We start from the raw sequence: 115343 nt of genomic DNA, 5'->3' as shown, positions 1-115343 counted from the left end.
ATTTTTAACCACACTCTAATCAAATATATGAAATATATATTAATATGAAGCTATTATTGAGAAGTCAATAACAATTAATAAATTATATTGAATGATTCTTTTTTAATAATTAAATCTCTAACGAAGTAAATTTAAAATCAGTCCCATTAAACAATCCTTTATCACTCAATTTTAATGAAGGAATAACAAGTAAAGCCATAAACGATAAACTCATATATGGTGCATGAAGTTTGCTCCCTAAAGCTTTTGCCATCTTATCCAATTCTGAATACTGCTTGCCAATGGTTTCTGCATTCTGATCACTCATTATTCCAGCAATAGGAAGCGCGACTACTTTTTCTTCATTGTTACTTATAGCGCAGATACCACCTTCATTTTCAATTAAGAGATTCACAGCTTTACAAATGGCTTCATCTGAAACTCCAACTGCTATAATATTATGTGAGTCATGACCAACAGAGCTCGCAATGGCTCCTTCTTTTAATCCGAAGTTTTTTATAAATGCAATGGCTGGCGTATCATTTTGATACCGATTGACAACTACCATTTTTAAGACATCTGTTTCTGTGTTAGACACCAAATTTCCATTTTGAATTGTTGCGCTTTCAATAACTTCATTAGTTACTAACTCACCATCTAAACACTCAATGACTCTAATTTGTTTTGCATTAGAATCAAATCTAAAATCGGAAACTTGCTTTTTATCTGTGTTGAAATTATTCAAGTTTTCAAATTCGACATATTTAATTTTTGATTCTCCATTATCGTACACCAATTCACCATTAATATAAGTTTGAAGCGTTATAAAATTTTTCAAATCTTCAACAACAATACAATCTGCATCATCACCAACATTTAATAAACCTACATCTAAATTATAATGTTTCACAGGATTGACACAAGCTGCCTGAAGCACTTTAAACACATCTATTTCCTTTGCCACTGCTCTAGCACAAAGCTGATTAATATGTCCTAGTAATAAATCATCTGGATGCTTATCGTCGCTACAAAACATCATGTTTTCATAATGCTCAGGTAATAAGTCAATTAATGCTTCAAAATTCTTAGCAGCACTTCCTTCCCTTATTAAGATTTTCATCCCTTTTTGCAATTTCTCTAAACCTTCCGCATAAGTAAAACACTCATGATCTGTTGAAATTCCAGCATTTATATATTTGGTAATATCATCTCCAACAACTCCAGGTGCATGACCATCAATAGGCTTACCATAATGTTTAGCCCAAGCAATTTTTTTAAGTACTTCTTCATCATCAAATAGAACACCAGGATAATTCATCATCTCAGCCATATATTTGATATCAGGATTTGACATTAAAGTTTTAATATCTTCAGAATCTATAATAGCTCCTGCCGACTCAAAACTTGTCGCAGGCACGCAAGAAGGCGCTCCAAAATTGAACTTAAAAGGTGTATGTTTTCCGTTTTCAATCATAAAATGCACACCATCAACTCCAAGTACATTTGCAATTTCATGAGGATCTGAAACGGTAGAAACCGTTCCGTGATTTACAGCTATTCTAGCAAACTCGCTTGGCACCAGCATTGAGCTCTCAATATGAATGTGTGCATCAACAAAGCCAGGAAGTATATAATGATTTACATTATGATCTTTTTCCTCGATTGATTTAATTTTACCATCTACAATAGTGATTTCACCTTTGAATATGCGTCTGTTTTTGATATCAACTATTTGTCCTTGTAATTTTTGCATTTGAATCTTTATTGAAATGTAATTTTTAATATATGTTTTGTGTTTTCGCTAACTTTAAAATGGTTATCAGCTCGCCTTCCTATTACCCAAACTATCTTATCATCTGAAGTAATTAACCACACATTTTCTTTATCTACTATAGACAATTTCTCGTCTTTAAAGTATTTACTAAGTTTCTTCTTCCCTATCATACCAGAAGGATGAAAGAAATCTCCATCTTTCCAACGTCGAAGCTCTAGAGGAAAGACTAGTTTGACTTTGTCAACAAATATTGTAGTTTTTGAAGGTTTTGAAATGGCATCAGCTTCATCGAATAATAAAATTCCTGAAGGTGTTCTAAACTTCTTATCGGTTTCTTTTATCAGCAATGATTCTTGGTCTTGTTCCGAATGATATAAATCTGTGAGAATTAAGTGCTCTCTATCTTTTATCAAGCGGTGTGAGCTAGACAACACCTGTCTTCCAGATTGTGCATCTAACAAACCAAGGACATCATTCCATTCGGTAAACCCATAATCTTTTAGCATTTCAAACAGATACGCTTTTGGATTATTGACCTTTTTAAATTCTGAAATTTTAAAGATAATTTGATGTTCATCAATAGATTCAATAGCACGCTTTGTAACTGCATTCAAGCTTTCGTCAACAATATCTGCTGTATCATTTAAATGTTCAAGTGTGTTTTTAAAATTCTGTAATAAATCTGGATTAGCTTCCTTAAGATGAGGAATCACTTGATGTCTCAATTTATTCCGAAGGTATTTATCTGAAGCATTACTACTATCTTTTCGCCATTTTATATCATTTTCATTAGCATAAATTTCTAACTGCTCTCTAGAGAATGTCAATAATGGTCTAACTATATTTTCATTAATTTCAGGAATACCTGTCAATCCGTTAAGTCCTGTACCTCTTGTTAAATTGATTAGAAAGGTTTCTAAATTATCATCGGCATGATGACCAGTTAAAATGTAATCAAAGTTTAAATTTTCAGCTAAATCAAAAAACCAATTGTATCGTAATTCACGAGCTGCCATTTGAATAGACAACTTTTCAGTTTCAGCATAAGATTCTGTATCAAAACATTCAACAAACGCTTCTAAACCTAATTGATCTCCTAACTCTAACACAAAACGTTCATCTTCATCGCTTTCCTTTCCACGTAATCTAAAATTACAATGGGCTAAAGATATATCCAGCTTTAATCCATGACATAATTGTGATAACACAACACTATCCAAACCACCAGAAATAGCAATAAGAATCTTGCTTCCCTTTAAGAAAGGGAGGTTTTCAATTATATGTTTTTGAAATTGTTTTAACACTAACCAAAGGTATATGTTTAACTATTAACTTTTCGACTTAACTTTCAAGAACTTCACGCATAGCTTTCGCCTTTAGCAAACATTCTTCGTATTCCTTGAGTGGATCACTCTTAGCTGTAATTGCACCTCCAACTGAATATGAGACATACTTTTCTGACTCATTATACAAAATACTTCTAATGACCACATTGAAATCAAAATTATTATCTGGTGTAAAATAACCGACAGCTCCAGAGTACAATCCACGTTTTGACACTTCTAGTTGCTCAATAATTTTCATTGCCGAAATTTTAGGAGCACCAGTCATACTTCCCATTGGAAATGTTGATTTAATTACATCAACAGGATGTGTCGCATCATCAATTTGAGATGTTACAGTAGAAATCATTTGATGCACTTGATCAAAAGAATACACTTTACAAAGTTCCTCGACCTTGACACTGCCTTTAGCTGCTGTTTTAGACAAGTCGTTACGAACTAAATCTACAATCATTACATTTTCACTGCGCTCTTTGATGTCTTCTGAAAGTTCTTTTTTAAGCTTATCGTCTTCTAATTTGTTTAAAGATCTCTTTGCAGTTCCTTTTATAGGTTGCGATGTGATTTTATTTCCATCTTTCTTTATATAACGTTCTGGTGAAGCTGAGAGCAAATACTTATCATAAAGCTTTATAAAACTAGCAAAAGGCGGTTTAGAAATACGGTTAAGGTTATTATAAATTTCTATTGGATTAATCGTTGTCTGTTCAGCATAAAATTCTTGACAAAAGTTCGCTTCATAAATATCACCTCTATGGATATGATTCAATACAGCATTGACTTTATTGAAATACTCATCTTTATGAGTCCTGAGTTTTATTTTTATATCATTGCCGTTTTGTTTGCTTTCAACGTCTTCAATAGCAACTGTTTGTAGTATTGACTTTAAATCATCATCTACTTCATCAGAAACAAAATTCAAGTAGTGTGTTTCTAAAGTATTTCCTTTTAAAAAGAATAGTTTTTTAGGCTGAAAGAAACATAATTCAGGAAAATGTAATCCGTCAAAATTATTAGAAGACAGTTCTTCAACGTCATTTTTTAAATCGTAAGATAGATAACCAAAAAGCCAATCTTTAGTAATAGACTGATACTCTTTGACTTGCCCAAAAGCATCGTTATAATCTGTTTGAATACTTGTAAAGGCTTCAACCGCCAATACGGCATCATAACTAGAATATTTCTGTTTATAATTGTTTGAATCTAACCAAATGACTTCATCATATTGCTGACTCCAAAACAATATTTTTTGTTTATATTGGTCAACGTTATCAATGTGGTGCTTTTGTATTCTCCTCAAAATTAGATGATGTTCTTTATCGTTCAAATTTATTAAGAAACTATCACATAGCAGAATAAAATTTGTATTACTCAAACTAAATTATTTATCATATATTTTATGCGTTATATTTCATTAAACAATAGTCTCAAAAAAACTTACGTATTAGTAATTATACTTTTTCTAAGTAGCCTTAATATTACAGCAGCTTCAAATACTAAAGACAATGAAGCATCTAATTCAGATTGGTATACTCATGTAGATACTGATTTAGGCTTTACATTGCAATTACCTCAAAAACCTAATTACGAAGATGAATACCCCTCGTTTACAATTTATAGCTATAATACAGATGCAAAAACATTTTTTTCCTTTTTTGCAATTGATTTAAGGAAGGTGAATGGCAAGAATGATGATCAAACCATTATGGATGAATTCATCAACAATACAATTAGCAACATAAATGGAAAATTACTAAACAAAAAAAAGAAAAAATACAAACAAGGTTTGCGATATGAAGTTTTAGTAAGCGTTAATGACCAAAGACAAATGCGCTCTTTTATAACGCTTCAAAATGGTATCATGTATTATTTATCGGTTGAAGACACTAAAACTCAAATTAAAAATAAAACAATCGATACATTTTTTAACTCTTTAAAAATCACCAAACCTAAAACCATAATAAAGGAGGCTAAACCCCTTATTTCCTATACGAATACAAAAGGTGCATTTTCACTCAAAATACCGGGAGAACCAAAAGATATTTCTAGAGAAGTTGCAAACCCATTAGATGAGGATGGTGACCCTTATAAACTAAACATGTATTCGGTTACAGATATTGACAATGAAGATGTTTTTTTGTTTAGATATAACGATCAGCCATTAGGCTATTATGTTCAAGACCTACCAGATAGTTTTGAGGAAATGGAAACCGTACTAACTGCAAGATCTGAATTGGTATCTGAAGCAAAAATCATTCATTTGGATGGTTATGAGGGTAGAGAATATGAATTACTTCTCGATAGTACATATCATTCTATTTGTAGAGTTTACTTCAGAGGAAATCGTACCCATTTACTACTGAAACAAAAACTGAATACATCTGAAAAGGTTTCAAGAGATCATCCTTTTTTTACAGATTTTGCATTTGAACCTTATGAAGCTAATGAGACTATAACTTTAAAACCGGAAGATACCGATTTTGAAGTTGCTTATTTTAAAGATTATCGCCTTGAAATTGACACAACAGATTATAGTAATACTTATATAAAAAACTCTACAGATTATTACGGAAGAAATTCAAGCACTGGAGGTGTTTATCAATTAAGTTTCTCCGATTTACAGGATTATTTTAAAATAGCTAATAGAGATGAGTTTTTCGACACTTACATAGATGCATTAAAGACATGGAAAGACACCATCATAGGTCAAAAGAACATTAAAGTAAATGGAAATGACGGTATTGAGTTCTATATAAAAAATGAAACTACTAAAGTTTCTGTTCGCCATCAAATATGGTTAGATATGAAAAAGGTTTTTAGTATGTCTGCTTACTTAAGCAAGAACGAAATGAATAGTTCTTTATCAGATTCCATCTTTAGCTCCTACAAAACAACAAAACAAGTAGAGCCTTTTGATTATTATGCATCAAAAACTGACCTTATTTTAAAAGACTTAAAAGCTTCAGACACGTTAATATATAAAAACGCTATTGGAGCATTTGACTATTATGAGTTTGATGAAGTTGACGTTTCAAAGCTACAAAACGCACTATTTGACACTTATTTAGATACTCTTAAAACACAAATTGTTAAAAAGAGAATTGTAGATGAATTGGCGAACATAAATGATAGCACAACCATAAGTGCACTTATAAAACTGTATCATCAAAAAACCACTAACAATAGCTTAAAGTCATCTATAATTACTACAATACCACATTTAAAAAACACCAACAGACTTGAAATATACAAAGAACTAATTTTTAATTCTCCTCCAAAAAGCGATGAAGATTATAATTGGTCGATACTAAAACCTTTTAGAGATTCTTTAGATTTTGCTGTAGTGAATTATCAAAAAATTTTAGAGCTAAGAGACAAGGAACATTTCAGAGATGATGTTATTGGCATTTCAACATCTTTAATTTCTGAACAACCAAATCATTCACAATTAGTAATACGTAATTATGATACGATTTTGGAGTATGCGCTTTCAGATTTAAAATTGTATCAAGATGCTAAAGCCAATTCTAACCCGGAAGACTATAATTATGAATATAATAGTTTAATGTTTTCCTATTTGAATTTTATCAATAAAGTAAAACACTCGAGTAAAATTAGTGATGTATTTACAAAAGCATTTATAGATGACGACAGCAACAACTGGCTTCAATTGTTAGCTACCACATCACGTATTGCAAATGATCAACCTTTAGAAAAGTACTACATTGAACGCAGTTTAGATAGTTTATATTCAAGGTTTGAGATTATAGAAGCCTTCCATAAAAAAAATCAACTAAATAAAGTTCCTAAAAAATACATCAATCCTGAAAACTTTGCTAAACTTAGTTTATATAATTACATAGGAGAAGACGATGGGCTTCCTGATGAGATCAAAACCTTAGGAAAGATTAAAAAAAATAATAAAACATATTATGCCTTTTCATTTAGTTATAAAGAATCTGATGGCTCATCTTACTTTGCATTAGTTGATGCTACAGAAACTATAAGTCAGGACATCGAAATTAAACGTTACACTTCATACACCCAATGGGAATCACCCGAAACCAATTGGAAATCTCAGGCACAAAATATGATTCCAGATTTAATTGAGTATGGCTATTAGTACCATATTCTTGTAAATAAACTTACTTTTGCATCATGGAAAACGATGCCATCTCATTTGAAGATTTAAATTTAAATACACCTTTATACAATGCTCTAAACGACTTAGGCTTTATAAAGCCGACTCCAATACAAGCAGAAGCTTTTAATTTTGTAGCTTCAGGTAATGATGTCGTTGGTATTGCGCAAACTGGTACTGGTAAAACATTTGCTTACATGTTACCTATTTTGCGCCATTTAAAATATTCTACTCAAGAAAATCCAAGAGTATTAGTTTTAGTACCTACAAGAGAGCTTGTAGTTCAAGTTGTTGACGAAATTGAAAAATTAGCTGCATATACCAATGTTAGAGTTTTAGGTGTTTATGGAGGCACAAACATAAATACTCAAAAACAGGCTGTCGCTCAAGGACAAGACATTATTGTGGCAACTCCTGGACGTTTATTTGATCTCGCTGTAAGCCATGTATTGCATTTAAAAAGCATACAAAAATTAGTGATTGATGAAGTTGATGTGATGTTAGATCTAGGATTTAGACATCAGTTGTTAAATATTTTTGACATATTACCAGATCGAAGACAAAACATTATGTTTTCGGCAACAATGACTGAAGATGTCGATGAATTGATTACAGATTTCTTCACAAAACCTGAACGCGTAACAATAGCAGTTTCTGGAACGCCTTTACATAATATAGATCAAGAACGTTATGATGTCGCAAATTTCCATACAAAGACAAACCTGTTAGAGCATCTATTACAAGATTCTGAAACCTATAATAAAGTGCTCGTTTTTGTAGCATTTAAAAGGCTTGCAGATTTATTATACGATGAGATAGAAGAACGTTTCCCTGGTCAATCTTGCGTAATTCATTCTAATAAGACACAAAACTATAGACTTCGAAGTATTGAGCAGTTTAGAGCTGGAGACAATAGAGTTTTAATTGCTACAGACGTTATGGCTCGTGGATTAGATATTGAAAACATAAGTCATGTTATCAACTTTGATACACCTAAATTTCCAGAGAACTATATGCATCGTATTGGTAGAACTGGACGTGCTGAACAACAAGGACGTGCACTCACCTTCTCTACTCCTAAAGAACAGGAAGCGATTGAAACGATTCAAGAGTATATGGAAATGGAAGTTCCATTATTGGAATTCCCAGAAAACGTTGAAGTTTCTAAGGTGTTAATTGAAGAAGAGCGTCCGCAAATTAGAGAACGAAACAATCCTACAAAGCATACAGACGATGATGTACCAGGACCAGCATTCCACGAAAAGAAAGACAAAAACAAAAAGGAAAATTTAGGAGGTTCGTATAAATTTAAAATTGCAGCAAAATATAGTAAACCTAAAACTAGAGGTGATAAAAATTACAACAAGCGAAGTAAGCGTAAATAAAAATCCCTTCCCAAATTAATGAGAAGGGAAGCGAAGCATCTTCAAATCGCTACAGCCTTATAATTATATACTAACCTTTTAACCCTAAATTATTTAGTCTATAACTTTTATCTGATTCTCCACTATTTCTTTAATAGGTACAATAAGTTTACCATCTGAATTTTTCAGTACTACTGAAATATTACTTATTGAATCTACTTCATAAATTTTATTTTCAAACTCTATTTTCGCACCAACCTCATAAGTCTTTCTCGTATAAAACGTTCTTAATAAATCGGCTACAACTTCTCTTGCTCCAAGTCCAAATGCTAAAGCAAAAGACAATAAGAAAGCTGCCAGAATCATAGTAAGGTTGCTCGTTATTATATCTGTATTTACTCCTGCTTGATTTAAAGCGGTTATAGAAATGAATATGATTAACAAGAAAAACACGACTTGACTAATCATTTTTCCTCCTGATAAGTCCATAGACTCAAATAAGGATTTTAATGCATTTTTTACAAAGTTTGCAAACAACAAGCCTAAAGTAAAAATTATAAGTGCTACAAATAACTGAGGAATGAATCCTAAAAAGTTACTTATTTGTTCAGATATAATTTTTAGGTTTAAAATATCAGAAACTACAATAAGTAACATGATATAGATTAACCATTTTACAAAAGTTGATACTATTTTAATCGTATCGAAATTGAGTTTCTTACCTTCAATTATTTCTATCTCATTTAACTTATCATCTAGTTTATTTGCTTTAGCAAGTTTCAATGCTTTTTTAATTAACCTAACAACAATTTTTGCTACAAGCCAACCAATAATTAAAACAACTAAGGCTCCAACAATGCTTGGAAAAATCTTTGTTATTTCTAGCCACATCGTAGAGAGCGATTCCATGGCTATGTCTTTGTATTCTGTTACTTTATCCATTTTGTATGATTATTTATTAATAGCTATTATTATTTATGTCTTTTACTCATTACTGTTTCTATAACATCACCAAGATTGTAAGAGAACAATTCTGCTAACTCCATCAACAATTTTGCTATAGCAATATCATTCATAACCTTAGACTTCAGCTCTGGCGGAACTGATCTTAGTGGCTTATCTATGTCTCTGAAAGGATTTTCCATTACATTAGGTTATTATCATATACAGTTAACAATTTATCCTTAGCACGTTTGATTCTCATCTTAACAGCGCTTTCTCCAATATCTAAAACACTTTCAATCTCTTTTATCGAGAGATTGTCTTGGTATTTTAGCAACAGTATCATTTTTTCATCAGGTGAAACTAGTTCTAATGCTTGTTTGAGTTTATCTATTCTCATGTCATTAAAACTTTCATCGCTTGGCTCTTCTGAAATATTTTCAATATCTGCATAATCTACAGATTGCTTTTCAAATTTTTTAGCTGTATTTCGTGTAACATAATTCACACAATGATTATATGTAAATGCATACAACCATGTTGAAAATTTAGACTTCCCTTTGAAACTTCCCAGCTTAACAAATAGTTTCAAAAATACATCTTGGGTTAAATCTTTAGCTTCGTCTTCATCCTTAGCAAAACCGTAGCATTTATTGTACACTAAATGTGCAAAACGATCATACAAAACCTCGAAAAGTAAAGTGTCATTGTTTTTTACAATGTTACTTACTAGCTCTTCGTCAGTTTGCTTATTAATTTTTTCTAAGGGTTCCAAAAATATTGGATTGATTATAAAAGGTTACCATTAAGACACACGCTTTTATATTAAGTCACATCTAAATGCTAAATAATTATAAATTTATAAAAAATTAACATAGGTTAATGAATTACTAATGCAAAAAAGCGAGACTATTTTAATAGTCTCGCTTTAAAAAGATTTATTGATTTTTAAACTATTCGATTTTTGATTCGGGTTTTAAAACAGATCTCAAAACTAAGATTCCAATCCGAGAAACTACAAATGTAAAAAGCCCGAAAGTTGCTGTTAATAAAGACACTTTTAATCCTCCAGCAAAAATAGCTGGATCAGGATTACCCATTGCTTCTATAGAATCAAAAGCAGTAATTAATCCAAGAACTGACCCTAGAAACCCCATCACTATTCCTAACAAGCTAGAGTCTGCAGCAAGCTTAAGCATCTTCTTTGCTTTCTCTTGAGATATTTTGGCCGAAGAAAATCCAACGACAAGAAATGCAATTGATACAAGTAAACAGATTAATATTAATGACATAAATAATGGACCACCATCCATAAAAATATTCATAAATATTGAAAGGCTAAATACGCTTTTTAAAGCAAGTGTAAGTGTAATCATAGTTTTTAAATTTAGTTAAACATACCCAAACTTAAAAATAAGATCATCCCCTTTTTTATTAATGCGACCAACAACCATTTTAAAACTGGATATAGCATCAAGGTTAAAAACCTTACTAAATTGGTCGTTCGTCTCTAATTCATCTTTTTCAGTAAAAAAATATAGTATTATTGTATTGCATATATGTTTACACGGCAATTGATATTAAAGAAAATTGGACAAGTCCTTTTACATCTCCTTTTTTGGGTTGGTGTCTTATTTTTTTATACTAATTTTTTCGAAGTAGAAAAAGCGACATACGAAGATACGCTTACATTCTCTCTTTTTTTAATGCCAATTACAATTGCAACAACTTACGTAGCCACGTACAAATTAATACCAGATTATTTAGTTACGAAACAATATTGGCGTTTTGCACTTTATAGTGGTTATACCTTAATCATTTCGTTGTATTTACTGTTCGTATCTATCTTTTTTAGTCTGATTTATATCTCGCATTTTGAATATGCAGTTATGAATCCACTTACAAAGAATGTTATTTTCATAATGACAGCTGTATATCTTATTGTGATTATCATGAGCGCTTTTAAACTCTTAAAACTAAATTTAAAACAAGCCACTATAACCAATAAATTAGAAACTAAAATATTAGACACACAGCTTAAACTAAAAGAACAGGAACTCAATTATTTAAAGATGCAAATTCATCCGCATTTCTTATTTAACACATTGAATACCATGTATGGTTTTGCATTAAAGAAAGCAGACCAAACACCAGATATGATTCTTAAATTGTCAAATTTGTTAGACTACCTCTTGTATCAATCTGAAAAACCTTTTGTTTTACTTTCTGAAGAAATTGCTCATATCAAGGATTATATCGCTTTAGAAAAAATGCGATTTAATGATACATTACATGTGGAATTCAATATTGATGCTATTGATGAATCGATTACTATTGCTCCAATGCTGTTACTTCCATTTGTCGAAAACAGCTTTAAACATGGAACTATTATTGACGGTGAACTTAAAATCGATATTCAACTTACTGCAAATTCAAATTCGATTGATTTCAGCATACAGAATTCAAATTCTGAAAACAACAATTTGCAACAAGGCATAGGATTAGACAACATAAAAAAGCGATTGGAATTACTATATGTAAATCAGTATGATCTAGACATTACAAATCAAGGCGCTATTTTTTCTGTTCAGTTGCACTTAAAAACAGTTAATCATGACTAAAAATCATACAATTTCCTGTTTAATAGTAGACGACGAAGCTATTGCAAGAGAAATCATTGCAACCCATTTATCTAAAATTAATAACATACACATTGTAGCGAGTTGTAGTAATGCCATTGAAGCGTTTAATCATGTCAGCAATCAAAATATTGACTTGGTGTTTTTAGATATTAATATGCCACAAATATCTGGCATTTCATTCGCGAAGTCTATCAACAGCAATATCAAAGTTATTTTCACTACAGCATACAGAGACTATGCTGTTGAAGGTTTTGAACTTAAAGCAGTTGATTATTTACTAAAGCCTATTTCGTTCGAAAGACTTCAAAAAGCTATTCACACTTATTTTGAAATTTATGGCGAAAAAGAACAACCTCTAAATCCATTAAATGACAACTCCGATTTCATTTTTGTCCGCTCTGATCGTAAAATGATTAAAATAGATTTTGAAGATATTATCTATATTGAAAGTTATAGCGATTATCTAAAAATACATTTAAAAAACACAACCATAATCACCAGAGAAACCATTACTTCTATTGAAGCTAAATTACCCAAGCCCTTATTTATAAGGATTCACAGATCATATATTATTGCTATATCTGCTATTAAGTCTTTCACAAATGAACATATTACCATTCAAGATAATACGATACCGATCAGTAGAACTTACAAAAAAGAAGTCTTACATTTTTTGGAAAAGTTTTAAACCATTCAATAAATCCTCAAAAATTACGTTGGACTAATAATTATTATTTTTGTAGAAAACCTACTTAATGGAAGATTACTTACGCAACACTATTCCTAACTTAAAACCATTTGATTACGATCGTCATCACGATTCGCATTTTATAAATCAGGAATGGGTTTTAGTGAATGGGATTTCTAAGAAGAAATCAATTTACACCTTTAAGGAAGATCATATTCTTGAAATATCAAGAAAAGCTTCAGTAATAAAGACCTCATGGACATTAAGCATCAATAATATCTTTTCTATTGAGACAGAAGATGGTCTGATAGTAGTAAGAGCGTACTTTAAGGATGATGATGTTTTGGTTTTGAATCATCAAAATAAGAAAGAATTTGCACTTTTTATTAATACCACAAATTACTCTGAAGGCTTAAATAGTATTGAGGACGTACAATCATTTTTAAAAGAAAAGTATAAGCAAAAGGTGTCTGATTTAATTTACGGACATGAGTTTTACTATATACAAAGGTCTAGAGAATTTGGACCGTTTTCTGTTGAAGAACTCTCTGAGAAAGTAAAAAACGAACAAATAAGTGTCTTTTGTTTTGTTAGAGATATAAATGAAGAGGATTATAGTAAGCGTTTAAGAATTAATGATTTGATAAAAGAGCTTTAATTTTTACTTCTTTTTCAAATGGCTTTCAATATCACTTAAATGCAAACTTAAAGCCTTAGCAGAAATTTGAATTTCTTTTATCAATAACGCTAATGACACAATAAGCAATATTAACGCTAGTCCGAAAACCCAAACTCCAAAAACATAATAATCTATGTAAATTAGAAACATTGTTAGTACGCAAAGCAACAAGCTTGTAATTCCGAAAATTTGCATCCAACGTGTTAAATTGAGTCTCAACTTTAGATTCTTTATTTGCTCGATGAGTGAATCATCCTTTTTCTCTAAATACTTATCATGTAAGTTTCTAATCACAGCTGCATAGGCTAAAAAGCGATTGGTGTAAGCCAACATTATTAATGATATGGCTGAAAATAAAAGCGCTGGTGTTGTAAGAGTAAGTTCGTTCGACATAGTTCTATAATTCTATTTTCTAAATATAATAAAAAGAAGCCTCATACCTGTAATTTAGTGTCCAACCATAACTCATTTCATACCAAAGACACAAATCCTGTTTTTAAACAAAGACCTATTAGCTATTTTCAATATCTTTAGGAGAATCAGCTAATTTTTTAAACTACAAATATGAAAAGTAAACTTCTTTTTTTGCTTTGCCTCAGCCTTTGTATTGCCTCATGTAAATCGGATAAAAACACGGAACCTGAAATTGTCGTAAAAACACCTCCTTTGGCAAAATACACATGTGCTCCAAGGATTACTGATGCCGATTGGTACAAAAAAGAGAATAAAGCTCCTTTATTTGAAGACTTAGGCTTCCTTAATTATCCTATTACTTCAACTAGTGAGCTGGCACAAAAATACTTTAATCAAGGATTAACTTTAGCATATGCTTTTAATCATGCAGAAGCTGCACGTTCTTTTTTTTATGCCACAAAACTAGATCCAAATTGCGCTATGGCATTTTGGGGCTATGCTTATGTATTAGGCCCTAATTACAATGCAGGAATGGAAGACGATCACTATGAACGTGCTTACAATGCTATTCAAGAAGCAAAAAAACTATCAGCTAATTCTACAGAAAAAGAAAAGGTTTTGATTAATGCAATGGCAGAACGCTATTCTGCAACACCACCAGAAGATCGTTCACAATTAGATATTAATTATTCTAATGCGTTAAAATCCATCCACAATACATATCCTAACGATTCTGAAGTCGCTACGCTGTATGCCGAATCTGTTATGAATTTACACCCTTGGGATTTAAATGAAAAAGATGGTACAGAAAAACCATGGACGCCAGAAATTGTTTCACTTTTAGATAATATCATTAAAACTAATCCAATACATCCAGGCGCTAATCATTTTTACATTCATGCAGTTGAAGCATCAAGTACTCCAGAACGTGCATATGCTTCTGCAAAAGTGTTTGATGACGGAACAATTCCAGGTGCTGGTCATTTAGTACACATGCCTTCACACATCTATATACGAACAGGTGATTATCATAAAGGCACTGTATCTAATATTAATGCTGTAAAAGCAGATAGTACATATGTTACCTTGTGTCATGCTCAAGGTGTTTATCCTCTATCCTATTATCCTCATAACTATCATTTTATGGCGGCAACTGCTGCATTAGAAGGCAATAAACATTGGGCGATGATTGGAGCTAACAAAGTATCTAAACATGTACATCCAGATGTTATGGCCGAACCAGGTTGGGGAACACTACAGCATTACTATGTAATTCCATATTATTCAATGGTGAAGTTTGGAATGTGGGATGAGATTCTTGCTAAAGAAGAAACCAGTGATTTAAAATACCCTTTGGCAATGCAACACTATGCAAAAGGCATGGCTTATGCAGCTAAAGGTGAATTAGAAAAAGCTAAAACCGAATTAGAAGCGTTAAAAATCTATTCGGCAGATGACAGTATGAATGAGATTACCATCTGGGAAATAAATACTGTTGGGAATTTAATTAGTATTGCAGATTTGGTTTTAGAAGCTGAACTCTTAACCGTTCAAGGCGATTATAAAGCTAGTATTTCACTATTACAAAATGCTGTAATTATAGAAGACGCCTTAAATTATAATGAACCACCAGACTGGTTTTTCTCTATTCGGCATCATTTAGGTGATGTACTTATTAAAAATGGGCAATATCAAGAATCAATTGTAATATATCAAGAAGACTTAGAGCGATTGCCAAGAAATGGTTGGGCACAACACGGACTAAAGTTGGCTTATGAAAAATTAGAAGATTCAGAAAATATTTCTAAAATGAAAGATGACATAACAAAGAGTTGGGCAACTGCTGATGTTATATTGGTTGGCTCTAAGGTGAGATAATACTTACCAACCAATATCAGCTATTAGTTAGCAATATCAAAAAAGCGAACCCATTGGGATCGCTTTAATTTATTCTAAAATAGACGATATTTAATTACACATGTAAAGCTATGTTATCTGTTGCAGCCAAAGCTGCTTCTTTTACTGCTTCTGCAAATGTTGGATGTGCATGAGACATGCGAGAAATATCTTCGGCAGATGCTCTGTATTCCATAGCAACAACAGCTTCAGCAATTAAATCTGCACAACGTGCTCCAATCATATGAACACCTAAAACTTCATCAGTAGTTTTATCTGCTAATATTTTTACAAATCCGTCAAGATCTCCACTTGCTCGTGCTCTTCCTAAAGCTCTAAATGGAAATTGACCAACCTTGTATTCAACTCCAGCTTCTTTTAATTCTTCTTCTGTTTTTCCAACAGCAGCCACTTCTGGCCATGTATAAACAACACCTGGAATAAGATTATAATCAATATGTGGTTTTTGACCTGCTAAAGTTTCAGCAACAAAAACACCTTCTTCTTCAGCTTTATGAGCTAGCATTGCACCTTTAATAACATCACCAATTGCATAAATATTAGACACATTGGTTTGCAGATGTTCATTAACTTCAACCTGTCCTCTATCTGTAAGCTTCACTCCTGCTGCTTCGGCATTTAAACCATCTGTATAAGGACGACGTCCTACAGATACCAAGCAGTAATCGCCTTTAAACTCAACAATTTCTCCTTTTTTGTTTTCAGCTTTAACTGTAATTTCATCTCCTTTACGTTCAACAGACTGAACTTTATGAGACAACATCATTTTACATTTAGCCTTTTTGAAAACCTTATTTAATTCTTTAGATAAACCAGCATCCATAGTTGGAAGGATTCTATCCATATATTCTATAACCGTTACTTCTGCTCCTAATCGTCTGTATACTTGTCCGAGTTCTAAACCAATAACTCCTCCACCAATGATAATCATGTGCTTCGGGATTTCTTTAAGTTTTAAAGCTTCAGTAGACGTAATAACTCTTTCTTTATCTAAAGTGATAAACGGTAAGTTTGACGGTTTTGAACCCGTAGCAATAATGATATTTTTTGCTTCAATTTCTTGAGCATCTTTTCCTTCAATTTTAATATGAGTTGCATCTTTAAAACTTCCTAAACCTTCGAAAACATCAATATTATTTTTCTTCATTAAGAAATCAACTCCTCCAGTTGTTTGATCAACAACAGCCTGTTTTCGTGCAATCATTTTTTCTAGATTCACCTTGATATCTCCAGGGATTTCAATACCATGATCTTCAAAATGTTTTGTTGCTTCCTCGAAATGATGAGAAGAAGATAACATTGCTTTACTAGGAATACAACCTACATTTAAGCATGTTCCTCCAAGAGTAGAATACTTTTCGATTATTGCTGTTTTCATGCCTAATTGTGCACAACGTATTGCTGCTACATATCCACCAGGACCCGAACCTATTATTGCTACATCGTATGATTTCATAAAAAATATTTATCAGTTTGTACTAAAATGAATACAAAAATACGAATGTTTTACGTGAAGACAATAAAAAAACACAAGCTAATATAATGGTATTATAGTCTCTTTTAAACCTAAAGAAATTAGATAATCCTTAGTTTCTTTTGACGCCTCTCCACCTACTTCTGCATGATGCAATAATGTATAACCATGTGGTCCTTTTGCATTAATGAGTTTAGGAAAATGTTTTAATATGGACTTAAGAATATCAATTTGTCCAAATAATGTCATTGTAAAAATATTAGCTTGAGCGCCTTTATCCAAAAAGTAATTCACCAATTCTTTATGACCTACATGACTTGCAGCTCCTAAGCCTGTTTCAAAATCGCCTCCTCTCCAATCATGAGCTGCATTAAGAAGGGTTGGATGTTCTTCCAATAATTCTTTTACTATATCAAACTTTCCGTGTGATGCGACAACAAATTTTTGAACCAATGCCTTATCTAACTGAGGCTCTTCTGGTTCTGCTCTAAATGATAACAGTGTTGAAGCTGGAACTGCCAAAGCGCCAAATCCAACAGCCTTAATAAATTGATTACGTTTCATTGTTTTAAGTTTTCCAAAAAGTTAGGTAAAAACACGAAATGTTATTTATTATTTAACATGCATTTATGTTAATCTTTAAGATGGAAAACCAAGCATACTTCCCATTCCAACAGTAAACAACCAACATCCATAAATAGCATGTTCAATGGAAACTAAAAGCGTTGATTTTGTTTTCTTGAAGGTTAAGGCGAATAAAATTCCTCCAACAAATGTTAAGATCATTACTAAGCCATTTCTGAAGAAAATATGAGCCAATGAAAATAATGCTGCATTGACAACTATAAATAAAACCTCACTTTTAAACAAACTTCGATAACGTTGAAAGAAGAATGTTCTGTAAATTAATTCTTGAGGATAAACTGAAAACACACTGTAAACGAACAATATTGCAAGCCACATTAGTGGTTTATTGAGGATAACGACAAAAAGACTGGGCTTATCTACAATCCACATATACACAATTGTGAGAATTGCAATTCCTATTAACTGTGCTACAACACGTTTGAAGAAAAATTTCCAACTCAAATTTGGAGCAATTTTAAACCTGTTTTTTTCAACTCGCAATAGTATAAATAGGATATATAAAAACCCGAAAACTCCAATACACATCTTAATCCATATAGGATACTGAATTGCAAAGCTGACAGGAATTAAAATAAAAATAAAGAAGAATTCTGTGAGTTTATAAGTCGTTGCTTGCATTTTCTAAAGATATAATAATAGCTTAAACTTTTAAGGCAGTTGTATGTTTAACTTCATTAATCATAAATGCACTGTGTGTGCTCCCAATATGACTTATAGTTGTTAATTTCTTTACCATAAATTCTCTAAATTCATCCATATCTGCAACAATTACTTTAAGTAAGTAATCATAATCTCCACTAATATGATAACATTCTAATACTTCGTCTAATTTGGCTACTTCACGTTCAAATTTCATCACATATTCCTTAGAATGCTGCACTAGTTTAATACTGCAAAACGTTACAAAAGCTTTATCAGCACTTTTTTTATCTATTAACGCAACATACTTAGAAATAATCCCTTCACGTTCTAATTTCTTTATGCGCTCATATACAGCAGTAACCGAAAGATTCAATTTATTGGACAGCTCTTTATTGGTTTGTTTACTATCTTCTTGAAGAAAAAATAATAATTGTTTATCTATAGTATCTAGTTGTATCATTTTGAAAAATTTTCAGTTTTATAAATCAAATCTCTTTTGATTCAGAAATATAAACTACAAATATACTTATATATAGTTTTATTTTCCGAATATATCAATAATCATTGATACATAATCCAAATAAGCTCATTTTTGGTGCATGAAGGACTTTATAATTATTGGAGCTGGACAAGCTGGATTATCAATGGCTTACCATCTTACTCAATTAAAAAAAGAGTATATAATTGTTGATGCAAACAGTGAAACGGGTGCACCATGGTTAAAACGTTGGGATTCTTTAAAACTATTTACTCCAACAGAATTTAATCATTTACCAGGAATGAATTTCCCAAATAAAAAAGGATACTATCCAGATAAATATGAAGTTGCGGCATATTTAAAATCATACGTTGAAAAATTTCAGATACCAATTACCTTCAATCAAAAAATCACAGCTCTAAAAAAGGAAGGTGATTATTTTGTTCTAAAAAGCGAATCAGAAATTTTTAAAGCAAAAAACGTAGTGGTTGCAACTGGTCCATTTCATAAACCTTTTACGCCTCCGTTTTCTACTGAAATTTCAAAAGACATAATTCAAATACATAGCGAACATTATAAGAATCCTGAACAACTTCAAAATGGAGATACATTAGTTGTTGGTGCTGGTGATTCTGGAGTTCAAATTCTTGATGAAATTTCTAACACTAATCGGAAGGTGTATTTTTCAGGAGACACCAATATTACCTCAATTCCACAAGAAATTTTAGGAAAAACTTTATGGTGGTGGTTTAAAAAAATCGGGTTTTTATCAGTTAGTAAGTTCTCTTACATCGGAAAAAAACTAAGTAAAGGCGGTCAACCCATTATAGGAACTGATGTGAAATCGCTTTTAAAGAAAGAAAATGTTATTTGTGTTGGAAGAACTTTAGACGCAAATGATACTGAATTGTATTTTGAAAAAGGGAATAGCAAAAATATAAAAAACATTGTTTGGGCAACAGGCTTCAAACCAAATTTTGAATGGATAGAAGGTGTTACTTTAAACGATTACAAGTACCCAAAAAATTACAGAGGCATTAGCGATGTAAAGGGACTTTATTTTCTAGGGCTCCCATGGTTATACACAAGAGGCTCTGCCACTTTAGGCGGTGTAAAAAAGGATACTAAATTTCTAACGGATTACATTGAGGAATTAGAAGAAAAACCTGCTTATACTAATATAGTATTGAAAAAACATTTTGCATAATTTAATCCTATAACATATGAAAAAAAGTTATCAAGGAATTGAAGAAAAAAGAAAGGAAGGTGATATTTGGTTTAATGATCTTAAGCGTAAAAGGTCACAAGGTCCTACACTAGGCACAAACAGATACGAAAGTTATAACGAATCTACTAAAGCTATTCACGCTGGCCAATATGATGATCCTGTAACAGGTGCCCTTGGAACACCAATTTTTCAATGTTCAACGTTTTATCTTAATGAATCTTCATATGAAGCGATTGAAGAAGGACGTGGAAGAGATGAAATGATTTATACACGTTACGGAAATCCTTCGCAATGGAGTGTTCAAGAAAAATTATCAGCCCTAGAAAATGCCGAAAGTTCAATTGTGTTTTCTTCGGGAATGGCAGCAATTTCGACAGCAATTCTAGGCTTACTAGACAAAGGAAGTCATGTAGTTTCATCACGAGATATTTATGGTGGAACCTATAATTTTTTATATGAAGATTTAGATAAATATGGAATGTCTGTGACCTTTACCTCTCCTACAGATATTGAAGACATTGAAGCAGCAATCCAAGACAATACTAAAATATTATACTTTGAAGCATTAACAAATCCTTTATTAAAGATCACACCAATTGAAGCTATTGTAGCGTTAGGAAAAAAGTATAACGTAAGAGTAATTATTGACAACACATTCTTAACTCCTTACAATGTAAAGCCTTTAGATTTAGGTGTTGATTTAGTTGTAAACTCTGCTACAAAATATTTGAATGGTCATTCAGATTTAATTGGAGGTACAGTTTCAGGTTCTAGAAAATTAGTAGATCGTTTATGGCCACAAATGCTAAAGAATGGAGGTTCGATGGATCCACATGCATGTTTTTTATTAGAGCGTAGCCTTAAAACTTTCGCTTTACGCATGCGAACACATAACACCAATGCCCTAGCCTTAGCTACATATTTAGAAAATCATCCAAATATTAATAAGGTGTACTATCCTGGATTAGCTTCACATGATCAGCACGAGTTAGCCAAAAGTCAATTAAAAGGCAAAAATTCTGGTATGGTTAGTTTTGAAATTGAAGGTGGAGATAATAATGCTCATACCCTATTGAAGCTCTTAAAATTACCTAAAGAAGCTACAAGTCTTGGAGGTGTAGAAAGCCTCATTTCATTACCTTATAATACATCTCAAGCATCACTAACGAAAGAACAACAAAAAGCAATTGGTATTAACGACGGACTCATACGTCTTTCTGTAGGTGTTGAGGACATTGAAGATTTAATATCAGATTTTGATCAAGCCATACATTCTATATTTAAAAAACAACCTAACTATGCTTAATAATATAAATATTGCAGGTCTAAGCGAATATGCTAACGAAGTAAAAGAGCAAAATATTCAAGGAAAGGCTTCTTATGGCATAAATCTTAATTGGGAAAGTGGAACAAAAACAACAGTATCAACAAAAAACATGATTCTTGGTGAACACAAACTTATTCGTGATTTCAATTTTACTATAGATGAGCCCACTCAATTACTTGGTGTTAACTCGGCACCAAATCCAGCTGAATATATGCTTGGTGGCATGGCAGGATGTATGGCTGTTACGTTTATGGCTGGAGCAACTGCAATGAATATAGAAATAAATCAATTGCAACTTGAGATTGATGGTGAATTAGATTTACAAGGCTTCCTTGGTTTAAATCCTGAAATTAATCCTGGTTTCCCAGAATTAAAATTTATTTTCCATGTTCAAGGAAACGGAACACAAGAACAATATGAGAGGTTAATCGAACGAGTAATTATGCACTCTCCAAATTATAATACCATAAAAAATAAAGTGAAGTTAATTGGAGAATTAAAATCCTAGTATTAAGTATTTTTTAGATTCCCTTCATTCTAATCCAAAGTGCATTCATTGTAAATTTAAAATCATCCATTTCTGGAGCAAATGGTTTCATATCTAAACGATTGTTAGTTTTGTAAAGTTTTAAATTGAAAACAGCTTTATACCCTTTTTTAGTTTTTACGAGAGGATATCTTAAATCTTTATAAAGAAAGTCTCCATCTTCTAACTTTGTGACATTATAATAATCATTACTAAACCAAGCTAAATCTTTAATATCTTCAAAATTTTCTGATGTTAAATCTCTTGTTTTTGGTAAAACTTGCCATTCTGAAAATTGATTTGAAATATCAAGCAATGAATAAAACGCCACATGATAATTCTCTTCAGTTTCTGCAATTCCATACCATAAGATATTATTCAAAATTGAAGGTTGTGCACTAAAACGATTATAAGAAATTCCTTTATCAGCCAAAGACGATTTAAATACACTATCAACATATAATTTATTGATAAGCGTAAATATCATATATACCGAACTGATGCCTACTCCAAGTTTCAACCATAGTTTACGCGTATTATTTTGTCGCTTAAAAAACATCAAAATAATCATACACAATAAAAATGGCACAGTATATACAGGATCTACAACTGCAATATTATTAAAAGCGACACGATAATCACTTATTGGTGCGAACAATTGCGTTCCATAAGGTGTAAAGCAATCTAAAATTGGATGTGTAAATAGTGACCAAAAAAATAAAGAAATCCAATCTTTTTGAGTCGTTGTATCAATTCTTTTACCAGAATTATAAAGTTTATGAACTAACCAACCGAATAAAAGAGAAGCCAGAAAAGCAAAAAAGATAGAATGCATAAAACCTCTATGGAAGAGCATTGCATCAATTTCATTGTTATACAGAAGACCACCAATTAAGACATCCAAATCAGGTATAGTTCCTCCCAGAGCTCCAAAAAGCAAAGCCCTATTTCCGATTTTTTTTCCTAAAACAGCTTCACCACAAGCAGCGCCAAGAACAATTTGAGTTAATGAATCCATATGAAATGCGAATTTACATTAAGCATTTCAAATGTCATAAAGTATTTTAAAAACATAGTGTGTAAACTATGAATGATGAACTAGATTATTTGCTTTCTAAGGCGTCTAAGCGTTTTAATATTGCAGCGTTTGCTTTTAAAAGTGCTGCATTTTGTTTTTGAAGTTCTTCTATTAATTCTTGTTGCTCTTGTACAGCTTTTACAGTCATTGGTATAAAATCATTATACCTAACTCCATACATACCAGCAGCATCTTTTAAAATAATCCCATTATTAGAAGCACCAGCATTTTTTAAAGCCTGTTCTAATTCTTGTGCAATAAAACCATACTCGGTTTTTTTATTGTCCGCATTTTTACGAAAATATGATACAGGACGTAGTGTTTTAATGAAATCTAAACCCAACTCTGATGTTTCAATGTTAGATTTAAAACGTCTATCTGAAGTAATAGTCCAACCTACTTGAACTCTTGCTGTAGAAATTGCTGCATTTCCTAATTGTATTTGATTGCTGGCTGTTGCTGTCGCTTGAAATCCAACACATACAGTATTCGCGAGGTTAGAAGCATTAGCCTGATACCCAATAATTACACTATTACTACCAGCTGCATTAGTCCTAGCAGCCTGATATCCTATTGCAACATTATTATTTCCTGAGGCATTAAATAAGGCTTCTGTTCCAATTGCAGTATTAAAACCTGTATTCCCTTGCGTCATTGCACCAGAGCCAATGGCTACATTAGCCTGTCCAGATGTTACCTGTAGCATCGCGTTATTACCTACAGCCACATTATTAATAGATTGAATTGATTGTCCAGCACCAAACCCAATGGCTACGTTTTGAGAAACGGTAGTACCACTTCCAGAACCTCCACCCATGGCATTAGTTCCAATACCAATATTTTGACCGGAAGCATTACTTAAATGATTGTCCAAAGCATTTGTTCCAATAGCTATATTATTTGCTGCTCTATTATTTGTACCTGCTTGAAAACCGAGAGCTAAAAATCTATCGCCTTGATTATTAGCACCTGCTTGAAAACCGATTAAAGTACCATTAGATGCTGTATTAGAATTTCCAGCTTCAAACCCTAAAGCAGTAACATTATCATAAGTACCTAATCCTGATAAAGTACTCCAACCAATTGCAGTATTAGCAGATCCATTTGTCTTTGATAGTAATGTGTTTACACCAAAGGCCGTATTTTGGATACCGACTCCTGTATTTGCAGCTCCAACTCCATAAGATGTATTTGAATCGCCTATTTTTCCAGCAGCCGCACTATTTCTTCTAAACGCAACATCAATATTATTAGTTGTCCCTAAAAAATTTGTACCATCCACAATGTCCGCATTCCCAGTGGTTAACCAACCTGTTGATCCTGCTGCCAATCTCACCCAAGGTCCTGTAACAGAACTTAAGTAATAAAACCCTGGAGTAACATCTCCAGCTGTATTTGTATTGTATACAAGTTCTGATGCAATAGGTGTTGCTACTGTAATTGTTGTTGTGGCTGTTAAAACAACTCTGGGAATTAATAAACCTTCAGTTGTTGATGTTATTTCAAGAGCTCCATTAGGAGAAGTTGTACCAATTCCTACTTGCGCGTGTAATGAAAACGTTAAGAATAAAACGAATAGAAAATATAAAACTGATTTCATTTGAACAGGATTTTTGAGTATGAAATAAATTTAATTAAGTTTATCTCGTTCACTTAAAACTATCGTTCATAAAAACCATACAATATGATAAATCAATCCACAATCATGAACATCATAGGTTCTCATTGACTTTTAGAAAAAAATTATTTTTATTATTAATACAAATTGTACAAAATGGGTGGTTATGTATAGGTGTTTTCAACTATTCGTCTATAAAAACTAGTAAAATTTAAATGCAGATTCCTGAAAAACATTCAATATTAGTTTTTAGTCCTAAATAATTAAAGAACAATGTTATAGTAAAACCAATTGTAATTCAATATCCATTTAAGTTGTAAAATGTCATTTGCAATTCGCACCACAAAATCGTAACATTACAAAACTAAACACCTATTAAATGCAAGACGACGACAATATTTCCAAATTCAAAGCTGATAAACAAACTATAGTAAAAAACAAAGAGCTGAATATTTTTGAAGCTCTGGTTCCAGTCGTTATTTTAATGGGATTACTAGCGTACAATATCTTTTTTGTTGAAGATCAATTATGGCTAGGAGATTACACGAATCAACTCATTTTATTAATGGGTGCTTTTGTGGCAATGATTGGAGGTTTTTTAAACAAAGTTCCACCAATGCTTATGGTAAAAGAAGTTTGGGAGAATATAAAAACAGCTTTTATTCCTGTAATGATTTTATTATTAGTTGGAGCTTTAGCTGGAACTTGGTTGGTGAGTGGTGTTATTCCTGCCATGGTGTTTTATGGATTGAAAGTTTTAAGTCCGGAAATATTTTTACCAGCATCTGTAATTATTGCAGCACTTATATCTATAGCAACAGGAAGTTCTTGGACAACCTCTGCGACAGTAGGTATAGCTCTTGTAGGGATTGGAACCGCATTAGGTATTAATCCAGGCATGATTGCAGGAGCAGTCATTTCTGGTGCTTATTTTGGTGATAAAATGTCTCCATTAAGTGATACAACAAACTTAGCGCCTGCTATGGCAGGAACAGACTTATTTACTCATATTCGATACATGAGTATTACTACAATTCCAACAATTATTATTACTCTTATTTTTTTCAGCGTAATTAGTTTCTCGATAGAAACTACTGGTAGTACTGATGTCACGAATTTTTTGAACACAATTGATTCAACATTTAATATAACTCCTTGGTTGTTTTTAGTGCCGCTTGGAGTAGTATCATTAATATTAGTAAAAGCTAAACCATTAATTGCCCTAGGAATCGGTGTTATTTTAGCCGCTATTTTTGCTTTAATTTTTCAGTCTGATGTACTCTTTGGATTAGCTGATTCTGAATTTAAGGCTGTAATTAATTCAATATTTTTTGAAACTACTCTTGATACAGATGATAAAAAACTAAATGAACTTTTTTCAGCTAAAGGAATGCAAGGCATGCTTTGGACTGTGTATCTCGTTATTTGTGCAATAGTATTTGGTGGAATTATGGATGCCATTGGAGCCTTGTCTCGAATCACTCAAGCTCTATTATCAATCACATCAACAATTTTTGGATTATTTGCAAGTACTGTTGTAAGCTGTTTAGGGTTAAACATTATAGCTTCAGATCAATATTTAGCGTTGGTTATTCCAGGTAAAATGTTTAAACAGGCTTATGAAGATAAAGGCTTAGCACCTGAAAATTTAAGTAGAACACTAGAAGATGCCGGAACAGTGACTTCGGTTTTAATTCCGTGGAATACCTGTGGAGCCTACCAATCAAGTGTCTTAGGCGTTGGAGTTGGAGAATATTTTGCTTATGCGATATTTAATTGGCTAAGTCCATTTACAACCTTATTATTTGCCGCTTTTAGAATAAAAATTAAAATGATAAAAGGTAAATTAAACTAATCTATAGCTTTATAAGTTTTTAAAATACTTAGTCATTGTAAATCTTATAGCATTGTATATCTTTGCAGTCGAATTATAATTTTAACTCAAAAAATAGATAATAATGGCTGTATTAGTAGGAAAAAAAGCACCTCAATTTAATGCACAAGCGGTTGTAAATGGTCGCGAATTTGTAGATGGTTTTTCATTAGATCAATTCATTGGAGAAAAACACGTTGTGTTGTTTTTTTACCCAAAAGATTTCACATTTGTATGTCCAACTGAATTGCATGCTTTTCAGGAAAAATTAGAAGAATTTAAAGCTAGAAACACTGAAGTTATTGCAGTGTCAACAGATACAGAACAATCACACTTTGGTTGGTTACAAGTAGAAAAAAATCATGGTGGCATAAAGGGAGTTACTTATCCTTTAGTTGCAGATACTAATAAGACTATTTCTAAAAACTACGACGTTTTAGCTGGTGAGTATTTTTATGACGAAAATGACATGTTACAAACGACTGGAGAATTAGTTGCTTATAGAGGTTTATTCTTAATTGACAAAGAAGGTATTGTGCGTCACCAAATTGTCAATGATTTACCATTAGGTAGAAATGTAGATGAAGCTTTGCGTATGGTTGATGCTTTACAATTTGTTGAAGAAAACGGAGAAGTTTGTCCTGCAAATTGGAATAAAGGAAAAGTTGGAATGCAAGCAACACATGAAGGTGTCGCAGACTTTTTAGAAAATCACGTGAACTAGTTTTAGTTTATATAAATAAAAAAAAGCCACTCGATATGAATGGCTTTTTTTTATATAATTAAATATTAGTTTAAATCAAAGCGATCAAGGTTCATCACTTTTGTCCAAGCTGCCCCAAAATCGTTTACAAAACGTTCTTGTCCATCATTAGCTCCATAGACTTCACAAACTGCTCTTAATTCAGTATTAGAACCAAATATTAAGTCTGCACGAGTTCCAGAAAATTTCATTGCTCCTGTTCTTCGATTACGACCAATAAATTCTTTTTCATCAGATGTAGCTGCTTTCCAAGTTATTGAGAAATCAAGAATGTTAGTAAAGAAATCATTCGTTAAACTTCCTACATTATCTGTAAACACTCCATTTTTAGATCCATCATAATTCGCTCCTAACACGCGTAAACCACCAACTAAAGCAGTCATTTGTGGTATAGATAGGGTTAATAAATTAGCTCGATCTACTAATAAATCTTCAGCAGCAACGCTTAGCTTAGAGTTCATGTAGTTTCTAAAACCATCAGCAATTGGCTCCAAATATCCAAATGATTCTAAATCTGTTTGTTCTTGCGACGCATCACCTCTACCTTGTGTGAAGGGTACGGAAATATTATGACCTGCATTTTTTGCAGCTTCTTCAACTCCAGCAGTACCTGCTAGAACAATTAAATCTGCCATAGAGATAGTACCATTAAATTTATTTTGAATATCTTCTAGAACATTCAATACTTTATTTAGTTCTGTTGGATTGTTTACTTCCCAACTTCTTTGAGGTTCTAATCGTAAACGTCCACCATTTGCACCACCACGCATATCTGACCCCCTAAAAGTAGAAGCAGAAGCCCAAGCCGTTGTAACCAATTGAGGAATTGATAAACCAGAAGCTAAAACCATTTTCTTTAAAGAAGCAATATCAGCTTCGTTAAGCGTATAATTAATAGTTGGAATTGGATCTTGCCACAATAACTCCTCTTTAGGTACTTCAGGACCTAAATAACGTCCAATTGGCCCCATATCACGATGTGTTAATTTGTACCATGCACGTGCAAAAGCATCTTCGAACGCTTTATGATCGTTATGAAAACGCTGTGATATTTTTAAGAATCCTGGATCCATTTTTAGAGCCATATCTGCGGTTGTCATCATTAATGCTTGTTTACCATTTGCATCTCCCGCTTTTGGTGCCATTTTAGCATTTGAATCTGCTGTAGGTGTCCATTGATGAGCTCCAGCTGGACTTTTAGTTAATTCCCAGTTATAGTTTAATAATACATCAAAAAAGTCATCATCCCAGCGTATTGGGTTTGGTGTCCATGCACCTTCAATTCCACTGGTAATAGCATCATCTAAGACTCCTGTTCCGAAAGAGTTTTTCCAACCTGTACTCATTTCTTCAATAGAAGCTCCATGAGGTTCAGCTCCAACATATTTATCTGGATCTGCCGCTCCATGCGCTTTACCAAACGTATGACCACCAGCCACTAAGGCAACCGTTTCTTCATCATTCATTGCCATACGTCCAAAAGTGATTCTAATATCGTGTGCCGATTTTAATGGATCTGGTTCACCATTTGGTCCTTCTGGATTTACATAGATCAATCCCATGTGTACTGCTCCTAAATGCCCTTCTAAATCACCATCACTTGTATCATAACGTTCGTCATTATTTAACCATCCTGTCTCACTTCCCCAATAAACGTCTTGTTCTGGTTCCCAAACATCTTCACGACCTCCAGCAAACCCAAATGTTGGAAAGCCCATTGATTCTAGTGCACAGTTTCCTGCTAAAACCATTAAATCTGCCCAAGAGATTTTATTTCCATATTTCTTTTTAACTGGCCATAATAATAGACGAGCCTTATCTAAGTTTCCGTTATCAGGCCAACTATTTAAAGGTGCAAAACGATGCGTACCTGTACCTGCTCCTCCTCGACCATCTCCAACTCGGTATGTTCCTGCACTATGCCAAGCCATACGAATCATAAATCCACCATAATGTCCATAATCTGCTGGCCACCAATCTTGAGAATCGGTCATTAAATTAATAAGATCTTTCTTTAAGTCATTATAATTAATACTACTAAACGCTTTGGCATAATCAAAACCTTCTCCCAAGGGGTCATTTTTTGTTGCATTTTGACGTAAAATATTCAATTTCAATTCATTCGGCCACCAATCACGATTACTCGTTCCTCCTCCAGCACTCTTTTTTTGAGTCCCACTCAAAAATGGGCATTGACTTGAATCATTTTTAATATTAGAGTTATCCATAGTATTAGTTTTAATTTGTTTCTTCTCAAAGTTAAAAATTTACAAACCAAAAACATGGCATTAACTTATTTTTATATGCTATCATTAAATTGATAAAAGTTATTTTTAATAAAAGTGAAATGGAGAATGTAATACAGGTAAACTAAAAAAGCCATGCTTTAAAAACATGGCTTTTCAACAACCTAACTAAATCAATCAAAATATTATCAAGCGATAAATATCTTTAATGTTTAACAAATATACAAAAAGATTAAACAAAATAACAACTAATTATAAAATATTTAACATTTTAATATGTAGAGCAATAATTAAATAAAATGGCATATTTTTTGTAACTTAACTATTGAACTAAAAGCACATAATTATGACTGATACAAATTATACAAAATTATTCTCTGGGAACTTTATCGTTGTCCAAATGTTGAGAGACCGACTTGAAATCGCTGGTATTACTCCTATTGTAAAAGATGAATCTGAATCTGGTCGTTTAGCTGGCTTTGGAGCATCTATACAAGGATTTCAGGAGTTGTATGTTAGCAACGAAGAAGAAAAAAAAGCTAACGCGATATTAAACGAAGTAAATGAAGAACTTAAAATATAAAAAAAGTCCTGAATTTCTTCAGGACTTTTTTTTTTAAACTGTAACCGCGTACATTTTATCACGTAGTTCTTTTATCTTTTTATCTCTCATATAATCATCAAATGTCATATAACGATCTATAATCCCACTTGGTGTTAATTCAATAACTCTGTTTGCAACAGTTTGAGAAAATTCGTGATCATGCGAAGTAAACATAACAGTACCCTTAAAGTTTTTAAGTGAATTATTAAATGCTGTAATAGTTTCTAAGTCTAAATGGTTTGTTGGTTCATCTAGCATTAAAACATTTGCTCTAACCATCATCATACGACTTAACATACAACGTACCTTCTCTCCTCCTGAAAGAACATTAGATGTTTTAAGTGCTTCTTCTCCGCTAAAGATCATTTTCCCTAAGAAACCACGAATAAATACTTCTTCACGCTCTTCTTCAGTAGTTGCCCATTGACGTAACCAATCTACAAGTGTTAAGTTATTATCAAAGTATTCACTATTATCTAAAGGTAAATACGATTGAGATGTTGTAATTCCCCAAGAATATTTACCAGCATCTGCCATTTCCTTACCATTAATAATTTGATAAAATGCACTTGTTGCTCTAGAGTCTTTAGAAAACACAACAACCTTATCTCCTTTATTAAGATTTATGTCAATGTCTCTAAATAGAGTATCACCTTCAATAGAAGCTGCTAAACCTTCAATATTTAAAATTTGATCTCCAGCTTCACGATCACGTTCAAAAATAATTGCAGGATAACGTCGACTAGAACGCCTAATTTCTGAAATATTTAATTTCTCAATCATTTTCTTTCTACTTGTTGCTTGCTTAGATTTGGCAACATTTGCAGAGAAACGTCTTATAAATTCTTCTAATTCCTTTTTCTTCTCTTCAGCTTTTTTATTTTGCTGAGCATGTTGTCTAGCTGCTAATTGCGATGACTCATACCAGAATGTATAGTTACCTGAGAAATGATTTATTTTTCCGAAGTCAATATCAGAAATATGTGTACATACTGAATCTAGAAAGTGTCTATCGTGTGAAACGACTATAACACAACTGTCATAATTAGCCAAAAAATTCTCTAACCAAGAAATAGTTTCATAATCCAAATCATTGGTAGGCTCATCCATTATTAACAAATCAGGATTACCAAAAAGTGCTTGCGCTAAAAGCACACGTACTTTTTGTTTACCATCTAGGTCTTTCATTAAAGTATAATGAAAACCTTCTTTAATTCCTAGGTTTGACAGCATCGAAGCAGCATCACTGTCTGCATTCCATCCATTCATTTCTTCAAATTCTACTTGAAGTTCTCCTATTTTTTCGGCATTCTCATCAGTATAATCTGCATATAATGCATCAATTTCAGATTTGAGTTTAAACAATGGCTTATTACCCATAATGATTGTTTCTAAAACTGTATGCTCATCATATAGGTTGTGATTTTGTTCTAAAACAGACATACGCTTACCTGGCTCTAAATGAACATGTCCAGAAGTAGGATCCTGTTTTCCTGCGATAATCTTTAAAAAAGTCGATTTACCTGCACCATTGGCTCCTATAATTCCGTAGCAATTCCCATTATTAAAAGTAGTATTTACTTCATCAAATAGAACACGCTTACCAAATTGAACTGAAAGATTAGAAACTGATAACATATATTGTGTATTAAATTTTTGCAAAAGTAGAAAAATCAATCCATTGTAAGAAACAACTAGCACTAATTTATTTTTGAAACAAATTGTTTGAAAACATTGGATACACAAGATTTAACAGCGTATTAACAAGAGTTACTATTTGCAAACTCTATTTTTGTTTCGTTATTGAACGACCTACAATATATTTATGAAATTTTATTTTTATTCATTTCTTAGCGTATTACTTGTTTTTAGCTGTGAAAACTCTAGCTCCAAACGAGGAGATTGCGCATATTTTGGTGGTGAAATTATTAACCCAAGTAACAACTACATTACACTTAGTAATACACTTGGAAGCAAAGACACTATTTACCTTGATAAACGCAACAGATTTATTCATAAAATTGACAGTCTAAAACCTGGATTGTTTTCGTTTACGCATGGAGGAGAATTTCAAACTATTTTATTGGAATCTAATGATAGTCTGTTTTTTAGATTAAACACCAATGATTTCGATGAGTCCTTAGTTTATACTGGTTCTGGTTCGAAAAAGAACAATTACCTTATAAGATCGTTTCTAGATGACGAAATTGAAAATAAGGAGTTCATGAATACTAGTCATTTAGAACCTGAAGTTTTTGTAGAGCATATGAACAAGCTCAGAAAACAAAAGTTAGCTTATTTTGAAGAGTTTTTTGCAAATAAACCTGCATCTGATTTATTTAAAAGTATTGTAAAATCTAGCATTGATTATAACCATTACGCATATTTTGAAATGTTTCCGTTTGGTTACTACGGAAATAATAAATTGATTCACTTTAAGGATTTACCTGAAGGCTTTTATGATTACAGAAATGAAGTAGATCTTAACAATGAAAGTTTAAGTGAATTGTATGTCTATAATAGATTCTTATTTTGGCATTTTAATAACATTGCCTTAAAACAATATTATAGTGATAGGAATCATGAAGCTTTTGACAGAATGGCCCTAGACTACAATATTGAAAAATTAAGACTTATTAATAGTACTATTACTAGTGAAAAAATCAAAAATTATTTATTGAAACATACCATAAGAGATTTTGTATTAAATACAGATGACCGGGATGCTACAAGAGAGATGATTGACTATTATCTTGAAAGAAGTTCAAATCCTAAAGATAAAGTCTATTTAAAAGCGCTTGTTGCAGGTGCAAATAAGTTAAGACCTGGGAATATGCTTTCAGATGCAGCCATAATTGATTACAACGGTAATGCTATAGAACTAAGCTCACTTGTTGATTCGCCAACTGTTATTTATTGTTGGTCAACTAATTTTAAAATGCATTCAAGAAATAGTCATTTTAAAATTAAGGAGTTAAAAGCCAAATTTCCTGAAATAAATTTTATTGCCATTAACTTTAGTGATAATGATTTTCACTTTTGGAAAAAGACTGTGAGGTCTTTACATTATCCTACTGCATACGAATATAAGTTTGCTAATCCTTCTGAGGCTATAAAGAAGTTTGTAATTACATTTAACCACAAAATAATTGTAGTTGATGAACAAATGGAAATCGTAAACTCTAATATTGGTCTTTTTAGTGAAGAGATGACTAAATGCTTAGAGAAACAAACGGCTTCATCTAAATCATCAACCTTAAAATAAAAACACTCTTAAATATTAATATTCAAGAGTGCCTAATATTCTAAAAACGTATCGTTTAGTTTCCTTTATTATAATCTGCTAAAAACTTTTCTAAACCTAGATCAGTTAATGGATGTTTCAATAATCCAACAATTGAACTTAAAGGTCCAGTCATAACATCTGCTCCTAGTTTTGCACAATCTATAATATGCATTGTATGGCGAACAGAAGCTGCAAGAATTTCAGTTTCAAAACCGTAATTATCATAAATCATTCTTATTTCTGCAATAAGGTTTAAACCGTCAGTTGAAATATCATCTAAACGACCAATAAAAGGAGACACATAAGTTGCACCAGCTTTAGCAGCTAACAAAGCTTGTCCTGCTGAAAAAACTAATGTGACATTAGTTTTAATACCCTTATCATTAAAATACTTACAAGCTTTAATACCGTCTTTAATCATTGGTAATTTAACAACAATTTGGTCATGAAGTTCTGCTAGTGCTTCTCCTTCTCTAACCATACCTTCAAAATCTGTAGCTATCACTTCTGCAGAAACATCACCATCTACAATATTGCAGATATTAACATAATGCTTCATAATATTGTCATGGCCAGTAATTCCTTCCTTAGCCATTAATGATGGGTTTGTGGTAACTCCATCTAAAATACCCATATCTTGAGCTTCTTTAATTTGATCAAGATTAGCTGTATCAATAAAAAATTTCATATAAACTGTGTTTTTATTTCCTACATTTATTCTGAATTAATATCAGAAAAGAAGAAACGTAGTTGTGATTATTTCTAGCCACGAAATTACAACTTTAACACAGGTTAAATGATATCTTTTTTTCAAAACATATCAACATAATAATTAATTAATAGTAATTGTAAATTCTTTTGAAGTCGACTCAGAGCACATTACATCTTCATATTCATCAGTATCATGATCGTAATTTAATGGTGGATCAACATATAGCAATAAAGTAAAAGTGAATTTACCATCTACTTCTGGAATTCCTTCAAAAGATACTGTTCTATAGTTTACGACCATTTGTAAACCGTCTGGTAAATCTCCATAAATATCATAATTATACCCATAATCATCATCTCTAGGTTCATTTTTGATTTCGGTAGTTACTTCTTGGTAATAGTATACATCAATTGTCCCGTCTTTAAATGTTTTGTCATGAATTTCTGGACGTCTATTCAGGATGCAATCTAAAAGATCTTCGCAACCTGAGAACATAAAAAATGATAAAAATAACAGAAGAGATAATTGTTTTTTCATGATGATTATGTTTTGCAACCTATCATCAAAAAACATACCAATACTTAAATTTTATAATGACTTAGAAGTAATTTCTCATAAACCTTGTCTGGTAGAATTCGTTTTAATACCACAGAAAACTTTTGCATAAAAGCACCAACCTTATAATGAATCTTTGGGTTTGATGTATTAATAATTTTGTAAACTGCATTTGCAACTAATGATGGATCATTCCCTTTATCAACGTCTTCATCAATAGCTTTTAAAACTGAACCATATTTTGTTTCATAAGGTGACCCTTTTGTAACTGGTGCATGAAAGCGACCTGCAGCAATATTAGTCGCAAAATCACCTGGAGCTAAATTGGTCATTTGGATACTGAAATCTTTAATTTCCATTCTAAAAGCTTCAGTAATCAATTCTAAAGCACCTTTGCTCGCGCTGTAAATTCCGCGATATGGCAATCCCATATAACCTGCAATAGAGGTTATATTTATAATCAAACCAGAATTTTGTTGGCGCATTTGAGGTAAAACTGCTTTAATAACATTGATTGGTCCAAAAAGATTGGTCTCAAAATTACGCTTGATTTCTACATCAGGAGTTTCTTCAATAGGACCAGTAATTCCGGCACCTGCATTATTTATAAGGACATCTATCCTACCAGAAGTTTCAACTACAGTTTTGATTGCATTTTCTATAGAAGTGATATCAGCAACATCTAAGGCTAGAAGTCTGAATTTAGATGCTGGATAACGATCTGGATTCCTGCTAGTGCCAAAAACTTCATAACCTTTAGTAGTTAGAAATTCACCTATAGATTTTCCAATACCAGAAGAACCTCCAGTTATTAATACAACTTTTGACATAAATTAAATAAGCTATTTGGAGTTAAAAATACAATATAATTAGGAAAGTATAGCGCACAAAAAAAGGCAAGCTACCTACATCACACCGCTACGACCACGTACCTTTGCTTCGTTCCCGACCTGGAGGATTAAGCAGGAGCTGGTTGTGTAGGACTTGCCGACTGCAAAGATACAATCTTTTAATACTTCTGCAATGATTTTTTAAACCGAATTTTATTAAATAACTTGCGTCAAAATTCGATAAAAAATGCAGGTATTTAAATCTTTCATTCTCATAGCTTTATCCCTATTATTAATCAATTGCGGAAATTCAGAAAGCAAAACAAATAGCTTTTCGATTACCACAAATGCAAAAGATAATGTTACTAAACTGGGAGAAACTATTAAACTTTCGATTAATAATCCAAACAAGGTTGACATTTCTTCTGTTAGTTACAAACTAAATGGAACCCCTGTAAATGAATCTTTTGATTTAAATAACCAAAGGTTGGGTGTTCAAAATATTACTGCTACAATTAAATATGATGATTTACAGGAGGACGTGTCTTCCAAAATCACAATCCTGAATAACCAACTCCCAAAAATATATAGCTATAAGATTGTTAACGAGTATCCTCACGATATTACATCATATACGCAAGGTCTAGAATTTCATAATGGTGAGTTATATGAAAGTACTGGTCAATATGGAGAATCTAAACTTAGAAAAGTTGACTATAAAACTGGTGAAGTCTTAAAAAATGTAGATTTAAATCAGCAGTATTTTGGTGAAGGGCTAAGTATATTAAATAACAATATTTACCAATTGACGTGGAGAGAAAATACTGGACTTGTATATGATGTTGATACTTTTGAAAGAACTAGTAGTTTTAAATATGGTCAAAGTAAAGAAGGATGGGGAATTTGTAATGACGGAATAACGCTTTACAAATCTGACGGAACAGAAAGCATCTGGTTACTAAATCCTGAAACTCTTACTGAAGATTCAAAACTTCAAGTTTACACTAATAGAGGTAAAATTATAGGCATTAATGAAATGGAATGGATCAACGGTAAAATCTATGCCAATCGTTATCAGAAAAATGGTGTCGCTATTATTAGTCCAAAAAATGGTGCTGTAGAGGGTGTAATAGACTTTTCGCCTTTGCGTAAATTAGTGACCCAACATCAAGGTTTAGATGTCCTTAATGGCATTGCATATAATCCAGAAACCAAAACGATTTTTGTTACAGGTAAACGTTGGGATAAGCTATTTGAGGTTGAAGTATTTGAAAAATAATATGCTAATATTTGAAAAGAAAATCACAGTTAAAACAGAAGATTTAGATGCTCGAAATCATGTAAATAACGTCACGTATGTACAGTGGGTTCAAAATATTGCTGAAGAAAACTGGATTGATAATACGTCAACTACTATTAGAGACAACTATTACTGGGTCATGCTAAGTCACCATATCCAATATAAAGCCGAAGCTATTTTAGGTGATGGTTTACTCTTAAAGACATTTGTCACTAAATCTGAAGGCCTTAGATCTACTCGGATTGTTGAAATTTACAATCAAAACACAAGTAAATTACTGAGTTCATCAGAAACGATCTGGTGTTTAATGTCACACGAAACCAATAAACCGACTCGAATTACTCAAGAGATTGTTGAATTATTTAGATAGTTCAACCTCAATCAGTGTTAAAATATCATAATCTTGTATTTGTTGTCGTTCAAATTATCTTAATTTGAATAGCTAACCAATTTATCTATGTTCGTTAAAAGACTAGTTATTCTACTTCTACTACTCTTACCAATTAGTATTTTATCTCAAAATATTAATGGAAAAGTTTACGATGCAGAAACGACAGTTAAAGGTGCTTTAGTTATTAATGTCACACAAAATATCATGACATACACCAACGACAAAGGTGATTTTAAAATTCAAGCTAAAGTAAAAGACACATTATATGTTAGTTCGCTTTTTCATACTAAAACATTTATTGCAATTAAAGAACAAGATTTTGAGGACATTGTCGTCATCGAAGTTAAAAAAACCATCAATGAACTTGATGCTGTGCTTTTAAGAGATGAGCGTGAACGAAAATTTGATTCTATTAAAATGGCTTCACAGGTCAATGAGCAACTCAAAGAAGATATTAAACGTAATCCCATTCAATATACTCCAGCACCAAGCGGAAATATCGATTTTATTGCTATAGCTGGTATGATTGGTCGTCTTTTCAAAAGCAAAAAACCTAAAGAAGAACCAATAGTTCCTATTACTTACAAGGAATTTAATTCACTCTTTAATAAAGATCGTTTTTTTAATGACGCTTTACTTTCCTTCGATTTAAACATTCCGAAAGAATATCAAGCTCTCTTCTTTGATTACTGCGATTCTAAAGGAATCGATTCTAAATTATTAGCCAAAAACAAGCAAGTCTTTTTACTGGAAGAACTCGTAATATGTAGTCAAGAATTTCAAAAGATTATAGAGGAATCAAAAAAAGCTAATTAAATTATACGAATTGCACTAAAATTTAGTTTTTATACTACAAATTGGCTCCAAAAGTTTTATTTTTAGCACATAAACGTATTGGGTTTTTCACTCTTGCGCTGTAGACATTAAAACAACTATGAAAAGAATATTATACTTTCTATTAACAATATCATTTGTAATGCTTTGGAGTTCTTGTCGTAAAGACTTCGATTTTTCTCCGAGCACTGGAGATCTTTCATTTTCTAAAGACACAATATATCTTGATACAGTTTTTACCAATATTGGTTCTAGCACATACAATTTAAAAGTCTATAACAGAAGTGATAATGATATTTCTATACCAAGTGTGAGATTAACACAAGGTGAAAGTTCTAATTACAGATTAAATGTAGATGGAATGGCTGGAAAAGTTTTTGAAAATGTAGAACTTCTTGCAAAAGACAGTCTCTTTATTTTTGTAGAAACTACATTTGACATACAATCTATAGTCGCAGCTGACAATCAGTTTTTATATACTGATGCTATTGAATTTGATAGTGGCGGGAATCTCCAAAAAGTAGAATTGGTAACTTTAGTTAAAGATGCAATCTTTATATTTCCAGACAGAGATAATAATACTGGGATTATTGAAACACTAACTTTTGATGTTGATGGAGACGGAACACCTGATGAAACTTCATTGCAAGGTCGATTTTTAGATAATAGCGAACTCACATTTACGAATGAAAAACCATATGTGATATATGGTTTTGCTGCAGTTGATGAAGGAGACGTACTTACTATTGAAGCAGGAGCTCGTGTACATTTTCATGCAAATTCTGGATTGCTAGTCACCAATAATGCTTCTTTAAAAGTTAATGGAGCCTTAAGCAATGATCAAGAGTTATTGGAGAATGAAGTCATTTTTGAAGGCGACCGTTTAGAACCTCTTTATGAAGATATTCCTGGACAATGGTCTACTATTTATTTGTTTGATGGAAGTGTTGATAATGTAATCAATTATGCCACTATAAAAAACAGTACTGTTGGTGTGTTATGTGAGCTTAACCAAGATGCTCCAAACGATAAATTAACCATTACCAATTCAAAAATTTATAACTCTAGTAATTTCGGGATATTAGGTAGAGCGACTTCAATTCGAGGAGAAAACCTAGTGATTAATAATTCTGGTCAGTCTTCTATTGCTGGAACTCTAGGTGGAAAATATAATTTCACACATTGTACAATTGCTAATTATTGGAATTCAAGTTTCAGGCAATTCCCTTCAGTTTTACTGAATAACTTTATTATAAACGAAGACAATTCAGTGACCTCAAATAATCTTGAAGAAGCTAATTTCAACAATTGTATCATCTACGGAAATGACAATGCAGAAATAGATATTTCAGGTGAAAACACAAGTGATTTGTTCTATAAGTTTACAGATTGTTTGATTCGTTTTGATGTAATTGGCGACCCAATAGATTTTGATGAAATTGATCACTTTGAAAACATCACACTAAACGATGACCCAGAGTTTAAATTCCCATTTGATAATGATTTAAGACTTGATGAAGATTCAGAAGCAAGAGGAATTGGTAATCCGATTTTTGCTGGTCAAGTTCCTTTTGATATTTTAGGGAATGGGAGAACGATGATTACCGATTTAGGTGCTTATCAATTTGTGCCTTCAGAAGACTAATTCAACACAATCTTTTTAATTACTTCGGTAGTTTTTCCTTTAAAACGCAGTAAATAAATACCATTAGAATTATTTCTAAGGTCAATGATATTGCTTTCTTGTGATATTTGTTTAGATAAAACTAGTCGACCCAAATAATCCAATACGTGCACTTCTAAAGATTCGGTTATGTTTTTAATTGTAACTATTCCGTTAGTAGGATTTGGAGAAACTATAATAGGATTCACATTAAATTCTGAAGTTGATAAAGTGCTTCCTTCTTGCACTAACAAGGTCTGATTAGGAACTACATTCGTTACGACATCTTCTACTCCACTTAACCAAGTTACCTTTACGTAATCAATAGTTGTAGCATTACCAATTCCAAAAATTTCAGTGGCAGAATTCTGACCTAAAAATCCTTCACCACAAATCGTATAGCGATACATCACTTCATTGTTGGCATACACTTCAATCCAAGAACCAATGCCATTTTTATTACTCTGTTCTCCTTTCAATTTGACTTTAAGCCAATTATTAGTATCATTTTGGTTTTGCCAAAGCGAGTGATTATCAGGAGCTTGATTAGCAACTATAAAATCTTGAAAGCCATCATTATCTATATCACCAATAGCATTCGCAAAGCTTTTAAATTCATCATTATCAAAACCGGAAGTTGTAGATAAGGTATAGGTGAAATCATTTTGACATTCGTAAAATGCTGTAGTAAGCAATGATGAACTTGGATCATCAATCATACTACTTATGTACAAATCCAAATCTGAATCATTGTCGGCATCAAAAAAGTTTGCTCCCCAACCAATACTATTAAAACTCAATCCGTTAGTCACAGCAATATCATCGAATGTTCCGTCTCCATTATTTTTCAGCAAATGGTTGCCTTCGACTGTATTTGTAATATAAATATCAAGCCAACCATCGTAATTAAAATCTTCAATTGTTGTAGACATAGCATTAGCAGCGATATCTGTACCAGAAGCAACACTTACATCTGTAAACGTATTATCTCCATTATTTCTATATAGAATATTAGTATTTACGAATCTATCATTAGACATGTAGATGTCCTGAAACCCATCTTTATCATAATCGAAAAAGGAAGCACAAAAGGTTAAGTGACCTGTTAAACTAATTCCTGCTGCGAAAGAAATATCAGAAAAGGTTCCATTTCCATTATTATGATACAATTTATTCGGTACAGTACCACTCACATCCTTATTGGATAAAAATAAATCTAAATGCCCATCATTATCAATATCTCCAAAAGTAGCACCATAGGTATATAAAATATTGAAGTTTGAAAATCCTGCGGCAACTGTTACATCAGTAAAATTAAAATTACCATCATTTTGATATAGCAAATTAATACCATCCAATCTGGTGACAAACAAATCGTTATCATCGTCATTATCATAGTCTACCCAAATGACTTGTTTTGAATGACCTGTAATTGTCATTCCATAAAACTCTTCAACAAGTTGTCCTGAATTGTTCTTAAAAAAACGAACTGGATCACTCCCTTTACAAGCAATAGTAATATCGTCCCAACCATCGTTATCGTAATCAAAAAAACTAATGCCTCCTAAATTGGTCCCTGTAGATGTATTGTTTACCAAACCTAAAGGAATGGCATTATTTTGAAAGAAAGCTTGTGAATATGTACTGAAAGAAAACAGCAAAACACTAGTCATGACAAGTACTTTAAGCAATCTTCTTTTTTTGAAAAATAACATAGCAATGGTTATATAAGTCATCTAAAAGTAAACTAAATTTTTAGACCTCATCAATTTTCTCCTATTTCAATAGAAAAACAGTAACTACTAAAACAACGTAATTATAAAAATAATGGCTTATTGCTCATCATTTCATTAACATTTTCAGCAATAGTTTCTAACTTCTCATCATTTTCGTGATTTTTAATGACATCATCAATAAAACCAACAATAACGTCCATATCAGTTTCAATTAATCCTCTTGTAGTCACAGCTGGAGTTCCAATACGAATACCAGAAGTCACAAACGGACTTTTATCATCAAATGGTACCATGTTTTTATTTACAGTAATATCAGCTTTCCCAAGTGCCTCTTCAGCAGCTTTTCCAGTGATATCTTTATTACGTAAATCAATAAGCATCATGTGGTTATCTGTTCCTCCTGAAATAATATGGTAACCTCTATCTACAAAAGCTTTAGCCATTGCTTCTGCATTCGCTTTCACTTGCAACATATACTGCATAAATTCATCTGTCAATGCTTCACCAAATGCAATCGCTTTAGCAGCAATAATATGTTCTAACGGTCCGCCTTGATTTCCAGGGAATACTGCAGAATTAAACAGCGAGGACATTTTTTTGAGGTTTCCGCTTTTTAACTTTAATCCAAATGGGTTATCAAAATCTTGCCCCATTAAAATCAAACCTCCTCGAGGACCACGTAATGTTTTATGTGTTGTAGTGGTTACAACATGACAATGCGGAATTGGATCATTCAGAATACCCTTAGCAATTAATCCAGAAGGATGAGAAATATCTGCAAACAATAAAGCGCCAACGCTATCTGCAATAACACGAAAACGTTTAAAATCCATATCACGAGAATAGGCAGAAGCACCAGCAATAATCAATTGAGGTTTTTCACGAGTAGCTATTTCTTGAATTTTATCATAGTTAAGAACTCCTGTTTCTTCATCTACTCCGTAAAATACTGGATTGTATAATTTACCAGAGAAATTTACTGGAGAACCATGTGTTAAATGACCTCCATGAGATAAATCAAAACCTAATATTTTATCACCAGGATTTAAACAAGCTGCAAAAACAGCAGTATTGGCTTGACTTCCAGAATGTGGCTGGACATTTGCATAAGCGGCACCAAATAAGGTTTTCGCTCTATCAATTGCAAGCTGTTCTACTTCATCAACAATTTCACAACCTCCATAATAACGCTTGCCAGGATATCCTTCAGCATATTTGTTGGTTAAAACAGAACCTGCAGCTTCCATAACTTGGTCACTTACAAAATTTTCTGAAGCAATAAGCTCTAAACCATTGATTTGTCTTTGCTTTTCAGCTTCTATGAGTTCGAATATTTGTTGATCGCGTTGCATAAGTAATATGAGAATTAAAATTTATCAAAAATAAGAAATCATCTTCTTAAATAGATTTAAAAAAGCCAGTTTAACTCAATGTTTTATGAGCAGGTTATTAACATTATTTTTTAATCTATTTTTTAGGGATTTATGCAATTAAAACAAAAAAAAATATGTACGTTTGAATAGAAAACAATAACAATTTAATATTAAAGATTATGCCTTTATCTGCAAATAATCCTGATCGTAGCTCATGGTTACATGTTGGGAAGAATTCTGATTTTCCTGTTCAAAATATTCCTTTCGGTGTTTTTTTAACTCGCGATGATATCATTACTATTGGTACTCGAATTGGAGATACAGCAATTGACCTTGGTGCATTACACCAATTAGGATATTTTCATGGAATCCCGTTAACAGATGATATTTTCTTACAAGATACACTTAACGATTTTATAGCAGATGGAAGAAAAACGTGGCGTTTAGTGCGTAACCGTATTGCTGAAATATTTGATAGCAATAACACGAGTTTAAAAAATAACACAAAGCATAAAGAGATTGTTTTATTTCGATTAGACGAAATTGAGATGCAATTACCAGTTCAAATTGGTGATTATACAGATTTCTATTCAAGTATAGAACATGCTACAAATGTTGGTACAATGTTTAGGGATCCAGACAATGCATTATTACCAAATTGGCTTCACATTCCTGTAGGTTACCACGGAAGAAGTAGTTCTATTATTCCTTCAGGAATTCCGATACACAGACCACAAGGGCAAACAATGCCTGCTGGCAGTGACCAACCTATATTTGGTCCTTCAAAATTGGTCGATTTCGAATTAGAAATGGCATTTATTACTACTGATGCTAATGATTTAGGTGAACCAATTCCAATTGATGAAGCTGAAGAGTATATTTTTGGTTTAGTTTTATTTAACGACTGGTCTGCAAGAGATATTCAAAAATGGGAATATGTTCCATTAGGACCTTTCTTAGCCAAGAGTTTTGCATCTAGCATGTCTCCATGGATTGTAACACTTGATGCTCTTGATCCATTTAGAGTTGAAAGTCCGAAACCATTAAAACCACAATTACCGTATTTACAATATAAAGGAAAGAAAGGTTTTGATATTAATCTTGAAGTAGCTATCAAACCAGATGGCGCTAAAGAAACGACTGTAAGTAAGTCAAATTTCAAACATATGTATTGGAATATGTCTCAGCAGTTAGCACATCATACCGTAAATGGATGTCCAGTAAACTCTGGTGACATGATGGGAAGTGGAACGATTTCTGGTCCAACACCAGATTCTTATGGTTCTATGTTAGAGATAACTTGGAAAGGTGAAAAGCCTATCAAAATGAAGGATGGTACAGAACGTAAATTCATCAATGATCATGATAAAGTGATTATGCGTGGCTATTGCGAAAAGGATGATACCAGAATTGGTTTTGGTGAAGTTTCTACAGAATTATTACCAATTTACAATCCGAAGAAAAAGAAGTAAATACAATACTACTTAATATATATAACTCGAAGCAAATCAATGATTTGTCTTCGAGTTTTTTATTTGGCATCATATTTGGATTCTATATAGAAATAATAATTAAAAACCAGAATTATGAAGCAATTACTACTTACAACAGTACTTCTTCTGGCACTAACATCATGTAGCGGAAGAAAACAAATTGAAAAAGCAATTAGTCATGGAAACTATGACTTAGCAATCAATGACGCGTTACGAAAACTAGATAACAATAAAGACAAAAAGCGTAAGCAAGATTATATTGTTATGCTTGAAGATGCCTACTACAAAGTTCTGGAGGAAAACTTACAGGACCTCAAACATCTTAAAAAGGATGGAAATCCTGAGCAATTCAAAACTATTTATGAGATCTATTTAGACTTAGAAGCAAGACAAAATGCTATAAAGCGAGTATTGCCTCTAAAAATAAATGGCAAAACACTGAATCTAAAATTCACTGACTATTCAACTGAAATTGTAGATTATAGATATAAAACCTCTGAGTATTTAATTGATGAAGGCATTACGCTATTAGACTCTGAAGATAAATATAAGGCTAGAAAAGCTTATGATATTTTTAGTTATATAGAACGTATCAATCCAAATTTTGAAGAAACAAGAAGCTTGATGACTGAAGCGCATGAAAAAGGAATTGATTATGTTAAGGTGTCTATTGAAAACCAAACATACCAAATCATTCCTCAGCAATTAGAAGCAGATTTATTAAACTTTAACACCTATGGTTTAAATAAATTTTGGACTGAGTACCATGCAAATGCTGCTCAAGATATCAGCTATGATTATGCTATGCAATTGCAGTTAAAGCAAATCAATATTTCACCGGAACAAGTTAATAGAAGACAAGAGTTGAAACAAAAGAAAATAATAGATGGTTGGAAATTTAAAAAAGATAGAGATGGTAATTTTATAACAGACAGTCTTGGAAACAAAATAAAAGTGGATAAGATTATCAATGTTAGAGCAAGATACTTTGAAGTAAATCAATTTAAATCAACACATGTTATAGCAGATGTTGTCTATACAGATTTAAAAGCAAACCAGATATTAGATGTGTTTCCTATTGACAGTGAGTTTATTTTCGAACATGTTTATGCTTCATTTAGAGGTGATAAAAGAGCATTAAACAAAAGAGAGTTTGAATTGACAACATATAGACCTCTATATTTTCCTACCGATTCGCAAATGGTTTATGATACAGGTGAAGACCTAAAATTAAGATTAAAAGATGTTATCAATTCTTATAGAATAAGAAGAAGTTAATTACATCAAAATAAGAAGCTCCATAACTAAAAACGTTATGGAGCTTTTTTTGTGCAACCGCAACATTTACAATTATTTATGCGCAATCAGTTATACCATAACATCTACCCTCTTTTGGGTATTGTACTTTAAATTATTAATATGTATATTGAAGTGACATAACCAACCCATGAAAAAAAAGACTAAGCTATTAATTAGAGATGCATTTTTGTCTACAATTCTTTCAAGTATTCTCTTATTAATACTTTCAATTGCATTTATCAATATTCGTTTTTTCAACCCACTGCATAAGGCTTTTTCAGATTTTAGCTTTTTAGATATATTCTATTCTGAAAAGTTTCACAATACAGATAAGGTTAATAGTGACATCATATTAGTCAATATAGAAAACCACGATAGAGAAGTTATTGCAAATCTTTTAAATTCTATATTAAAAGAAGATCCTAAAGCAGTTGGCTTTGATATCATTTTAGAAAATCGTCCAGAAAAAACAAAAACCGATACATTTTTGGCTAAATTACTTCTGAACAAAAAAGTAGTTACAACCTTTGAGACTTCAAATGATAGTTTAATTTTTAGTGATCCTTTCTTTAAAACAAGACATCGATCTGGTTTTGCAGAATTTAACTTTAAAACAAATACTGCGGTTATTAGAGAGTTTATTGGTAAAAAGGAATTTAACGAAAAAAGTCATTCTTCATTCGCTACACTACTAGCTCAGAAATATCTCAGTAAAAAGCAATGGGAAAAATATAATTACGATGAAAGATTAACCAAGCTTCAGACCATAAAATATTCTGGGAACTATACTGCTTTCCCCTATTTAAGTCTAGATGACTTTTTTCTTAATGAAGACAAGCCTATTTTAAAAGACAAGATCGTCATTATGGGTTACATTGGCTCTCCAACAGGAAATAAAAATGATATCCTAGATAAATTTTTCACACCATTAAATCCTACTAGTGCTGGTAAAAGCGATTCAGATATGTTCGGATCTGTTGTACATGGAAACATAACAAACATGTTAATTAAGAACGATTTAATGAATAGAGTATCATTCTTTTGGATGTGTGTAATTACATTTATTTGTATGTATTTATCCACCATTTTATACATGAAATGGAACAAAAAGTATAAGATTAGTTATCGTACAAGAAAACAGACCTATCAACTTGTTTTTTCTGTTGTACTTTTTGCTATAGTCGTTTGGTTTTTTAAAAATGACATTGTTATTAATCCGTTTCCAATTGTTATTGGAGTAATCATCGCTGGAAGCTATTTTAAATATTATAAGCATTTAACACGTTATATAAACACTAAAAGAAAATGGAAAACTTACTTAAAGTAAATAAAGGCTATGTTTTGTTAGTTTTTTTATTCCTAACATTTCAATTGAGCTTTGCAGAAAAAAACAAATTATTTGTTTACAAATATGAAGGTTCGCCTAAAATAGAAGTTAATGATTCGGTGAAAATTGTAAAGAAAGGTTCTTTGTTGGATAAAAACACCAAATTAATAATGCACCGAGAAGATGTTATTTATATGGTAAATGATAATGGTGACGTTTTTAAATTATTTCAAACTGGCACCTTTAACCATAAAGAATTATTGGCATTAGAGCCTATTACGACCAACTCATCTTTCGCTAAAACCTATTTTTCATACGTATGGAAAGAATTCACAAATACTGATGTTTTGCGAAGAGATAAAAGTGGTGTCGTCTACAGAGGAGATGATATTATTTTGATGCGTTATCCAGCTGACAGTATTAAAATTTATAATAATGAAATTCGCTTTGAATGGGATCGCATTCCAAATAAAGAAAAAGACTATTATTTCGTGATTAGAAATAAAGAGACTAAAGCCATTACTACTATTGGAACTCCAGTCAACACAATTTCACTTATGATTGATGGTACATTATTAAAACAAGGTAATAACTACGAATGGGCTATAACTGAAACCAAGTACCCAAATATGAATAAAACTCCATTTTATTCATTTCATATACTAAGTAACGATGAATTTAAAAATGTCAAAAAAGACCTATCGTTACTTAGTGCTGACTTAAAAAATATGGGTTTCACTAGTTTAGAGGTACAGACAGCAATTTGCCAAGACTTTAAACTTTGTTTCTAATTTTAGTTACTCTTTTATAACTTTAAATGTAGAAGTGTCTTTTCCTGTGTTAAGCTTTACAAAGTAGATACCAGTCTCTATTTGGCTCATATCTATTGTATTAAAATCATCTTTTAATTCTAGGATCAGTTGTCCTGATAATCCATATAACTTTAGGGATATTGCGTTTTGCAAATCACCTTCAATAGTTAGGATGTCTTTTACTGGATTAGGATATATTCTTATTGCTGATTGCAAGTTAAATTCAGAATTTGATAAAGTATGTCCACTACTATCAAAACTATCATTTAATATTTCTACTCCTGGTTGTGCTCCACAATCTGCTGCTTCAAAAGGACCTCCTGCTGTTCCTCCGCATGCTGTTTCAAATTGGTCGTCAAATACTACTCCATCTTCGAACATTACCATAGGCATTTCATTTACATCAGTGTATTTAAATTTAAGATGGCACAGTTTTGTTGGAACCGAAGTTACATTGTCGGCCGCAAACGTATTTGAACTAAAAAACTGTGAAAAAGACCATGACACTCTAGAATCGGTATTATCATTAGTAGTGAAACTACTATAGATTGCGGCTGCAGCTGCATCAATATTTTGTCCTGCAATATATCCTTGAGCATTATCTTGAGAAACCTCAATGTTTGAATTATCAAATACACTCAAACCAAATGCTGCTGTATTGTAGTTGAAATACAATTGTCCTGATCCCAATTTAAAACTTCCTGATGCGTTTACAGTTGCAATCATTACATCTACCTCATAATAATCAAAACCGCCTTCATTTGTGTTTTGTGGATTCTCAAATGTAAATTCTATATCCTGAGCATTAATTGAAAATGCACAAAGGATAACAAAAAGGCTTGCCATTTTTTTCATAAGTAGTGAGTAATTATTTTTCATAGTATTTCGTTTATTATTGGGTTGGTTTTAAAATTAGTTTTGACGACGTGGTGCAAAAAGGTTTCGACTCATAAACTGTTCTCCTTTTCCAATATTGGGTGTAAGGATTCCATTGATATCGCTATTTTGCACTTGTCCATTTAAATTAATATCTGCGTTATTGTAGCCACTAATTCCTCGTAACGGCGTGACTCCATTTCTGTCTGTATTCTGAATTTGTCCATCGCCATTAAAGTCTCCAGCATAAAGTCCGAATGCTCCATCACTAAAGCCAGCAATGGCATTATTCCCACCTTGTACTGAAAGATTAGAAGTCGTTAAATCTATATTCAAAGTCGTTCCGTCGAAAGTAAATGAATCAAGAGTAAGCACGCCTAAATGATTTCTATGACTTAGCATAAGGTAATAGTCGTTCTCTGGAACATCAATAAATAAAGGAGAAACACCATCAACATCAACGACTGTTCCATCTGCTCTTAAGAAGGCAGATCTAGATTCGATTACTAATGTTTGATCAGTGATATCTCTTAATTCAAGCCAAATCCAGTCCACAATAGCGCTACTTCCTGTTACATTAAAAACTGAAATATCACAGCTTTTAGCATCAACATAAGGACTAGTTGTTGGCAAAATACCTGAACTTCTCATATCATCTCTCATAAGTCCAGAATTTGTATCATACGCACCTTCTAAAAAGACCTTTAGATTCAATGGAGCTCCACAAGGCATAATAGTATAGGAGGCTGTTGGATCTATAGACCAATCTATGGCTGCAAGAGCATCATCAACATCATCTACAAATATGCAGTCAAGATTAGGGTTGTTAATTAAAGAAAGTGTTTCAAGGTTTTGATTAAAGCTACTTCGTAGATTTACAGATTTTAATTGTCCATCATTAGCAATAAATGAAGTCAAAAGCGTATTGTTAGATACATCTAATCTCTCAATTTGAGTATTACTTGTTTCTAGGGTTTTAAGATATATTAGATCTGAAACATCGATTACATTAATTGGATTAAATTCAATAATTAGATTATCTAATAGTTTATTATTTGTTAAATCAAGGGCTGTTAATCCTGAATTACTAATGTTTAGATATTCTATATTAATATTATTAGAAATGTTAACAGAATTAAACAAATTACTTAAAGTATTAATATCTAATGCGAGTAAGGCTGGATTTTGATTGATATTGACTCCTATAAGATTAGGTGCATCATAAACATATACATACTTAAGTAAAGTGTTTCCTGAAAAATCTATTGGAATCAGACTTCCTGCCTGATTGTTCTCCATATAAAAACTTGTCAATTCGGTAAAGTATTCCAATCCTGAAAAATTTGAAATATCATAATTAAAAATATCCAATGCGGTCACATCACAAAGTCGTGAACGTTCAATTTCACCATTTGGAACTGAATTAAGATCTATTCCTTCATCAATAAGAAAGTTTTCAAATTGTAGATCTGGAATAGGGATTGCTTGGTTTGATAAATCTAAAAAGATTTCTAATACTCCAGAATCTCCAGTACCACAAGAATTTTGAATTGTATAATTAAAAGTATATAAGAATTGACCATTATTTGGAAGATCAACTTCATTTGTTTCTTCATCTGTTACTGGATCAATACCTTGTACAATGGTTAGACCTTCTTGGCTTACCCAAGAAACCGTATGATTAGGATAAATACGAGCTATATATTGGTTTAAATTAACTGTGTCAAAACTAAAACAATGGTAAGTAATCCTTTTATCATCCTCTGCAACTGGGTTAGGATCTATAGTCACTTCAATACCTAGAGATCTTGAATAGTTCACACAATTTTCTTCTTGACTATAGGTGAAATTATATGAAGTTTTACCTGCTCCAGTATCTGGAAAATCAACATCGTCACCTTCAGAAATGGGCACCTCTTTTGTTGTATCACCTCCAACACCAATACTAACCCAACTACCACCAAATGGTGCATCCACATCTAAATAATCATTTAAGTTTATACTTTCAAAAACATAACACGTTTCTTCAGCATCATCGATTTCACCTTCGTCATTTAAAAGAATAATCGTCACATTAACCTCTGCCGTACAAGGTGAGGATGGATGTGAATACGTAAAAACACCACTTACTAAATCTACTTGATTTATTTCTGGAAACCAATTGCCACCAGGATCTGGTGAACCTTCAAGAGCAGCAAATAGATCTGCTTCAGTATAGAATTGACAAGCTGTTATTTCTCCATTTAATCCGGGTGATAAAAATTCATCAGTTATTTCAATAGTTATTACAGCTGTATCTTCACAAACAAATGATGAAGTAGGATTAGTTTGATATAGAAACCTATAAACGCCTGGACCAATTCCTTCAAAATTAACAAAAGGCTGAAAATCTATTGGAACACCATCTAAACTCGTCCAGGAGCGAGAAACTGAAGGGCTTACAGTTAAAAAGAAATCTAAATCTACTTCTGTACCTAATTCTTGGCAGAACAAATGTGTACTATCTTCTCCTGCATTTGGGTCAGGAAAAACACAAAATTCACTAGTAGCATAGATTCTTATTAAATCAAAACCAATACCTTCATCTGTCACAGATGTATCAGTTCCAAAAGCTAATCGAAATACAACATTAGATTGGCCAATCAAATTTGGAAGACCATGAGACACCAATGACCAACCACCAGACCCATTGTTTGTTTCTTCTCTTCCACTCCACCCAACACCTTGACCACCAGGAGTTCCAACAATATTTTCAAAATTATACCAATTGTTTGGATCGTTGAACGAACCAACATTCTCCCAAGTTGCACCAGAATTCACAGAAGATTGTAAAACTACGCCATCATATTCCGCTTCACAATTCCTCCAGATAAAAAATTGAATCTCTGGACTGGCTAGTGACGTAAAATCAAATATAGGACTTTGAATCCAGCCATTTTCATTATCAGAATAATCACCACTTAAATTAGTAACCCAAGCATTAGATCCAGATACAGGAAAACCTATGAGTTCTCCAGAAGGACTTCCCAATTCCCATGATGTATTAGTTCCTTGAGCGGACCAACCACCTGCTCCACTTTCAAAATCTTCAGTATATGGAAAAGAAGTGATTTGAGCTTCTAAATTGAAGCTCATAAGAATAATAGTAACTATAAGACTGCTCTTAATGTTTTTTGAAATTATGGTCAAAGACACATAATCGATAGCACGTAATATCATGGACGATTGGTTTATACCATACATGATTAAGAAATTAGTAAATTGGGACTCGTGCTAAAAAGAATCTAAATTGAATTGTCATTAATAATTTCAATTTAGTAATAGGGAATCCAAAGATATTAAAATAAACCAGCTACAATAATTAATTACTCTTTTACTTTAAAAGTAAAAATCTTGTTTTCTGTATTAAACTAGGATAGAAATAAATTCAATTTTGACGACGTGGTGCAAATAAGTTTCGACTCATAAACTGTTCTCCTTTTCCAATATTAGGTGTAAGGATTCCATTGATATCGCTATTTTGAACTTGTCCGTTTAAATTTATATCTGCGTTATTGTAGCCACTTATTCCTCTTAACGGAATGACTCCGTTCCTATCTGAATTCTGAATTTGACCATCTCCATTAAAGTCTCCAGCGTAAAGTCCATAAGTACCATCACTAAAACTTGCAATGGCATTATTTCCGCCTTGTACTGAAAGATTAGAAGTCGTTAAATCGATATTCAAGGTAGTTCCGTCGAAAGTATAAGAATCAAGAGTAAGCACTCCTAAATGATTTCGATGACTTAGCATAAGGTAGTAGTCGTCTTCTAGAACATCAATAAATAAAGGAGAAATTCCATCAACATCTACAATAGTTCCATCTGCTGATAAAAGTGCAGATCTAGATTCAATTACAAGTGTTTGATCATTACTATCTCTTATTTCCAACCAAATCCAGTCTATAATAGCATTACTTCCAGTCACATTAAAAACTGAAACATCACAACTTATAGCATCAACATAAGGACTAGTCGTTGGCAAAACCCCTGAGTCTCTCATATCATCTCTCATAAGCCCAGTGTTAGTATCATACGCGCCTTCTAAAAAGACCTTTAGACTCAATGAAGTATCACAATTAGTTTCAATTACTGTAACAGTTGAAGGTATACCACCGCAATCTGGCAAGAAATCTCCAGCGTCAAAAGTATAAATTCCAGGACCTTGATATGAACTTGGTGTCCAGTAATCATTTTGAATAAACAATGGGTCTTCTGTTCCATCAATAATATCTAAAGTATTGTATAAATCTTCAAGTGTTAGCACATCACCTTCACAAATATCAATTTGTTTATCCTCACCTGGATCAAAAGGAATAACTACGTTGGGTAATGACCAACTTGCACCATCGTGCACTTCAGTATCTATAGATCCAATACTTATATTTGTACGCACAGAGAATATATAGACATAAAAGAAACTACCAGCACCAGTATCTGGAAAATCAACACTAAAACTACTAATAGTTCCTGGACCAGAAAGAATAACGGTTGAATTATCATAAGTACTTGATTCAAAATCAATACCATTAATGCCATTCATGTTATAGTTTTTACCGCAAATAACACCATCTCCTTGATTCGATTCACCAGCTACAGCGAAATTTTCAAATTCCAAAATCACTGGGAATGATTCTTGATTTCCGAAAATATCTATTGCAGTAAAAATCATATTACATATTAATGAGTCGCCAAAGTCAAAATAATTAGTTTCATAATCATATAATTCATAGGTCCAAATGACATCACCACAACTTGAAACCTGAGCACCTCCATTGTTGTTTAACCAAGTATCTATTTCTGAATCATTTCCATTAGGATTGTACACAACCATTAATGGCTGAGGCTCTTGAATAACTGTTAGACTTGAAGAGTTGGATACATAAGTAGCTGTATTATCTTTGATCCAATTTAATTGAGACTCTGAATAAACAACATCATCAACTAAAACACAACCTAAATCTGGATTTCCATTTAGTTCAACACTTGTAAGAAGTATATTGTTTTCGTTATTTAAATTCACCCATTTCAAAGCTCCATCATCACTATTTACAGTCTCCAAAAGTGTATTATTAGATAAATCTAATTCTTCCAATTGAGACTCATATGAATTAAAACTTGTTAATTGTGTCAAATTTGATACATCAATTTCAAGTATTGGGTTTATTGCTATACTCAAATAATCTATATTAGGATTCTGAGATAAATCAACACTAGTAATCTCATTATCTGCAAGTGACAAAGTGATTAAATTAATATTATTACTTATATCTATTGAATTAAAGACACTACCTCTAGTTACTATACTCAAATCTATTAATCCTATATTTTGAGAAATATTTACTGATGGCACTTGAGGACAACTAATTATTGTAATACTTGACAATAAAGGATTACCAGCAAAATCTATACTATTAATTGACAGTGCTTGGTTGTTTATTAGTGAAAAACTTGTGATATCATCAAAAAACTGAAGCCCTTCAAAGTTTTCAATATCGAAACTTATGATATCCAAACTTTGAACACCACAAACATCAGATCTTAAAATCTGATTATCAGGTATAGGATTAGAATCAATTCCTTCACCAATTAAATAATCTTCAAATAAATCATCAGGAATTACAAGCATTTCATTTGGGTCATACTCAGACACATTAATCGAAACTGCATTAGAAGGACAAGCGGGAAATGCGGCTGTGGGATTAAAAACATAGGCACCTGGTCCTGTGTAAGTAGAAGGCGTCCAGAAATTATTTAAATCAATAGGATTCTGTGGAGTTGTTTCAGGATCGTAAGGGTTTGGAGATATCACTAATAAATCAGTAAGATCTTGGATACTTAGAGTGTTTTCGCAAACCGAAATATGGCTCACAGCAGTCGCCTCAAAAGCCACGGTTTTGTCATTTAGAGTTATAAGGGCTTCATCATTTATCGCAAAAAATTGAGTTGATTGTGTTTCAGGAGCATATCTAAAAAATTCTTTTTCAACTTCTACTTTGAAAAGATAGGAGTAAGAACCTGCTCCTGTATCTGGAAAATCAACATTAGTACCCAAAAAGACTGCACCTGATGGACCTTCATTAGATTCGAAATTTTGAACTCTTGAGAAGTTAAAATTCATAATATCAGTATCTGTTAAATCAGCATCTGATTCTATATTTATAATCACTGTATTCAGATCAAATATATCATCACATATAGTTTCTCCAGTACCATACAATTCATCGGTAAAATGACCTAAACCATCAACTGTAAAAGTTGCACTGGTACTCTCAGCAATTCCAAAATCATGAGTTGCAGTAAATGTAAAATCATAAATCAAATCTCCATTATCAGATGATACTGTGTAATCGTAAGACCAAGTGATTTCTGATGGATTACAATCAATTGATTCAGCATTACCATTCAAGGAAATCCATGTATCTAAAGCTTCTTCATATTCAAAATTAAATGAGTCATCATAAAAGTATGTTTCATCCTGAGCTTCCGGATTAATTAATCCTAATGCTTGACATGGTATTTCCCGAATTGTTATATTATCAATGCCAAACCCTTCGTATTCATCCTCATTTACATTATATATATTGGATTTAAATCTTATTCTAAAAAAAATATTGCTTAAATCTCCAATCAAATTATTTAAAGGGTGTCCAGCAGTAATCCAACCACCTGATCCTGTATTATTATTTTCCATAACACTACTACTACTTACTGTTCCAGACCAACCTTCGGCTTCTCCGATCGGAAAACTCCAAATACTATTAGAATTGTACCAATTAAAACCACTACCTTGTTGACCAACCCTTTGCCATGTTACTTGATTATCTGTAGAATATTCCAATATGGCTCCATCCCTATTATATTCTGAATCCCACCAAACACTTAACGAAATCATAGGGTTGGTCAAACTAGTTAAATCAAATGAAGGACTTTGCAAGAGACCTACTTCTAGAATATCGTAATTTCCAGTTAAGTTTGTTACCCAAGAATTTGTCCCAGATGCGGATGAATTGATAATCAGACCTTGAGGCTCACCAAGCTCCCATAAGTTATTTGTTCCTTGACTAGTCCATCCTGCAGGACCTGCCTCGAAGTCTTCTATATATGGAAATGAGGTGATTTGAGCTTTTGAACTATAGCTCAAAAACAGTATACAAACTACAAGTAACCATCTAAGATTTTTAGATGATAGGTTAAAAGATATATAATCGACAGCTGACCTTTTCATATTAATTAATTATTTATTTAGCTTGATTATGCATTTAATCAAATGTATTATTAATTCTATATATAGAAAACCATATAAATAGAATTACTCTTTTATGACTCTAAAGGTAGAAGTGTCTTTTCCTGTGTTAAGCTGTACAAAGTAGATGCCAGTCTCAATTTGACTCATATCTATTGTATTAAAATTGTCTTTTAATTCTAGGATAAGTTGTCCTGATAATCCATATAACTTTAGGGATATTGCGTTCTGCAAATCACCTTCAATAGTTAGGATGTCTTTTACTGGATTAGGATATATTCTTATTGCTGATTGCAAGTCAAATTCAGAATTTGATAAGGTATGTCCACTACTATCAAAACTATCATTTAGTATTTCTACTCCTGGTTGTGCTCCACAATCTGCTGCTTCAAAAGGACCTCCTGCTGTTCCTCCGCATGCTGTTTCAAATTGGTCGTCAAATACTACTCCATCTTCGAACATTACCATAGGCATTTCATTTACATTAGAATATTTAAATTTAAGATGGCACAATTTTGTTGGAACCGAAGTTACATTGTCGGCCGCAAACGTATTTGAACTAAAAAACTGTGAAAAAGACCATGACACTCTAGAATCGGTATTATCATTAGTAGTGAAACTACTATAGATTGCGGCTGCAGCTGCATCAATATTTTGTCCTGCAATATATCCTTGAGCATTATCTTGAGAAACCTCAATGTTTGAATTATCAAAAACACTTAAACCAAATGCTGCTGTATTGTAGTTGAAATACAATTGTCCTGATCCTAATTTAAAACTTCCAGATGCGTTTACAGTTGCAATCATTACATCTACTTCATAATAATCAAAACCGCCTTCATTTGTGTTTTGTGGATTCTCAAATGTAAATTCTATATCCTGAGCATTAATTGAAAATGCACAAAGGATAACAAAAAGTGTTGCCATTTTTTTCATAAGTAGTGAGTAATTATTTTTCATAGTATTTCGTTTATTATTGGGTTGGTTTTAAAATTAGTTTTGACGACGTGGTGCAAAAAGGTTTCGACTCATAAACTGTTCTCCTTTTCCAATATTGGGTGTAAGGATTCCATTGATATCGCTATTTTGCACTTGTCCATTTAAATTAATATCTGCGTTATTGTAGCCACTAATTCCTCGTAACGGCGTGACTCCATTTCTATCTGTATTCTGAATTTGTCCGTCGCCATTAAAGTCTCCAGCATAAAGTCCGAATGTACCATCACTAAAGCTAGCAATGGCATTATTCCCACCTTGTACTGAAAGATTAGAAGTCGTTAAATCTATATTCAATGTCGTTCCGTCGAAAGTATATGAATCAAGAGTAAGCACACCTAAATGATTTCTATGACTTAACATAAGGTAATAGTCGTTCTCTGGAACATCAATAAATAAAGGAGAAACACCATCAACATCAACGACTGTTCCATCTGCTCTTAAGAAGGCAGATCTAGATTCGATTACTAATGTTTGATCAGTGATATCTCTTAATTCAAGCCAAATCCAGTCCACAATAGCGCTACTTCCTGTTACATTAAAAACTGAAATATCACAGCTTTTAGCATCAACATAAGGACTAGTTGTTGGCAAAATACCTGAACTTCTCATATCATCTCTCATAAGTCCAGTATTTGTATCATACGCACCTTCTAAAAAGACCTTTAGATTCAATTCTGTACTAGCACAAGGCGTTTCACTTACAGTAACTATAGAAGAACCAAAATTACAATCAGGTGCTACTTGTGAAAAATCAAAAGTATATTCTCTTGGACCTTGATATACTGACGGAGTCCATAGATCTTCCATATCGAAATTACTTCCTTCTAAATCTGGTGTGCCTTCTAAAGCATTATACAAATCATCAAGTGTAACATCTTGACCTTCACAAACTTCTAAAGTTCCATCTTCTCCAACATCAAATGGTACAACCACCCAAAAAGTTACTATAGCTTGATCAAATAATTGTAATTCTATCCCTGGGAAACTCACATCTAACTCTCTATTAAAATCAAAAGAATATAGAAACTGTCCAGCTCCTGTATCGGGAAAATCTACAATTGAAGCTGTAAACGCTGTTCCTGGAGGTCCAGCGGTCTGCACAAACTCATAAGTAGCATCAGTACCATCATAAAAAATGTAAAAACCATCTATTATTCCAAGGCTAAAATCGTCATTTCCACAACGAGTTCCACCATTAATTCCAGCATCAGATTGAAAAATAAAATCGCTACCAGCAGTAACTAAAACATTTTCAAAAGTAAACGTCCCAATTGTTACAACAGATTCAAGTCCATCGTTTGCTACAAATGTGGTTATATATGTAACAGTATTTTCACTATCACTGTAACTGACATCATATGAATACGACCAAGTGACATTGCCACAACCAGATGAAGCCACTGCACCACCATTTGAGTTTAACCAATTATTAAAAGCATCTAAATCTAAATTTACAGGGAAATCCGAAGACACATAAAAACTAGAGGATTCATTTTGCGCTTCAATATCAATACTAATAGAAGATTCAGCATATGTTGCTGTTGCGTCTTTTGTCCAACCTGGTTCGGTTTCAGCATTAGCGACATCATCAACCAAAATACAATTTAGGTTTGGGTTATTAGTTAAACGGAGTAAATCTAAATTTTCATTAAACCCATTTTGAACATTTACTGAAGTTAGTACTCCGTTAACAGCAAAAACAGTGTTTAGTTGAGTATTGTTAGACAAGTCTAAAAACTCGATTTGAGTGTTAGACGTATGAAGAGTTCTAAGGTTTACTAAACCTGATACATCAATTTCGTTAATAGGATTATATAAAACAAACACATCTGTTAGTAATAAATTGTTTGATACATCAATGCTATTTAACCCTGTGTTCTCAAGATTCAGAAACTTTAAATTATAATTATTAGAAAGGTCAACTGTAATCAGAGCATTGCTTATATCATAAATTCTTAAGTTCTGTAAAGCTAAATTCTCATTAATATCAAGTCCTGTAAAGTTTGGGGAAATATAAATTTCAATATCTTCTAATAAGGGGTTTCCACTAAAATCTATTACATCTATAAATGCTGCGTTATTATCAGCCATATAAAAATCAGTAAGATCTGTGAAAAATTGGATACCCTCAAAATTAGAAATATTGTATACGTCTATTCCTAAAAAGCTCACTCCACAAATATCTGAAAGTGCTATTTCACCATTTGGAATTGGATTACTATCTATACCATCATCGATAAGATAACGTTCAAATTCACTATCTGGAATAGAGATTGCTTGTTCAAGTAAATCTAAATAAATTACTAATTCAGAAGTGTCTTCTTGTCCACAAGAATTTGTTAAGGTATAATTAAACGTATATAAAAATTGACCTAGTCCATTATCTGGGAAATTCACCTCACCAGTTTCTTGAACTGTTAAACCATCTAAGCTTTCCCAATTAGTAATATGCGTAGAGATAAGGTTAGGTTCAACAAGTTGATTCAGATTGATAGGTACATAATTATAGCAATAAAAGGTAATTGTTTTGTCTTCTCCAGCATATGGAAAAGGGTCAATAGTTACATTAACAGTAAGGTCATACGTAAAATTAATACAATCTTCTGTGACACCATAATCAAAACTATATGCAACTTGTCCTGCTCCAGTATCTGGAAAATCAACATCATCACCTTCAGAAATAGGCACATCCTGATCTGGCTCTTCAGTTGATGGTCTAAACGTCCAAGTACCACCTGTCACAGGAATAGTATCAGGTAGATAGTCATTTAAACTTACAGTTTCAAAAATATAACATGGCTCAGCTTCTGTACCTTCACTAGCATCAATAGATAGAATAGAGAAAATAGTAACTATTGCGGTACTTTCTGAACAAGATCCTGTTGAAGCATGTGTATACATGAATGCAATTGGATTCTCAAAGGATACTTGCGTCCAAACACCACCTAAATCTGGAGATCCATTAAGTGCATTAAATAAATCGTCATTGGTAAATGCAGAACACGTAGTAAGATCTCCATCTTCTCCAGCATCGAGAGATTTCTCAATAGTTATAAAAATATATGCATAATCTGTACAGCTTTCATTTGTAACACTATATTCAAAAATATAATTTCCAGCGTCAACATTAACCATGTCAACTTCATTGCCACTAATTACAGCCACTCCATCAACAACATTCCATGAGCCAGTTGTAGACGCATCAAAACTTAAAAAATCATTCAAATTGATAATATCTGCATTAGAATAACATTCTGCGAGGTTTTGATCATCACCAGCATTACAGTCACCATCATATATTTTTATTAAATCAAAACCAATGCCTTCGTCTGTGACAGATACATCTGTCCCAAAGGCTAAACGAAATATCACATTAGATTGACCAATCAGATTTGGCAATCCTTGAGCAACTATATTCCAACCTCCAGAACCAGTAAAATTTTCTTCATGCCCACTCCAACCTTCACCTTGACCTCCAGGATTTGCATCAATTAACTGATGAGTATACCAATTAAAATCACCATAATTACCTACCCTTTCCCAGGTTGAACCAGAATTCACCGAAGACTGTAGAACGACACCATCGTAAAGTTCTTCGCAATTCCACCAAATGGCAAATTGAATTTCAGGGATTGATAATGCTGAAAAATCAAATACTGGACTTTGTAACCATCCATCCTCAACGTTTAAATAATTACCATTTAAATTGGTAACCCAAGCATTAGATCCAGATGCAGGAGAATTTATGATGGGTGTAGAAGGAATTCCTAATTCCCAAGATGTATTTCCTTGAGCAAACCAACCTGCTGATCCGCTTTCAAAATCTTCAGTATATGGAAATGACGTGATTTGTGCTTTTAAATTAAAGCTTACTAAAAGAATAGAAGCTATTAAAAAGCATTTAATATTTTTTGAAATTATAGTCAAGGACATATAATCTATAGCACGTATTATCATGTTGATTGGTTTTAAACCATACATGATTAAGAATTCAGTAAAATGGGACTCGTGCTATTAAATTACTTAAATTGATTGCTTATTAAGCTCCAATTCAAAATATAAGGGTATTAAATATATTAAAATAAACTGTTCCTACAAAATAACATGAACTTTTTAATGTTCATAAACTCAACTAAGCTGCTGAAAAACAGAATTTTAGACCTTATTCAAATAATACAAATGCGGCCCATTTGAGTGGTTCATCTTGATACTTTTCTTGCATAGTTCGTTGTGCAATCGTAAACGCTTTTCTAACCTGACTATCTCTCATCCAATTTTCATAGAAAAGGTTCATAAACTCAGCTGTTTCAGCATCTGGTACTTGCCATAAACTCATTACAATAATATCGACTCCTGCCATTTTAAAAGCACGTTGCAAACCATACACACCTTCACTCCCATCTATGTCACCTAAGCCCGTTTCACAAGCACTTAATACAACAATATCTGTATTAGATAAATCCATATTAGAAATTTCTAATGCCGAAAGAATACCATCATCCACTTCATTTGGATTGCTTCCGTTTTTCCAGGCGTAATTAGCACCAGCCAATATGAGTCCTGAACGCAATAAAGGGTCTTCAGCCAGTCGGTATTGATCTTCAGTACTTAAATTAAATTGGTTGGAATAATCTGATTCTAAATTTTCATAAAAAAAGCCGTGTGTCGCAATATGAATTACGTTTGGAGAATTTCCGCTTAATTTTTTTAAATTAGTCTCTGTTGCTTCCGATTCTGAAAGCACAAAGTAGTCCTTATTATAAGTCTTAAATATTGATTGCAAATTATTAATCTCCACAAGTGTTCCTTCCAAATACGTCCAAGTCTCACCTCTACTTCGTGTTGCTTTAGTGTTTCTTAGAGTTTCTGTATCTAAATAGGCATAGTCTTCGTTTAAACTTGTATTTGATGCTGTTTCAGAATATTCATAATCAATGCCTCCAATAAATAAAGTGCTATCAGAGATTGGTTCTGTAGGTTTACTTGCTAAAATTGCTGTACTACTTAATTGTACTAAATTATAGAGTTGACCAATTGAAAAATCATTGGTCTTAGAAATTGCAGCAAATTGAATTTGATTTAACAATCCGCTTGGTGAGAAATAGACTGTAGAGTTATTATCTGTAAGCTTTTGAATTGGACTCCAAATTAAATCATATAAATCTTGAGACTTATATAGTTTGTTTGGGTTTGTGCTTTTTAGAATAGCTTCCAATTGACTTTGCTCAAACAAAGAAATCATTTTTGGATATTTCCATTTTTGTTTATAAACATATGCTACATAAACAATACTATCTGTTGACTTATTTTTATTTGAGTATCTAAAATTTGAAAACTCAATAGCAATCTCATCTTTCTTTAATTCTGCTTGTGATAATTTCCAGTCCTTTGATAAGGTTAACTCATTACTAAAATTTGAACTGTATAATTTTACCAATTGTGCTTCTTCAGTATTAATAACTGTTTTTAGGCTATCTGTATCTATTTCACGATCTAATAATGGCTGACTTAGAACTTTTGCCAATTGACGTTTTAAAATATTATAATTGTCAACTTTTAACTGAATTTCAGTATCGTTTAATGTTTGCAACTGACTTAAAACATCTTTAGAATTATTCAAAAGTAAACCCTTAAGCATTAATTGATTATTTAAGTTTAAAGCATTCCAAGAATCCATTTCATCAGATGAAGAAAGTGGAATAGATTGCATGTCATCAAAGTTTTGAGTAACTACTTTTAGAAATGCTTTTTTCTCTGTTTCACTTCGGAATTTAAAGATCTTATCCAATTGCTTAATGACTACCTCATTTGTAGTTTCCATTAAAGGAAATGCTTTATCATAATCACCTAAGCCAATATAGGCATCACTTAAACTTTTTAGCATTCTTCCATAATCTGGATGATCATTCCCTAGTTTAAGTTTTAAGTTTTCAGTTGAATTTAAAAGCAATGGTAGAGCTTCTTCATAGCGACCTAAACTATTGTAAGCTTTTGCTAGATTATACTGTCTATTAAAATAGGCTTCTGTATCTCGTCTTGAATTATCTTCAGCTAATTTTAGATTGTTCTTCATTAGGTCAACAGCTTCTTCACTTTGCCCTAAGGCTAATAAAGTTCTTGCATAATCATTTAAATAATAACCATAATTAGGATGGTTCTCATCAAAATTATTTAAGAAATTATCTAAAGCTTCTTTAAAATTGTCTTTTGCATCTGTATAGTTTCCTAAAGTGTAATGCAACTTCCCAATATTGTTGACTAATCTACCATATAGAGGATGAGATGTACCAAACTTTTCTTCCATTGCGGTTTTAGATAAATCATAAGTTTCAAGGGCTTTTTGCATTTCTCCCAACTTGACATAAATAAAGGCTAGATTTTGAAGCCTTGTTCCGTAACTGGAATGTTCTGGCTTTGTCTTACTAATTGCTATTTGCGTGTAATACAATGCTTTTTCGTAATCACCCATTCTATCATAAGCTTGCCCTAAATTATTATTAACTGCCGCTTGAGCTGAATGCGTTTCACTAAGTATGCCTTGAATTTCATTTAGAATTGGTATTTCCTTCTGATACTCTTCTACATTATGATATAAGTTAGATAATGTAAAAAAAGCTCCTGCGTAATTAATAGATTTTCTTCCGATGCTATCGTATAAGGTCAAAGCTTCTTTTTGCATTTCAATAGCCTTATCGTATTCTCCTGTTTCACTATAAATTTGCGTTAGATTTGTTACTGCTGAAGCATATTCTGAACTCTTATTCCCTGCAGCATCTTTTATAGTTTTTAATGCCTTTTCAGCAATTGTTGCTGCTTGTTTATATGAACCTTTCTTTTTATAAACGATACTTAAACTTGATAATGTTGTTCCGTAATCTAAATGAGTTTTATCTTCCGTTTCTTCAATTATGGCAAGACTTTCTTTTAAAGTCATTTCTGCTTTATCAAAATCACCTTCAATTCTGTAAATACTTCCAACACGACTTAAGCCTCTTGCATAATCTAATGATTGATTTTGATCATTTATTTTTAGTGCATTTAATGCGCCTAAAAAATGCTTTAGTGCTTTTTTATATTGCGATTCTGTATCATAGATATTGCCTAAGTACCTCGCTTTTTCTATATAATCATTAGACGTGCTGTCTTTAGATACTAGGATGGCTTCTTCAATTAAGGAAATGGCTTGAGCATTTAAGTTCAATTCAGCAAAAGTTTGGCCTAAATAATAAGCTGTATTTGCCTTTTCTAGTTTGTAAGTTTCAGAGAATTGTTCAGATATTGTAATGGCATCTATTAAAGCTTTTTTAGCGTTTTCATAATCTTTAGCTTCAAATGCTTTCAAACCTTCATTGTAACTGGCTTCCCATGAAGTATGGTTTTCATCCTGTGCTTGAACACAAGATATGAATAGGAAACACAAACAAAACAGTTGTGCACGAAATAAATTAGTAATTGTCATAGTGATTAATAGCTTAATCATAACAATTGCAAATTAAAATATAGGTAGAGTTGGAATTCTAATTGGTTGACGAATAATAGTCTTGACTTTTATAAAAATACATCTATATAATAAGTAATCCTAATCTGACAAATAAGTTGCTTCTTTTTAATCATAACTCAGGCGTATAAATTTCAAAAAAAATAATCGCATATATATGCCTAACAAAAAAACTCCCAAGTGATGACCATTTGAGAGTTTTGTTTTATAACTAACACTATCGTCAATTTAATATATTTCTTTGATTACTAATTTTTAATTAGTCGTTTTGAAATTACTCCTTGATTAGTTCTTATCGCTACTAAGTAAATTCCGTTTGATAAATTTCCAATGTTATAACGATTATTCAAAATGTTTCCATTAGAAAAACTTAATAATTGCTTCCCTTCTATATTATATAGAGTTACACCTTCAACCTTTTCTGAATTGTTATTCTTCAATGAAAAGTAGGAGTTTGCTGGATTTGGATACAATTTCAGAGTAAAATCTGCCTTATTAAATTCGTTAGTTCCTAAAGTAGCTGAATTAAGCTTTCTTAATTCTGTACCATATACACCATCAGTAGCTCCAAAATATAATTCATTATTAAATACTGTTAAACTTGAAGGGAAACTACTTTTCTCTATTCCAGGATAGATATCATATAAACGTTGTGTGCCATTTTCTGTACCATCAGTAATCCATAATTCAGTATCATCATCTGAATCTGTAGCACTGAAGAATAATTTATTATCAAACACTTGCATTTTAGACACGTTAGAACTACCGTTAGTGTTAATCTCTTTTACTTTTACAGTACCACTATCAGTACCATCTGTCTTCCATAACTCGTAATTATTAGAAGCGTCATTGGCATTAAAATACAATTCATTATTATAGACATGTAAACTACTCAAACCATTATAACCTCCAGAAGTATTTATGTTTTTAACCATTATTGTTCCTACTTCTGTACCATCAGTTTTCCATAACTCTATTCCTGTACCATCATCTGCTCTAAAATAAAGTTCACCATTCATCTCTTTTAAATATATTGGATAAGAAGAAATGCTTCCTGACCTTACATCTTTTACCATCATAGTACCAGCATCTGTTCCATCGGTTTTCCATACTTCACCTCCATTAATTCCGTCATTTGCAACAAAATAAAGGTTCCCATTAACAATTGTTAATTCACTAGGATAAACTAAGTTATTTGATGGACTTACAACTACAGTTCCTCCAGCAGTCCCATCTGTTTTATAAAGTGTACTTAAAGCACTAAAATAAAGTTCGTTATTAAAAACTAAAATTGGTTTAGCTGTTGAAGATCCGCTACCAACACTAATATCAATAAACATCTCTGTACCTGACTCGGTTCCATCTGTTTTCCATAACTCAAACCCATTGATTCCATCATTTCCTGTAAAATACAGTTCGTTATTAAACTTAACTAAAGGCGCATAGGCTCCAGCTAAATCTCCAGGATTTATATCTTTTAACAACACTGCGTCATCTACAATACCATCACTCACCCAAAGTTCATCATTATTTTGAAACTGTCTGGCATTAAAGACTATTCTTCCATTTATTTCTTCTACAGAAGTTATATAGCGATCTCCATAAGAATTATCGGTTCCAAATAATCGTATTGTTCCAGATTCTGTGCCATCTGTTTTCCATAACTCGTCATTAAAATTACCATCAACTGCAGAAAAATAAATATGTCCATTAATAGTATTGTGAATGATTGGTGTGCTATCTTTTGTAATTGTATTTATATCTGAAATAAGTAATGTTCCCATTTCTGTTCCGTCAGTTTTCCATAACTCAGTTCCTGAAATGCCATTATCTGCTGAAAAAACTAATTCGCCATTAAGTTCAAAAAGTTTTGAAGGACTACTATTACTTTTACCAACAAAAATATCTTTAAATAATGTTGTACCAATTTCAGTTCCATCGGTTACCCAAAGTTCACTACCATTAATTATATCTTCAGCGGTAAAAAATAATACGTTGTTAAAAACATAGAGTCCTCTGGGGCTTGAACTTTCTTCATTAGGATTAATATCCTTTAGAATAATAGTTCCTGCTGTAGTTCCATCGCTTATCCATAGTTCATTACCATTTATACCATCATTAGCAGAAAAACAAATATTACTTCCAAAAGCTTTTAAATTTGAAAACAAAGAGAAATTTGTTGAGCCATTAACATCTTTTACTAATACAGTTCCTGAAGATGTACCATCACTTTTCCACAAGTCACCAGATTTATTAAAAAACAAAGTGTTATTTCCATTTGTAAACCAATTTATGCTAGAGCTTCCGCTTCCAGAAGTAATATTTCTCACCATTACTGTTCCTGAAGTCGTACCATCACTTTTCCATAGTTCAGTTCCATTAGAACCATCATTCGCACTAAAAAAAAGCAACCCATTGCTTTCTGTAAGATTTGAAGGGTTACTACCAGAACTTCCAGCTCTTATGTCTTTCACTAAAACAGTTCCAACTTCTGTTCCATCACTTTTCCAAAGTTCTGTTCCAGATGAAGAATTAGCAGAAAAATAGATTTCATTATTATAAAGCGTTAGATACCTAACAAACCCATTGGAAGAGCCATTATATACATCCTTAAGCATTATTGTACCTCCAATTGTCCCATCTGTTTGCCACAATTCTTGACCATTAATACCATCATTTGCAGAAAAGTATAATACATCATTATATAAAAGAAAATCATTAGGATTACTTGAAGAGGAAGCTAATCTAATATCCTTTAAAACTTGTGTACCTAGTTCTGTTCCATCAGTAACCCAAAGTTCTTTACCAATAATACCATCATCAGCAACAAAAACTGATAACCCATTAGATAGTTTAACAAAATTACTTGGAGTACTTGATTCACAACCAATACGAATGTCTTTAATAAATGTAATTGCAGAATTAGAATTGTTAATCACATATAGCTCTGAACCTAAAATACCATTATTTGCGGCAACAAAACCATCATCATTATATACATTATTAGCATTCGAATTAACACTATTACCAGTAGAGTTGTATATATCTTTAACAAGTTGTACTTGTGCTTCTGCAGTCAAGTGACAAATAAATAGGAATAAAAGTGTAATTTTTCGCATGATTTCTCTATTTTAAATTATAGTATAAAACTACAACTAAGAGACTGTCATGTAAATACGTAGAATGTCGTATATTTAGATAAATCTACTTAAATCTATCTCATTAATACCTCCATGTGACGCATGTGCAACGGTAGTACCATTTTTGACTATGAGTAATTGAGGTGATTGATGCATCACTTGAAACTTATAACCTACTTCATTAGACACATCTCTGTGACTTAATAAATCCAAATAGTATAAATCTAAATTAGAATCTAAATCATACATACTTACAAATTGATTCATGACCATACTACTTATACCACAACGCGTCGAATGTTTAAAAATAACTTGCGTCTTAGTTTTTGAGTGTTTTTCTATGGCAACTAATTGCGACACATCAGTTAAAGGCAGCCAAGGCAGTATTTTTTCTTCTTTTGGTTCAGACGAACCAAATATGTTTTTTAAAAATCCCATAGTTTTCTTTTTTCATCCTACACAATATGCAGAACTTCTTTCAACTGTATAAGTCGTATCTTTATTTCAATCTTACAAACTGACGAAAAGTCACGCTACCACACACGATATCAGCCATTTTGTCGTTTAATTATAACTGATCACGATTGGTAAGGTTATTGACATTATGCTATCGTAAAATACTAATAAAAATACTATTATATACCTATGAATTTTAATAATTATACCATAAAATCTCAGGAGGCAATCCAGCAAGCCCAACAACTTGCTCAAAGCTTGGGGCATCAACAAATAGAAAATGAACATATTATTAAAGCTATTTTCGAAGTTGATGAAAACGTATTGCCATTTATTCTAAAAAAATTGAATGTCAATATTGATATTTTAAAGTTGGCATTAGATAAACAATTAGAAAGTTTTGCTAAAGTTTCTGGTGCAGATGTTATGCTTTCGAAAGATGCTGGCAAAGCACTTAATGAAGCTTCAATCATTGCTAAAAAAATGAATGATGATTACGTATCAGTAGAACATTTAATCCTTGCTGTTTTCAAATCAAAGAGCAAAATAGCTCAAATGTTAAAAGACCAAGGTGTGACAGAGAAAGCTCTAAGTGCCAGTATTAACGAACTCCGTAAAGGTGATAGAGTAACGTCTCAAAGTCAGGAAGACACATATAACTCACTTAACAAGTACGCGAAAAATTTAAACCAATTAGCAAAAGATGGAAAACTAGATCCTGTGATTGGTCGTGATGAAGAAATCAGACGAATTCTACAAATTTTATCACGTAGAACAAAAAACAACCCGATATTAGTTGGAGAACCTGGAACAGGTAAAACAGCAATTGCCGAAGGATTAGCACACCGAATTATTGATGGTGATATTCCAGAAAACCTCATTGACAAACAAATCTATGCGTTAGATATGGGAGCACTTATTGCTGGTGCTAAATTTAAAGGTGAATTTGAAGAACGACTAAAAGCCGTTATCAAAGAGGTCACTTCAAGTGAAGGTGACGTCGTTCTATTTATTGACGAAATTCACACACTAGTTGGTGCTGGAGGTGGTCAAGGTGCTATGGATGCTGCCAATATTTTAAAGCCTGCATTAGCTAGAGGTGAGTTACGAGCTATTGGTGCAACGACACTCGATGAATATCAAAAATATTTTGAAAAAGACAAAGCTCTCGAACGACGTTTCCAAAAGGTAATGGTTAATGAACCAGATACCGAAAGTGCAATTTCGATCTTAAGAGGAATTAAAGAAAAGTACGAGACTCATCACAAAGTCCGTATTAAAGATGAAGCGATTATTGGTGCAGTAGAACTTTCAGAACGATATATAACAAATCGCTTTCTTCCAGATAAAGCTATTGATTTAATGGATGAAGCCGCTGCAAAGTTACGTATGGAAATCAATTCAAAACCAGAAGAGTTAGATGTTTTGGACAGAAAAGTAATGCAGCTGGAAATTGAGATTGAGGCCATCAAGCGCGAAAAAGATGAAATAAAACTAAAATCCTTACGTGCTGATTTAGCAAATCTAAAAGAAGAACGCAACGAGCTTAATGCCAAATGGAAAAGCGAAAAAGAAGTTGTAGATAATATTCAAAGTACGAAATCAAATATAGAAGATTATAAACTTGAAGCTGAACGCGCTGAACGTGAAGGAGATTATGGCAAAGTAGCTGAAATTCGCTACGGAAAGATTAAAGAAGCTCAAGAACAATTAGAATCCTTTCAAAAAGAATTACAAGATAATCAAAGTGAAAGTTCTCTAATTAAAGAGGAGGTTACTTATGATGACATTGCTGAAGTAGTAGCCAAATGGACAGGAATTCCTGTAACAAAAATGCTACAGAGTGAACGTGATAAACTTCTAAAATTAGAAGATGAGTTACACAAACGTGTTGTTGGACAAGAAGAAGCGATAGTTGCTGTTAGTGATGCTGTAAGACGCTCAAGAGCAGGATTACAAAACCCACAGAAACCAGTTGGCACCTTTTTGTTTTTAGGAACCACTGGTGTTGGTAAAACAGAATTAGCAAAAGCTTTAGCTGAATACTTGTTTGACGACGAAAATGCCATGACCAGAATTGATATGAGTGAGTTTCAAGAAAGTCACAGTGTCAGTCGATTAGTTGGTGCTCCTCCAGGATATATTGGTTATGATGAAGGCGGACAATTAACTGAAGCGGTTAGAAACAAACCATATTCGGTAGTTCTTCTCGATGAAATTGAAAAAGCACATCCTGATACTTTTAATATATTATTACAAGTGTTGGATGAAGGTAGATTAACAGACAATAAAGGTCGTGTAGCCGATTTTAAAAATACCATAATAATCATGACCTCAAATATGGGAAGCCATATTATACAAGAACGTTTTGAAGCAACAAAAGATATTGATTCAGCAATGGAAGCTGCAAAAGTTGATGTTTTAGCCTTATTAAAACAAAATGTTCGACCAGAATTTTTAAACCGAATTGATGACACGATTATGTTCACTCCTTTAAGTAGAACTGACATTAAAGCTATTGTTGGATTACAATTAAAAGGTGTACAGAAAATGATCGGCAAACAAGGCATCACATTTGATGCAACGCCAGAGGCTATAGAATATTTGGCCGTAAAAGGGTATAACCCTGAATATGGAGCACGACCTGTAAAAAGAGTCATTCAGAAAGAAGTCTTAAATGCTTTAAGTAAAGAAATTCTATCAGGAAAAATAACAACAGATAGTATTATATTACTAGATGCCTTTGATGATAAACTAGTATTTAGAAACGAAGCGAGTTTTGTTTCTGAAGAAATTTAAAATTTGCTGTAACAAATCATCAGAATAACAGTCTTTATAGTGGTTGGTTAGTTGAAAAGCAACGTGAATTTTAGAAATAAAATAAGCGTTGCTTTTCTTTTTTTACAAATAGATATCTAAATTAATAATGCATCAAATTTATTTGCATTTGAAACAAAAAAAACGAACCAAATTAGGCTCGTTTTTTTAATGATAAATTACTCTAGTATGCAATTAGAATTTCATTCCAATTCCTAATCCCATAATTATTGGATCAAGATTCACTTCAGCTTTTGAAGTAGAATCATTATTAGGAGTTACTTCCGACTTTATAAACATTTTTTTGAAATCTAAATTTAAAAACCATTTGTCGTTTAGATTATAATCAAGTCCAGCTTGTACTGCATAACCTATCTCGTTTTTATAAGAGATAGAATCTATATCACCTGAATCTTCTCCGTAGAAAATGGTGTAGTTTATTCCAGCTCCAATATAAGGTTTAAAATCATCAGCATAAAAATGGTATTGCATACTAAGGGTTGGTGGTAATATCGAAACAGATCCTAAATCTATTCCTCCTTCAACTTCAACATCATGCTTAGAAGTTGTTAGCATCAATTCAAGAGATATGTTTTTACTTAAAAAGTAAGTAATATCTATTTCCGGAGCAAATGAAGTAGAAAAATCAGGATCAAATCCATTAACATTATCATAGAAATAAGGCTCAGGCGCCACTGCTATCACTCTAAAACGAGCCTGCCATTTATTATAAGTTCCATCAAGAGCTGCCTCATCATTAGTTGTTGTATCATCATTAGTTGTTGTTTCATCTTGAGCTTGAGTGTTAAAGACGAATAAGCAAGCTAAAATTGCACTAAGAATAATTTTTTTCATGATATATGCGGTTTATTATTTAATGCAATATATGTGATTTAATATTTACTGCAAAAGTATTGCGGAAATACCGTTAAATGTTGACGAAATTTTCAATTTATTAAATATAGTTTTCCAAGATTTCATTGTTCTATTATAGTTAATGAAAAAATGAACTTGCTTTCAACATAGGTCCCAAATATCTAGAAAGCTTAAATGGAGTAAATAAATTGCTAAGAAAAACGGTATTTAAAGTTACTTCTGTTAACTGATTGTCATTTGTTTAAAAAAAAAGCGAGCCCAAATAGGCTCGCTTTTTTTTAAAGATAATTTAATCTAGGACGTGATTAGAATTTCATCCCTAATCCAAATCCAACAATTAATGGATCAATTCCTACTTTAGAGCTTTCTGATGCGCCTTTAGGCGTTACGTCAGTTTCAAGGAATAGCTTTTTAACGTCAAGGTTTAAAAACCATTTTTCATTTAAATTATAATCTACACCAGCTTGTAATGAGAAACCAACTGCACTATCATAATCAATATCATCTAAATCTCCACCGTCTACACCATAAAAAATAGTATAGTTAATACCTGCACCTACATAAGGTTTAAAATCATCGGCATAGAAATGATATTGTAAATTTAGAGTTGGAGGTAATAACCAAACGTGTCCTAAATCTGCTCCATTTTCAATTTCCACATCATGTTTAGAAGTAGCTAATATTAATTCTGCAGCAATATTTTTATTAAAAAAGTACGTGAAATCAAATTCAGGTGTAAATGTTGTAGAAATATCAACATCTACTCCATCGATATCATCACTAGGCGAAGGAATTACCGAAAGAATTCTGAAACGAATTTGCCATTTACTATAATCTTCATTAGATGTTGTTTCATCGTTAGAAGTTGGTTCGTCTTGGGCTTGAGTGTTAAAGACAAATAAGCAAGCTAAAATTGCACTAAAAATTATTTTTTTCATGATATATATGTTTTATTATTTAATGCAAAAATATTGCACATAATACCATTAAATACTGATAAATATCATTGTTTGATAACTATGATTTTATCAGATTTTATTAATTAATTTAAACTGTTGAAATTAAGAAAATTGCAAGTTGAATATCGAAAGTAAACCCGAAGGACTATCTATCAAAATAACCTAAAATCGCAATAGGTTTTTTGAATTTTCGAGTTATGTGTTGAGGTTTTAGACATTGCTTTTATTTAACAATATAAAAAAGTAAAGTCAAAATTATTTGAAATTGAAATATACCAATTGGTATATTTTGTATATTTGACTTGTGTTAACAAAATCAGAACATACAAAACTTCATATTTTACAGACTGTTGCTCCTATTTTTAATAAAAATGGATATGCGGCAACAAGCATGAGTGATATAACAAATGCAACAAAGTTAACCAAAGGCGCAATTTATGGTCACTTTAAAAATAAGGAAGCTTTATCTATATCTGCATTTAAGTATAATGTGAAACTAATGATGTCGAAAATTTCTGAACATCTATCCTTAAGCAACTCACCTATCCAGAAACTTTATTTAATCTCTGATTTTTATAGAAACTATTATGAATTCAGTAAACAACTTGGTGGTTGTCCTGTGCTTAATATTGGAGTGGATGCGAATAACCAAAGCACGCTTTTACTTCAAAATGTTAGGATTGTAGTAGAAAAGATCCAAGATCAGGTTGCATCAATTATAGAAGATGGTATTGAATTGGATGAAATTTCATCAGAAATAAATGCCATGCAATATGCGAAGAGACTTGACACCTTAATCCAAGGTGCTATTTTTATGACCTATACAATGAATGATGAATTTTATATGAAAGATACAATGGACCAAATTGATCATATGATATTAAACGAAATGAAAGCTTAAAAAAATTTAACCAAAAATATACCGATTGGTATATTTTAAAACACTAAAAAACATGAATTTACCAAAAACCGTATCTAGTTTAGCTACAATCAGATTTCAAGATTGTGATCCTTTTAACCACTTAAATAATGCGAGTTATATAAATTACTTTATGAATCATCGCGAAGATCAACTGATTAAGGTTTATAATCTAGATATCTATGAGATGGCAAGGAAGTTAGGAAAAAGTTGGGTCTCAAATAGCAATCAAATTGCTTATATAAAACCAGCATTCTTAATGGAAAAAGTAATTATTGAATCCCAACTAATAGCATTTGATAAAAGCAATCTAAAAGTAGAAATGCGCATGTATAATGCTGACAAAACGCATCTAAAGGCTATAATATGGTGTGGATTTACCCATTTTAATCTATTGAAACAACAAAAAGAGGTTCACACAGAAGAATTCTTAGAATTGTTTAATTCAATTTTGAATCCAATTGAGGAATCAGAATTTGAAAAAAGAATATCTCGCCTTAGATTACATAAAAGAGCAATAGTTTAATACTTTTATAATACTTGATTTAGGCATTTTTATAATAATTAAAATTTAGAGTAATATTTATATATATATTGAAAAGCTCAACTCGCTTTTTTCTAATTAGTTATAATTTTTTCAAGAAATTATTCGATGAACTGCACAATAAAAGCAAAGATTTAACATTAGTATTAATATATAAATATTAACTTTGAATTGCTATTAATTCCAACACAACTTACGACAATAATTATATTTTGTCCAAGTAAATCCCTCTACTTGTAGAGAGTTATAAAGTTATTTTTCAAATACCTACTAAAAATACCATGGAATTAAATAGATATATAGACCATACTTTATTGAAGTCTACTGCCACAGAACGAGATATCATCGATCTGTGTAATGAAGCAAAAGAACACAGGTTCTTCTCAGTATGCTTAAACAGTAGTTATATTCCTCTTGCAAAACAATTATTAAAAGGATCTTCTGTGAAGATTTGCACTGTTGTGGGTTTTCCTTTGGGAGCAACTGCAACAAATACTAAAGTTTTTGAAGCAAAGCAAGCTATTGAAGCTGGTGCTCATGAAATTGATATGGTAATTAATATTGGTTTTTTAAAGAGCAAAAACTATCTTGAAGTGTTTAAAGATATTAGCGATGTGAAATTTGCAATTGGGAGAACAACTCTTAAAGTTATTATTGAAATAAGCGAATTATCAAAAAACGATATTGTTAAAGCTTGTGAAATCTGTTTAGATGCAAAAGCTGATTTCATTAAAACTTCTACTGGTTTTTCAAAAAGTGGCGCCACACTTACTGCAGTAAAAATAATGAAGAAAAGCGTCAAAGATCGTGCAAAAATAATGGCATTTGGTGATATTAACGATTTAGAAACAGCTCAAAAGTATTTTGATGTTGGTGTCAATCGTTTAGGATCTACTTCTAGTATTAATATCTTATCAAGAAGTTCGATTAAAAATCTAATGTAACGTTTTTAATCCCTTAGGCGAGTTCTAGGGCTATTTTCATCATATCATTATAAGATTGCTCTCGGTCTATGGAGCTTGAAGATTCTCCTGTAATTATATTATCACTTACAGTAAGTACTGATAGCGCTTTAACTCCAAATCTTTTGGCTAAAGTAAACAGGATTTGTGTTTCCATTTCTACACCTAGAATCCCTTGTTTTTGCCACTTTTCCCAACGATTTTCTCTAGTATCATAAAAGGTATTAGTACTAAAAACTGAACCTTGATATGTTTTGATATTCATATCTTTCGCGGCATTATATGCTTTTAACAATAAATCAAAATCTGCAGTGGCCGCATATTGCATGCCTTCAAAATACAAGCTATTAGCATCGCAGTCACCAGAAGCACTCATCGCTAAAAGCACCTGTCCTAAATTTAAATCTTCTTGAATTGAACCACAAGTTCCTACTCTAATCAAATTTTTCGCGTTATATGTAGTAATGAGTTCATTCACATAAATAGAAGTACTTCCCATTCCCATTCCTGTACCTTGAATAGAAACTCTGTTTCCTTTATAATAACCTGTATAACCTAACATTCCTCTTACTTTGTTATAACAAACGGCATCATCTAACATGGTTTCTGCAACATGTTTTGCTCTTAAAGGGTCTCCAGGCAACAACACAGTTTCTGCAATATCTCCAACTTTAGCTTCTATATGTATACTACTCATAAATTTATTTTTTACCAATTAAGGTTCCTTTTTATTTAATTCTACTAGGCTCCGTAAGGAATCCAAATGTTTTTTATCTGACTTGCATTTTTAAGAAATTCTCCACCTTCACCTTGGGCCTTATCTAACCAGTTCCTATACTTGCCATAATTTACCCAAGTTCGTTTCATATTATCCGCTGATAATAATTCCATATCCTTACAGCTTTCTTTGCTACCAAAATACCAAATAGCATCTACATCATCATGTTTCGCCAATACTTGAGCTAATTCATCTTTTTGACCTGTAACAATATTTATTGCACTTCCTGGCACATCTGATGTTTCCAAAATTTGATAAAAATCAGTTGCAGAAAAAGGTGATTTCTCAGACGGTATAACTACGACATTGTTTCCCATAGATATCGCTGGAATTACAGTTGAAATAAAACCTAACAATGGAAAATCATCAGGACAAACAATTCCCATAACACCAAACGCTTCTGGCATAGCCAAAGTAACATTTCTATGAATAGTATGATGAACGTGACCATCATACTTATCTGCTAAAGCTGCATAAGTATAAATCCTTTCAATCGACAAATCAACTTCTTTTAATCCGTCAGCTTTACTTTGATTGGTCATTTGAACAATTCTACTCGCAAATTCATCTCTACGAATTGCCAAATTCTCAGCCATATAATACAATACCTGCGCTCTTGCATGACCAGTCATACTAGTCCATTTGCTGCAAGAATGAGCGGCTTCTACTGCGTTTCTAATATCTTTACGATTACCCTTTGAAACTTCACCTATATATTCACCATTTACACCACTAACAACTTCGCTATAGCCTCCATCTGGCCTAGATTGTTTGCCGCCAATATACATTTTAGTAGTTCTATCTATTCCTAAGTTCGTATTTGATTTTTTAAGAGTTCCGTTTGATTTATGCTTTGATAATGAAATTGGTTGATCTGAAAAAGACGCTTCGATTTTTGGTTTTAAATATTCCATTAATCCTTCCTTTCCACCTTCTCTACCAAATCCAGATTCACGATAACCTCCAAATCCAGCGGCAGCATCAAACACATTTGTGCAATTAATCCAAGCAACACCTGCTTTTATTTGTGGTGCTATATCTAAAGCCAGATTAATATTTTCTGTCCAAATACTGCATGCCAAGCCAAATCTAGTATTATTGGCCAGTTTTACAGCTTCTTTATGAGATCTGAATGTCATTGCGACTAAAACTGGACCGAAAATTTCTTCTTGTGCTATCGTTGCAGATGGTGAAACTTCAGTAAACATTGTTGGTGGAAAGTAATACCCTTCTTTTGGGCATGACCAAGATGGTTGATTAATAGTATTACCTTCATCAACGCCCAATTTCACCATTTTAGTAATAGTATCAAGCTGAGCTTTATCGACAATTGCACCTATATCAATACTTTTATCTAATGGATTACCGATTCTTAAGGTTTCCATTCTGGCTTTAATCTTTTTATATAACTTTTCGGCTACACTTTCTTGAACTAATAATCGAGAACCTGCACAACAAACTTGTCCTTGGTTAAACCAAATAGCATCAACTATACCTTCCACTACACTGTCTAAATCTGCATCATCAAAAACAATAAAAGGAGATTTACCGCCAAGCTCTAAAGACAATTTTTTTCCTGAACCAGCAGTTGCTCTTCTTATAATTTTGCCTACTTCTGTTGAACCTGTAAAAGCGATTTTACTAATATCATTGTGATTTACAATATCTGCTCCTGTTTTTCCATGTCCTGTTACAATATTTACAACACCATTTGGCAAACCTATTTGCTGACAAATCTCTGCAAAAAGCAATGCTGTTAATGAAGTTGATTCCGCTGGCTTTAAAACCACAGTATTTCCCATTGCAATAGCAGGTGCTATTTTCCAAGCTAACATCATTAAAGGAAAGTTCCATGGAATAATCTGTCCAATTACTCCAAGTTCTTCATAATCATTTAATTCTGAATCTCTTAATTGTGCCCAACCAGCATGATGATAAAAATGTCTTGCTACTATAGGAATATCAATATCTCTAGTCTCTCTAATTGGTTTTCCATTATCCATAGACTCTAAAACAGCAAATAGACGAGAATGTTTTTGGATTTGTCTTGCTAAAGCATAAAGGAATCTAGCACGTTGATGTGAACCGATTTTCACCCATTCTGGTAATGCTTTTTTTGCAGCAAAAACAGCCCTATTAACATCAGTTTCATTGGCTTCAGAAATTTTTGCCAATTTTTTCTTGTTTGAAGGATCAATGCTGTCAAAATACTCTCCAGATGATGGTGCAACCCATTTTCCGTTAATAAATAATTTGAATTTTCTTTTATGACTTTCTAAAAAATGAATGGCTTCATCTGCACTTTCTGGTGCTGGTCCGTAAGTCATTGAATTGTATATTTCTTTAATTTCCATGCGTTTTTTATTTATGCCATTGGGTGTCTAAATGATGCAGAATACCTTCCTGTCACATAATGTTCTAATTGTCTTTCAATATCTCCTAGTAGACTACTAGCTCCAAATCTAAATAAATCTGGGGTTAACCAATCGTCACCAAGTTCTTCCTTGATTAATACCAACCAATTAATAGCTTGTTTAGCTTTTCCGATACCACCTGCTGGTTTAAAACCAACTTTGTAGCCTGTTAATTCATGATATTCTCTAATGGTTCTAATCATTACTAGACTAACCGGAATAGTAGCATTTACAGGTTCTTTACCTGTACTCGTTTTTATAAAATCTGAGCCAGCCATCATGCTAACCCAACTTGCCTTTGCTACTTTAGTATATGTTGGAATTTCTCCAGTAGCTAATATGGTTTTCATATGAGCATCTCCACATGCTTTTCTACAAGCAGATACTTCATCATATAAGGTCTTCCAATCTGAACGTAATACTAAATCTCTACTGACAACAATGTCTATTTCTGTTGCGCCTGCTGCCACAGATAATTCAATTTGTTTTAATCTCTCTTTGAGCGGAATATTACCTGCAGGAAATCCTGTAGATACGGCTGCAATAGGTATAGAACTTCCAGTTAAACCTTTTTTTGCATCCTTAATAAAGTTGTGATATACGCAAATTGCACCTGTTTGGATATGAGCATCTTTCATTCCCATAGCCTCCAATAAATCTAACCTAATTGGTGACTTTGCTTTAGCGCAAAGCCTCAATACGTTACTTTCTGTATCATCACCAGCAAGAGTTGTTAAATCAATACAACTCACGGCTTTTAACAACCAAGCCGCTTGCCACTGTTTCTTAACAGATCTTCGTCCGCTTAATGTAGCTGCTCGTCTTTCAACAGCACTTCTATTTACATTTATATCTTCAAATAGACTTGCATCGAATGGAATTCCTTCATTACGTTTATGATGCGGTTGTGTGTTTTTATTTGACTTCATATGTTTCACCTTCATTGTTGCATTTAGAATACAACATATATCTTTTTTATATTTTAAAAATAACTAATTCGGTAGTATTTACCTCATAGTTTTAAGTATTAATGTTTTTTCAATAGGTTTTTCTTCACTGATTTTATACGCTAAATCCAAAAGCTCTTCAGCTTTTTTAAATGAGGATTCATCATTCGAAAACAATTCGGCCAATGCCTCTCCTTTTTTAATATAATCACCAGTTTTCTTTAGCAATCGTATTCCAGCTCCAAAATCAATAACACTATCTTTTGTTTCTCTACCAGCACCTAATTTTACTGAAGCTAATCCAACATCCAAAGCATTTAGGTCACTTAAAAAACCTTCTTCTTTCGAAGAATAAATCCTTTTATGATCAGTTGTTGGAAGCTCTTCTGTATGTTCAATTGAATTAACATCACCTCCTTGAGCTTTTACAAATTCTTTGAATTTATCAAATGCTTTTCCAGAGTTAATCAATTCTTTTAATTTCAAAACAGCCTGTTCGTGACTTTCTGATACTTTTCCTAAGACAAGCATATGACCACCTAATTCTAAGCAAAGTTCTGTCAAGTCATCTGGTCCGTTACCTTGTAAGGTATTTATTGCTTCTTTTACTTCTAAAGCATTTCCGATAGTATATCCTAAAGGTTCACTCATAGATGTAATAACAGCTATAACTTCTCTATTCATTTTAGCACCAATATTAATCATTACTTGTGCTAATTCCTCTGCATCTTCAAGTGTCTTCATAAATGCACCATGTCCGACTTTTAAATCGAGAACAATAGCATCTGCTCCACAAGCTAATTTCTTACTCATTATACTTGAAGCAATTAAAGAAATATTATTTACTGTTCCTGTAACATCTCTAAGCGCATATAATTTTTTATCGGCAGGTACCAAATTTGCATTTTGACCACACACGGCAATATTGTGAGATTTGACATTATCGATAAATTGTTCTTTTGTCATATTAACAGAAAGCCCACTTATAGATTCCATCTTGTCCAAAGTTCCTCCAGTATGGCCTAAACCTCTACCAGACATTTTTGCAACAGGAACTCCTGCTGCCGCAACCAATGGCGCTAAGACTAGAGTCGTTTTATCACCAACGCCTCCTGTACTATGCTTATCTACTTTAATACCTTCAATAGCCGATAAGTCAATCAAATCACCAGATCTCATCATCAAATCAGTTAAAATAGCAGTCTCCAGACTATTCATACCTTTAAAATAAATAGCCATTAAAAATGCCGAAATTTGGTAATCAGGAATTTCACCAGAAATAAAACCATCAATAATTGACGTAAGTTCTTCCTTATTTAATTCAAGACCATTCCTTTTTTTGACAATTAAATCTACCATAGTATGTTATTGCTACTATTAGAAAGCAGCATGAAGACAAAGTTAAAGAACAAAAGTCTAAAATAAAATGAAGTAGTTTATCTAAAAAAGTTAATCTAGATTAACTTTTCCCTTCACATCTTAAACTGTTTTTTAATCTTACTCAGAAATTCTTTTGATATGCCTAAATAGGATGCTGCCATATATTGAGGAATACGTTTCTCAATTTCGGGATATTGCTTTGTGAATAAAATATATTGCTCCTTGGCTGAAAGGCTAAAGTTTGAAACAATTCTTTTTTGGGAAGCTACAAAGGCTTGTTCTAATATCAATCTGAAGAAGCGCTCTAGCTTAGGAATTTCCTTAAACAGAACTTCTTGATCTTCAAATGATAATTGAATTAACTCAGTATTCTCAATACATTGAACATTATAATCTGAAGGTTTTTGAGACACAAAACTTCCAATTTCTGAAGCCCACCAGTTTTCAATTGAAAACATAACAATATGCTCTTCACCAGTATCGTCAACATAAAACGTTCGTGTACAGCCCGAAATAACGAAACCACTATACCTACAGACGTCTCCTTGTTGCACAACATATTGGCCCTTCAAGTATTTTCTTATATTAACTCTTTCGAGAATAAGTTTCGATTCAAGCTCACTAAGAGTGACATACTTGTTTATGAAATCAATAAATAAATTCGCTTTGTTATCTATCATTTTATGATGCATTCTAATAGGAAAAATGGCCGAATCAAAAGTAAATCTCAGCCATAGTATAAATGTATTAAAAAGATTATAGAATCTTCATATTTAACTTTCATTTAGTTTCAGTCGTATATCATTTGATTATATTTGATTTTTACAAAATTCAATTAAAATGAAATATTTTCTAATCGTAGCCTTTGCTTTAAGTTTTATTATACCTGTAAATGCACAGGAAAAAACTAAACCTTCAACAACAACCTATTATCTTATTCGACATGCGGAAAAAGATAGAAGTGATAAAACGAATAAAGACCCTAATTTAAAAGAGGAAGGAAATAAAAGAGCCGTAAACTGGAGTAAAGTGTTTGAAAACGTAGACTTTGATGCTGTATATTCTACACAGTATAATCGTACAACGCAGACTGCTCAACCTACTGCAAAAATGCAAGAATTAGAGATTCAATCTTACGATCCTAGAAATTTATATTCTGAAGAATTCGCTAAAGCTACTTTCGGAAAAACGGTCTTAGTTGTTGGTCATAGCAATACAACTCCTGTTTTTGTAAACGCTATTTTAGGAGAAAAAAAATATGAAAATATGGATGACCATGATAATGGCAGTCTATATATCGTAACTATTTCTGAAGACCATAAAATTGATCAAGTTCTAAAGATTAATTAACGGTTACATTCTCTAATTCTATTTTAGAAAGCAGTTTTAATTCTCCTGTTTCAAACAGGTTTGGTAGTTCTGAAAGTGCAATTGAAGCATCTTTCGGTTTATAATTATTGTAGTCTACAAAACGGATATCATTAATATATCGCTCATTATAGGCTTCTCTAAAACGCAGGCCTAATCCATCATCTTCGACATAAGAATACGCGAGATAATCTAATTCAAAGGTCTCTACATTTATCCAATATAGAAATACATCTTCAAAATCTTCTCCGCCTCCATCTTGATTAAAAGTTACTTTAACAGTATGATACCATTGCTTATTAATTGACACATCATCCAAAAGTGTTTTGTTAACAGCTTTATCATTTAAACCATATGGCAATACTGAGAAATAATGTACCGAGTTTACAGAAGCTGAATATTTAACTTTCATAGAATCTTCAACAAAAATAGTCTCGTTATCATTTATATATCGAACAAATTCATCATTACTTAAAACATCAAAAACTGAATCGTTATTAGTTTCAATAGTAATGCGCATTAATGAAAAATCTCCCAGATTTCTATGTGCAGAATAATGCCTGTCTCTAAAATCGAAATCAATTATTGAAGATATTACTTTAGCACTTCCTGAGACGTCTATAGATTTGTTTACAATAGTTTCGGCTGAAAGTTTTTCGGTTTCAACGTTTTTACAATTCAGAAGAAAAAAAGATAGAACACTTAATATTACATATTTCATTTTAGCATATTTGCTACTTAAGTCGTAAAACTAATACTTTAATAACAGTTAAAAATAATTACCTTTGCTCTCTATGCAAAAACCGGTTAACATAAAGAACAAGAAAGCTAAGTTTGAGTACGAAATTCTCGATACTTATACAGCTGGTATTGTATTAACTGGAACCGAAATTAAATCGATTAGGGAAAGTCAAGCCTCTATTGCAGAAAGCTTTTGTGAGTTTAATGATCGAGGTGAATTATTTGTAATCAATATGACCATTCAAGAATATGTCTATGGGAATTATTACAATCACAAGCCAAAAGCCGAACGCAAATTATTACTCAATAAGCGTGAATTAAAAAAGCTTGAGAAAGAAGTCAATGTTAAAGGTAATTCTATCATTCCACTACGTCTATTTGTAAATGAAAAAGGATTAGCAAAACTCGATATTGCCTTAGGAAAAGGTAAAAAATTGTTCGACAAGCGTGACACAATTAAAGATCGTGAAAATAAGAGAGACTTAGATCGTATCAAGAAAATTTACAATTAAAAGAAATCTTTTGGTATCATAATTGTAGCAGAACATTTAACAATTACATTAGTTTTATTTATGATTGTTTAACAACCGACATTTATTTAAATGTCTATGTTTGACATTCGCTAGGCAACCTTTTCAATAAAAAGTGCGTCTATGTAATAAATACCATCAATCAACTCTATGAAAACACTATTACTCTCTACCATTGCATTATTATGTGCATTCACTTCATTTTCGCAAATAAAAGGAAAGGTTACCGATTCTAAAAGCAACCCCTTACCATTTGTAAATATTTTTATCGATAATACCTACAAAGGCACAACTAGTAATGAAGAAGGTAATTATGAACTCAACATTACAGAGCCAAATACTTATACTGTTGTTTTTCAATACTTGGGTTATAAAACCGTAAAGAAAACGGTTACTATTGAATCGTTCCCGTTCAACCTTGACGCTGAATTAGCTGACGAAGAAATTTCGTTAAACGAAGTGGTTATTACCGCAGGTGAAAATCCAGCAAATATTATTATAAGGCAAGCCATTGCTAAACGAAAAGAAAATCTTGAAAAGATTAAGAGTTATAAAGCAGATTTCTATTCTCGTGGATTGATTCGTATTAAAGATGCACCAGAAAAAATTCTCGGACAAGAAGTTGGAGATCTTGGCGGTGGTTTGGATTCTACTAGAAGTGGTGTAATTTACCTATCTGAAACCATTTCTAAACTTGAATTTTTACGTCCAAAAAAACTTAAAGAAAAGATTGTTGCCTCAAAGGTAAGTGGTGATGATAAAGGTTTTAGCTTCAATAATGCGATTGATGTAGAATTTGATTTGTACTACAATACTATAGAACTTGGAAACCAAATTATCTCTCCTATTGCCAATAATGCATTTGGTTATTATCGTTATAAATTAGAAGGTGTTTTTTATGATGATAAAGGTCACCTCATCAATAAAATTAAAGCAACTCCTCGACGTAAAAACGATCCTGTTTTTGAAGGATACATGTATATTGTTGAAGATCAATGGACGATTTATGCAGCCGAATTAGATATTACTGGAGTACAAGCGCGTCTTCCAGCAGTTGACAAAGTAACTATCACTCAAAATTATTCATTCTCTGAACAAGGTGATATTTGGACAAAAATTTCACAAAATATCGACTTTAAATATGGTTTATTTGGTATTAATGGAGATGGTAGATTTACTGCAGTTTATAGTAATTACATAATTAACCCAGGACTTACACGTAAAGATTTTAGTAAAGAAATAGTATCCTTTGCTGATGAAGCAAATAAAAAAGATTCTATATTTTGGACGTCTATTAGACCTGTTCCATTAACCGCAGAAGAGATTACAGACTATATCAAAAAGGACAGTATTCAAATTGTAAAAGATTCTAAAGTCTATAAGGATTCTGTTGATCATGTGAATAACAAGTTTAAAATTGGCAACATCATTGGTGGCTATACATTTAGTAATACCTATGAAAATTGGAGTGCAGGAATTACATCTCCACTTGAAGCTATTAGTTTCAATACTGTACAAGGTTGGAATGGAAACGTTGGTGGTTTTTACATGAAAAATTTTGATGATTTTAAACGTTATTTTTCGGTAAATGGTAATATCAATTATGGTTTTAGTGACGATCGATTACGAGGCACTTTATCTACAACGTATAAATTCAATAATACAAGTCGACCTTTTCTAACTATTTCTGGAGGAATTGAGGCCACACAGTTTAATGGGGCAGAACCAATTTCAAGATTTGAAAACTCTATTGGTTCCTTGTTTTTTGAAGACAACTACATGAAACTTTATGATCGTAGTTTCGCTCAGGCTAGCTTTTCTGAAGAGTTATTTAATGGATTTAGATTTTATACGACGCTAAGCTATGAAAGGCGAAAAGCTTTATTTAACACCTCTGAGCAAGTGTTTTTTCCGGAAGGAGATGATGTTTATACAAGTAATAACCCATTAAGTGAATCTGCTTATGACATTGCACCTTTTGAAACTCACAATATTGTTAAGCTAAATGTGTTAGCTCGAATTAATTTCGGACAAGAATATTTGAGTTATCCGGATAGTAAATTCAATATTATAAAAGACAAGTATCCTACCCTATTAGTTGGTTACGAAAAGGGATTAGGAGCCACAGTTGATGACTATAATTTTGATCAAGTAAAAGCAAGAATCTATCAATCATTTAACGTGTCAAACAAAGGTAGATTTAGCTATAACATTAGAGCTGGTAAATTCTTTAATGGTGACGATATTTCGTTCGTAGATTTCCAACACTTTAATGGAAATCAAATTCATGTAAGTCAAAAAGGAAACTACACCGATGTCTTTAATAATTTAGGCTATTACGATTTAAGTACCAATGATTCGTATTTAGAAATGCATGCAGAACATGATTTTAACGGATTCATTTTAAGTAGAATTCCCTTATTAAAAAAGCTGAATTTTAATTTAGTAGTTGGTGCTCATGCGTTATCAACTCCAGATAACAAACCATACCAAGAATACTCTATTGGTTTAGATAATATTGGTTGGGGAAAATGGCGTTTCTTACGAGTGGATTACGTACGTTCTTACCAAAGTGGTTTTGCTAGCGATGCCATTGTGTTTGGTTTAAAATTCTTTTAATAAAACTTAAATTTTGACAAACAATTCGATACGACAAGGAACCTGGTTGCAACATCATTGGAAATGGTTTGTTCCTACAATCACTGTTATTGTGTTTTTGATCCTATTCTTTTCTTCTGGAATGAATAAGGTCGCTTCAGACTTAAGTAATGCGTATTCAGATACTGAGTTATATAATGATGCTTTAGAAAAAGTAAAAGCGAATAATGCTGCTATTGCTGTTTTAGGAGAGATTAAACCCATAGATAAACTTGCCATTTTAGAAGGTCAGGTCAGTTATTCTGAAAATAACACATCTGTAAAATCATCCATTCGAATTATCGGCTCAAAAGGAAAAGCTAGACTAGATATTATTGCAAACAAGGTAAATGCTGAATGGGTTTATAAAACAATTACTGTTCGAGTAAAGCAACCAAAAGACAAAAAACAAACTATTGCTATTGTTTCAGAAAATTAGCTTCTGTTAGTGTTTAACTCGTTTAAACGTTTCCTGTAATCCTTCAGAAGAAACATTTAAAAAGTATAATCCTGAGGCTAGATTTGAAGTTTCTATCTGCGCCTGATTTTGAAACTGAGCAACTTGCTTTCCGAAGATATCAAAAAGCTTGACATCAAATTCAGCAAACTGAGATTCAATAGTTAGAACATCACGAAAAGGGTTTGGATATATAGAGAAATCTATATGCGTAGATTCATCAATTGACAATGCATCAATAATCTGAGTCATTACCGTGTTAGTAATTATATGGCTGTTAAAATCGAAAAAAATATTTGCCTCATTTTAAAAAACATCATCAACAATAACATTGCTTTTTGGTTTTACTTTATATGCAATATATCCATGAGAATTTGGGTCATCTAAAGTGCTATCAGGCAAATTAATGTAATTAAAAATAAATGAAATAGTATTACCATTATTAATCTCTACTCTATTATCATGACTACTACTCTTAAGTTCTAAAGTATTCCAATCTAATTTATCATCTAAAATATTTGTGCCTTTTAGATTAATAGCTTCAGATGTACCTGCATTTTGAAATCTAATGATGTAGTGTAAATATTTATCAATATCATTGATATAAGTTTCTTCTCCTTCTAAAACAGTAATATCATTTGGATCAAATGAGTTCACAACACGACATTAAAACTCCTAGTATATGGAGAAAAGGATGCTTTTGAGAAAGCAACGAATTAAAACTAGCTCTTTTGAATAACGAAATCATTAAATAAAAACACTGTAATTACCTTAAGCAGATGTATATTTTGGATTGATAAAATTGCTGGTTTTTTTATAACAGATGATAATTTATTGAGCAGCAATTCCCCTAGGTGTACTTTGAACTGGAATACCTACACCATTATTTAAAAGTGCCCCATTAGTTGGATCAAAAACAAAAACAACATCATTACCTTCATCAGTAGCAAAGCCCATTGTACCATCACTCAATATGGCAACCGCATAAATATACTGAGCATTTGGTATATCTATATCTGTTACCACCTCAGTAGCTGTATCTACCATATGTATAACAGAGCTATGTGATGCTACAAATAATTTATTGCCATCAGGAGATATAGCAGCATTTCTTCCCCAAGCATCTATAGTAGATTCAATGGTATTAGTATTGGTATTAATTTTAGTTAAGTTATCACCTGTAGCTGTTATATATACAAAATTTCCGTCTATAGATGAAATAGCATAGCGTGGTTCTCCTCCTACGTCGATATTAGTAATAAAATTTCTACTATTTACATTAAAAACTGAAACTGTACCATTCCCTCTATTTGCAATATATGCTTTACCATTAGCAACACAAATACCTTCAGGTGAAACGATATTAAGATTATGAATTTCGTCTACAATAGTATTTGAACTTGTGTCAATTATAGAGATAGAACCTGAAAAACTACCTACTCCTTGTTTATTTATAACCCATACCTCATTATTATTAAGTGTAAAAGCTACAGCATAAGGCTCGTGGAAACTATAATCATCATAAATCTCGTTTGTAACAGTTTGTGTATTAGCATCAATTACTAATACATTATTGCTGAAGCGACCAGGAACATAAACAGAATTACCATCTGAACTGATTCCTAAATTACGAGGTTCATTTATACTCGCACCAATTTGAGAACCAGTTAATTCAATTACATTACTAAAATCACTAGCATCTATTACTGAAACTAAACCTGCGTCCACACATGAAACAAACACATGGAGTTGTGCTTCAGGTATTTCACTTATAATTGTTTCGAATTCATCATTACAGCAACTTGCTGTAAAAAAAACAGTTATAATAAATATGCACATATTATATATCGACTTCTTCATGTCTTAATTATTTAGGTATTTTATTTATTAAATTCATTAATTTATAACCAATTGTAATACTTATTACATTGTTTTTTGTGTCAGGAACTCCTTCATTATCATTAATAGAAGATAGCCCCAAATTATAACGAGCATCAATCAAAATATTCTTTTTTGATTCCCAACCTACACCAAATGAAGCCGAAAAATCTACTGATTTATAGGCTTTAGTATAAGATTGCTCTTTATATTTCTGTTTTAAAATGGGATGATAATTTGATTTAGCACATAAAAGAAAACCAATTTGTGGACCAGCTTGAAAATTAATTCCAGAATTTAATGAATACTTAAAAAGTATGGGTACATTTAAATATGAGAATTTTCCATAAAGGTCTTCATTGTCAAATGTAATATCGGCTCCCTGTTGAGAGAAAGTAAATTCAGATTGAATTGAAAAATCAGAAAAATCAAATAGAAAGAATGCACCTCCTGTAAAACCAGGCCGTTTAGAATAACTAGTCAATGAATTATTTACATCTTGAGTTGATAAATTTAACCCAGATTTTATTCCAAAATAAATGTCATTTTGAGACCAAATAGAAGAAGAACTAATGAAAATTGCCAATAAAAGGATTAATATTTTTTTCATTTTTGCGTGTTTTAAATGATTTAAAAATATCTTTACCCTAGCAATTCTTTGCTTAAATATAGTGAAAAAAGTTTTATTATCCTATTCAACAAGCAGTTAACTGCTTGTTATAAATTTATTTTAAGTCTGAGAGGTGTAATTCAATCGGGTTTTATTATTTGCTTCGTAGATTTTTATCAAATGTTGAGTAACTCCTTTCATGATAACTAAATATATTTCTAATTTTTATCTTCAAACAAAGGCACAAATCGAAACTCACCATTGTGATGCTGTTTTATTTGGTTTGAAGTTCTTTTAAAAGAGTCAATTTTTAACACCTAGTTTTTAATCAGTTTAAAATTTTCCTGTAATCCTTCAGAGAGAACACTTAAAAAATATAATCCTGAAGACAGACTTGAAGTTTCAATCTGTGATTGATTTTGAAATTGAGCGACTTGCTTTCCAAAGATATCATAGAGTTTTACATTAAATTCAGCTAACTGAGATTCAATAGTTAACATATCACGAAACGGGTTTGGACCTACAAAAATATCAAGAGATTCATTTTCTACTACACTCAACAAATCACAATCTGGATTAATTGTAGATGAAGAAGAAAACGAACCATTCGTTGCTGACCAATCTTCCCAAATAGCTCCTTGTTCATTTGACCAATCTGTTAAGTCTATATAATTTTCACCGCCATAGAGTCCTGGGATTTTTGCAACCTTAATTGCTTCTCCTCCTTGATTCCATGTTAGTGGTTGTCCATCAACACAAGTTTCTGGCATAGAATCACCAACACAATTAGCCTGTAAAAAAAATGCAAACTCTGGATAATCAGGATATTCTCCATACACATAAGCTCTACCCAATTCGTCTATACAAACTGCTGTATATTCATTACAAGCAATCCCAAAGGCACGTGTATTGTTATCAGTTGCATAACGTGCTAAAAATGCTGCATGACGTCCTCTTCTATCTGGATCATCATAATGTGTGTCTGTTATTACATGTTCTAAAAACGGAATATCTAAAAAGTCGTTATAACCTAATGTCATTCGATTATGATACGGATTAGACAAGGCTTGAGCGTTGGTTACTGTTCCATTTTCAGCAGAAAAATAACCACCTCCTAAGATTGCCATTCCTGCACTTGTACCACCAATTACACCTTGTTTAGTGTTTATAAAACTATTAAGTGCGTCTTCCATAGCATTGTCCTTGAAGAAGCTCACATAATCAAATTGATCACCTCCAGCAAACCAAATAGCTTCGGCATTTGCAACTTTTTGAAGCACATAAGCATCAGTTGCTCCAGCTTCGTTATTAATTACAAATGTGGTCACAGAATTAATTGTAACTCCCAAATCTGTATAGAAATAATCATTATAACCATCACTTCCTGAAGCTCTTAAAACCACAACATCACCTTCATTGGCTTTATTTAAAAACCAAATCATTGCATCGTCATTCTCGCTAGCTCCTCCCATCATACAAATACCAAACTCATGATTGGTATCAATATCTGTAGAACTACCAGTAGCATACTCCATATAATTCTGAGCAACTAAAACTTGTGTTAATAATGCAAATAGGAATGTAATTTTTTTCATAAATTAATTTTTATCTTCTAATAAAGGAACAAATCTAAATTCTCCGTATTCATGTTGTTCAAATTCTTTTGGTCCTTTTCTGATGAATAAGGTCATAACTTGAACAGCATTACCAACTGGAATCACCAAACGTCCTCCAATTTTTAACTGGCTCAATAATGGTTTCGGAACAAAAGGCGCTCCTGCAGTAACGATAACGCTATCGAAAGGTGCTTCATCTTCTAAACCAATATAACCATCTCCGAAAATGAGTTTTTTTGCTCTATAACCTAATTTGGGTAAAAACTTACTTGCCTTCTTATACAGTTCATGCTGACGTTCAATACTAAAGACTTTAGCACCTAACAAACATAATACTGCAGTTTGGTATCCACTTCCTGTTCCAATTTCTAAAACTTTATCACCAGGATTAATCTGTAACAATTCACTTTGAAAAGCCACAGTATAAGGTTGTGAAATTGTTTGATCAGCACCAATTGGAAAAGCTTTATCTTGATAAGCGTGATCTAGAAAGCTAGAATCCATAAATAAATGCCTTGGTATTTTCCCAATAGCTTCTAGAACTTTCTCATCTTTTATGCCTTTTGTTTCCAATGTAGCAACAAGTTGTTGACGTAAGCCTTGATGTTTAAATGTGTCTTTCAAAGTAGTTAAGTTTACTAGGTAAAAATAATTGAAACATTTTTATACTGAAAGTTAAATCTCATAGAATTATCAACTATACAATAACAGACATTATTTATTAGAAATTTCACTTAAATAAACTGTGAAAAATCTTATTTTTGTTGAAAACGTAATACAATGCTAAAAGCTGGTGTTCTTGGTGCTGGTCACCTAGGTAAAATTCATTTAAGACTTCTTAATCAATCTGAAAAGTATGACCTCGTAGGTTTTTATGATGCAGATGAAAACAATGCTAAAAAAGTAGTTGAGGAGTTTGGTTATACATATTTTAATACTATTGAAGCTCTTATTGATGCTGTAGACATGGTAGACATTGTCACTCCTACACTATCACACTATGATTGTGCTATAAAAGCAATCGCTAAGGGAAAACATATTTTCATAGAAAAGCCCATCACAAATACAGTTGAAGAAGCTGAACACATAAGAGAGCTTTTATCCAAACATGATATTCGTGGACAAGTTGGACACGTAGAGCGATTTAATCCTGCTTTTATTGCTATAAGGGATCAAGTAAAAAATCCAATGTTCATTGAAACACATCGATTAGCAGAGTTTAATCCTCGTGGTACAGATGTTCCTGTAGTTTTAGATTTAATGATTCATGATATTGATATTATCCTTAGCGTGGTAAAATCTAAAGTGAAACATGTGTCAGCAAGTGGTGTTTCAGTAATTAGTGATACACCTGATATTGCCAATGCTCGTATAGAATTTGAAAACGGTTGCGTTGCTAATCTAACGGCAAGTCGTATTTCATTAAAAAACATGCGTAAAACTCGATTTTTTCAGAAGGATGCTTATATCTCAGTAGATTTCTTAGAGAAGAAATGTGAAGTTGTAAAAATGAAAGATGCACCTGAGCAACCTGGAGATTTTGATATGATACTTCAAAATGCCGAAGGTATCAAAAAGCAAATCTATTTCGACAATCCTGAAATAGCGAATAACAACGCCATTTTAGACGAATTAGAAACCTTCGCAGATGCTATCAATAACAACACTACTCCTATTGTCACACTTCATGATGGCACTGAAGCTTTGCGTGTAGCAACAATGATTATAGATCAATTTTAAACAATAAACATAACACTAGTTTCTATTTTACTGGAAACAAAAATTAAATATAAAATGAAAAATGTAGCAGTCATTGGAGCAGGAACTATGGGTAATGGAATTGCCCACACGTTTGCTCAATCTGGATTTAAAGTACAATTAATTGACATCAGTGAAGCCTCTTTAAAACGAGGTATGGATACTATAGCTAAAAACTTAGATCGTATGGTGGCCAAAGAAAGAATTTCTGAAGCCGATAAACAAACCACCTTAGGTAACATCACAACATTTACTAGTGTAGCTGAAGGTGTTGAATATGCTGGCTTAGTTGTTGAAGCTGCCACTGAAAATATCGATTTAAAACTTAAGATTTTCAAGCAATTAGATGAAGCTTGCCCAGATGACACGATATTGGCAACTAATACATCTTCTATATCAATTACTCAAATAGCTGCAGTAACCTCTCGTCCAGAAATGGTTATTGGAATGCACTTTATGAATCCTGTACCAATCATGAAATTGGTAGAGATTATTCGTGGTTATAACACAAGTGATGAAGTGACTAATACCATTATGGAATTGTCAAAAACTTTAGGTAAAATTCCTACCGAAGTAAATGACTATCCTGGTTTTGTTGCTAATCGTATATTAATACCGATGATTAACGAGTCTGTTGAAACCTTATACAATGGTGTGGCTGGTGTTCAAGAAATTGATACTGTTATGAAATTAGGTATGGCACATCCAATGGGACCATTACAATTAGCAGATTTCATAGGACTTGATGTTTGTTTATCTATACTGAATGTGATGTACGACGGATTTAAAAATCCAAAATATGCACCTTGCCCATTATTAGTAAATATGGTAAGAGCAGGTAAATTAGGTATAAAATCTGGTGAAGGTTTTTACGATTATTCTGAAAGTAGAAAAGCAGAAAAGGTGTCTAAACAATTCGTCTAGCTCTTAACATTAAAGAACAGTCACTATTCCCATAATACTAATATCACTAATTACTTAACTATGGCAAAAGTAATTCCATTTAAAGCGGTACGACCAACAAGAGCTATTGTTGGCTTGGTTGCTGCACGTCCTTATCAAAGCTATACAGTTGATGAGCGTGAATCTCGAATGGACTACAATCCGTATAGTTTTCTTCATATTGTAAATCCTGGTTATAAATACGATCAAGTGATTACTGGTGAAGAGCGTTACAAATTGGTTAGAAATCGCTACTTAGAATTTAAAGAAGATGGTGTTTTTATTCAGGATAAAAAACCTTCATTTTACATTTATAAAATAGTAAATAGACACGGACAAGAATTCAACGGTATTATTGCTGCAACAAGTGCTGAAGATTATGAAAATGATATCATCAAAAAGCATGAAGATACATTAGCAAAGCGTGAAGAGACTTTTAAAACTTACTTAAAAACTGTAGGTTTTAATGCAGAACCTGTGTTACTCACTTATCCTGATAACGATGTTATTTCAAAAATTATAAAAGAGACTCAAAAAGAACATGCCGAATTTGAGTTTACTATGACTTATAGAGACACGCATTATTTGTGGAAAATAGAAAATGAAAATACTATTGCTACAATTCAGAAAGAATTTGAGCAAATGAATACTATTTATATTGCTGATGGTCATCATCGTTCAGCTTCTTCGCATTTACTTTATGACAAAGAGAAAGTCAATAATGCTAATCATAATGGTTCAGAATCATACAACTTCTTTATGTCGTATCTCATTCCAGAATCAGAATTGGTAATTCATGAATTTAATAGAATCATAAAAGACTTAAACGGTTTAAGTAAAGAAGAATTCTTAATTAAACTAGATGCATTATATCGCATTGAAAATAGAGGCGTTATGCCTTATCATCCTTCTAAATCTCATCATTTTAGCATGTATTTAGATGGTGAATTCTATTCACTATACTTAAGAAAAACAAGTTTTGAATTCGACACAGCATTAGATGAATTAGATGCTCAATTGTTATATAAAACTATTTTACAACCTGTTTTAGGAATTGATGATTTAAGAAACGATAACCGCATTGAATATGTAAATGGTAGACATGAAATGACGACTATTAAAAGTAGCGTTGATAGTGGAGAATTTATGGTTGGCTTCGGAATGTGTCCAGCAACGATAGAACAGATGAAGCTTATTGCTGATGAAGGTTTAAAAATGCCTCCAAAAAGCACATACATCTTACCAAAATTAAGAAGTGGCATTACTGTATATGAGTTTTAATTGCTCTACTTTTCGATATCAATTCAATTTCAAATCAAAAGATTTAAGTACTAAATGAGTATAGCAAAAAACCTTAACGATATAAAATCTCAATTACCAGAACAAGTTACTTTGGTTGCGGTATCAAAGACAAAGCCTGTTTCGGATTTGATGGAAGCTTATGATGCTGGACAACGCATTTTTGGAGAAAACAAAATCCAAGAAATGGCTGAAAAGCATGAACAAATGCCAAAAGATATTGAATGGCATATGATTGGTCATGTACAACGAAACAAAGTTAAATACATGGCTGAATTTGTGAATTTAATTCACGGTGTTGATAGTTTTAAACTATTGAATGAAATTAACAAGCAAGCTAAAAAACATGATAGAATCATTAACTGTTTACTTCAAATAAGAATTGCTGAAGAAGATACTAAATTTGGAATGACATCAAATGATGCAAAAGAATTACTTACTTCTGAAGAATTTTCATCCTTAACTAACGTTTGTATAACTGGAGTTATGGGAATGGCAACATTTACAGATGATACTAATCAAATCGAAAATGAATTCAAGCGACTTAAGAACACATTTGAAGACCTAGAACCTATTCAAACTAATAACTGTACACTTCAAATAATTTCCATGGGAATGAGTGGTGATTTTAAGCTAGCAATTAACTACGGAAGCACGATGGTTAGAGTTGGAAGTAGTATATTTGGAGCAAGAAATTATTCAAACTAAAATACAAGCATATTTACGCAATATTAGACATAGAAACTACTGGTGGAAAGTACAATGAAGAGGGAATTACCGAAATCGCTATTTATAAGTTTGACGGTCATAATGAAGTAGATAAGTTTATTAGCCTTGTTAATCCTGAACGAGATATTCAACCCTTTGTAGTTAATCTTACAGGTATTAACAGTAATATGCTAAAAACAGCACCTAAATTTTATGAGGTCGCCAAACGAATAGTAGAAATTACAGAAGACTGTATTATTGTTGCACATAATTCCGAATTTGATTACCGCATTCTTCGTACAGAATTCAAACGGTTAGGATTTGCTTTTAAAAGAGAAACGCTTTGTACTGTTGAGCTTTCAAAACAGTTAATTCCTGATCAACCTTCTTATAGCTTAGGAAAACTAACAAGATCTTTAGGTATTCCTGTAAGTGATAGGCATCGCGCAAATGGAGATGCCATGGCTACAGTGAAGTTATTCAAAATGCTACTTGCAAAAGATTCAGACAAGAGCATTATTAAAAAAAACATCAAGAAATCGGAAGTTGAGAAACGAATAAATACAACCCATAAAACGATAATTGAAGCTTTACCAGCGGTCACTGGAGTGTATTACATTCATGATGTTGATGGTAATATCATTTACATCGGTAAAAGCAACAATATTAAACATCGTATCAATCAGCACTTAACTGACAAAAGCTCTAAATCTAAAAAAATACAATTGCAAGTTGCTTCAGTGACTTACGAAAAAACAGGAAGCGAACTCGTTGCATTACTAAAAGAGAGTGAAGAAATTAAACGTAATAAACCTATTTACAACAGAGCTTTAAGGCGTAACATTTTTACTCATGCGTTATATAGTTATCAAGATAATAATGGGTATACCATTCTAAATATTGATATTGCTGAGGGAGAAACAAGACCAATTACCACTTTTACAAATCGTCAAAGTGCGAAAAGTTTTATGTTTAAAGTTGTTGAAGAATATAACTTGTGTCAAAAACTCACTGGCTTATATAAAACAAAAAGTAGTTGCTTCAATTATTCTATTAAAGAATGTTTTGGAGCTTGTCTCGAAGAAGAACCTTCAGGATCATATAATAATCGTGTAGAACAACTTATTGAAAAATATAGTTACGAAAATAAAGACATGATAATTATTGATAAAGGTAGAGATATCGATGAGAGAAGCGTCATTTACATCCAAAGTGGAGTCTTTAAAGGTTTAGGTTTCTTTGACTTAAATTATCAAATCACAAATATAGAAATACTGCAATCTATTATTACTCCTATGGAAAACAATAGAGATACACAGCATATCATACAAAGTTATTTAAGACGAAATAAACGATTGAAAATTGTAAAGCTACCTACTGAATGAAATTAATTTTTTCTCTCCTCTTAGTTTTTATAACCTCACTATCTTATTCACAATCCGAATACAACTCTGAAGGGTTAAAGGTTACTAAAGCAGATATAGAACAAAAAGTTTTTAGCAAAGATAGTACTGCAAATGCATTAGTGATTTTTGAAGTTGGTAATAGTTATATTGACAATAATGAGTTTAAACTTCATACCGAAATTAAACGCAAACTTAAAATTATAAACAGAGAAGGTTTTAACAAAGCTACTGTAGAAATTGTATTATACAATAATGATTCTGGCAGGAAAGAGATTGTTGAAAATATTATTGCAACAGTTTATAATATTAATAATGGTGTTGTTGAAAAATCAAAACTCTCAAAGGCCGACATCATTGAAGAAAAGTACAACGACAACTACAAGATTGTAAAGTTTACGTTTCCTAACATTCAAGAAGGAAGTGTTATAAACTATAGTTATGATCTTACAACGCCTTTTAAGTACAAATATAGAAGTTGGTCTTTTCAAGAAGATATTCCTACACTATACAGTGAATATAATGCAAGTATTCCAGGGAATTGGGAATATAACATAAAGCTTGTTGGAGGACGCAAGCTTTTTTCGAATGAAGCAGATATTGTATACAGTTGTATAGAAGTAAATGGTGGTGGTTCTGCTAATTGTGCAACCTATAGATATGTAATGAAAGATATTCCTGCATTTATTGAAGAGGATTTCATGACCACAAGATCTAATTACCTTGCTAGAATTGAATATGAGCTAAACGTAGTTAGAAGTTTTGATGGTACAGTTGACAAAATTAATAAATCATGGGGAGATACAGATCAAGAAATCAGAAAGGATACTGATTTTGGTCGAATGATGAATAAAGGCAATATAGCAAGAAATGTATTAGCTGAAACCACTATTAGTAGTGAAAATGATTTGGAAAAAACAAAAGACATTTATGATTATGTAAGAAATAATTTCAATTGGAATGGTGACCATAAACTGTTTAATGATGTTTCTCTTAAAAATCTAGCAAAAGAAAAAACAGGAACAGCTACTGAGATAAACATGTTATTATACAATCTTTTAATCGAGAATGATATTGAGGCTAAACCTCTTTTAATTTCTACTAGAGAAAATGGATTAGTTACTAAAATTTATCCTGTTTTATCAGATTTCAACTATGTGTTAATTCATGTAAATATTAATGGAAAAACTTATCTATTAGATGCTAATAATGATTATTTAAGCTTTGGTCAAATTCCTTATAAATGCCTTAATCAATACGGTCGTTTATTTAATACTAAAAAGGGTAGCTCTTGGTTTGATATTAAACCAAAGGAGACAAGCCTAATGAGTTATCGGTCTGAAATGGAAATAGATGACGAATACAATCTAAATGGGAAGTTTGAGTTAAGAAACACAGATTATAAAGCGTTGTCTTCAAAGAAAGAATATTTCAGTGATTCTGAACAATATTTAAATACTATTGCTGACGCTAAAAATGGTTTAGAATTATCAAATCCAGAATATCATAATTTAACTAAAACGGACTCTACATTTAAGTTATCATTTGATGCTTCAAAATCTCTAGATTTAATTGGTGACAAGCTTTATTTAAACCCTTATTTTATAGCGTTCTTTTCAGAAAATCCTTTTAAACTTCAAGAGCGCAGTTACCCAGTAGATTTTGGATACAAACAAAGTTTTATTTACACGTCTAAACTAAATCTTGGAGAAAACTATTCGGTAGAAGAACTTCCAGAATCAAAAAAAATAAATCTTCCTGAAAATGCCGGCTCTTTAATAACCAATTATAGCATATCAGGTAATTCTGTACTAATTTATTTCAAACTGACTTTTAATAAGGCCATTTACGAACCAATCTTCTATCAATATCTAAAAGACATGATGAAAGATGTTGTAGATATCCAAAAGAACGCAATACTTGTTTTAACCAAAAAGAACTAATCTTTTTAGTACTTTTGAAGCTATGAGTAAACAAAACTCTAATAAAACTTGGAAAAGTAAACTTCATGAAATTATTTATGAGGCAGATACTCCTGGTGGTAAATTGTTTGATGTCATCCTTCTTATTGCAATTCTTGCAAGTATCGTTCTTGTAATGCTAGAAAGTGTCAATAGTTTTGATGAAAAATATCATAAATTTTTAGACATTTCAGAATGGGTAATCACAATTCTATTTAGTATTGAGTATATCGTAAGAATCATAGCAGTTAAGAAACCATTAAAATATATTTTGAGTTTCTACGGCATTATAGATTTATTATCTACCATACCAAAATATTTATCACTCATGTTGGCAGGTTCTCATGCATTAGTAGCTTTAAGAGCTTTAAGGTTATTACGTGTATTTAGAATTTTAAAATTAGCAAGATATCTTGGTGCATCAAACCAACTTACAAATGCAATTAAAGCTAGTAGAGCTAAGATTGCAGTGTTTTTATTTGCCGTTATTATTTTATCCATCATTCTGGGGACAATAATGTATATGGTTGAAGGCGAGGAACATGGGTTTAGTAATATTCCAAAGAGCGTATATTGGTGCATAGTAACCTTAACTACAGTTGGTTATGGAGATATTGCTCCACAAACACCACTTGGTCAATTCATAGCATCCTTAGTTATGATTTTAGGTTATGGTATTATAGCTGTACCAACTGGAATTGTTTCAGCAGAATACACTAAAGCGTCGGGAGAGGAAGACAAGAAACTCTCTGATGAGGAAGTTGAACAACTAAAAAATGTTCAACTTAACACACAATGTTGCGCAAATTGTCTTGAAGAAACGCATCAGGATGGTGCAGAATATTGTCATAAATGCGGTTGCGAATTACATCATGACTAAAACTCTTCTCTCTATTGTTGGCCCAACAGCCATTGGTAAAACAGCATTAAGCATAAAACTAGCTCAACATTTCGATACTGAAATTATTTCTGCAGATTCAAGACAGTTTTACAAAGAAATGCAAATTGGTACTGCTGCTCCTACTCCATCTGAACTAGCTTCTGCAAAACATCATTATATTCATCACAAATCTGTTGAAGACATTTATAGTGTTGGTGATTTTGAGAAAGAAGGCATTACACTATTAGATACACTCTTTAAAACTAAAGATATTGTCATAATGGTTGGTGGCTCAGGACTCTATGTAGATGCCATAACAAAAGGTTTAGATGAATTCCCAAATGTAGATCCTAGCATTAGAATATCACTAAACGAAGTTCTTAAAACGGAAGGAATCGAACATTTACAAGAACAATTAAAACGTTTAGATCCAAAGTCATACGAAACAATTGCTATCGGTAATCCACATCGAGTAATAAGAGCTTTGGAAGTTTGTATTGGAAGTAAACGGCCCTATTCTTCCTTTTTAACTTCAACAAACAAAACAAGATCTTTTAAAACCATCACAATTGGTTTAACCGCAGAACGCGAAATTATATATGATAGAATAAACAAACGCGTGGACAATATGATTGCTGAAGGTTTACTAAATGAAGTTAAAGGCTTACAATCTAAACAACAGCTAAATGCTTTAAATACTGTTGGTTATAAGGAATTATTTAAGTTTTTAAACAACGAATGGGCTTTAGAGTTTGCTGTTTCTGAAATTAAAAAGAACACAAGACGATTTGCTAAACGACAACTGACTTGGTTTAAAAAAAATACAGACACTTTTTGGTTTGATTATAAAACAGAAATAGACATTGTGATTAAAGACATAGCTCAACACAAATAAGCCTTTTTAGAGTACCAATTTAAATTAAAGCGTAAAAGGCATTATAATTCAATTTATTAAAACTACTTTTGCAGCTTAAATAAATAAATTTTATTATGAGTAAAGGTACCGTAAAATTCTTCAACGATTCAAAAGGATTTGGATTCATCACTGAAGAAGAAAACAACAAAGAACATTTTGTACACATTTCTGGATTAATCGACGAGGTTAGAGAAGGTGATGAAGTAGAATTTGATTTAACAGAAGGAAAAAAAGGATTAAACGCAATTAACGTAAAAGTTATCTAATATTTCAATTCGTTTAATAAAGCTAAAGCCTATCATTATTTGATAGGCTTTTTTTATGGCAAAAAAAAATCCAGCATAAATGCTGGATTCATATTCTAAATTATAGAATTTCTATTCGTCTAGGTTAACTACTAATCTAAACCCTTCACCATGAATATTTAATATTTCTACTTTTGGATCAAGTTTCAAATACTTTCTAAGCTTAGCTATATAAACATCCATACTTCTTGACGTAAAATAGTTATCGTCTCTCCATATCTTTGTAAGTGCAAGTTCTCTTGGCATTAAATCATTTTCATGAAGTGCTAAAAGACGAAGTAATTCGTTTTCTTTTGGAGATAGTTTTATTGGATCTTTACCATCACATTTTAAGAAACGTAGTTTTGAGTTTAAATCAAACCTACCAATTTTAAATTCAAACTGCTTACTATCTGCAATTGTATCTGTAGCCTTACGTTGAATGATAGCCTTTATTTTCATTAAAAGAACTTCACTATCAAAAGGTTTATTTAAATAGTCATCTGCCCCAACTTTATAACCTTTAAGGACATCTTCTTTCATTGCTTTAGCGGTTAAGAAGATAATTGGAACATCGGTATTTTTCTCACGTATTTCTTTAGCGAGTGTAAATCCGTCTTTATAAGGCATCATTACATCTAAAATACAAAGATCGAAATCATCCTTCTTGAATTTTTCGAAACCTTCCATTCCGTTTTTAGCATGAACAACATCGTAATCATTCATATTAAGGTAGTCTTTTAATACTGTTCCAAAATTTGGATCATCTTCGACTAAAAGTATTTTTTTGTTTTGTTCTTCCATAATTTATGATATTAATGGCAGTTTGATTGTAAACACACTACCTTTTCCTTTTTCACTTTCTACTGATATATGACCTTGATGGTCATCTACTATTCTTTTAACATAGGCCAAACCTAATCCGTGACCTTTAACATTATGTACATTTCCTGTATGTTCTCTATAAAATTTTTCGAACACTTTTTTCTGTACTTGTTTAGACATTCCGTTACCTTCATCGGTAATTTTTAATAATATATTATTCCCAACATTTTCAGTATACACATCAATTTTAGGTGCCTCATCACTATATTTCACCGCATTATCCAACATATTTACAATAACATTTGTAAAATGTGTTTCGTTTGCTAGAACTGAAGATTTTTCAGCATCCAAATGGATATTTACATACCCTTTTTTATCCTCAACAATCAATTCTATATGTGCAACTGCATCTTCTATTAAGTCGTGCAACTTTACTCTTTCCTTACTAATGTTAAGTTCATTTTTCTCTAACTTAGAAATCCTTAACACATTTTCTACTTGCGCATTCATCCTTTTATTCTCTTCCTTAATCATTCTAAGGTAACGCAATACTTTTTCTTGATCTCCAATTACTTTAGGGTTCCTAATTGAATCTAAAGCCAAATTAATTGTTGCAATTGGTGTCTTAAACTCATGCGTCATGTTATTGATAAAATCTGTTTTAATCTGTGAGATTTGACGTTGTTTTATCAATTGATAAATGGCACTTGTATAAGCAATAACGATTATAGATGTAAATAGAATTGATAATGCTATCATTCCTAATATAGATGACAATAAAAACTTTTTTCTTTGCGGAAAATCAACATAAAGCATATAATCACTTTCATTATTATTATCAAGAAAAACCGGAACTCCAATTGTTGAATCTGGATTTAAATCAAAATTTCTTGATTGTACTTTTGTTGAAAGATCTCTATCGTAAATAGCAAATTCAAAACTTGTATCAATTCCATTATAATCAAGTTGCTTTTCTAAAAGAAAATTAACATCATCAACAGATACACGTTTATAAACTGGTATGTTTTTAAATTGATCTCTAGTTATAGACTCAAATTGAGCCTTTTCAAGATACGTTAGATTGCTAATATTTTTAATAGATTTTTGCAAACTAATAGACTTGCTTCCATCCAACCTATTATTGTCATATGTTTCAGTTATCCTCGTGTTTCTTACACGACTCAAATTGAAACTGTCTAAACCAATGTCAAAGAACAATGATGGTACTTTAAAGCTTTCTTCAGAAATGGCATTACCGTAAATCCTAGTCTCGTTTGATAAATCATCTTGTTCTAGAATAAATACTTGTCGTATTGCTGTTGAATCTGGATCTACTCCACTTTCAATAAGATTCTGAAGCCTATTTGAATACACTTCAAACTCTTTTTCTTCAATGGCTTTTGATACAGAACTTAAAGAACGTTTTACATTTAATGTAAAATTTTTCTCCTCGTTTTCTAATGTATTATTAATAAAAAACGCCTGAACGAAAATGATACCTATGAGTGATAAACTCATTAAAACCACCAACAAAATGAATAGCTTTTTGCCCATCGCTCAAATTTAACATTTTAACATTTACATGTGCTCCCCTTTAACCTTACATTAACACAAAAGTTAAATTGCAGAATTTTCGATATGTTTCAGTATAGATTGGTGTATTTTCTGCAACTGATTTTTTAATGTGGTTTTGTCGTTGTTAAGAATAACAAAGTCAGATAGTTTAGCTTTATCTACATCATTCATTTGATGTTCCATAATGGCTAAAACTTTTTCAGGAGTGCTTTCGTCTCGATTAAGCACGCGTTGCAAACGTTTGTCTTTATTGGCTATAACGGAAATAATTAGATCGTATTGTGATTGTTGCTTATGTTCAAAAATAATAGCGACTTCTTTTATAACATAAGGGGAATGCTGTTGTTTTAACCAACGCTTAAAATGTTCTCCAACCTTTGGATGCACAATAGCATTCATTTTATTTAAAAAGTCTTTATTATTAAAAATTTTATCGGCTATAAATGGTCTGTTAAGTTCATTATTCAAATACGCATTTTCTCCAAAAAGATCAATAAGTTCTCTTTTAATATCCTCAGAGTTATTCATTAAAAGCTTTGCTTCAATATCAGCAATATAAATGGGCACATCCAAACTTTCGAATAAGTGAGCAACTGTAGTTTTCCCACTTCCTATACCTCCTGTAAGTCCGACTACTTTCATCCTATTCTGTTATGATATATTCAATTTTATCTTGTTTCATTTTAACGCGCTTCACATTTTCTGGCAATCGTATAAACTTAGGCGTGAAATATGTTTTATTAGAAGACTCTATTTCTAAATAATCACATTCAATCTTAAAATCTGTTGGTTTAATAGATTTATAATGATTTAAACTCACTTCATAAGATACTTTAATCATTTTAGGGAAATAGTTAATTTGAATATCAGATGGAAGATTATTAATGACAACAGGGATTTCAAGAGTCCCTTCAGTAAATTTTTGCACTTCAGCAGTAACTTCAATATTTTCCTGAGACAATTTTAATGTATTACCTTCTTCTGGAAGTATGAGCTTTATAGTGGCATTTATATTTTCTTTAATATCTAATAATCTTAATTCTGAAGTTTCAATATAATCAACAGTCTTAATCTCAGTATCTGATCCAATTACTTTAATAGAATCTGGAACTAAAACCATTCCATATAATGTATCATATCCTGATGCAAAAGTCACGTTTGAATTAAGCTTAATTGGCACCTTCTTAACAGATAAGGTTCCGAAAGGAAAACTCAAAGTATCTGGTTGCACAGACACTATTTCAAAATTATTACCAAATTGACTTTTTATATCAGACATTGCTCGGTTAGCTATCCAGATATAAGTGTCATTATTTATATAAGCATCATTCTTTAAATCGATAGGCACCGTTTTATCATAAAAATAGGATCCAAATAGATTAAACCCAAAAGTACTTACTGTAATATTTAATTCTGGCTGGTTCTCAATTGTTAAGACTTTATCTTCTGGTAGATTAATATAATTAACACCAACAGTTAATGTTTCAGTATAAGATTTTGAAAGTTTGCTAAGGACCAGTATTAAAAAAGCCAATAAAAAAAATAAACCAAAAACATTGAGTTTTTTGTTCTTGATTGACCTGATTAGTATGGATCTTAATTTAGTTAGCATTCTTAAAAAATAGATTAGGATAGTAATTTTCTGGTTCCTTTCTTAATACCTTAATAACTATAGTGGATTTTAAAAACCCAAAACCATAGCCCAAAAACTGAACAAATATTGCAAAAATTGCTTGTATAGCAATCACTAAATTTTTGGTTTGAATTAAAGCCAATACAAAGGCTAAAACTATATATAAACTAAAAATAATCAATAAAAAATAATTACCAAAACTAGCAGAAATAGTGGCTAATACTAATCCCAAACAAAATATGGTAGGAAACCAATAAATGATACGTTCACTTGTTGGGTGCCACAAATTGAGGATTGGTCTTACTAGACCAAATTTATAAACTTGCTTATAAAATTTGGACCAAGATATTCTTCGTTTATGGTATACAAATGCGTTATTAAAAAGTTTAGTCTTAAAACCTAATTTAGTTAATCTTATTGACAAATCGGGATCTTCACCAGGATGAATGTTTCCAAAGCCTTCAGACGCTTCAAAAGCAGCTTTAGAAATGCCCATATTAAAACTTCTTGGCTGAAATTTATCATTCTGTGATTTTGACCCTCTAATTCCTCCAGTGGTTATAAAAGAGGTCATAGCAAAATTAATTGCTTTTTGCAGATTTGTGAACGATTGATCGGCAGCATCAGGACCACCAAAACAATCTACATATTCTTTATCAAGTTCACTAATTACTACTGATAAATACTGAGGAGGTAATAAACAATCTGAATCTAAAATTATGAAGTAATTGCCTTTTGCTTTTAGCATGCCATAATTTCTAGAACTACCAGGACCTGAATTAGGCTTGTAATAATATGAAATATTCAAATCCGTTTCAAAATCCTTTACTATAGCTTTACAGTCAATAGTAGAGCCATCTTCAATAATTACAATTTCGAAAGGGGTATTTCCTTCAATTGCTAAGAAGCTTTGTAATAGTTCTTTAATTTCATCTGGTCTATTAAAGACTGGTACAATAAATGAATAATGTAATGCATCCATACATAACAAAGGTAAATAAACAAAATACAAAAGCCACCTTAAAGGTGGCTTTTGAAATAATATTTGTTTAAGCTTATTGCTTTAAAATTCTTACTGTTTCAGTAACATTATTGATAGTTACTTGTACGAAGTAAGCGCCTTGGCTTAATCCATTCATATCTAAGTTACTTTCTAAAGTGTTAGGTGCAGCTCTTAGAACTTCTTGACCTAGCATATTAAATACTGATACATTTTGAATATTACTTTGAGCTCTTAATGACAATTCATTCTTCACTGGATTAGGGAAGTATGTAAATGCATTTTCATTCTCAAAAGTACTAAGAGATAATGATGCATCAGAAAGCGTGATATCCATCGTACCTTCCTCAGAACCGTTATTCCATAACTGAATGTAATATGTATTACCAGGAGTTAAAGCTGTTAAACTACCACCTCCAGTAACTGCAGTACTACATGCTATTTCTGTTAAAGCTCCACAAGTACCTTCATATACAGCAGCATGAGCTGCAGTTGCAGTACCTAAAGCCGTAACGATATTTACTTCTCCACTTGCAGGAGCAACAAATGTAAACCACACATCAGCAATAGTTGAAAACAATTCACATGATGTAGTTGCAGCATTAACTGTTGCACATGTATTATCTTGAGTTGTCGGAATACCATCAACGGCTAATGCAGTTGCAGATGCGCAATCCTGATTCATTTGAACTGGAGAACAAGAAGCTACACATGATATTGTCATTGTAAAGTCTCCTGTACTTCCTGGATCCCATCCTTCAACAGCAATTAAATACGTATCTGTACCATTAGCTGTAAAAGTTCCTTCACTTTGTACACTACCAACTCCACAAGCTGCAGCATTATCATCATTACCAGCAACTATTGTAAGTGCTCCTGATGTACCTGTATACACTAAAAATGAAGTATCATAAGTTGACCCACATAAGCTAACTGTTACATCAGCTGCGCCTTCAGTAGCACTATCATAGCTAAACCATACATTAGGTGCATCCATATCAGCTGTAAAACCGTCAGGTGCATCATCTTCATCTAAAGTTGCATTTGCAGTACTTCCTGTTAAAGCAGTTGTTGTACAATCTATAGGTTGTGCATTAGCCAAATCATCATTGGCAGGTGGTGGTAGTGGACAAGCATCTACTGTAGCTCCTAAATTAACATCACATGCAGGATCAGATTCGTGTAATAATGACACGTTAACTGTTGTTCCTGATGCGTAAGGGCCTAATGTAACTGTTGTTGGAACACTTGTAACATCTACATCTGGCTCTCCACCATCATTTGTTACTGTAACTGTTGTTGAATCTCCCAAATCTGTAACTGTAACATCAATACTATATTCAAGGCTAGGGCAATCTTCAACTAGTGTTACTGAACCAACAGCAGGAGTGCAAGTTAATGCATCTCTTACTAATACGTCATCAACATACCATTCGGCAGCAAATTCACCTTGATAACTAAAAGCAACGTAAACCGCTGTACCAGTAGATGGTATTGGATATGGGCCATTTTCAACCCAAGTATCTTCAGCACCAGTTGCACCGTTTAATAAGTTCCATGTAGCTAATGCAGGATCTCCAGAACCAGTGTAGTCTTCTGACCACAATACTTCTTGAGTAGCTGCAAAAGTTGCAAAGTTAACATTGTCAAAATAAATTAATTCAGGACCTACAGCAGTAGACAAATCAAATGCTGGAGAAATTAACCATCTATCATGATACTGATCACCACCAAAATCATCAAAAAAAGCAGATGTTGAAGGTGAATTAGAGCGAGTTATATTTTCACCCCAAACATCTCCATTTTCTGTGAAAAAATCAGGAGCTCCTGAGTCAGTTGTGCCAGCTTCATCGATCCATCCTGCTGGAGGAAATGTTCCGCTTTCGAAATCTTCGTTTACGTATTGAGCATTAGAATTAATTGACCACATTAATAAAAGGGTCATTAAAAAAGTAATTTTTTTCATATTGATTAAGTATTTGTTAATAAAGTAAATTCGTTGTTAAATGTATTGATTATCTGTTAAATAAGTAATACAGAAAGTTCATAATTGCTAAAAATATAAAATTAATCGATAAAGCACAAAACTAATCGATAAAGTGCAAAAACTAATTTATAATTAGTTTTTGATAATATACATAATCAGTCGTAGATATTACTAAAATATAATGTCCTAACTGAGCATTTGAAACGTCAATTTTTGCGGAAGTAACATCATCAGGAAATGATTTTGATAAAACGACTTGTCCAATAGAATTGATAAGTTTCAATTGTTGAATGGGTTTTGTGTGCTCAACGGTTACAATATCTGAAACAGGGTTAGGATAGATTTTAAGTTTTGAAGATGTATAACTTCCAGTAGACAGTGTTTCACCTTCCACTAGATCTAAAGTTTGATTTGCATTAACATTAACATATACATCTTCTATTCCACTAAGTCAATTCACCTTAACATAATCAATTACAGAATTATCGGCTAATCCAAAAAATTCAGTATTAGAATTTTGGGAAAGGTAACCTTCACCTGCAACTGTGTATCTATATTGCTTATTCCCATTTATTGAAATTTCTATAAATGAGCCTATACCATCTTTATTAGATATTGAACCTTCTAATTAAACTTTTAACCAATTATTATTGATATTATTATCACAATTATTCTCCCATAGAAACATATTTGCAGCCTCATTATTTACAATAATATCTGGATAACCATCATTATTAATATCTCCAATAGCATTAGAATAACTCTCTTCTGTATCATTCATGAATCCAGCATTAGTTGGTATATTATAGTTGTTAGAGCCATCATTATCAAAGTCACAAAATGAAATACATCCACACACAAAACCAGTCCCAAAAGAAGCGTTTACACCATAAGAACTAGATGTTTCATCAAAAGTGATTTGTGACAACATATTGTTTGAAAACAATAGAAAACAACAAATTATTAAGTAAGTTTTTTTCATAATATCTATACTATTGAAAGTAAATTTTATAAAAAAAACTAGGCTAAATTAGTTTTTAATTATTCTAATCACTTTTACTTGCTCAGCAACTAACACTTTAACCATATAAACTCCAGAATTCAAACCTGACAAATCAATACTCTCTGTTGTTTTTCCAGAAGTAGAATAATTGGTTTTTTGGCCAAGAATATTATAAACTTCAATCTTTTCAATTGGTTCTTTAGAATTGATGGTTAATATGTTCTCTACTGGATTTGGAATTATTTTAATATCATTAATCACAAATTCATTATTAGAAAGCGTATTTGAGCCTTCTAAAATATTTAATGTTTGATTGGCAGTAACATCTGTAATAACATCAATTACACCACTAAGCCAAGTGACTTTTAAATAATCCACAGTGTTATTATCACCTAAACCAAAAATTTCAGTGCCAGAGTTTTGCCCCAAATAACCTTCTCCACATAGTGTATATCGATATTGCTTTACGCCATTAATTGAGATTTCAATTAATGAGCCTATACCTCTTTTATTACTTTGAATGCCTTCTAAATTTATTTTAAGCCAGTTATTGGTAGATGAAACTTCATTTTTCCAAATAAAAATGTTTTCAAAATTATTATTACTTACTGCTATTTCAGGAAAACCATCGTTATCTATATCTCCAATAGCATTAGCAAAACTCTGTCTGTTATCATTTGTGAAACCAGTAGTCGGAATCGTAAAATTTCCGGTGCCATCATTCTCATAAAATGAAGCTGAAAGAAAACTTGCATTTGATCCATCAAGTGCTCCACTAACATATAAATCTAAATCCATATCATTTTCAGCATCTAAAAACACAGCTCCCCAACCAATACTTTCAAAAGTTGTTCCGTTAGCAACTGCTATATTGGAAAATGTCTCATCACCATTATTTTGCAAAAATACATTTCCATTAAATGTATTAGTTACATATATATCAAACCAACCATCATTATTATAATCCCCAATTGTAACAGACATGGCATCAATATATAAATCTGTATTAGAAGACTCACTTACATCAGTAAATGTTCCGTCACCATTATTTTTATACAATACGTTTTTGTTATTATCTCTATCCTTAGACACATAGATATCTTGCCATCCATCATTATTGAAATCAAAAAAGGCTGAACAAAATGACAAATTACTAGTATTCAAAATACCTGCAGAATCACTAACATTTGTAAACGTACCGTCATTATTATTTCTATAGAGATAATTTGGGTAAGATTCAGTATTATCTCTATTACTTATAAAGACATCTAAATAGCCATCATTATTATAATCTCCCCAAGACGCACCATATGTCCCCATATTAATTATAGGTAATTCTGAGTCATTAGTAACATCGGAAAAGTTAAAATTACCATCATTACGATATAATCTGTTACCATCAATATTACTTGTAACAAACAAATCAAGATGACTATCATTATCATAATCAACCCAATTAACTTGCTTCATATAGGACATATTATTCGGAATGTTAAGTATTTCTTCTACAAAAACACCATTTAAATTTTTAAAAAACCGAATAGACTCACCTGCTTGAGTCGCTAAGGTAATATCGTCCCATCCATCATCATTATAATCATAAAAGGTAATCCCGTTTCCAAATGTACCATCTCCACAAGACACACCAAGACCTAACTCTGTTGCTTTATCAACAAAATTTGTTTGCGATTTACAAATGCTTACAAATAACAGAAGAAGTACTGCAGTAAATAATTTTGTATTGCTATACATAATAATTTTAATGGTTATAAGTACTTATCCCAAATGTAATAATTTAAAAATTCTATGTCAAACTAAGAACAAAAAAAGCCACCTTAAAGGTGGCTTTTTAAAACTATATAAAATTAAACTCTTACTGTTTAATAATTCTAATGGTTTCAGTAATTCCATTAATAGTAACCTGAACAAAGTATGATCCTTGATTCAAGGAATTCATATCTAAGTTACTCTCAAGCGTATTAGGTGTTGTTTTAAGAACTTCTTGACCTAACATATTAATTACTGATATATTTTGAATAGCATTATTTTTAGCTTTCAATGTTAACTCATTTTTCACAGGATTTGGGAAATACGTAAACGCATTTTCGTTATCAAATGACTCAACAGATAATGTAGCATTATAAGCTGAAACTTGGAAGTTTAGCAATGCATTTCCGCCAAATTCAAAAACTCTAATATAAAGTGTTTGATTCGCCAAAGCAGGATCAGAAATACTAACTAATGAATAATTTCCATCAGTACTAGCATCATCATCACATGCAACTTCATCTAAAGCGCCACAAACTCCTGAATACACAGACATACCGCTATCTCCACCACTTCCTGTTGGATCGGCTTGAGTTTCGATATCTATCATTCCATCAGCAGGCACTACAACAGAAAACCAAACGTCTCCTCCAAAACCTGTAGGATCCGCAGGATCATAAGTAGAACAACTTGGTAATGGAGTTTCTCCAGAATCAGTAGATCCAGCCTGAGTTTGTCCAGTTAATGCATTATCTTCAAATACAGTACCTGGTGTTAGAGCTATTGCTCCAGAACAATCATTATTAACTGGTGGTGGTGGTAATGTAACATTCAACACACCTGAAACAAAATTAGTTCCATCCCAAAAGTTTCCATCAGAACCTCCTGGATTAATACCTCCATAAGCAAATGGTCCACCATCAATAGAGTAGCGACTTACATAATAGTAAGTTCCTACTGGTCTTGCAGATCCAATTTCGGCAAAATATTCATCATTATTGGTTGCTGGTCCACCTGTATTGTAATCAGCTAAGACCCATGTCCAATCTCCAGAAGTAAAATCCGCAGCAGTAGTAGCATCTGTTTCACTATAACCTATCCAACCTACAATACCTGCTCCTTGACCTGCTGGTTCTGTAACTCCAGCTTCGTATACTTGAGTAAACACATCAAAATTTTGTGCTAACTCTATATTACCTTCAAAAGGGAACTGAAGATTACAAAAATCTACAGTATTGTCTGATGGTGTACTTGCATTAACGAAAAGCGTTCCTACATCTGCAGTATTGGCCGTTGTTGCATCAAAATTATCAGCTCCAAACGCCATATTATAAGCTCCTGCAGCTAGGTAATACGTACCAGCTGGTAGTGCTACTTCTGTAAATAAACTCTGAGGTGTTATTCCACCAAAATCATCATCATTAGAAACTACTAAAAATCCATCTGAATCATACAATCCAAGTACAGTATCAAAATCTGATCCTTCAGTATCTGAAGTGATTTCAAAACAACCACCATCATAATCAAGCTGTACCCAATAAACACCTTTAACACTTGCGTCATACGGAGTATTGTACGAATCTGAATCTAAACAACCATTGATTGTCAAAGTAGCGTCTACTGTTGGTAAAGTAGGACAAGCAAAATTAATGACTGGAATTGCAAATTCGCAATTCATATCACTATGCTCTATAGTCAAGTTGACATCTGTACCACTTGGATAAGGACCAACTACGTTACTACCAACAACAATTGGGTATGAATTCGTACCATCATTGATAAAGGTTGCGTCACCTAAATCAGTTACGTCTACATCAATTTGGTATTGAGCATTATCACAATCACTTACAATTGATGTGCTTACTGCTGCAGGCGTACAATTCAAGTAGTTTATACATATTTCTAATACACCTTCTTCATCACTTCCATAATCCCAAACTCTCAAATAGACAGTTTCACTAGGAGTTAAACCAGCAAATGTTCTTGTAGCTCCATTATTACATAGTACAGGATCTAAGGCCACTAAAGCACCACATGTTCCTGTATACAATTCTACTATAGTAGAAAAACCAGGGTTTGTAATAAATTCAAAATCAAATTGACCTGTAACTGGAACAGTTAATGTAAACCAAACATCATTTGGAGCTGCATCACCATCTGCACAAGCTCCACTTGGAACTATTTCTCCTGCAGAATTTGTTGCACCAATATTACTACCTGAATAAACTTCAGTACAAGAACCATCAGCATTTGCAAATGGATCTAGGTCTATAGCGTTAGCACATTCATCATTTAAAGCAGGACACGCATTTTGTGTCAAAGCTCCACTCAATTGGTTACAGTTTGCATCATCGTTATCTGTTATAGACATGACAATATCAGTTCCATTAGCATAAGGACCAAAAGTAAACATTCCTGCTACTCCTGTAGATTGTGTTGCACTACCTTGGTCATCATTGATATCTATTGACGTAGACGTACCAACATCAGTAATATCAACTAAGATATTAAAACCTCCAGAATTAGCACAATCATCAACAATACTATAAGCTACTGTTGCATCAGTACATGTGTTTTCAGTAATATCTAATGTATATGTAGTAGATTGAGGTGCTGGCCAAGATGAAACTAAAATATAGTATGTTTCACCATTGGTAACTGTTAAGTCAAACTCTAAGTCATCTTGAGCATTTTCATTAACTGCACCTTGCGAGCAAGCTACACCAATATCAGCACAATCATTATATGCAAAAACTCCTACATAAGTATCACCTATTGCAGAAAGCACAACATTAATTGAAGTATCAGATGTTGCCGTGTATTCATATACCACGTCATCACCACCTAAATAAGTAAATCCAGATCCACAATCAGTTCCTGGTACACCATCATAATCATCTCCATAATTAGCAGTATCATCTGATGTATTATAAGGTAAAGAAGCAACTATAATTGCAGCCTCACAAACATCACCTAAATTAGGTTGTGACCATGCAGCCGGACCAGACCAGCCTGAAGTTCCAGAACCAGCACAATCGGATTGTACATAAAATTCATAGTCATTTCCTGGGATTAACATTGTTTCCATGTAAGGGTTTGATACACCTGAATAAGTTGGCGTCATTGTTTGAGCACCTCCAGCAGTTACATCAACAATTTCAATATTCCAAATTGCTGCTGTTCCATTTTCTACCCATTCTAAATTAACATCAGTAGTATTCATTGGTGTTGCAGCCAAACTCATTGGGTCTGGACACGATGGTGGAACTGCAGAAGTTATGGTTGGAGATTGCATACAAAATCCATATTCATAAGCTTGTCCGTTAGGATCATCATCATACAAAATTCTATATCTGAAATTTGATTGTTGTAAAACTGAAAATCCAGCTATATTTAAAACACCTGTTGTATATGAAACTGGTGTTCCTGCACAATAATCATCTGTCAATACTGTGTCATTGCCTGGCATAGAATCTGGTTCCCAATTTACCCACAAACTAGTGTCTGCATCAAAATATTGAACTCTTAAAAATTCTTCAACCGAAAGCTTACGAAACACATAGTCAGTAGTTACTGTTAACCATGTTTCACCTGCTCCAAAAGCAGTTGTTAAATCAATTTCTGGAGATTCAGCCGCAATGTTATCATCACTAGTAGCTCCAGCATCGTCGTCGTCAAAAGCAAAATTTGCATCAACAGTAGGATCGCCTTCAACAGCGCCTGCTGCGGTACTATAAGTACCTGTTAATAGCCAATCAACACTTGGCCAATTCGCTGATTCGTTTAAAACCTGCGCACTTAAATTCGAACATATCGAAAGTGACAGCGCAAAAAATAAACCTAAAGTAATTTTTTTCATGTTTTAGTTTAGTTTAGTTATTAGTTTAGTTATTTTAATGGTATTAAATTAATCATATTAAAGATGATTAAGGTTGGCTTTATTAGCTAATCGATTAAATACAAAAAACTTAGATAAACTGCTATTTTGTATGACTAGTTTTTCAAAAAATAAAAAGCCACTTATCATTCGATAAGTGGCTTTTTATTTAAGTCTAAATTTTAATTATTCAACAAACTTATCCATTACGGCATCACTAACTCCCATGTTACTGAAACCTCCATCATTAAACAAGTTTTGTAGTGTCACTCGTTTTGTCAAATCACTAAATAAGGTAATCGTATAATTTGCACAATCTATTGCAGTAGCATTTCCTAAAGGAGACATTTTTTCTGCGTAAGACATAAAGCCATCAAATCCTTTTACACCTTGACCAGCAGTAGTTGGAGTTGGTGATTGTGAAATGGTATTCACTCTTACTTTTTTGTCTCTTCCGAAAAAATAACCAAAACTACGAGCAATACTTTCTAAATATGCTTTATTGTCTGCCATGTCGTTATAATCTGGAAACACGCGTTGGGCTGCCATATAAGTTAAAGCAACTATACTTCCCCATTCATTCATAGCATCAGCTTTATAAAGCGTTTGCATTACTTTATGAAAAGACATTGCAGAAACATCAGTTCCTTTTTGAGTCCAATCGTATTTTTGATCTGTATAAGGTCTTCCTTTTCTAACATTTACTGACATACCTATAGAGTGTAAAACAAAATCTATTTTGCCTCCAAGGATTTCCATAGATTGCTCTACAAGGTTTTGCAAATCTTCTTCAGATGTTGCATCTGCTGGAATAATTTGAGAACCAGTTTTTTCAGCTA

93 protein-coding genes and 1 other RNA gene (1 of these 94 only partly in view) are annotated in these 115343 nt (G+C 32.3%); 38 read left to right on the top strand and 56 right to left on the bottom strand.

The features are described 5' to 3' along the window. Positions 1-109: 109 nt before the first annotated feature. Genes ade through pabB form a run of 3 tightly spaced genes read right to left on the bottom strand, consistent with a single transcriptional unit; the run spans position 110 to position 4399 of the window. Positions 110-1732: an adenine deaminase gene (ade, locus tag RH81_RS15520; RefSeq protein WP_033962013.1), complete on the bottom strand. Its 1623-nt coding sequence runs from the start codon at positions 1730-1732 to the stop codon at positions 110-112. A gap of 8 nt (positions 1733-1740) precedes the next feature. Then, positions 1741-3057, bottom strand: coding sequence for a tRNA lysidine(34) synthetase TilS (gene tilS / locus RH81_RS15515; RefSeq protein ID WP_033962011.1), 1317 nt, complete (start codon positions 3055-3057; stop codon positions 1741-1743). Positions 3058-3094: 37 nt separating this feature from the next. Then, positions 3095-4399, bottom strand: a complete 1305-nt coding sequence (gene pabB / locus RH81_RS15510) for an aminodeoxychorismate synthase component I (protein WP_033962219.1) — start codon at positions 4397-4399, stop codon at positions 3095-3097. 96 nt (positions 4400-4495) lie between these two features. Here pabB and RH81_RS15505 point away from each other — a divergent pair, with 96 nt between their 5' ends. Continuing rightward, a complete protein-coding gene (locus RH81_RS15505) occupies positions 4496-7219 on the top strand; it encodes a hypothetical protein (protein WP_033962010.1) in 2724 nt (907 codons plus the stop codon). 50 nt (positions 7220-7269) lie between these two features. Then, positions 7270-8622 (top strand): DEAD/DEAH box helicase, encoded by a 1353-nt coding sequence (locus RH81_RS15500; RefSeq protein ID WP_033962217.1) that lies wholly within the window; start codon positions 7270-7272, stop codon positions 8620-8622. 93 nt (positions 8623-8715) lie between these two features. Here the strand turns inward: RH81_RS15500 and RH81_RS15495 are convergent, their stop codons facing one another. The 4 genes from RH81_RS15495 to RH81_RS15485 all read right to left on the bottom strand — a co-directional run bounded on the left by RH81_RS15495 (position 8716) and on the right by RH81_RS15485 (position 10919). Next, entirely contained in the window at positions 8716-9543 is an 828-nt protein-coding gene (locus RH81_RS15495) for a mechanosensitive ion channel family protein (protein WP_033962009.1), read from the bottom strand. A gap of 29 nt (positions 9544-9572) precedes the next feature. Then, positions 9573-9746 (bottom strand): hypothetical protein, encoded by a 174-nt coding sequence (locus tag RH81_RS17165; protein WP_173424378.1) that lies wholly within the window; start codon positions 9744-9746, stop codon positions 9573-9575. Then, the gene (locus tag RH81_RS15490; protein ID WP_033962008.1) at positions 9746-10318 is read right to left on the bottom strand and encodes an RNA polymerase sigma factor; all 573 of its coding nucleotides are present in this window, start codon (positions 10316-10318) and stop codon (positions 9746-9748) included. Before RH81_RS15490 ends, RH81_RS17165 begins: the two co-directional genes overlap by 1 nt. Positions 10319-10496: 178 nt before the next feature. Further along, positions 10497-10919 (bottom strand): MotA/TolQ/ExbB proton channel family protein, encoded by a 423-nt coding sequence (locus tag RH81_RS15485; RefSeq protein ID WP_033962007.1) that lies wholly within the window; start codon positions 10917-10919, stop codon positions 10497-10499. Positions 10920-11117: 198 nt separating this feature from the next. Here RH81_RS15485 and RH81_RS15480 point away from each other — a divergent pair, with 198 nt between their 5' ends. The 3 genes from RH81_RS15480 to RH81_RS15470 all read left to right on the top strand — a co-directional run bounded on the left by RH81_RS15480 (position 11118) and on the right by RH81_RS15470 (position 13531). Continuing rightward, a complete protein-coding gene (locus tag RH81_RS15480) occupies positions 11118-12164 on the top strand; it encodes a sensor histidine kinase (RefSeq protein WP_241478993.1) in 1047 nt (348 codons plus the stop codon). Then, entirely contained in the window at positions 12157-12873 is a 717-nt protein-coding gene (locus RH81_RS15475) for a LytR/AlgR family response regulator transcription factor (protein ID WP_033962002.1), read from the top strand. The genes RH81_RS15480 and RH81_RS15475 overlap by 8 nt, the downstream gene beginning before the upstream one ends. A gap of 67 nt (positions 12874-12940) precedes the next feature. Next, entirely contained in the window at positions 12941-13531 is a 591-nt protein-coding gene (locus tag RH81_RS15470; protein ID WP_033962000.1) for a hypothetical protein, read from the top strand. A gap of 3 nt (positions 13532-13534) precedes the next feature. Here the strand turns inward: RH81_RS15470 and RH81_RS15465 are convergent, their stop codons facing one another. Next, positions 13535-13945, bottom strand: a complete 411-nt coding sequence (locus RH81_RS15465) for a DUF2721 domain-containing protein (RefSeq protein WP_033961996.1) — start codon at positions 13943-13945, stop codon at positions 13535-13537. Positions 13946-14116: 171 nt separating this feature from the next. On the opposite strand from RH81_RS15465, the gene RH81_RS15460 reads away from it, so the two are divergent. Continuing rightward, a complete protein-coding gene (locus tag RH81_RS15460; RefSeq protein ID WP_033961990.1) occupies positions 14117-15844 on the top strand; it encodes a tetratricopeptide repeat protein in 1728 nt (575 codons plus the stop codon). Positions 15845-15938: 94 nt separating this feature from the next. On the opposite strand, the gene lpdA is transcribed toward RH81_RS15460, so the two are convergent. The 4 genes from lpdA to RH81_RS15440 all read right to left on the bottom strand — a co-directional run bounded on the left by lpdA (position 15939) and on the right by RH81_RS15440 (position 19107). Then, on the bottom strand, positions 15939-17339 hold the full coding sequence (lpdA, locus tag RH81_RS15455; protein ID WP_033961989.1) for a dihydrolipoyl dehydrogenase: 1401 nt from the start codon (positions 17337-17339) through the stop codon (positions 15939-15941). Between the two features lie 78 nt (positions 17340-17417). Further along, the gene (locus RH81_RS15450; protein WP_052172594.1) at positions 17418-17921 is read right to left on the bottom strand and encodes an ankyrin repeat domain-containing protein; all 504 of its coding nucleotides are present in this window, start codon (positions 17919-17921) and stop codon (positions 17418-17420) included. Positions 17922-17996: 75 nt separating this feature from the next. Beyond that, complete coding sequence (locus RH81_RS15445; protein ID WP_033961987.1) at positions 17997-18623, bottom strand: CPBP family intramembrane glutamic endopeptidase; 627 nt, start codon at positions 18621-18623, stop codon at positions 17997-17999. Positions 18624-18645: 22 nt separating this feature from the next. Next, positions 18646-19107, bottom strand: coding sequence for an Lrp/AsnC family transcriptional regulator (locus tag RH81_RS15440; protein ID WP_033961984.1), 462 nt, complete (start codon positions 19105-19107; stop codon positions 18646-18648). A 139-nt stretch (positions 19108-19246) separates the two neighbouring features. Between RH81_RS15440 and RH81_RS15435 the strand changes: the two genes are divergently transcribed. Genes RH81_RS15435 through RH81_RS15425 form a run of 3 tightly spaced genes read left to right on the top strand, consistent with a single transcriptional unit; the run spans position 19247 to position 22188 of the window. Further along, a complete protein-coding gene (locus tag RH81_RS15435; protein ID WP_052172593.1) occupies positions 19247-20332 on the top strand; it encodes a flavin-containing monooxygenase in 1086 nt (361 codons plus the stop codon). A gap of 16 nt (positions 20333-20348) precedes the next feature. Beyond that, complete coding sequence (locus RH81_RS15430) at positions 20349-21659, top strand: trans-sulfuration enzyme family protein (protein WP_052172592.1); 1311 nt, start codon at positions 20349-20351, stop codon at positions 21657-21659. Further along, positions 21652-22188, top strand: a complete 537-nt coding sequence (locus RH81_RS15425) for an OsmC family protein (RefSeq protein WP_033961981.1) — start codon at positions 21652-21654, stop codon at positions 22186-22188. Before RH81_RS15430 ends, RH81_RS15425 begins: the two co-directional genes overlap by 8 nt. Positions 22189-22201: 13 nt before the next feature. Here the strand turns inward: RH81_RS15425 and RH81_RS15420 are convergent, their stop codons facing one another. Together RH81_RS15420 and RH81_RS15415 are read right to left on the bottom strand one after the other, a co-directional pair. After that, positions 22202-23224, bottom strand: a complete 1023-nt coding sequence (locus tag RH81_RS15420) for a metal-dependent hydrolase (RefSeq protein ID WP_033961978.1) — start codon at positions 23222-23224, stop codon at positions 22202-22204. A gap of 85 nt (positions 23225-23309) precedes the next feature. Next, positions 23310-24884: a tail fiber domain-containing protein gene (locus RH81_RS15415; protein ID WP_033961976.1), complete on the bottom strand. Its 1575-nt coding sequence runs from the start codon at positions 24882-24884 to the stop codon at positions 23310-23312. Positions 24885-25281: 397 nt separating this feature from the next. Between RH81_RS15415 and nhaC the strand changes: the two genes are divergently transcribed. Further along, a complete protein-coding gene (gene nhaC / locus RH81_RS15410; RefSeq protein WP_033961973.1) occupies positions 25282-26757 on the top strand; it encodes a Na+/H+ antiporter NhaC in 1476 nt (491 codons plus the stop codon). Between the two features lie 103 nt (positions 26758-26860). After that, on the top strand, positions 26861-27499 hold the full coding sequence (locus RH81_RS15405) for a peroxiredoxin (protein WP_033961970.1): 639 nt from the start codon (positions 26861-26863) through the stop codon (positions 27497-27499). 65 nt (positions 27500-27564) lie between these two features. On the opposite strand, the gene katG is transcribed toward RH81_RS15405, so the two are convergent. After that, on the bottom strand, positions 27565-29766 hold the full coding sequence (gene katG / locus RH81_RS15400) for a catalase/peroxidase HPI (RefSeq protein ID WP_033961968.1): 2202 nt from the start codon (positions 29764-29766) through the stop codon (positions 27565-27567). Positions 29767-30130: 364 nt separating this feature from the next. Here katG and RH81_RS15395 point away from each other — a divergent pair, with 364 nt between their 5' ends. Then, on the top strand, positions 30131-30367 hold the full coding sequence (locus RH81_RS15395) for a putative signal transducing protein (protein WP_033961965.1): 237 nt from the start codon (positions 30131-30133) through the stop codon (positions 30365-30367). A gap of 33 nt (positions 30368-30400) precedes the next feature. Here RH81_RS15395 and RH81_RS15390 read toward each other — a convergent pair whose 3' ends face one another. After that, entirely contained in the window at positions 30401-32026 is a 1626-nt protein-coding gene (locus RH81_RS15390; protein ID WP_033961964.1) for an ABC-F family ATP-binding cassette domain-containing protein, read from the bottom strand. Between the two features lie 187 nt (positions 32027-32213). Here RH81_RS15390 and RH81_RS15385 point away from each other — a divergent pair, with 187 nt between their 5' ends. Then, entirely contained in the window at positions 32214-33653 is a 1440-nt protein-coding gene (locus tag RH81_RS15385; RefSeq protein ID WP_052172591.1) for a TlpA family protein disulfide reductase, read from the top strand. A 55-nt stretch (positions 33654-33708) separates the two neighbouring features. On the opposite strand, the gene fsa is transcribed toward RH81_RS15385, so the two are convergent. From fsa to ffs, 4 genes are all read right to left on the bottom strand, one after another. Then, positions 33709-34362, bottom strand: coding sequence for a fructose-6-phosphate aldolase (fsa, locus tag RH81_RS15380; RefSeq protein ID WP_033961963.1), 654 nt, complete (start codon positions 34360-34362; stop codon positions 33709-33711). A 144-nt stretch (positions 34363-34506) separates the two neighbouring features. Further along, complete coding sequence (locus RH81_RS15375; protein ID WP_033961962.1) at positions 34507-34923, bottom strand: hypothetical protein; 417 nt, start codon at positions 34921-34923, stop codon at positions 34507-34509. Positions 34924-34967: 44 nt separating this feature from the next. Continuing rightward, entirely contained in the window at positions 34968-35771 is an 804-nt protein-coding gene (locus RH81_RS15370; RefSeq protein WP_033961961.1) for an SDR family oxidoreductase, read from the bottom strand. A 61-nt stretch (positions 35772-35832) separates the two neighbouring features. Beyond that, positions 35833-35931: signal recognition particle sRNA small type (gene ffs, locus RH81_RS16815), an RNA gene on the bottom strand. Between the two features lie 87 nt (positions 35932-36018). On the opposite strand from ffs, the gene RH81_RS15365 reads away from it, so the two are divergent. From RH81_RS15365 to RH81_RS15350, 4 genes are all read left to right on the top strand, one after another. Beyond that, positions 36019-37050 carry a glutaminyl-peptide cyclotransferase gene (locus RH81_RS15365; RefSeq protein WP_033961960.1) on the top strand — a complete coding sequence of 344 codons (1032 nt, stop codon included), beginning with the start codon at positions 36019-36021 and terminating at the stop codon, positions 37048-37050. Position 37051: 1 nt separating this feature from the next. Further along, complete coding sequence (locus RH81_RS15360; RefSeq protein WP_033962209.1) at positions 37052-37441, top strand: acyl-CoA thioesterase; 390 nt, start codon at positions 37052-37054, stop codon at positions 37439-37441. 87 nt (positions 37442-37528) lie between these two features. Further along, positions 37529-38278 (top strand): peptidase associated/transthyretin-like domain-containing protein, encoded by a 750-nt coding sequence (locus tag RH81_RS15355; protein ID WP_033961958.1) that lies wholly within the window; start codon positions 37529-37531, stop codon positions 38276-38278. A 118-nt stretch (positions 38279-38396) separates the two neighbouring features. Further along, on the top strand, positions 38397-39941 hold the full coding sequence (locus RH81_RS15350; RefSeq protein WP_033961956.1) for a right-handed parallel beta-helix repeat-containing protein: 1545 nt from the start codon (positions 38397-38399) through the stop codon (positions 39939-39941). Here RH81_RS15350 and RH81_RS15345 read toward each other — a convergent pair. After that, positions 39938-41650, bottom strand: a complete 1713-nt coding sequence (locus RH81_RS15345; RefSeq protein WP_161791999.1) for a T9SS type A sorting domain-containing protein — start codon at positions 41648-41650, stop codon at positions 39938-39940. The genes RH81_RS15350 and RH81_RS15345 overlap by 4 nt on opposite strands. Positions 41651-41775: 125 nt before the next feature. Next, a complete protein-coding gene (gene glyA, locus RH81_RS15340) occupies positions 41776-43047 on the bottom strand; it encodes a serine hydroxymethyltransferase (RefSeq protein WP_033961950.1) in 1272 nt (423 codons plus the stop codon). Positions 43048-43247: 200 nt separating this feature from the next. On the opposite strand from glyA, the gene fahA reads away from it, so the two are divergent. The 4 genes from fahA (at position 43248) to RH81_RS15320 (ending at position 47978) form a co-directional block, all read left to right on the top strand. Beyond that, positions 43248-44540, top strand: a complete 1293-nt coding sequence (fahA, locus tag RH81_RS15335; RefSeq protein ID WP_033961947.1) for a fumarylacetoacetase — start codon at positions 43248-43250, stop codon at positions 44538-44540. Positions 44541-44654: 114 nt separating this feature from the next. Further along, a complete protein-coding gene (locus RH81_RS15330; protein WP_033961946.1) occupies positions 44655-45839 on the top strand; it encodes a hypothetical protein in 1185 nt (394 codons plus the stop codon). A 169-nt stretch (positions 45840-46008) separates the two neighbouring features. Then, positions 46009-47187, top strand: coding sequence for a CHASE2 domain-containing protein (locus RH81_RS15325; RefSeq protein ID WP_033961943.1), 1179 nt, complete (start codon positions 46009-46011; stop codon positions 47185-47187). Then, entirely contained in the window at positions 47166-47978 is an 813-nt protein-coding gene (locus RH81_RS15320) for a hypothetical protein (RefSeq protein WP_033961940.1), read from the top strand. The genes RH81_RS15325 and RH81_RS15320 overlap by 22 nt, the downstream gene beginning before the upstream one ends. 6 nt (positions 47979-47984) lie before the next feature. Here RH81_RS15320 and RH81_RS15315 read toward each other — a convergent pair whose 3' ends face one another. The 8 genes from RH81_RS15315 to ytxJ all read right to left on the bottom strand — a co-directional run bounded on the left by RH81_RS15315 (position 47985) and on the right by ytxJ (position 68235). Then, positions 47985-48878 carry a T9SS type A sorting domain-containing protein gene (locus tag RH81_RS15315; RefSeq protein ID WP_033961937.1) on the bottom strand — a complete coding sequence of 298 codons (894 nt, stop codon included), beginning with the start codon at positions 48876-48878 and terminating at the stop codon, positions 47985-47987. A 33-nt stretch (positions 48879-48911) separates the two neighbouring features. Further along, the gene (locus RH81_RS16660; protein WP_152604851.1) at positions 48912-52094 is read right to left on the bottom strand and encodes a hypothetical protein; all 3183 of its coding nucleotides are present in this window, start codon (positions 52092-52094) and stop codon (positions 48912-48914) included. A gap of 208 nt (positions 52095-52302) precedes the next feature. Then, on the bottom strand, positions 52303-56142 hold the full coding sequence (locus RH81_RS16655; RefSeq protein WP_152604850.1) for a hypothetical protein: 3840 nt from the start codon (positions 56140-56142) through the stop codon (positions 52303-52305). An 84-nt stretch (positions 56143-56226) separates the two neighbouring features. Further along, the gene (locus RH81_RS15300; protein WP_033961934.1) at positions 56227-57120 is read right to left on the bottom strand and encodes a T9SS type A sorting domain-containing protein; all 894 of its coding nucleotides are present in this window, start codon (positions 57118-57120) and stop codon (positions 56227-56229) included. Positions 57121-57153: 33 nt separating this feature from the next. After that, positions 57154-61116 (bottom strand): hypothetical protein, encoded by a 3963-nt coding sequence (locus RH81_RS15295; RefSeq protein WP_152604849.1) that lies wholly within the window; start codon positions 61114-61116, stop codon positions 57154-57156. A 205-nt stretch (positions 61117-61321) separates the two neighbouring features. Continuing rightward, entirely contained in the window at positions 61322-64639 is a 3318-nt protein-coding gene (locus RH81_RS15290) for a CHAT domain-containing protein (protein ID WP_081988359.1), read from the bottom strand. A 266-nt stretch (positions 64640-64905) separates the two neighbouring features. After that, positions 64906-67776, bottom strand: coding sequence for an ELWxxDGT repeat protein (locus RH81_RS16650; protein WP_052172588.1), 2871 nt, complete (start codon positions 67774-67776; stop codon positions 64906-64908). A gap of 75 nt (positions 67777-67851) precedes the next feature. Next, the gene (ytxJ, locus tag RH81_RS15280) at positions 67852-68235 is read right to left on the bottom strand and encodes a bacillithiol system redox-active protein YtxJ (protein WP_033961928.1); all 384 of its coding nucleotides are present in this window, start codon (positions 68233-68235) and stop codon (positions 67852-67854) included. Between the two features lie 207 nt (positions 68236-68442). On the opposite strand from ytxJ, the gene clpB reads away from it, so the two are divergent. Further along, positions 68443-71052: an ATP-dependent chaperone ClpB gene (gene clpB, locus RH81_RS15275; RefSeq protein WP_033961925.1), complete on the top strand. Its 2610-nt coding sequence runs from the start codon at positions 68443-68445 to the stop codon at positions 71050-71052. 213 nt (positions 71053-71265) lie between these two features. Here the strand turns inward: clpB and RH81_RS15270 are convergent, their stop codons facing one another. Further along, positions 71266-71925, bottom strand: coding sequence for an OmpW/AlkL family protein (locus tag RH81_RS15270; protein ID WP_033961922.1), 660 nt, complete (start codon positions 71923-71925; stop codon positions 71266-71268). A gap of 326 nt (positions 71926-72251) precedes the next feature. After that, the gene (locus RH81_RS15265) at positions 72252-72884 is read right to left on the bottom strand and encodes an OmpW/AlkL family protein (protein WP_033961921.1); all 633 of its coding nucleotides are present in this window, start codon (positions 72882-72884) and stop codon (positions 72252-72254) included. 325 nt (positions 72885-73209) lie between these two features. Between RH81_RS15265 and RH81_RS15260 the strand changes: the two genes are divergently transcribed. The 3 genes from RH81_RS15260 to deoC (RH81_RS15250) all read left to right on the top strand — a co-directional run bounded on the left by RH81_RS15260 (position 73210) and on the right by deoC (RH81_RS15250) (position 75312). Next, positions 73210-73806: a TetR/AcrR family transcriptional regulator gene (locus tag RH81_RS15260; protein ID WP_033961919.1), complete on the top strand. Its 597-nt coding sequence runs from the start codon at positions 73210-73212 to the stop codon at positions 73804-73806. A 52-nt stretch (positions 73807-73858) separates the two neighbouring features. Beyond that, positions 73859-74350: an acyl-CoA thioesterase gene (locus RH81_RS15255; RefSeq protein WP_033961918.1), complete on the top strand. Its 492-nt coding sequence runs from the start codon at positions 73859-73861 to the stop codon at positions 74348-74350. Between the two features lie 299 nt (positions 74351-74649). After that, on the top strand, positions 74650-75312 hold the full coding sequence (gene deoC, locus RH81_RS15250; protein WP_033961917.1) for a deoxyribose-phosphate aldolase: 663 nt from the start codon (positions 74650-74652) through the stop codon (positions 75310-75312). Between the two features lie 13 nt (positions 75313-75325). On the opposite strand, the gene deoD is transcribed toward deoC (RH81_RS15250), so the two are convergent. The 5 genes from deoD to RH81_RS15225 all read right to left on the bottom strand — a co-directional run bounded on the left by deoD (position 75326) and on the right by RH81_RS15225 (position 81529). Further along, the gene (gene deoD / locus RH81_RS15245; RefSeq protein ID WP_033961915.1) at positions 75326-76027 is read right to left on the bottom strand and encodes a purine-nucleoside phosphorylase; all 702 of its coding nucleotides are present in this window, start codon (positions 76025-76027) and stop codon (positions 75326-75328) included. A 44-nt stretch (positions 76028-76071) separates the two neighbouring features. Next, a complete protein-coding gene (locus tag RH81_RS15240) occupies positions 76072-78462 on the bottom strand; it encodes an aldehyde dehydrogenase family protein (RefSeq protein ID WP_033961913.1) in 2391 nt (796 codons plus the stop codon). 11 nt (positions 78463-78473) lie between these two features. Further along, positions 78474-79451, bottom strand: a complete 978-nt coding sequence (gene deoC, locus RH81_RS15235; protein WP_033962205.1) for a deoxyribose-phosphate aldolase — start codon at positions 79449-79451, stop codon at positions 78474-78476. 78 nt (positions 79452-79529) lie between these two features. After that, a complete protein-coding gene (locus RH81_RS15230; RefSeq protein WP_033961910.1) occupies positions 79530-80828 on the bottom strand; it encodes a pyrimidine-nucleoside phosphorylase in 1299 nt (432 codons plus the stop codon). A gap of 113 nt (positions 80829-80941) precedes the next feature. Further along, the gene (locus RH81_RS15225) at positions 80942-81529 is read right to left on the bottom strand and encodes a Crp/Fnr family transcriptional regulator (protein WP_033962202.1); all 588 of its coding nucleotides are present in this window, start codon (positions 81527-81529) and stop codon (positions 80942-80944) included. 160 nt (positions 81530-81689) lie between these two features. Between RH81_RS15225 and RH81_RS15220 the strand changes: the two genes are divergently transcribed. Further along, a complete protein-coding gene (locus tag RH81_RS15220) occupies positions 81690-82199 on the top strand; it encodes a phosphoglycerate mutase family protein (protein WP_033961907.1) in 510 nt (169 codons plus the stop codon). Here RH81_RS15220 and RH81_RS15215 read toward each other — a convergent pair. After that, a complete protein-coding gene (locus tag RH81_RS15215; RefSeq protein ID WP_033961904.1) occupies positions 82192-82938 on the bottom strand; it encodes a DUF6503 family protein in 747 nt (248 codons plus the stop codon). The genes RH81_RS15220 and RH81_RS15215 overlap by 8 nt on opposite strands. Positions 82939-83011: 73 nt before the next feature. Here RH81_RS15215 and smpB point away from each other — a divergent pair, with 73 nt between their 5' ends. The 3 genes from smpB to RH81_RS15200 all read left to right on the top strand — a co-directional run bounded on the left by smpB (position 83012) and on the right by RH81_RS15200 (position 86564). Further along, on the top strand, positions 83012-83470 hold the full coding sequence (smpB, locus tag RH81_RS15210; protein WP_033961902.1) for an SsrA-binding protein SmpB: 459 nt from the start codon (positions 83012-83014) through the stop codon (positions 83468-83470). 168 nt (positions 83471-83638) lie between these two features. Beyond that, positions 83639-86107, top strand: coding sequence for a DUF5686 and carboxypeptidase regulatory-like domain-containing protein (locus tag RH81_RS15205; RefSeq protein ID WP_033961901.1), 2469 nt, complete (start codon positions 83639-83641; stop codon positions 86105-86107). 13 nt (positions 86108-86120) lie between these two features. Then, a complete protein-coding gene (locus RH81_RS15200) occupies positions 86121-86564 on the top strand; it encodes a cytochrome c oxidase assembly factor Coa1 family protein (RefSeq protein ID WP_033961900.1) in 444 nt (147 codons plus the stop codon). Between the two features lie 6 nt (positions 86565-86570). On the opposite strand, the gene RH81_RS15195 is transcribed toward RH81_RS15200, so the two are convergent. The 6 genes from RH81_RS15195 to RH81_RS15170 form a co-directional block, all read right to left on the bottom strand. Next, complete coding sequence (locus tag RH81_RS15195) at positions 86571-86834, bottom strand: T9SS type A sorting domain-containing protein (RefSeq protein ID WP_033961897.1); 264 nt, start codon at positions 86832-86834, stop codon at positions 86571-86573. Between the two features lie 54 nt (positions 86835-86888). Further along, positions 86889-87239 (bottom strand): DUF7619 domain-containing protein, encoded by a 351-nt coding sequence (locus tag RH81_RS15190; RefSeq protein WP_033961895.1) that lies wholly within the window; start codon positions 87237-87239, stop codon positions 86889-86891. Positions 87240-87413: 174 nt separating this feature from the next. Beyond that, positions 87414-88442 carry a YncE family protein gene (locus RH81_RS15185; protein ID WP_152604848.1) on the bottom strand — a complete coding sequence of 343 codons (1029 nt, stop codon included), beginning with the start codon at positions 88440-88442 and terminating at the stop codon, positions 87414-87416. Between the two features lie 7 nt (positions 88443-88449). Then, positions 88450-89070, bottom strand: a complete 621-nt coding sequence (locus RH81_RS15180) for a porin family protein (protein WP_033961891.1) — start codon at positions 89068-89070, stop codon at positions 88450-88452. 317 nt (positions 89071-89387) lie between these two features. Then, complete coding sequence (locus RH81_RS15175) at positions 89388-90665, bottom strand: T9SS type A sorting domain-containing protein (protein WP_033961888.1); 1278 nt, start codon at positions 90663-90665, stop codon at positions 89388-89390. Between the two features lie 3 nt (positions 90666-90668). After that, the gene (locus RH81_RS15170) at positions 90669-91310 is read right to left on the bottom strand and encodes a protein-L-isoaspartate(D-aspartate) O-methyltransferase (RefSeq protein WP_033961886.1); all 642 of its coding nucleotides are present in this window, start codon (positions 91308-91310) and stop codon (positions 90669-90671) included. 156 nt (positions 91311-91466) lie between these two features. Between RH81_RS15170 and RH81_RS15165 the strand changes: the two genes are divergently transcribed. The 9 genes from RH81_RS15165 (at position 91467) to RH81_RS15125 (ending at position 100819) form a co-directional block, all read left to right on the top strand. Next, positions 91467-92426, top strand: a complete 960-nt coding sequence (locus tag RH81_RS15165) for a Gfo/Idh/MocA family protein (RefSeq protein ID WP_033961883.1) — start codon at positions 91467-91469, stop codon at positions 92424-92426. Positions 92427-92480: 54 nt separating this feature from the next. Further along, positions 92481-93368: a 3-hydroxybutyryl-CoA dehydrogenase gene (locus RH81_RS15160; RefSeq protein ID WP_033961879.1), complete on the top strand. Its 888-nt coding sequence runs from the start codon at positions 92481-92483 to the stop codon at positions 93366-93368. Positions 93369-93428: 60 nt separating this feature from the next. After that, positions 93429-94667 (top strand): DUF1015 domain-containing protein, encoded by a 1239-nt coding sequence (locus RH81_RS15155; protein WP_033961878.1) that lies wholly within the window; start codon positions 93429-93431, stop codon positions 94665-94667. A 54-nt stretch (positions 94668-94721) separates the two neighbouring features. After that, on the top strand, positions 94722-95393 hold the full coding sequence (locus RH81_RS15150; protein ID WP_033961875.1) for a YggS family pyridoxal phosphate-dependent enzyme: 672 nt from the start codon (positions 94722-94724) through the stop codon (positions 95391-95393). Between the two features lie 11 nt (positions 95394-95404). Beyond that, a complete protein-coding gene (locus tag RH81_RS15145) occupies positions 95405-96778 on the top strand; it encodes an exonuclease domain-containing protein (RefSeq protein WP_033961872.1) in 1374 nt (457 codons plus the stop codon). After that, positions 96775-98739: a DUF3857 domain-containing protein gene (locus RH81_RS15140; RefSeq protein WP_033961870.1), complete on the top strand. Its 1965-nt coding sequence runs from the start codon at positions 96775-96777 to the stop codon at positions 98737-98739. Before RH81_RS15145 ends, RH81_RS15140 begins: the two co-directional genes overlap by 4 nt. Before the next feature lie 22 nt (positions 98740-98761). Beyond that, a complete protein-coding gene (locus RH81_RS15135) occupies positions 98762-99637 on the top strand; it encodes an ion transporter (RefSeq protein WP_033961868.1) in 876 nt (291 codons plus the stop codon). Further along, positions 99630-100532, top strand: coding sequence for a tRNA (adenosine(37)-N6)-dimethylallyltransferase MiaA (gene miaA / locus RH81_RS15130; RefSeq protein ID WP_033961867.1), 903 nt, complete (start codon positions 99630-99632; stop codon positions 100530-100532). The genes RH81_RS15135 and miaA overlap by 8 nt, the downstream gene beginning before the upstream one ends. A 95-nt stretch (positions 100533-100627) precedes the next feature. Beyond that, a complete protein-coding gene (locus RH81_RS15125) occupies positions 100628-100819 on the top strand; it encodes a cold-shock protein (RefSeq protein WP_033961864.1) in 192 nt (63 codons plus the stop codon). A 111-nt stretch (positions 100820-100930) separates the two neighbouring features. Here RH81_RS15125 and RH81_RS15120 read toward each other — a convergent pair whose 3' ends face one another. The 12 genes from RH81_RS15120 to RH81_RS15070 form a co-directional block, all read right to left on the bottom strand. Beyond that, positions 100931-101641, bottom strand: a complete 711-nt coding sequence (locus tag RH81_RS15120) for a response regulator transcription factor (RefSeq protein ID WP_033961857.1) — start codon at positions 101639-101641, stop codon at positions 100931-100933. A gap of 3 nt (positions 101642-101644) precedes the next feature. Further along, positions 101645-103216, bottom strand: a complete 1572-nt coding sequence (locus RH81_RS15115) for a sensor histidine kinase (RefSeq protein ID WP_033961854.1) — start codon at positions 103214-103216, stop codon at positions 101645-101647. A 63-nt stretch (positions 103217-103279) separates the two neighbouring features. Then, positions 103280-103879, bottom strand: coding sequence for a dephospho-CoA kinase (gene coaE, locus RH81_RS15110; protein WP_033961853.1), 600 nt, complete (start codon positions 103877-103879; stop codon positions 103280-103282). A 1-nt stretch (position 103880) separates the two neighbouring features. Next, entirely contained in the window at positions 103881-104771 is an 891-nt protein-coding gene (locus RH81_RS15105; protein WP_161791998.1) for a CdaR family protein, read from the bottom strand. A gap of 67 nt (positions 104772-104838) precedes the next feature. After that, complete coding sequence (locus tag RH81_RS15100; protein ID WP_033961849.1) at positions 104839-105852, bottom strand: glycosyltransferase family 2 protein; 1014 nt, start codon at positions 105850-105852, stop codon at positions 104839-104841. Positions 105853-105925: 73 nt separating this feature from the next. Then, positions 105926-107836, bottom strand: coding sequence for a T9SS-dependent choice-of-anchor J family protein (locus RH81_RS15095; protein WP_033961846.1), 1911 nt, complete (start codon positions 107834-107836; stop codon positions 105926-105928). A gap of 142 nt (positions 107837-107978) precedes the next feature. Beyond that, entirely contained in the window at positions 107979-108251 is a 273-nt protein-coding gene (locus tag RH81_RS15090; protein ID WP_033961841.1) for a T9SS type A sorting domain-containing protein, read from the bottom strand. Positions 108252-108308: 57 nt separating this feature from the next. Next, the gene (locus tag RH81_RS17345; protein ID WP_420912081.1) at positions 108309-108455 is read right to left on the bottom strand and encodes an ASPIC/UnbV domain-containing protein; all 147 of its coding nucleotides are present in this window, start codon (positions 108453-108455) and stop codon (positions 108309-108311) included. 30 nt (positions 108456-108485) lie between these two features. Then, positions 108486-108788, bottom strand: coding sequence for an FG-GAP repeat protein (locus tag RH81_RS15085; protein WP_033961839.1), 303 nt, complete (start codon positions 108786-108788; stop codon positions 108486-108488). Positions 108789-108887: 99 nt separating this feature from the next. Further along, complete coding sequence (locus RH81_RS15080; protein WP_033961836.1) at positions 108888-110612, bottom strand: FG-GAP-like repeat-containing protein; 1725 nt, start codon at positions 110610-110612, stop codon at positions 108888-108890. Positions 110613-110733: 121 nt separating this feature from the next. Then, on the bottom strand, positions 110734-114486 hold the full coding sequence (locus RH81_RS15075) for a T9SS type A sorting domain-containing protein (RefSeq protein ID WP_033961834.1): 3753 nt from the start codon (positions 114484-114486) through the stop codon (positions 110734-110736). 204 nt (positions 114487-114690) lie between these two features. Then, on the bottom strand, positions 114691-115343 hold the 3' portion of the coding sequence (locus RH81_RS15070) for an enoyl-ACP reductase FabI (protein ID WP_033961831.1). 160 nt of this gene lie beyond the right edge of the window; the window shows 653 of its 813 coding nt (coding positions 161-813); its start codon lies beyond the right edge, outside the window; its stop codon occupies positions 114691-114693.

It is taken from the genome of Psychroserpens jangbogonensis, assembly GCF_000797465.1.
GTDB classification, from domain to species: Bacteria; Bacteroidota; Bacteroidia; order Flavobacteriales; family Flavobacteriaceae; genus Psychroserpens; species Psychroserpens jangbogonensis.
The sequence above is the reverse complement of the archived record's forward strand: the minus strand, read 5'-3'. Positions and strand labels throughout refer to the sequence as shown.

Excerpts from the sequence above, each read along its gene's own strand:
- ade (WP_033962013.1), bottom strand. The coding sequence starts at position 1,732 with ATGCAAAAATTACAAGGACAAATAGTTGATATCAAAAACAGACGCATA.
- RH81_RS15505 (WP_033962010.1), top strand. The coding sequence starts at position 4,496 with ATGCGTTATATTTCATTAAACAATAGTCTCAAAAAAACTTACGTATTA.
- RH81_RS15495 (WP_033962009.1), bottom strand. The coding sequence starts at position 9,543 with ATGGATAAAGTAACAGAATACAAAGACATAGCCATGGAATCGCTCTCT.
- RH81_RS17165 (WP_173424378.1), bottom strand. The coding sequence starts at position 9,746 with ATGGAAAATCCTTTCAGAGACATAGATAAGCCACTAAGATCAGTTCCG.
- RH81_RS15485 (WP_033962007.1), bottom strand. The coding sequence starts at position 10,919 with ATGATTACACTTACACTTGCTTTAAAAAGCGTATTTAGCCTTTCAATA.
- RH81_RS15475 (WP_033962002.1), top strand. The coding sequence starts at position 12,157 with ATGACTAAAAATCATACAATTTCCTGTTTAATAGTAGACGACGAAGCT.
- RH81_RS15470 (WP_033962000.1), top strand. The coding sequence starts at position 12,941 with ATGGAAGATTACTTACGCAACACTATTCCTAACTTAAAACCATTTGAT.
- RH81_RS15465 (WP_033961996.1), bottom strand. The coding sequence starts at position 13,945 with ATGTCGAACGAACTTACTCTTACAACACCAGCGCTTTTATTTTCAGCC.
- RH81_RS15460 (WP_033961990.1), top strand. The coding sequence starts at position 14,117 with ATGAAAAGTAAACTTCTTTTTTTGCTTTGCCTCAGCCTTTGTATTGCC.
- lpdA (WP_033961989.1), bottom strand. The coding sequence starts at position 17,339 with ATGAAATCATACGATGTAGCAATAATAGGTTCGGGTCCTGGTGGATAT.
- RH81_RS15450 (WP_052172594.1), bottom strand. The coding sequence starts at position 17,921 with ATGAAACGTAATCAATTTATTAAGGCTGTTGGATTTGGCGCTTTGGCA.
- RH81_RS15445 (WP_033961987.1), bottom strand. The coding sequence starts at position 18,623 with ATGCAAGCAACGACTTATAAACTCACAGAATTCTTCTTTATTTTTATT.
- RH81_RS15440 (WP_033961984.1), bottom strand. The coding sequence starts at position 19,107 with ATGATACAACTAGATACTATAGATAAACAATTATTATTTTTTCTTCAA.
- RH81_RS15435 (WP_052172593.1), top strand. The coding sequence starts at position 19,247 with ATGAAGGACTTTATAATTATTGGAGCTGGACAAGCTGGATTATCAATG.
- RH81_RS15430 (WP_052172592.1), top strand. The coding sequence starts at position 20,349 with ATGAAAAAAAGTTATCAAGGAATTGAAGAAAAAAGAAAGGAAGGTGAT.
- RH81_RS15425 (WP_033961981.1), top strand. The coding sequence starts at position 21,652 with ATGCTTAATAATATAAATATTGCAGGTCTAAGCGAATATGCTAACGAA.
- RH81_RS15420 (WP_033961978.1), bottom strand. The coding sequence starts at position 23,224 with ATGGATTCATTAACTCAAATTGTTCTTGGCGCTGCTTGTGGTGAAGCT.
- RH81_RS15415 (WP_033961976.1), bottom strand. The coding sequence starts at position 24,884 with ATGAAATCAGTTTTATATTTTCTATTCGTTTTATTCTTAACGTTTTCA.
- nhaC (WP_033961973.1), top strand. The coding sequence starts at position 25,282 with ATGCAAGACGACGACAATATTTCCAAATTCAAAGCTGATAAACAAACT.
- RH81_RS15405 (WP_033961970.1), top strand. The coding sequence starts at position 26,861 with ATGGCTGTATTAGTAGGAAAAAAAGCACCTCAATTTAATGCACAAGCG.
- katG (WP_033961968.1), bottom strand. The coding sequence starts at position 29,766 with ATGGATAACTCTAATATTAAAAATGATTCAAGTCAATGCCCATTTTTG.
- RH81_RS15395 (WP_033961965.1), top strand. The coding sequence starts at position 30,131 with ATGACTGATACAAATTATACAAAATTATTCTCTGGGAACTTTATCGTT.
- RH81_RS15390 (WP_033961964.1), bottom strand. The coding sequence starts at position 32,026 with ATGTTATCAGTTTCTAATCTTTCAGTTCAATTTGGTAAGCGTGTTCTA.
- RH81_RS15385 (WP_052172591.1), top strand. The coding sequence starts at position 32,214 with ATGAAATTTTATTTTTATTCATTTCTTAGCGTATTACTTGTTTTTAGC.
- fsa (WP_033961963.1), bottom strand. The coding sequence starts at position 34,362 with ATGAAATTTTTTATTGATACAGCTAATCTTGATCAAATTAAAGAAGCT.
- RH81_RS15375 (WP_033961962.1), bottom strand. The coding sequence starts at position 34,923 with ATGAAAAAACAATTATCTCTTCTGTTATTTTTATCATTTTTTATGTTC.
- RH81_RS15370 (WP_033961961.1), bottom strand. The coding sequence starts at position 35,771 with ATGTCAAAAGTTGTATTAATAACTGGAGGTTCTTCTGGTATTGGAAAA.
- RH81_RS15365 (WP_033961960.1), top strand. The coding sequence starts at position 36,019 with ATGCAGGTATTTAAATCTTTCATTCTCATAGCTTTATCCCTATTATTA.
- RH81_RS15360 (WP_033962209.1), top strand. The coding sequence starts at position 37,052 with ATGCTAATATTTGAAAAGAAAATCACAGTTAAAACAGAAGATTTAGAT.
- RH81_RS15355 (WP_033961958.1), top strand. The coding sequence starts at position 37,529 with ATGTTCGTTAAAAGACTAGTTATTCTACTTCTACTACTCTTACCAATT.
- RH81_RS15350 (WP_033961956.1), top strand. The coding sequence starts at position 38,397 with ATGAAAAGAATATTATACTTTCTATTAACAATATCATTTGTAATGCTT.
- glyA (WP_033961950.1), bottom strand. The coding sequence starts at position 43,047 with ATGCAACGCGATCAACAAATATTCGAACTCATAGAAGCTGAAAAGCAA.
- fahA (WP_033961947.1), top strand. The coding sequence starts at position 43,248 with ATGCCTTTATCTGCAAATAATCCTGATCGTAGCTCATGGTTACATGTT.
- RH81_RS15330 (WP_033961946.1), top strand. The coding sequence starts at position 44,655 with ATGAAGCAATTACTACTTACAACAGTACTTCTTCTGGCACTAACATCA.
- RH81_RS15325 (WP_033961943.1), top strand. The coding sequence starts at position 46,009 with ATGAAAAAAAAGACTAAGCTATTAATTAGAGATGCATTTTTGTCTACA.
- RH81_RS15320 (WP_033961940.1), top strand. The coding sequence starts at position 47,166 with ATGGAAAACTTACTTAAAGTAAATAAAGGCTATGTTTTGTTAGTTTTT.
- RH81_RS15315 (WP_033961937.1), bottom strand. The coding sequence starts at position 48,878 with ATGAAAAATAATTACTCACTACTTATGAAAAAAATGGCAAGCCTTTTT.
- RH81_RS16660 (WP_152604851.1), bottom strand. The coding sequence starts at position 52,094 with ATGATATTACGTGCTATCGATTATGTGTCTTTGACCATAATTTCAAAA.
- RH81_RS16655 (WP_152604850.1), bottom strand. The coding sequence starts at position 56,142 with ATGAAAAGGTCAGCTGTCGATTATATATCTTTTAACCTATCATCTAAA.
- RH81_RS15300 (WP_033961934.1), bottom strand. The coding sequence starts at position 57,120 with ATGAAAAATAATTACTCACTACTTATGAAAAAAATGGCAACACTTTTT.
- RH81_RS15295 (WP_152604849.1), bottom strand. The coding sequence starts at position 61,116 with ATGATAATACGTGCTATAGATTATATGTCCTTGACTATAATTTCAAAA.
- RH81_RS15290 (WP_081988359.1), bottom strand. The coding sequence starts at position 64,639 with ATGATTAAGCTATTAATCACTATGACAATTACTAATTTATTTCGTGCA.
- RH81_RS16650 (WP_052172588.1), bottom strand. The coding sequence starts at position 67,776 with ATGCGAAAAATTACACTTTTATTCCTATTTATTTGTCACTTGACTGCA.
- ytxJ (WP_033961928.1), bottom strand. The coding sequence starts at position 68,235 with ATGGGATTTTTAAAAAACATATTTGGTTCGTCTGAACCAAAAGAAGAA.
- clpB (WP_033961925.1), top strand. The coding sequence starts at position 68,443 with ATGAATTTTAATAATTATACCATAAAATCTCAGGAGGCAATCCAGCAA.
- RH81_RS15270 (WP_033961922.1), bottom strand. The coding sequence starts at position 71,925 with ATGAAAAAAATTATTCTTAGTGCAATTTTAGCTTGCTTATTCGTCTTT.
- RH81_RS15265 (WP_033961921.1), bottom strand. The coding sequence starts at position 72,884 with ATGAAAAAAATAATTTTTAGTGCAATTTTAGCTTGCTTATTTGTCTTT.
- RH81_RS15255 (WP_033961918.1), top strand. The coding sequence starts at position 73,859 with ATGAATTTACCAAAAACCGTATCTAGTTTAGCTACAATCAGATTTCAA.
- deoC (WP_033961917.1), top strand. The coding sequence starts at position 74,650 with ATGGAATTAAATAGATATATAGACCATACTTTATTGAAGTCTACTGCC.
- deoD (WP_033961915.1), bottom strand. The coding sequence starts at position 76,027 with ATGAGTAGTATACATATAGAAGCTAAAGTTGGAGATATTGCAGAAACT.
- RH81_RS15240 (WP_033961913.1), bottom strand. The coding sequence starts at position 78,462 with ATGGAAATTAAAGAAATATACAATTCAATGACTTACGGACCAGCACCA.
- deoC (WP_033962205.1), bottom strand. The coding sequence starts at position 79,451 with ATGAAGTCAAATAAAAACACACAACCGCATCATAAACGTAATGAAGGA.
- RH81_RS15230 (WP_033961910.1), bottom strand. The coding sequence starts at position 80,828 with ATGGTAGATTTAATTGTCAAAAAAAGGAATGGTCTTGAATTAAATAAG.
- RH81_RS15225 (WP_033962202.1), bottom strand. The coding sequence starts at position 81,529 with ATGATAGATAACAAAGCGAATTTATTTATTGATTTCATAAACAAGTAT.
- RH81_RS15220 (WP_033961907.1), top strand. The coding sequence starts at position 81,690 with ATGAAATATTTTCTAATCGTAGCCTTTGCTTTAAGTTTTATTATACCT.
- RH81_RS15215 (WP_033961904.1), bottom strand. The coding sequence starts at position 82,938 with ATGAAATATGTAATATTAAGTGTTCTATCTTTTTTTCTTCTGAATTGT.
- smpB (WP_033961902.1), top strand. The coding sequence starts at position 83,012 with ATGCAAAAACCGGTTAACATAAAGAACAAGAAAGCTAAGTTTGAGTAC.
- RH81_RS15205 (WP_033961901.1), top strand. The coding sequence starts at position 83,639 with ATGAAAACACTATTACTCTCTACCATTGCATTATTATGTGCATTCACT.
- RH81_RS15195 (WP_033961897.1), bottom strand. The coding sequence starts at position 86,834 with ATGACTCAGATTATTGATGCATTGTCAATTGATGAATCTACGCATATA.
- RH81_RS15185 (WP_152604848.1), bottom strand. The coding sequence starts at position 88,442 with ATGAAGAAGTCGATATATAATATGTGCATATTTATTATAACTGTTTTT.
- RH81_RS15180 (WP_033961891.1), bottom strand. The coding sequence starts at position 89,070 with ATGAAAAAAATATTAATCCTTTTATTGGCAATTTTCATTAGTTCTTCT.
- RH81_RS15175 (WP_033961888.1), bottom strand. The coding sequence starts at position 90,665 with ATGAAAAAAATTACATTCCTATTTGCATTATTAACACAAGTTTTAGTT.
- RH81_RS15165 (WP_033961883.1), top strand. The coding sequence starts at position 91,467 with ATGCTAAAAGCTGGTGTTCTTGGTGCTGGTCACCTAGGTAAAATTCAT.
- RH81_RS15160 (WP_033961879.1), top strand. The coding sequence starts at position 92,481 with ATGAAAAATGTAGCAGTCATTGGAGCAGGAACTATGGGTAATGGAATT.
- RH81_RS15155 (WP_033961878.1), top strand. The coding sequence starts at position 93,429 with ATGGCAAAAGTAATTCCATTTAAAGCGGTACGACCAACAAGAGCTATT.
- RH81_RS15150 (WP_033961875.1), top strand. The coding sequence starts at position 94,722 with ATGAGTATAGCAAAAAACCTTAACGATATAAAATCTCAATTACCAGAA.
- RH81_RS15140 (WP_033961870.1), top strand. The coding sequence starts at position 96,775 with ATGAAATTAATTTTTTCTCTCCTCTTAGTTTTTATAACCTCACTATCT.
- RH81_RS15135 (WP_033961868.1), top strand. The coding sequence starts at position 98,762 with ATGAGTAAACAAAACTCTAATAAAACTTGGAAAAGTAAACTTCATGAA.
- miaA (WP_033961867.1), top strand. The coding sequence starts at position 99,630 with ATGACTAAAACTCTTCTCTCTATTGTTGGCCCAACAGCCATTGGTAAA.
- RH81_RS15125 (WP_033961864.1), top strand. The coding sequence starts at position 100,628 with ATGAGTAAAGGTACCGTAAAATTCTTCAACGATTCAAAAGGATTTGGA.
- RH81_RS15120 (WP_033961857.1), bottom strand. The coding sequence starts at position 101,641 with ATGGAAGAACAAAACAAAAAAATACTTTTAGTCGAAGATGATCCAAAT.
- RH81_RS15115 (WP_033961854.1), bottom strand. The coding sequence starts at position 103,216 with ATGGGCAAAAAGCTATTCATTTTGTTGGTGGTTTTAATGAGTTTATCA.
- coaE (WP_033961853.1), bottom strand. The coding sequence starts at position 103,879 with ATGAAAGTAGTCGGACTTACAGGAGGTATAGGAAGTGGGAAAACTACA.
- RH81_RS15100 (WP_033961849.1), bottom strand. The coding sequence starts at position 105,852 with ATGGATGCATTACATTATTCATTTATTGTACCAGTCTTTAATAGACCA.
- RH81_RS15095 (WP_033961846.1), bottom strand. The coding sequence starts at position 107,836 with ATGAAAAAAATTACTTTTTTAATGACCCTTTTATTAATGTGGTCAATT.
- RH81_RS15085 (WP_033961839.1), bottom strand. The coding sequence starts at position 108,788 with ATGTTGTCACAAATCACTTTTGATGAAACATCTAGTTCTTATGGTGTA.
- RH81_RS15080 (WP_033961836.1), bottom strand. The coding sequence starts at position 110,612 with ATGTATAGCAATACAAAATTATTTACTGCAGTACTTCTTCTGTTATTT.
- RH81_RS15075 (WP_033961834.1), bottom strand. The coding sequence starts at position 114,486 with ATGAAAAAAATTACTTTAGGTTTATTTTTTGCGCTGTCACTTTCGATA.